This window comes from Pseudomonas kulmbachensis (assembly GCF_963681935.1).
In the GTDB taxonomy this organism is placed as follows: Bacteria; Pseudomonadota; Gammaproteobacteria; order Pseudomonadales; family Pseudomonadaceae; genus Aquipseudomonas; species Aquipseudomonas kulmbachensis.
Genome location: NZ_OY817088.1, coordinates 112,277 through 222,755 on the forward strand (window position 1 = coordinate 112,277; position 110,479 = coordinate 222,755).

General features: G+C 58.1%; 111 protein-coding genes and 3 pseudogenes (2 of these 114 cut by a window edge). 65 read left to right on the top strand and 49 right to left on the bottom strand.

The genetic code is table 11. The annotated features are described in order from the left end of the window. The 6 genes from U5A05_RS00560 to U5A05_RS00585 all read left to right on the top strand — a co-directional run. Window positions 1-179, top strand: the final stretch of a protein-coding gene (locus tag U5A05_RS00560; protein WP_261740374.1) for an aspartate aminotransferase family protein. 1,186 nt of this gene lie to the left of the window's left edge; the window shows 179 of its 1,365 coding nt (coding positions 1,187-1,365); its start codon lies off the left edge, out of view; its stop codon occupies window positions 177-179. Between the two features lie 236 nt (window positions 180-415). Then, window positions 416-1,474, top strand: coding sequence for a polyamine ABC transporter substrate-binding protein (locus U5A05_RS00565; protein WP_321836559.1), 1,059 nt, complete (start codon window positions 416-418; stop codon window positions 1,472-1,474). Between the two features lie 251 nt (window positions 1,475-1,725). Beyond that, entirely contained in the window at window positions 1,726-2,820 is a 1,095-nt protein-coding gene (locus U5A05_RS00570; RefSeq protein WP_261740376.1) for a polyamine ABC transporter substrate-binding protein, read from the top strand. A gap of 69 nt (window positions 2,821-2,889) precedes the next feature. Continuing rightward, window positions 2,890-4,032 carry a polyamine ABC transporter ATP-binding protein gene (potA, locus tag U5A05_RS00575; protein WP_321835210.1) on the top strand — a complete coding sequence of 381 codons (1,143 nt, stop codon included), beginning with the start codon at window positions 2,890-2,892 and terminating at the stop codon, window positions 4,030-4,032. Beyond that, window positions 4,029-4,949 (top strand): ABC transporter permease subunit, encoded by a 921-nt coding sequence (locus U5A05_RS00580; RefSeq protein ID WP_321835186.1) that lies wholly within the window; start codon window positions 4,029-4,031, stop codon window positions 4,947-4,949. Before potA ends, U5A05_RS00580 begins: the two co-directional genes overlap by 4 nt. Then, window positions 4,946-5,836 carry an ABC transporter permease subunit gene (locus tag U5A05_RS00585; protein WP_321834606.1) on the top strand — a complete coding sequence of 297 codons (891 nt, stop codon included), beginning with the start codon at window positions 4,946-4,948 and terminating at the stop codon, window positions 5,834-5,836. Before U5A05_RS00580 ends, U5A05_RS00585 begins: the two co-directional genes overlap by 4 nt. A 173-nt stretch (window positions 5,837-6,009) precedes the next feature. Here the strand turns inward: U5A05_RS00585 and U5A05_RS00590 are convergent, their stop codons facing one another. Further along, window positions 6,010-6,390: a COG4315 family predicted lipoprotein gene (locus U5A05_RS00590; protein WP_261740377.1), complete on the bottom strand. Its 381-nt coding sequence runs from the start codon at window positions 6,388-6,390 to the stop codon at window positions 6,010-6,012. A 152-nt stretch (window positions 6,391-6,542) separates the two neighbouring features. Between U5A05_RS00590 and phoB the strand changes: the two genes are divergently transcribed. From phoB to epsC, 7 genes are all read left to right on the top strand, one after another. Continuing rightward, a complete protein-coding gene (phoB, locus tag U5A05_RS00595) occupies window positions 6,543-7,235 on the top strand; it encodes a phosphate regulon transcriptional regulator PhoB (RefSeq protein ID WP_016782809.1) in 693 nt (230 codons plus the stop codon). Window positions 7,236-7,279: 44 nt separating this feature from the next. Beyond that, a complete protein-coding gene (gene phoR / locus U5A05_RS00600) occupies window positions 7,280-8,602 on the top strand; it encodes a phosphate regulon sensor histidine kinase PhoR (RefSeq protein WP_321835188.1) in 1,323 nt (440 codons plus the stop codon). Between the two features lie 99 nt (window positions 8,603-8,701). After that, complete coding sequence (locus tag U5A05_RS00605; protein WP_261740379.1) at window positions 8,702-10,042, top strand: hemolysin family protein; 1,341 nt, start codon at window positions 8,702-8,704, stop codon at window positions 10,040-10,042. A gap of 306 nt (window positions 10,043-10,348) precedes the next feature. Then, complete coding sequence (locus tag U5A05_RS00610) at window positions 10,349-11,662, top strand: CitMHS family transporter (protein WP_321835190.1); 1,314 nt, start codon at window positions 10,349-10,351, stop codon at window positions 11,660-11,662. A 253-nt stretch (window positions 11,663-11,915) separates the two neighbouring features. After that, a complete protein-coding gene (locus U5A05_RS00615) occupies window positions 11,916-13,574 on the top strand; it encodes a Na/Pi cotransporter family protein (RefSeq protein WP_321835192.1) in 1,659 nt (552 codons plus the stop codon). A gap of 83 nt (window positions 13,575-13,657) precedes the next feature. Continuing rightward, window positions 13,658-15,034, top strand: a complete 1,377-nt coding sequence (locus U5A05_RS00620) for a M16 family metallopeptidase (protein WP_321835194.1) — start codon at window positions 13,658-13,660, stop codon at window positions 15,032-15,034. Window positions 15,035-15,129: 95 nt separating this feature from the next. Then, a complete protein-coding gene (epsC, locus tag U5A05_RS00625; RefSeq protein WP_261740383.1) occupies window positions 15,130-16,056 on the top strand; it encodes a serine O-acetyltransferase EpsC in 927 nt (308 codons plus the stop codon). Window positions 16,057-16,126: 70 nt separating this feature from the next. Here epsC and trpA read toward each other — a convergent pair whose 3' ends face one another. Both trpA and trpB read right to left on the bottom strand, forming a co-directional pair. Continuing rightward, window positions 16,127-16,933, bottom strand: coding sequence for a tryptophan synthase subunit alpha (gene trpA, locus U5A05_RS00630; RefSeq protein WP_261740384.1), 807 nt, complete (start codon window positions 16,931-16,933; stop codon window positions 16,127-16,129). Continuing rightward, window positions 16,933-18,168 (bottom strand): tryptophan synthase subunit beta, encoded by a 1,236-nt coding sequence (trpB, locus tag U5A05_RS00635; protein ID WP_321835212.1) that lies wholly within the window; start codon window positions 18,166-18,168, stop codon window positions 16,933-16,935. The genes trpA and trpB overlap by 1 nt, the downstream gene beginning before the upstream one ends. Before the next feature lie 113 nt (window positions 18,169-18,281). On the opposite strand from trpB, the gene U5A05_RS00640 reads away from it, so the two are divergent. Further along, complete coding sequence (locus U5A05_RS00640) at window positions 18,282-19,178, top strand: LysR family transcriptional regulator (protein ID WP_261740386.1); 897 nt, start codon at window positions 18,282-18,284, stop codon at window positions 19,176-19,178. Here the strand turns inward: U5A05_RS00640 and U5A05_RS00645 are convergent. Continuing rightward, window positions 19,175-19,501, bottom strand: a complete 327-nt coding sequence (locus U5A05_RS00645) for an ElaB/YgaM/YqjD family protein (protein WP_261740387.1) — start codon at window positions 19,499-19,501, stop codon at window positions 19,175-19,177. The two genes, U5A05_RS00640 and U5A05_RS00645, sit on opposite strands and share 4 nt — an antisense overlap. A gap of 154 nt (window positions 19,502-19,655) precedes the next feature. Between U5A05_RS00645 and U5A05_RS00650 the strand changes: the two genes are divergently transcribed. Together U5A05_RS00650 and U5A05_RS00655 are read left to right on the top strand one after the other, a co-directional pair. After that, window positions 19,656-19,871, top strand: coding sequence for a dodecin (locus tag U5A05_RS00650; RefSeq protein ID WP_261740388.1), 216 nt, complete (start codon window positions 19,656-19,658; stop codon window positions 19,869-19,871). Window positions 19,872-19,990: 119 nt separating this feature from the next. After that, window positions 19,991-20,215 carry a DUF1161 domain-containing protein gene (locus U5A05_RS00655; RefSeq protein ID WP_261740389.1) on the top strand — a complete coding sequence of 75 codons (225 nt, stop codon included), beginning with the start codon at window positions 19,991-19,993 and terminating at the stop codon, window positions 20,213-20,215. Window positions 20,216-20,315: 100 nt separating this feature from the next. On the opposite strand, the gene U5A05_RS00660 is transcribed toward U5A05_RS00655, so the two are convergent. Further along, the gene (locus tag U5A05_RS00660) at window positions 20,316-21,320 is read right to left on the bottom strand and encodes an LLM class flavin-dependent oxidoreductase (protein WP_261740390.1); all 1,005 of its coding nucleotides are present in this window, start codon (window positions 21,318-21,320) and stop codon (window positions 20,316-20,318) included. A gap of 215 nt (window positions 21,321-21,535) precedes the next feature. Between U5A05_RS00660 and U5A05_RS00665 the strand changes: the two genes are divergently transcribed. Further along, entirely contained in the window at window positions 21,536-21,967 is a 432-nt protein-coding gene (locus U5A05_RS00665; protein ID WP_321835202.1) for an OsmC family protein, read from the top strand. Window positions 21,968-22,125: 158 nt separating this feature from the next. Beyond that, complete coding sequence (locus U5A05_RS00670; protein ID WP_261740391.1) at window positions 22,126-22,371, top strand: DUF1161 domain-containing protein; 246 nt, start codon at window positions 22,126-22,128, stop codon at window positions 22,369-22,371. On the opposite strand, the gene U5A05_RS00675 is transcribed toward U5A05_RS00670, so the two are convergent. Further along, window positions 22,363-22,779: a PA0061/PA0062 family lipoprotein gene (locus U5A05_RS00675; protein ID WP_261742524.1), complete on the bottom strand. Its 417-nt coding sequence runs from the start codon at window positions 22,777-22,779 to the stop codon at window positions 22,363-22,365. The genes U5A05_RS00670 and U5A05_RS00675 overlap by 9 nt on opposite strands. A gap of 105 nt (window positions 22,780-22,884) precedes the next feature. Between U5A05_RS00675 and U5A05_RS00680 the strand changes: the two genes are divergently transcribed. Continuing rightward, a complete protein-coding gene (locus U5A05_RS00680; RefSeq protein WP_321835215.1) occupies window positions 22,885-24,045 on the top strand; it encodes an aminopeptidase in 1,161 nt (386 codons plus the stop codon). On the opposite strand, the gene U5A05_RS00685 is transcribed toward U5A05_RS00680, so the two are convergent. Then, window positions 23,934-24,569 (bottom strand): dual specificity protein phosphatase family protein, encoded by a 636-nt coding sequence (locus U5A05_RS00685; RefSeq protein WP_261740393.1) that lies wholly within the window; start codon window positions 24,567-24,569, stop codon window positions 23,934-23,936. The genes U5A05_RS00680 and U5A05_RS00685 overlap by 112 nt on opposite strands. A gap of 287 nt (window positions 24,570-24,856) precedes the next feature. Between U5A05_RS00685 and U5A05_RS00690 the strand changes: the two genes are divergently transcribed. The 3 genes from U5A05_RS00690 to U5A05_RS00700 are packed head-to-tail and all read left to right on the top strand — an operon-like array spanning window position 24,857 to window position 28,647. Continuing rightward, window positions 24,857-25,594, top strand: a complete 738-nt coding sequence (locus tag U5A05_RS00690) for a gluconate 2-dehydrogenase subunit 3 family protein (RefSeq protein ID WP_321835218.1) — start codon at window positions 24,857-24,859, stop codon at window positions 25,592-25,594. A gap of 2 nt (window positions 25,595-25,596) precedes the next feature. Continuing rightward, on the top strand, window positions 25,597-27,381 hold the full coding sequence (locus U5A05_RS00695; RefSeq protein WP_321835220.1) for a GMC family oxidoreductase: 1,785 nt from the start codon (window positions 25,597-25,599) through the stop codon (window positions 27,379-27,381). 6 nt (window positions 27,382-27,387) lie between these two features. Then, the gene (locus U5A05_RS00700; RefSeq protein ID WP_425262894.1) at window positions 27,388-28,647 is read left to right on the top strand and encodes a c-type cytochrome; all 1,260 of its coding nucleotides are present in this window, start codon (window positions 27,388-27,390) and stop codon (window positions 28,645-28,647) included. 120 nt (window positions 28,648-28,767) lie between these two features. On the opposite strand, the gene U5A05_RS00705 is transcribed toward U5A05_RS00700, so the two are convergent. Next, a complete protein-coding gene (locus U5A05_RS00705) occupies window positions 28,768-29,409 on the bottom strand; it encodes a transporter substrate-binding domain-containing protein (RefSeq protein ID WP_261740397.1) in 642 nt (213 codons plus the stop codon). 140 nt (window positions 29,410-29,549) lie between these two features. Here U5A05_RS00705 and U5A05_RS00710 point away from each other — a divergent pair, with 140 nt between their 5' ends. Then, window positions 29,550-29,987, top strand: a complete 438-nt coding sequence (locus U5A05_RS00710) for a DUF4399 domain-containing protein (RefSeq protein ID WP_261740398.1) — start codon at window positions 29,550-29,552, stop codon at window positions 29,985-29,987. A gap of 58 nt (window positions 29,988-30,045) precedes the next feature. Here U5A05_RS00710 and serA read toward each other — a convergent pair whose 3' ends face one another. After that, complete coding sequence (gene serA / locus U5A05_RS00715) at window positions 30,046-31,275, bottom strand: phosphoglycerate dehydrogenase (protein WP_048361436.1); 1,230 nt, start codon at window positions 31,273-31,275, stop codon at window positions 30,046-30,048. Between the two features lie 206 nt (window positions 31,276-31,481). On the opposite strand from serA, the gene U5A05_RS00720 reads away from it, so the two are divergent. The 7 genes from U5A05_RS00720 to U5A05_RS00750 all read left to right on the top strand — a co-directional run bounded on the left by U5A05_RS00720 (window position 31,482) and on the right by U5A05_RS00750 (window position 38,597). Then, complete coding sequence (locus tag U5A05_RS00720) at window positions 31,482-32,876, top strand: FAD-binding oxidoreductase (RefSeq protein ID WP_321835226.1); 1,395 nt, start codon at window positions 31,482-31,484, stop codon at window positions 32,874-32,876. A 177-nt stretch (window positions 32,877-33,053) separates the two neighbouring features. Beyond that, the gene (locus tag U5A05_RS00725; RefSeq protein ID WP_321835228.1) at window positions 33,054-33,719 is read left to right on the top strand and encodes a fumarylacetoacetate hydrolase family protein; all 666 of its coding nucleotides are present in this window, start codon (window positions 33,054-33,056) and stop codon (window positions 33,717-33,719) included. Between the two features lie 264 nt (window positions 33,720-33,983). Beyond that, window positions 33,984-35,024 carry a DUF2914 domain-containing protein gene (locus U5A05_RS00730; protein WP_261740402.1) on the top strand — a complete coding sequence of 347 codons (1,041 nt, stop codon included), beginning with the start codon at window positions 33,984-33,986 and terminating at the stop codon, window positions 35,022-35,024. A gap of 79 nt (window positions 35,025-35,103) precedes the next feature. Next, entirely contained in the window at window positions 35,104-36,234 is a 1,131-nt protein-coding gene (locus U5A05_RS00735; protein ID WP_261740403.1) for an ABC transporter permease, read from the top strand. Window positions 36,235-36,242: 8 nt separating this feature from the next. Beyond that, a complete protein-coding gene (locus U5A05_RS00740) occupies window positions 36,243-37,034 on the top strand; it encodes an ABC transporter ATP-binding protein (RefSeq protein ID WP_261742525.1) in 792 nt (263 codons plus the stop codon). Window position 37,035: 1 nt separating this feature from the next. Continuing rightward, window positions 37,036-37,974, top strand: coding sequence for an MlaD family protein (locus U5A05_RS00745; RefSeq protein WP_261740404.1), 939 nt, complete (start codon window positions 37,036-37,038; stop codon window positions 37,972-37,974). Next, on the top strand, window positions 37,971-38,597 hold the full coding sequence (locus U5A05_RS00750) for an ABC-type transport auxiliary lipoprotein family protein (protein ID WP_261740405.1): 627 nt from the start codon (window positions 37,971-37,973) through the stop codon (window positions 38,595-38,597). The genes U5A05_RS00745 and U5A05_RS00750 overlap by 4 nt, the downstream gene beginning before the upstream one ends. A 54-nt stretch (window positions 38,598-38,651) precedes the next feature. On the opposite strand, the gene U5A05_RS00755 is transcribed toward U5A05_RS00750, so the two are convergent. The 4 genes from U5A05_RS00755 to U5A05_RS00770 form a co-directional block, all read right to left on the bottom strand. Beyond that, window positions 38,652-39,392, bottom strand: coding sequence for an SDR family oxidoreductase (locus tag U5A05_RS00755; protein ID WP_261740406.1), 741 nt, complete (start codon window positions 39,390-39,392; stop codon window positions 38,652-38,654). 116 nt (window positions 39,393-39,508) lie between these two features. Continuing rightward, window positions 39,509-42,571 (bottom strand): efflux RND transporter permease subunit, encoded by a 3,063-nt coding sequence (locus U5A05_RS00760; RefSeq protein WP_321835233.1) that lies wholly within the window; start codon window positions 42,569-42,571, stop codon window positions 39,509-39,511. Continuing rightward, the gene (locus tag U5A05_RS00765) at window positions 42,568-43,635 is read right to left on the bottom strand and encodes an efflux RND transporter periplasmic adaptor subunit (protein WP_261740408.1); all 1,068 of its coding nucleotides are present in this window, start codon (window positions 43,633-43,635) and stop codon (window positions 42,568-42,570) included. The genes U5A05_RS00760 and U5A05_RS00765 overlap by 4 nt, the downstream gene beginning before the upstream one ends. Beyond that, window positions 43,632-44,723, bottom strand: a complete 1,092-nt coding sequence (locus tag U5A05_RS00770) for an efflux RND transporter periplasmic adaptor subunit (protein ID WP_321835235.1) — start codon at window positions 44,721-44,723, stop codon at window positions 43,632-43,634. Before U5A05_RS00770 ends, U5A05_RS00765 begins: the two co-directional genes overlap by 4 nt. Window positions 44,724-45,000: 277 nt before the next feature. Here U5A05_RS00770 and U5A05_RS00775 point away from each other — a divergent pair, with 277 nt between their 5' ends. Next, window positions 45,001-46,164 (top strand): AAA family ATPase, encoded by a 1,164-nt coding sequence (locus U5A05_RS00775; protein WP_321835237.1) that lies wholly within the window; start codon window positions 45,001-45,003, stop codon window positions 46,162-46,164. Between the two features lie 52 nt (window positions 46,165-46,216). Here the strand turns inward: U5A05_RS00775 and U5A05_RS00780 are convergent, their stop codons facing one another. The 3 genes from U5A05_RS00780 to U5A05_RS00790 all read right to left on the bottom strand — a co-directional run bounded on the left by U5A05_RS00780 (window position 46,217) and on the right by U5A05_RS00790 (window position 48,733). After that, window positions 46,217-46,999: a MetQ/NlpA family ABC transporter substrate-binding protein gene (locus U5A05_RS00780; RefSeq protein ID WP_261740411.1), complete on the bottom strand. Its 783-nt coding sequence runs from the start codon at window positions 46,997-46,999 to the stop codon at window positions 46,217-46,219. 206 nt (window positions 47,000-47,205) lie between these two features. Beyond that, a complete protein-coding gene (locus U5A05_RS00785) occupies window positions 47,206-48,102 on the bottom strand; it encodes a sigma 54-interacting transcriptional regulator (RefSeq protein WP_261740412.1) in 897 nt (298 codons plus the stop codon). Between the two features lie 49 nt (window positions 48,103-48,151). Further along, window positions 48,152-48,733 carry an alpha/beta hydrolase gene (locus U5A05_RS00790; protein WP_321835240.1) on the bottom strand — a complete coding sequence of 194 codons (582 nt, stop codon included), beginning with the start codon at window positions 48,731-48,733 and terminating at the stop codon, window positions 48,152-48,154. A gap of 121 nt (window positions 48,734-48,854) precedes the next feature. On the opposite strand from U5A05_RS00790, the gene U5A05_RS00795 reads away from it, so the two are divergent. Then, window positions 48,855-49,343, top strand: a complete 489-nt coding sequence (locus U5A05_RS00795; RefSeq protein WP_321835242.1) for an Mpo1 family 2-hydroxy fatty acid dioxygenase — start codon at window positions 48,855-48,857, stop codon at window positions 49,341-49,343. Window positions 49,344-49,503: 160 nt separating this feature from the next. On the opposite strand, the gene U5A05_RS00800 is transcribed toward U5A05_RS00795, so the two are convergent. Further along, window positions 49,504-50,151, bottom strand: coding sequence for an HAD family hydrolase (locus tag U5A05_RS00800; RefSeq protein WP_261740415.1), 648 nt, complete (start codon window positions 50,149-50,151; stop codon window positions 49,504-49,506). Between the two features lie 22 nt (window positions 50,152-50,173). Continuing rightward, window positions 50,174-50,722 (bottom strand): gamma carbonic anhydrase family protein, encoded by a 549-nt coding sequence (locus U5A05_RS00805; protein ID WP_261740416.1) that lies wholly within the window; start codon window positions 50,720-50,722, stop codon window positions 50,174-50,176. A 75-nt stretch (window positions 50,723-50,797) separates the two neighbouring features. Between U5A05_RS00805 and prlC the strand changes: the two genes are divergently transcribed. Both prlC and U5A05_RS00815 read left to right on the top strand, forming a co-directional pair. Continuing rightward, entirely contained in the window at window positions 50,798-52,876 is a 2,079-nt protein-coding gene (gene prlC, locus U5A05_RS00810) for an oligopeptidase A (protein WP_261740417.1), read from the top strand. Continuing rightward, window positions 52,873-53,151: a YheV family putative zinc ribbon protein gene (locus tag U5A05_RS00815; protein ID WP_095027602.1), complete on the top strand. Its 279-nt coding sequence runs from the start codon at window positions 52,873-52,875 to the stop codon at window positions 53,149-53,151. The genes prlC and U5A05_RS00815 overlap by 4 nt, the downstream gene beginning before the upstream one ends. A 118-nt stretch (window positions 53,152-53,269) precedes the next feature. On the opposite strand, the gene U5A05_RS00820 is transcribed toward U5A05_RS00815, so the two are convergent. From U5A05_RS00820 to oscA, 5 genes are all read right to left on the bottom strand, one after another. Further along, window positions 53,270-54,250 (bottom strand): sulfate/molybdate ABC transporter ATP-binding protein, encoded by a 981-nt coding sequence (locus U5A05_RS00820; protein WP_261740418.1) that lies wholly within the window; start codon window positions 54,248-54,250, stop codon window positions 53,270-53,272. A gap of 3 nt (window positions 54,251-54,253) precedes the next feature. Further along, entirely contained in the window at window positions 54,254-55,126 is an 873-nt protein-coding gene (gene cysW, locus U5A05_RS00825) for a sulfate ABC transporter permease subunit CysW (protein WP_261740419.1), read from the bottom strand. A gap of 13 nt (window positions 55,127-55,139) precedes the next feature. Continuing rightward, on the bottom strand, window positions 55,140-55,958 hold the full coding sequence (gene cysT / locus U5A05_RS00830) for a sulfate ABC transporter permease subunit CysT (protein ID WP_261740420.1): 819 nt from the start codon (window positions 55,956-55,958) through the stop codon (window positions 55,140-55,142). Window positions 55,959-56,048: 90 nt separating this feature from the next. After that, a complete protein-coding gene (locus U5A05_RS00835; RefSeq protein WP_261740421.1) occupies window positions 56,049-57,059 on the bottom strand; it encodes a sulfate ABC transporter substrate-binding protein in 1,011 nt (336 codons plus the stop codon). A gap of 66 nt (window positions 57,060-57,125) precedes the next feature. Then, window positions 57,126-57,308 (bottom strand): sulfur starvation response protein OscA, encoded by a 183-nt coding sequence (oscA, locus tag U5A05_RS00840; protein WP_261740422.1) that lies wholly within the window; start codon window positions 57,306-57,308, stop codon window positions 57,126-57,128. Between the two features lie 432 nt (window positions 57,309-57,740). On the opposite strand from oscA, the gene U5A05_RS00845 reads away from it, so the two are divergent. Both U5A05_RS00845 and U5A05_RS00850 read left to right on the top strand, forming a co-directional pair. Beyond that, window positions 57,741-57,989, top strand: coding sequence for a TIGR02647 family protein (locus U5A05_RS00845; RefSeq protein ID WP_261740423.1), 249 nt, complete (start codon window positions 57,741-57,743; stop codon window positions 57,987-57,989). A 36-nt stretch (window positions 57,990-58,025) separates the two neighbouring features. Continuing rightward, window positions 58,026-59,264, top strand: a pseudogene (locus U5A05_RS00850) (class I adenylate cyclase); the annotation flags it as partial. 81 nt (window positions 59,265-59,345) lie between these two features. Here U5A05_RS00850 and rnk read toward each other — a convergent pair. The 3 genes from rnk to cyaY form a co-directional block, all read right to left on the bottom strand. Further along, window positions 59,346-59,759 carry a nucleoside diphosphate kinase regulator gene (gene rnk, locus U5A05_RS00855; RefSeq protein ID WP_261740424.1) on the bottom strand — a complete coding sequence of 138 codons (414 nt, stop codon included), beginning with the start codon at window positions 59,757-59,759 and terminating at the stop codon, window positions 59,346-59,348. 206 nt (window positions 59,760-59,965) lie between these two features. Beyond that, window positions 59,966-60,184: a DUF1289 domain-containing protein gene (locus U5A05_RS00860; protein WP_261742526.1), complete on the bottom strand. Its 219-nt coding sequence runs from the start codon at window positions 60,182-60,184 to the stop codon at window positions 59,966-59,968. Next, on the bottom strand, window positions 60,181-60,513 hold the full coding sequence (cyaY, locus tag U5A05_RS00865) for an iron donor protein CyaY (RefSeq protein ID WP_261740425.1): 333 nt from the start codon (window positions 60,511-60,513) through the stop codon (window positions 60,181-60,183). The genes U5A05_RS00860 and cyaY overlap by 4 nt, the downstream gene beginning before the upstream one ends. Window positions 60,514-60,715: 202 nt before the next feature. On the opposite strand from cyaY, the gene lptM reads away from it, so the two are divergent. From lptM to U5A05_RS00895, 6 genes are read left to right on the top strand one after another with little or no spacing between them, the layout of a single operon-like run. Beyond that, a complete protein-coding gene (gene lptM, locus U5A05_RS00870; protein WP_261740426.1) occupies window positions 60,716-60,865 on the top strand; it encodes an LPS translocon maturation chaperone LptM in 150 nt (49 codons plus the stop codon). A 9-nt stretch (window positions 60,866-60,874) separates the two neighbouring features. Next, entirely contained in the window at window positions 60,875-62,122 is a 1,248-nt protein-coding gene (gene lysA, locus U5A05_RS00875) for a diaminopimelate decarboxylase (RefSeq protein ID WP_321835250.1), read from the top strand. 4 nt (window positions 62,123-62,126) lie between these two features. Continuing rightward, entirely contained in the window at window positions 62,127-62,957 is an 831-nt protein-coding gene (dapF, locus tag U5A05_RS00880; protein WP_094999749.1) for a diaminopimelate epimerase, read from the top strand. Between the two features lie 13 nt (window positions 62,958-62,970). After that, window positions 62,971-63,687 carry a DUF484 family protein gene (locus tag U5A05_RS00885; RefSeq protein WP_261740428.1) on the top strand — a complete coding sequence of 239 codons (717 nt, stop codon included), beginning with the start codon at window positions 62,971-62,973 and terminating at the stop codon, window positions 63,685-63,687. Continuing rightward, on the top strand, window positions 63,688-64,584 hold the full coding sequence (gene xerC, locus U5A05_RS00890; protein WP_261740429.1) for a tyrosine recombinase XerC: 897 nt from the start codon (window positions 63,688-63,690) through the stop codon (window positions 64,582-64,584). Then, the gene (locus tag U5A05_RS00895; RefSeq protein ID WP_261740430.1) at window positions 64,581-65,270 is read left to right on the top strand and encodes an HAD family hydrolase; all 690 of its coding nucleotides are present in this window, start codon (window positions 64,581-64,583) and stop codon (window positions 65,268-65,270) included. Before xerC ends, U5A05_RS00895 begins: the two co-directional genes overlap by 4 nt. A 243-nt stretch (window positions 65,271-65,513) precedes the next feature. On the opposite strand, the gene sutA is transcribed toward U5A05_RS00895, so the two are convergent. The 3 genes from sutA to glnK all read right to left on the bottom strand — a co-directional run bounded on the left by sutA (window position 65,514) and on the right by glnK (window position 68,032). Continuing rightward, on the bottom strand, window positions 65,514-65,840 hold the full coding sequence (gene sutA / locus U5A05_RS00900) for a transcriptional regulator SutA (RefSeq protein WP_261740431.1): 327 nt from the start codon (window positions 65,838-65,840) through the stop codon (window positions 65,514-65,516). 481 nt (window positions 65,841-66,321) lie between these two features. After that, window positions 66,322-67,659: an ammonium transporter gene (locus tag U5A05_RS00905; RefSeq protein ID WP_261740432.1), complete on the bottom strand. Its 1,338-nt coding sequence runs from the start codon at window positions 67,657-67,659 to the stop codon at window positions 66,322-66,324. A 34-nt stretch (window positions 67,660-67,693) separates the two neighbouring features. After that, a complete protein-coding gene (gene glnK / locus U5A05_RS00910; RefSeq protein ID WP_002555808.1) occupies window positions 67,694-68,032 on the bottom strand; it encodes a P-II family nitrogen regulator in 339 nt (112 codons plus the stop codon). Between the two features lie 416 nt (window positions 68,033-68,448). Between glnK and U5A05_RS00915 the strand changes: the two genes are divergently transcribed. Beyond that, the gene (locus U5A05_RS00915; protein ID WP_321835256.1) at window positions 68,449-68,706 is read left to right on the top strand and encodes an accessory factor UbiK family protein; all 258 of its coding nucleotides are present in this window, start codon (window positions 68,449-68,451) and stop codon (window positions 68,704-68,706) included. Between the two features lie 43 nt (window positions 68,707-68,749). Next, window positions 68,750-69,178 (top strand): bleomycin resistance protein, encoded by a 429-nt coding sequence (locus U5A05_RS00920; RefSeq protein WP_261740434.1) that lies wholly within the window; start codon window positions 68,750-68,752, stop codon window positions 69,176-69,178. Between the two features lie 3 nt (window positions 69,179-69,181). Here U5A05_RS00920 and U5A05_RS00925 read toward each other — a convergent pair. Then, window positions 69,182-69,307: pseudogene (locus tag U5A05_RS00925) on the bottom strand (HigA family addiction module antitoxin); the annotation flags it as partial. Window positions 69,308-69,413: 106 nt separating this feature from the next. Between U5A05_RS00925 and U5A05_RS00930 the strand changes: the two are divergent. Continuing rightward, window positions 69,414-70,907: a YifB family Mg chelatase-like AAA ATPase gene (locus tag U5A05_RS00930; RefSeq protein ID WP_321835258.1), complete on the top strand. Its 1,494-nt coding sequence runs from the start codon at window positions 69,414-69,416 to the stop codon at window positions 70,905-70,907. A 10-nt stretch (window positions 70,908-70,917) separates the two neighbouring features. On the opposite strand, the gene U5A05_RS00935 is transcribed toward U5A05_RS00930, so the two are convergent. Further along, entirely contained in the window at window positions 70,918-71,838 is a 921-nt protein-coding gene (locus U5A05_RS00935; RefSeq protein ID WP_261740436.1) for a LysR substrate-binding domain-containing protein, read from the bottom strand. Between the two features lie 152 nt (window positions 71,839-71,990). On the opposite strand from U5A05_RS00935, the gene U5A05_RS00940 reads away from it, so the two are divergent. Further along, the gene (locus U5A05_RS00940; RefSeq protein ID WP_261742527.1) at window positions 71,991-73,391 is read left to right on the top strand and encodes a NorM family multidrug efflux MATE transporter; all 1,401 of its coding nucleotides are present in this window, start codon (window positions 71,991-71,993) and stop codon (window positions 73,389-73,391) included. A gap of 187 nt (window positions 73,392-73,578) precedes the next feature. Here the strand turns inward: U5A05_RS00940 and U5A05_RS00945 are convergent, their stop codons facing one another. Beyond that, window positions 73,579-75,246: a putative bifunctional diguanylate cyclase/phosphodiesterase gene (locus U5A05_RS00945; protein WP_321835259.1), complete on the bottom strand. Its 1,668-nt coding sequence runs from the start codon at window positions 75,244-75,246 to the stop codon at window positions 73,579-73,581. A 268-nt stretch (window positions 75,247-75,514) separates the two neighbouring features. On the opposite strand from U5A05_RS00945, the gene rep reads away from it, so the two are divergent. Together rep and U5A05_RS00955 are read left to right on the top strand one after the other, a co-directional pair. Then, window positions 75,515-77,524, top strand: a complete 2,010-nt coding sequence (rep, locus tag U5A05_RS00950) for a DNA helicase Rep (RefSeq protein ID WP_261740438.1) — start codon at window positions 75,515-75,517, stop codon at window positions 77,522-77,524. Between the two features lie 56 nt (window positions 77,525-77,580). Continuing rightward, window positions 77,581-78,153 (top strand): xanthine phosphoribosyltransferase, encoded by a 573-nt coding sequence (locus tag U5A05_RS00955; RefSeq protein ID WP_133075045.1) that lies wholly within the window; start codon window positions 77,581-77,583, stop codon window positions 78,151-78,153. A 166-nt stretch (window positions 78,154-78,319) separates the two neighbouring features. On the opposite strand, the gene U5A05_RS00960 is transcribed toward U5A05_RS00955, so the two are convergent. The 6 genes from U5A05_RS00960 to dadA all read right to left on the bottom strand — a co-directional run bounded on the left by U5A05_RS00960 (window position 78,320) and on the right by dadA (window position 84,461). After that, window positions 78,320-80,245: an acetyl-CoA hydrolase/transferase C-terminal domain-containing protein gene (locus U5A05_RS00960; RefSeq protein ID WP_321835264.1), complete on the bottom strand. Its 1,926-nt coding sequence runs from the start codon at window positions 80,243-80,245 to the stop codon at window positions 78,320-78,322. Between the two features lie 144 nt (window positions 80,246-80,389). Then, window positions 80,390-80,803, bottom strand: coding sequence for a c-type cytochrome (locus U5A05_RS00965; RefSeq protein ID WP_261742528.1), 414 nt, complete (start codon window positions 80,801-80,803; stop codon window positions 80,390-80,392). A 180-nt stretch (window positions 80,804-80,983) separates the two neighbouring features. After that, on the bottom strand, window positions 80,984-81,532 hold the full coding sequence (locus tag U5A05_RS00970) for a cupin domain-containing protein (RefSeq protein WP_261740440.1): 549 nt from the start codon (window positions 81,530-81,532) through the stop codon (window positions 80,984-80,986). A gap of 127 nt (window positions 81,533-81,659) precedes the next feature. Further along, on the bottom strand, window positions 81,660-82,733 hold the full coding sequence (alr, locus tag U5A05_RS00975) for an alanine racemase (protein ID WP_321835266.1): 1,074 nt from the start codon (window positions 82,731-82,733) through the stop codon (window positions 81,660-81,662). Window positions 82,734-82,834: 101 nt separating this feature from the next. Next, complete coding sequence (locus tag U5A05_RS00980) at window positions 82,835-83,188, bottom strand: RidA family protein (RefSeq protein ID WP_261740442.1); 354 nt, start codon at window positions 83,186-83,188, stop codon at window positions 82,835-82,837. Then, window positions 83,160-84,461: a D-amino acid dehydrogenase gene (gene dadA, locus U5A05_RS00985; RefSeq protein ID WP_321835267.1), complete on the bottom strand. Its 1,302-nt coding sequence runs from the start codon at window positions 84,459-84,461 to the stop codon at window positions 83,160-83,162. Before dadA ends, U5A05_RS00980 begins: the two co-directional genes overlap by 29 nt. Window positions 84,462-84,617: 156 nt before the next feature. Between dadA and U5A05_RS00990 the strand changes: the two genes are divergently transcribed. Next, a complete protein-coding gene (locus U5A05_RS00990; RefSeq protein ID WP_016782681.1) occupies window positions 84,618-85,106 on the top strand; it encodes an Lrp/AsnC ligand binding domain-containing protein in 489 nt (162 codons plus the stop codon). Window positions 85,107-85,119: 13 nt separating this feature from the next. Here the strand turns inward: U5A05_RS00990 and U5A05_RS00995 are convergent, their stop codons facing one another. Next, window positions 85,120-85,473, bottom strand: coding sequence for a YkgJ family cysteine cluster protein (locus tag U5A05_RS00995; RefSeq protein WP_003437837.1), 354 nt, complete (start codon window positions 85,471-85,473; stop codon window positions 85,120-85,122). A gap of 147 nt (window positions 85,474-85,620) precedes the next feature. Between U5A05_RS00995 and U5A05_RS01000 the strand changes: the two genes are divergently transcribed. After that, window positions 85,621-86,922: an NAD(P)/FAD-dependent oxidoreductase gene (locus U5A05_RS01000; protein ID WP_261740445.1), complete on the top strand. Its 1,302-nt coding sequence runs from the start codon at window positions 85,621-85,623 to the stop codon at window positions 86,920-86,922. Between the two features lie 101 nt (window positions 86,923-87,023). Here the strand turns inward: U5A05_RS01000 and U5A05_RS01005 are convergent, their stop codons facing one another. Next, the gene (locus U5A05_RS01005) at window positions 87,024-87,257 is read right to left on the bottom strand and encodes a DUF1127 domain-containing protein (RefSeq protein ID WP_321835270.1); all 234 of its coding nucleotides are present in this window, start codon (window positions 87,255-87,257) and stop codon (window positions 87,024-87,026) included. A 169-nt stretch (window positions 87,258-87,426) separates the two neighbouring features. On the opposite strand from U5A05_RS01005, the gene U5A05_RS01010 reads away from it, so the two are divergent. Next, entirely contained in the window at window positions 87,427-88,848 is a 1,422-nt protein-coding gene (locus U5A05_RS01010) for an aminotransferase-like domain-containing protein (RefSeq protein WP_321835272.1), read from the top strand. Between the two features lie 35 nt (window positions 88,849-88,883). Next, window positions 88,884-90,434, top strand: a complete 1,551-nt coding sequence (locus U5A05_RS01015) for a phospholipase D family protein (protein ID WP_321835273.1) — start codon at window positions 88,884-88,886, stop codon at window positions 90,432-90,434. Here the strand turns inward: U5A05_RS01015 and U5A05_RS01020 are convergent, their stop codons facing one another. Together U5A05_RS01020 and U5A05_RS01025 are read right to left on the bottom strand one after the other, a co-directional pair. Then, window positions 90,435-91,583: an MFS transporter gene (locus U5A05_RS01020; protein WP_321835274.1), complete on the bottom strand. Its 1,149-nt coding sequence runs from the start codon at window positions 91,581-91,583 to the stop codon at window positions 90,435-90,437. 151 nt (window positions 91,584-91,734) lie between these two features. Continuing rightward, on the bottom strand, window positions 91,735-93,228 hold the full coding sequence (locus tag U5A05_RS01025) for an aldehyde dehydrogenase (protein WP_321835275.1): 1,494 nt from the start codon (window positions 93,226-93,228) through the stop codon (window positions 91,735-91,737). A 238-nt stretch (window positions 93,229-93,466) separates the two neighbouring features. On the opposite strand from U5A05_RS01025, the gene U5A05_RS01030 reads away from it, so the two are divergent. Continuing rightward, window positions 93,467-93,829 (top strand): cupin domain-containing protein, encoded by a 363-nt coding sequence (locus U5A05_RS01030; RefSeq protein ID WP_261740451.1) that lies wholly within the window; start codon window positions 93,467-93,469, stop codon window positions 93,827-93,829. 125 nt (window positions 93,830-93,954) lie between these two features. Here the strand turns inward: U5A05_RS01030 and rpmG are convergent, their stop codons facing one another. Beyond that, window positions 93,955-94,110 carry a 50S ribosomal protein L33 gene (rpmG, locus tag U5A05_RS01035; RefSeq protein WP_003437824.1) on the bottom strand — a complete coding sequence of 52 codons (156 nt, stop codon included), beginning with the start codon at window positions 94,108-94,110 and terminating at the stop codon, window positions 93,955-93,957. 11 nt (window positions 94,111-94,121) lie between these two features. Then, the gene (gene rpmB, locus U5A05_RS01040) at window positions 94,122-94,355 is read right to left on the bottom strand and encodes a 50S ribosomal protein L28 (RefSeq protein ID WP_019410280.1); all 234 of its coding nucleotides are present in this window, start codon (window positions 94,353-94,355) and stop codon (window positions 94,122-94,124) included. 501 nt (window positions 94,356-94,856) lie between these two features. Between rpmB and U5A05_RS01045 the strand changes: the two genes are divergently transcribed. Then, on the top strand, window positions 94,857-96,443 hold the full coding sequence (locus U5A05_RS01045; protein ID WP_321835281.1) for an ABC transporter substrate-binding protein: 1,587 nt from the start codon (window positions 94,857-94,859) through the stop codon (window positions 96,441-96,443). Between the two features lie 3 nt (window positions 96,444-96,446). On the opposite strand, the gene radC is transcribed toward U5A05_RS01045, so the two are convergent. After that, the gene (gene radC, locus U5A05_RS01050; protein WP_321835282.1) at window positions 96,447-97,121 is read right to left on the bottom strand and encodes a RadC family protein; all 675 of its coding nucleotides are present in this window, start codon (window positions 97,119-97,121) and stop codon (window positions 96,447-96,449) included. 122 nt (window positions 97,122-97,243) lie between these two features. Between radC and coaBC the strand changes: the two genes are divergently transcribed. From coaBC to argB, 4 genes and pseudogenes are all read left to right on the top strand, one after another. After that, window positions 97,244-98,452 (top strand): bifunctional phosphopantothenoylcysteine decarboxylase/phosphopantothenate--cysteine ligase CoaBC, encoded by a 1,209-nt coding sequence (gene coaBC / locus U5A05_RS01055; protein ID WP_261740454.1) that lies wholly within the window; start codon window positions 97,244-97,246, stop codon window positions 98,450-98,452. Between the two features lie 5 nt (window positions 98,453-98,457). Then, window positions 98,458-98,913, top strand: coding sequence for a dUTP diphosphatase (gene dut / locus U5A05_RS01060; protein WP_019828201.1), 456 nt, complete (start codon window positions 98,458-98,460; stop codon window positions 98,911-98,913). Between the two features lie 102 nt (window positions 98,914-99,015). Continuing rightward, a pseudogene (locus tag U5A05_RS01065) lies at window positions 99,016-100,389 on the top strand (phosphomannomutase/phosphoglucomutase); the annotation flags it as partial. A 25-nt stretch (window positions 100,390-100,414) separates the two neighbouring features. Beyond that, window positions 100,415-101,320, top strand: a complete 906-nt coding sequence (gene argB, locus U5A05_RS01070) for an acetylglutamate kinase (RefSeq protein WP_261740455.1) — start codon at window positions 100,415-100,417, stop codon at window positions 101,318-101,320. Window positions 101,321-101,379: 59 nt separating this feature from the next. Here the strand turns inward: argB and pyrE are convergent, their stop codons facing one another. Further along, window positions 101,380-102,021, bottom strand: coding sequence for an orotate phosphoribosyltransferase (pyrE, locus tag U5A05_RS01075; protein WP_016782697.1), 642 nt, complete (start codon window positions 102,019-102,021; stop codon window positions 101,380-101,382). 82 nt (window positions 102,022-102,103) lie between these two features. Between pyrE and U5A05_RS01080 the strand changes: the two genes are divergently transcribed. Next, the gene (locus tag U5A05_RS01080; RefSeq protein WP_003437806.1) at window positions 102,104-102,883 is read left to right on the top strand and encodes an exodeoxyribonuclease III; all 780 of its coding nucleotides are present in this window, start codon (window positions 102,104-102,106) and stop codon (window positions 102,881-102,883) included. A 109-nt stretch (window positions 102,884-102,992) separates the two neighbouring features. Here U5A05_RS01080 and U5A05_RS01085 read toward each other — a convergent pair whose 3' ends face one another. Both U5A05_RS01085 and rph read right to left on the bottom strand, forming a co-directional pair. Further along, window positions 102,993-103,361, bottom strand: a complete 369-nt coding sequence (locus tag U5A05_RS01085; protein WP_261740456.1) for a DUF4870 domain-containing protein — start codon at window positions 103,359-103,361, stop codon at window positions 102,993-102,995. Window positions 103,362-103,410: 49 nt separating this feature from the next. Next, entirely contained in the window at window positions 103,411-104,133 is a 723-nt protein-coding gene (gene rph / locus U5A05_RS01090) for a ribonuclease PH (protein WP_016782701.1), read from the bottom strand. 301 nt (window positions 104,134-104,434) lie between these two features. On the opposite strand from rph, the gene U5A05_RS01095 reads away from it, so the two are divergent. The 6 genes from U5A05_RS01095 to U5A05_RS01120 all read left to right on the top strand — a co-directional run bounded on the left by U5A05_RS01095 (window position 104,435) and on the right by U5A05_RS01120 (window position 109,743). Next, a complete protein-coding gene (locus U5A05_RS01095) occupies window positions 104,435-105,298 on the top strand; it encodes a YicC/YloC family endoribonuclease (protein ID WP_321835284.1) in 864 nt (287 codons plus the stop codon). 13 nt (window positions 105,299-105,311) lie between these two features. Further along, on the top strand, window positions 105,312-105,932 hold the full coding sequence (gene gmk / locus U5A05_RS01100) for a guanylate kinase (RefSeq protein WP_095027645.1): 621 nt from the start codon (window positions 105,312-105,314) through the stop codon (window positions 105,930-105,932). A 168-nt stretch (window positions 105,933-106,100) separates the two neighbouring features. Then, on the top strand, window positions 106,101-106,364 hold the full coding sequence (rpoZ, locus tag U5A05_RS01105; protein WP_003437783.1) for a DNA-directed RNA polymerase subunit omega: 264 nt from the start codon (window positions 106,101-106,103) through the stop codon (window positions 106,362-106,364). Window positions 106,365-106,424: 60 nt separating this feature from the next. Beyond that, window positions 106,425-108,530: a bifunctional GTP diphosphokinase/guanosine-3',5'-bis pyrophosphate 3'-pyrophosphohydrolase gene (spoT, locus tag U5A05_RS01110; RefSeq protein ID WP_261740458.1), complete on the top strand. Its 2,106-nt coding sequence runs from the start codon at window positions 106,425-106,427 to the stop codon at window positions 108,528-108,530. 24 nt (window positions 108,531-108,554) lie between these two features. Continuing rightward, on the top strand, window positions 108,555-108,935 hold the full coding sequence (locus tag U5A05_RS01115; RefSeq protein ID WP_153432836.1) for a RidA family protein: 381 nt from the start codon (window positions 108,555-108,557) through the stop codon (window positions 108,933-108,935). Between the two features lie 67 nt (window positions 108,936-109,002). Further along, window positions 109,003-109,743: a hypothetical protein gene (locus U5A05_RS01120; RefSeq protein WP_261740459.1), complete on the top strand. Its 741-nt coding sequence runs from the start codon at window positions 109,003-109,005 to the stop codon at window positions 109,741-109,743. Window positions 109,744-109,881: 138 nt separating this feature from the next. Here U5A05_RS01120 and U5A05_RS01125 read toward each other — a convergent pair whose 3' ends face one another. Beyond that, window positions 109,882-110,479: the 3' portion of an SDR family oxidoreductase gene (locus U5A05_RS01125; protein ID WP_321835290.1), read on the bottom strand. The gene runs 260 nt beyond the window's last position; 598 of the gene's 858 nt are visible here — the last part of the coding sequence; its start codon lies beyond the right edge, outside the window; it ends in the stop codon at window positions 109,882-109,884.

Here is a 110,479-nt window from a genome sequence, read left to right on the forward strand (position 1 = left end):
GCCGTGGTGCTGGCATGATCTGCCGACAGTTCTGTTTCGCTAACGGTCTGATCATGCGCGCCGTAGGCGACACCATGATTATTTCGCCGCCGCTGGTGATCAGTAAAGACGAGATCGACGAGCTGGTGACAAAGGCGCGCAAGTGCCTGGATCTGACCTTGGAAGCACTGCAAGGTTAACTGCTAGGCTTCGGGCGCAAGACAACTGCGATCCTAAAGCAGGTAATTGCGCTCTGGGCCTTAAGAATCAAGGCTTTCCCTTGAAAGCCTGCCCCAGATCTTGCCAGACTTGCCGCCGGCTTTAGTCACCTTGAGATCAGGTCGCTGAATCGGTGGTTTAAAAGAACAATTGGAGCATTACAGATGAAGGCATCAGGTTTGAAAAAGTTGGCAAGACACTTCTCGCCCTCTCCTTGATGGGTGTGATGGCCGGGGCAGCTCAAGCGGCAGACAAAGTACTGCACATCTACAATTGGTCCGATTACATCGCACCCGACACCGTTAAAAAATTCGAAGACCAGACCGGTATCAAGGTGGTCTACGACGTGTTCGACAGCAACGAGACCCTTGAGGCCAAGCTGCTGGCGGGCAAGTCCGGCTACGACATTGTCGTGCCATCCAACAATTTCCTGGCCAAGCAGATCAAGGCCGGGGTTTACCAGGAACTGGACCGCTCCAAGCTGCCTAACTGGAAAAACCTCGATCCTGCGTTGCTCAAGGCCGTTGGCGATGCCAGCGACAAAGACAACAAACATGCGTTCCCGTACATGTGGGGCACCATCGGTATTGGGTACAACCCTGAGAAGGTCAAGGCCGCTCTAGGTGTCGACACCATCGATTCCTGGGACGTGCTGTTCAAGCCGGAGAACGCTGCCAAGCTCAAAAGCTGCGGCATAAGCTTCCTCGACTCGCCGACCGAAATGCTCCCGGCCGCCCTGCATTACCTGGGCTACCCGACCGATTCGCAAGACAAGAAACAATTGGCTGAAGCCGAAGCGCTGTTCCTGAAAATTCGTCCTTCGGTTGGCTACTTCCACTCGTCCAAGTACATCTCCGACCTTGCCAACGGCAACATCTGCGTAGCCGTGGGTTACTCGGGTGACCTTGAACAGTCCATTTCCCGCGCCAAAGAAGCCGGTGACAAGGTCAAGCTCAAGTATGTGATCCCTAAAGAAGGTGCTGGCAGCTTCTACGACATGGTCGCCATTCCCAAGGATGCCGAGAACGTTGACGCCGCTTATGCCTGGATGAACTTCCTGATGCAGCCTGAGATCATGGCCGAGATCACTAATAGCGTGCGTTTCCCGAACGGTAACAAGGCTGCAACGCCGCTAGTGAATAAAGACATCTCTGGCGACCCGAGCATTTACCCGTCCGATGACGTGAAGGCCAAGCTGTACGCAATCAGCGATTTGCCGCCAACAACCTTGCGTTTGTTGACGCGCAGCTGGACCAAAATCAAGTCAGGCAAGTAACTACCTGTAGCCGCTGCCGCAGGCTGCGATTGAGCCCGAAGGGCTCACGCTGTTTTCGGTCACTTGAAGGCCCTTCTGGCCTTATCGCAGCCTTCGGCAGCGGCTAAAAAATCAGGTAAGTGCTTAATAAATAGCGGAAAACTTTGCTGTGTCGGTTTATCGAGGGTAAGTTGCGCGCCGGTTTTGTCTTTGGCGGCTCGGCTGCCGTGTGACGCGGGCAACTCAGGCCCAACTATATTGAGGACCATCACGTGTCTATATCTTTGTTTCGCAAGACCTTGCTGGTCGGAGCCGGTTTGACGCTTGCCGTCAGCGTACAAGCGGCACCTACAGTGCACATTTATAACTGGTCGGACTACATCGCACCGAACACGCTGAGTGATTTCGAAGCCGCTACCGGTATCAAACCGGTGTATGACGTGTTCGACTCCAACGAAACCCTTGAAGGCAAATTGCTGGCCGGGCGTACCGGTTATGACGTGGTCGTTCCGTCTAACCATTTCCTGGGCAAGCAGATCAAGGCGGGCGCGTTCCAGAAGCTCGACATGTCGCAGTTGCCGAACTATTCCAACCTCGACCCGGCCCTGCTCAAGCGCCTTCAGGCCAACGACCCGGGTAACCAATATGCCGTGCCGTACCTGTGGGGCACCAACGGGATTGGTTACAACGTCGATAAAGTCAAAGAAGTACTGGGGGTCGACAGCATTGACTCCTGGGATGTGGTGTTCAAACCCGAGAACATGAAGAAGCTGACCAAGTGCGGCGTAGCCTTCCTGGATTCGGCTGATGAAATGCTGCCTACCGTACTCAACTACCTGGGCCTGGATGCCAACAGCACCAACCCCAAGGACTACAAAAAAGCAGAAGCAACACTGATGTCGGTGCGTCCATACGTCACCTACTTCCACTCTTCCAAATACATTTCCGACCTGGCCAACGGCAACATCTGTGTGGCGATTGGCTTCTCCGGTGATGTATTCCAGGCCAAGGCTCGGGCCGCAGATGCCAAGAAAGGCGTGAATATCGCGTATATCGTGCCCAAGGAAGGCGGCGCGCTGTGGTTTGACATGCTGGCCATCCCCAAGGATTCCAGCAACGTCAAGGAGGCTCACGCGTTCATCAATTACCTGCTCAAGCCTGAAGTGATCGCTCAAGTCAGCGACTATGTTGGTTATGCCAACCCCAATCCTGCGGCTGACAAGGTGATGGATGAGTCCATTCGTACCGACGAAGCGGTTTACCCAACCCAGGCGGTGCTGGACAAAACGTACGTTTCAACCGAGTTACCGCCGAAAGTACAGCGTCTGATGACGCGTACGTGGACCAAGGTCAAGACGGGCAAGTAATCTCGCAAGACCACCTATCCAAGGCTCGATCATCTAGGTCGGGCTGCTAAATTTGTTGGGAGTTTCGTAATGGCTGTTGCCTCCGGCGCCTATAAGAAAGCCCTCGAGGGCGACCAGACACCTAAGCAGGTGCTGGTCAAAATCGACCGGGTCACGAAAAAATTCGACGAGACGATTGCCGTGGACGACGTGTCCCTGGAAATCAACAAGGGCGAAATTTTCGCCATGCTCGGCGGATCGGGATCGGGCAAATCTACCTTGCTGCGCATGCTGGCAGGCTTCGAGCGCCCAACAGAGGGTCGTATTTTCCTCGACGGTGTCGACATCACTGATATGCCGCCCTATGAGCGCCCGATCAACATGATGTTCCAGTCCTATGCATTGTTCCCGCATATGACCGTGGCGCAAAACATCGCCTTCGGCCTCAAGCAGGACAAAATGTCCAACGCCGAGATCGATGCCCGCGTCGGCGAAATGCTCAAGCTGGTACACATGAACCAGTACGCCAAGCGCAAACCGCATCAGTTGTCTGGCGGTCAGCGTCAGCGTGTGGCCTTGGCCCGTTCGTTGGCCAAGCGTCCGAAACTGCTGCTGCTCGACGAGCCGATGGGCGCACTGGACAAAAAACTGCGTTCGCAGATGCAGCTCGAGCTGGTAGAGATCATCGAGCGCGTCGGCGTGACCTGCGTCATGGTGACCCACGACCAGGAAGAGGCCATGACCATGGCCCAGCGCATTGCCATCATGCACCAGGGCTGGATCGCCCAGATCGGCAGCCCGATCGATATTTACGAGACCCCGGTCAGCCGCCTGGTCTGCGAGTTCATCGGTAACGTCAACCTGTTCGACGGTGAAGTGGTCGACGACGCTGAAGGCTATGCGCGCATCAAGTGCCCGGAGCTGGAGAACGACATTTACGTCGGTCACGGTGTCAGTACCTCGGTGGAAGACAAACACACCACTTACGCCATTCGCCCGGAAAAAATGCTCGTCACCACCGAGAAACCGGCCTGCGAATACAACTGGTCGCGTGGCAAGGTGCATGACATCGCCTACCTTGGCGGGCACTCGGTGTTCTACGTCGAGCTGCCGAGCGGCAAGATCGTCCAGTCGTTTGTAGCCAACGCCGAACGCCGTGGCGCCCGCCCGACCTGGGACGACGAAGTCTACGTCTGGTGGGAAGACGACAGCGGCGTGGTACTGCGCTCATGAACATGCGAAAACTCAAACGCCGACTGCAACGAATAACCCCCGGTGGCCGCCATATGGTCATCGGGATTCCATTCCTGTGGCTGTTTTTGTTCTTCATGCTGCCGTTCTTTATCGTACTGAAGATCAGTTTTGCCGAAGCTGACGTCGCCATTCCGCCGTACACCGAGATCTACAGCTACGTCGACCAGAAGGTCCAACTGCTGCTGAACCTGGGCAACTACGCCATGCTGGGCGACGACGAGCTGTACATCGCCGCCTACCTGGGGTCGTTGAAGATGGCCTTTTTCAGCACGGCGTTGTGCCTGCTGATCGGTTATCCGATGGCCTATGCCATCGCCAATGCGCGCAAAGAGATGCAGACCGTGCTGGTGCTGCTGATCATGATGCCGACCTGGACCGCGATCCTGATCCGCGTGTATGCCTGGATGGGCATCCTCAGCAACAACGGTCTGCTCAATGGTTTCCTGATGTCGATGGGCTGGATCAGCGAGCCGCTGCAGATTCTCAACACCAATATCGCGGTGTATATCGGCGTCGTGTATTCGTACCTGCCGTTTATGATCCTGCCGTTGTATGCCAACCTCGTAAAACACGACACCAGCCTGCTGGAAGCCGCGTCTGACCTGGGTTCGAGCACTTTCAACAGCTTCTGGAAAATCACCGTTCCGCTGTCCAAAAACGGCATTATCGCTGGCTGCATGCTGGTGTTTATCCCGGTGGTGGGCGAGTTCGTGATCCCGGAACTGCTGGGCGGGCCGGAAACCCTGATGATCGGTAAAGTGTTGTGGCAAGAATTCTTCAACAACCGTGACTGGCCGGTAGCCTCCGCGCTTGCCGTGGTGATGCTGGCGATCCTGATCGTGCCCATCATTCTGTTCAACCGCAGCCAGGCTAAAGAGCTGGAGGGCAAGATATGAATCGCTTCCGTTTTTCGAGCTTTATGCTGGTTGCAGGGCTGCTCTTCATCTACCTGCCGATGTTGATTCTGGTGATCTACTCGTTCAACGCCTCCAAGCTGGTAACGGTGTGGGGCGGCTGGTCCCTGAAGTGGTACGTGGGCTTGCTGGATAACACGCAACTGATGGGCTCGGTCATGCGTTCGCTGGAGATTGCCTGCTACACGGCGATTGCAGCGGTGGCGCTGGGTACTCTGGCGGCGTTTGTACTGACCCGCATCAGCCACTTCAAGGGTCGCACCCTGTTTGGCGGCTTGGTGACGGCGCCGTTGGTAATGCCGGAAGTGATCACCGGTCTGTCGCTGTTGCTGTTGTTCGTGGCCATGGCGCAGATGATTGGCTGGCCGCAAGAACGCGGTATCGTCACCATCTGGATCGCCCACACCACGTTCTGCTCGGCCTATGTGGCCGTGGTGGTGTCGTCGCGACTGCGTGAACTTGATCTGTCGATCGAAGAAGCAGCCATGGACCTGGGTGCCAAACCGTGGAAAGTGTTCTTTTTGATCACCATCCCAATGATCGCGCCGTCACTGGCTGCGGGCGGCATGATGTCGTTCGCCCTGTCGCTGGACGACCTGGTATTGGCCAGCTTCGTGTCGGGACCGGGGTCCACGACCCTGCCGATGGAAGTGTTTTCGGCGGTGCGTCTGGGGGTTAAACCCGAGATCAACGCCGTGGCCAGCCTGATTCTACTGGCGGTGTCGTTGATGACCTTTATGGTGTGGTTCTTCAGCCGCCGAGCTGAAGAGCACCGTAAAAAAGCCATTCAGCAAGCCATCGACGAGTCGACGGCTGAGTCCTGGAAGCAGCCTGACGTGCGTCGGCCGCAGCCTACAAACGCGGTTTAAGCGCAGTTCATAAAAAACCTCGCCTCCTGTGAAAGGGCGGCGAGGTTTTTTATGGGGCAGGAAACACAGCAATTTTTTGTAGCCGCTGCCACAGGCTGCGATGGAGTGCGCAGCAGTCCCTCAGAAGGACCTGCGGTCCTTATCGCAGCCTGCGGCAGCGGCTACACAATCATCTAAGGCTTGGCGACTTTCCAGGCGCCGTCCATTTTACCGTCGCCGGTCATGTCGCCAGCAGCCTTGTCCATGACAAAGGTGTACAGCGGCTTGCCGTCGTAGGCCCACTGCATGGTGCCGTCATCACGCTTGACCATGGTCCACTTGCCCATGTCGTTATGATTACCTTCGACCATCAGCGGCGGCCAGTTGGTCGCGCACTTGTCGTTGCACATGGATTTGCCACCCGCATCCTTGGCGAAGGTGTAGAGCGTCATGCCTTTGTGGTCGACGAGCATGCCATCTTTGGTCATCGCCGGATCAGCTGCAAACGCCAGCCCTGGCAAGGTGAATGCTGCGGCTAGCAGCAATGTCTTTAGGGAAAGCGAACTAGAGGTCATCGGAATCGTCCTTTATGTGGTTGTACGATTTGAACTCAAAGCGTAGTTCACTAACCTACAGAACGCGTCCGATACCCAAAGCTGTCACACGACTGCAATAATTCCGTTATCTAATGCGCCACAAGACAGTTAAATGACACGAGGGTTACGGCATGGTTGGCAGGAGCATTTTGATCGTTGATGACGAGGCGCCGATTCGTGAGATGATCGCCGTGGCCTTGGAAATGGCGGGCTACGACTGCCTGGAAGCCGATAATGCTCAGGACGCTCACGCCATTATCGTGGACCGTAAACCGGACCTGATTCTGCTCGACTGGATGCTGCCCGGCGGCACGTCCGGCATCGAGTTGGCCCGACGCCTCAAGCGCGAAGAGCTGACCAGTGATATTCCGATCATCATGCTGACGGCCAAAGGTGAAGAGGACAACAAGATTCAGGGCCTGGAAGTCGGCGCTGATGACTACATCACCAAGCCGTTTTCCCCACGTGAACTGGTAGCCCGCCTCAAGGCCGTACTACGCCGCGCAGGCCCGGCCGATGCAGAATCCCCTATCGAGATCGGTGGCTTGCTGCTCGATCCGATCAGTCACCGTGTGACCATCGACGGCACCCCGGCCGAAATGGGCCCTACTGAATACCGCCTGCTGCAATTCTTCATGACCCACCAGGAGCGTGCCTACACGCGTGGCCAATTGCTCGACCAGGTCTGGGGCGGCAACGTGTACGTGGAAGAGCGCACCGTGGACGTGCACATCCGCCGCCTGCGCAAAGCGCTCGGTGAGGCATACGAAAATCTGGTACAAACCGTGCGTGGCACCGGTTACCGGTTTTCGACCAAGGCCTGATACCGGCTTTATCTGATCCAACGGCAAGCAAGGACCCGCGCGACGTGAATCAAAACTGGCATGGCACTCTGATTCGTCATTTGTTGCTTCTGGTCGCCACCTGCCTGGTGGTCGGGTTGCTCAGTGGCTATTACGGCTGGAGCCTGGCCATAGGCCTGGCGTTCTATCTGGGCTGGACCCTCAAGCAGTTGTTGCGTTTGCACGAGTGGCTGCGCCAGCACAAACCCGACGAAGCACCGCCCGATGGTTATGGCCTGTGGGGCGAGGTGTTTGACAGCATCTACCACCTGCAACGCCGCGATCAGCGGGTACGCGGGCGCCTGCAAGCGGTAATCGATCGGGTGCAGGAGTCTACGGCAGCCCTTCAGGACGCGGTCATCATGCTCGATAGCGACGGCAACCTGGAATGGTGGAACCGCGCTGCAGAGACATTGCTGGGCCTGAAGACGCCTCAGGACAGCGGTCAGCCAGTGACCAATCTGGTGCGCCACCCGCGCTTCAAGGAATACTTCGAGCAGGACAACTACAGCGAGCCTCTGGATATCCCTTCGCCGGTCAACGATCACCTGCGCATCCAGCTCTACATCACTCGCTACGGTAACAACGAACACCTGATGCTGGTGCGCGACGTGACGCGGATTCATCAGCTGGAGCAGATGCGTAAAGACTTTATCGCCAACGTATCCCACGAGCTGCGCACGCCATTGACGGTGATCTGCGGCTATCTGGAAACCCTGCTCGATAACGTCGATGACGTGAACCCGCGTTGGAAGCGCCCGCTGTCGCAAATGCAGCAACAGGGTGAACGCATGCAGACCTTGCTCAACGATTTGCTGCTGCTGGCCAAGCTCGAAGCCACGGACTACCCGTCTGATAACCAGCCGGTGGCCATCGACACGTTACTGCGCTCGATCAAAAGCGATGCCCAGGCCTTATCCGGGCAACGCAATCAGACCATTACCCTCGACGTCGAGGCCGATTGCGCGCTCAAAGGCAGTGAAGCCGAGTTGCGGAGCGCATTTTCCAACCTGGTTTTTAATGCAGTCAAATACACCCCGGATGGCGGCAGTGTGCGCATTCGCTGGTGGGCAGACAGCACGGGTGCGCACCTGAGCGTGCAGGATTCGGGTGTGGGCATCGACAAAAAACACTTGCCGCGCCTCACTGAACGCTTCTACCGCGTCGACTCCAGCCGCAACGCCAGCACGGGCGGCACCGGGTTGGGGTTGGCCATTGTCAAACATGTGCTGTTACGCCATCGCGCACGTCTGGAGATCAGCAGCGTGTTGGGTCATGGCAGTACGTTTACCTGCCATTTCGCCCCGGTTCAGGTGGCCAAACCACGACTGCAGACGCAGGTTGACTAGGCCCTGTGGCCTTTTCCCACTAGGCAAGGGCCACATCAGCCGTTACATTGCTTGGCCTTACCTCCCTATTTGTAACGACGGAACCCGTAAAACTCCATCATGGACCCTTCCCCTGGCTTGACCCTCGCGACACTCTTCGCCGACTTCGGCATGATTCTTTTTGCTCTGATCCTGGTTTTGCTCAACGGTTTTTTCGTTGCGGCCGAATTCGCCATGGTCAAACTGCGCTCCACCCGGGTCGAGGCCATCGCCGACGTCAACGGCTGGCGCGGGCAGATCCTGCGCACCGTGCACAATCAGCTCGACGCTTACCTCTCGGCTTGCCAATTGGGTATTACCCTGGCATCGCTGGGCCTGGGCTGGGTCGGTGAACCGGCGTTCGCTCACATCCTGGAACCGCTGCTGGGTGCAATCGGTGTCGAGTCGCCTGAAGTAATCAAGGGCGTATCGTTCTTTGCCGCCTTCTTTATTATTTCGTACCTGCACATCGTGGTTGGCGAGCTGGCTCCCAAGTCGTGGGCCATCCGCAAGCCAGAGACCCTTTCGCTGTGGACCGCCGTGCCGCTGTACCTGTTCTACTGGGCCATGTACCCGGCTATTTACCTGCTCAACGCCAGCGCCAACGCGATTTTGCGGATTGCCGGTCAAGGTGAGCCTGGCGCTCACCACGATCACGCCTACAGCCGCGAAGAACTCAAACTGATCCTGCACTCGAGCCGTGGTCAGGACCCGAGCGACCAGGGCATGCGCGTGTTGGCTTCGGCGGTCGAAATGGGCGAGCTGGAAGTGGTCGACTGGGCCAACTCCCGCGAAGACCTGGTGACTCTGGATTCCAAGGCACCGCTCAAGGAAATCCTGGCGCTGTTCCGTCGCCACAAGTTCAGCCGTTACCCGGTGTACGACGCCGATACCAATACTTTCGTCGGCCTGCTGCACATCAAGGACCTGCTGCTTGAGCTGGCTGACCTTGATCACTTGCCAGAGACGTTCAACCTTGAAGAGCTGACCCGGCCGCTGGAACGCGTATCGCGGCATATGCCGCTGTCGCAATTGCTTGAGCAGTTCCGCAAGGGCGGCGCGCACTTTGCCCTGGTCGAAGAAGCTGACGGCAAGGTCGTGGGCTACCTGACTATGGAAGACGTGCTGGAAGTACTGGTTGGCGATATCCAGGACGAACACCGCAAGGCCGAGCGCGGCATCCTGTCTTATCAGCCCGGCAAACTGCTGGTACGCGGTGACACACCGCTGTTCAAGATCGAGCGCCTGCTGGGTGTGGATCTGGACCACGTAGAGGCCGAAACCGTCGCAGGCCTGATCTACGACACCCTCAAGCGGGTACCCGCCGAAGAAGAGCAACTGGAAGTCGAAGGTTTGCGCATTATCATCAAAAAGATGAAAGGCCCGAAAATTGTATTGGCCAAGGTTCTTAAGCTGGATTAAAGACCGTATGACCTGTAGCCGCTGACGAGGAACGAAGGCTGCGATCGGCGGCGCAGCCGTCGTAACATCAGGTTATCCGGTGTTCCAGGCACTCCTCTTGTTCATGTTCTGCGACGGCTTCGCCGCCGATCGCAGCCGCGCTGCTCTCCTCAGCGGCTACAAACCCTCCTGTAAGATTTTTTACCGGCGAAAGCTGGTTGAAAGCTTCCCCCTCTAGCATCAGGTCATCACCGGCAACAGACCGGTTGGCCTGGCATGCGCATAACACGCAGTCAGAGCCCTACTACAACAATAAGGGTGACTTTCATGCTGACCTTCCTTGGCTTTGCCATGGTCATTACATTTATGTACCTGATCATGACCAAGCGCCTTTCCGCCCTGATAGCCCTGATTCTGGTACCCATCCTGTTTGCCGTGTTCGGTGGTTTTGCGCCGAAAATCGGGCCGATGATGCTTGAAGGCATCACCAAGCTTGCCCCGACCGGGGTGATGCTGATGTTTGCCATTCTCTACTTTGCTCTGATGATCGATTCGGGCTTGTTTGACCCGGCGGTGCGCAAGATCCTCAAGTTGGTCAAAGGCGACCCGCTGAAGATCTCGGTGGGCACTGCGGTGCTGGCACTGGTGGTCTCTCTGGATGGCGACGGCGCGACCACTTACATGATTTGCGTGGCAGCTATGCTGCCGCTCTACAGCCGTATCGGCATGAGCCCGCGGATCATGGCTGGCCTGATCATTCTGGCGGGTGGCGTGATGAACATGACGCCCTGGGGCGGCCCGACCGCCCGGGCGGCCAGTGCGCTGCATGTCGACCCTTCGGATATCTTTGTGCCAATGATCCCGGCAATGCTCGCTGGCTGTGTGGCGATCCTGGCTATCGCCTGGTTCTACGGCAAGCGTGAGCGTGCGCGTCTGGGTGAGCTGCACCTGCACGGCGATGGTGATGAAATCGACCACAGCGAAATCAGCGTCTCGCAATACCCGGATGCCCGTCGGCCAAAATTGATCTGGTTCAACGGCGCGTTAACCCTGGCGCTGATGGTCGCCCTGATCGCCGGTTTGCTGCCTCTGCCCGTGCTGTTTATGGTCGCGTTCAGCATCGCGATGATCGTCAACTACCCTTGCCTGCAACAGCAAAAAGACCGCGTCGCGGCACATGCGGGTAGCGTATTGGCGGTAGTCGGGCTGATTTTTGCGGCAGGTATCTTTACTGGCATCCTGTCGGGCACCGGCATGGTCGACGCCATGTCCAAAAGCCTGCTGGCCGTGATCCCGCCTGTGCTCGGGCCTTACCTGGCGGTAATCACCGCGCTGGTGAGCATGCCGTTCACCTTCTTCATGTCCAACGATGCGTTCTACTACGGTGTACTGCCTGTGTTGGCAGAAGCCGCCAGCCATTACGGCATCACCGCGGCCGAAATGGCCCGCGCCTCGATTGTTGGCCAGCCTGTGCATTTGCTCAGCCCGTTGGTGCCATCGACCTACTTGCTGGTGGCTCTGGCTGGTATCGAGTTTGGTGATCACCAGCGCTTCACCCTGAAATGGGCAATTCTGGTGTGCATGTGCATCATGGTTGCGGCGTTGCTGCTGGGGACATTCCCGCTGTTCAGTACGCTGTAACACATCTGTCATACCCCCTGTGGGAGCGGGCTTGCTCGCGATGGCATCGACGCGGTCATTCAGATAAACCGCGTTGCCTGCATCGCGAGCAAGCCCGCTCCCACAGGTACATCATTGCCCAGAAGAGTTTCAACCCTCCGCCAGCTATGCGATGCTGGCGTTCTGCTCAAATGCCGACTACATCTTAAGAAACATCTGTAAGAACGGCCCGCAGCTATCTGATCCTTAGACACATCCATTACAGGGAGCCAGCATGCTGACCCTGCTCAATCTGCTTTCAGCCGTGACCCTGTTGATCTGGGGCACGCATATCGTCCGAACCGGCATTCTGCGGGTCTACGGCACCAACCTGCGTCATGTCATCGGGCAAAACGTGTCCCGGCGCATGTTTGCCTTTGTCGCCGGGATCGTGGTCACGGCCATGGTGCAGAGCAGCAACGCCACGGCCATGCTGGTCACATCATTTGTCGGCCAGGGGCTGATGGCACTCACCCCCGCGCTGGCAACCATGCTCGGTGCCGATGTCGGTACGGCCCTGATGGCCCGAGTGCTGACCTTCGACCTGTCGTGGTTGTCCCCGCTGCTGATTTTCCTGGGTGTGATTTTCTTTCTGACCCGCAAGCAAACCCGTGCCGGACAACTGGGCCGCGTCGGGATCGGTCTGGGGCTGATTATCCTGGCGCTGCAACTGATCGTCGAAGCTGCCTCACCGATCACCCATGCCCAAGGCGTAAAGGTGATTTTCGCCTCGTTGACCGGCGACATACTGCTGGATGCGCTGGTCGGCGCCCTGTTCGCGATGATTTCCTACTCAAGCTTGGCGGCCGTGCTGCTGACCGCCACATTGGCTGGCGCCGGGGTGATCAGCCTGCACGTGGCAATCGGCTTGGTGATTGGCGCCAATATTGGCAGCGGCGTGCTGGCGTTTCTCAGTACCAATATGCAAAACGCCGCCGGACGTCAGGTGGCTCTGGGTAGCCTGCTGTACAAACTTATCGGCCTGTTGCTGATCATGCCCGTGCTCAATCCGCTGGTGGCCTGGATGGACAGCCTCAGCTACAGCGCGCAAGAGTTGGTGATTGGTTTTCACCTGCTCTACAACACCGTGCGCTGCTTTTTGATGTTGCCGACAGTGAGTCTGATGGCGCGCATTTGCGCCTGGCTGCTGCCCGAGCGCGAACAAACCAACGGCGTGGTCAAGCCGCGTCATCTGGACCCGGCAGCGCTCGACACACCGAGCCTGGCACTGACCAACGCAGTGCGCGAGACCCTGCGCATTGGCGACCTGATCGACACCATGTTGGTCAATATGCTCGATGTTCTGCGCGGCAAGCAGACCGCCGTCACCCAGGAAATGCGCACCCTGAGCGATGAAGTCGAAGTGCTGTACAGCGCAGTCAAACTCTACCTGGCGCAGATGCCCAGGGAAGACTTGAGTGAGCAAGACAGCCGACGCTGGGCAGAAATCATCGAATTGGCGATCAACCTCAAGCTTGCCAGCGACGTGATCGAACGCATGCTGCGTAAAGTCCAGCAGCAGAAAACCTCGCAGCGCCGATCGTTTTCAGAAACGGGGCTGGAGGAGCTTGTGGGCCTGCAAACCCAGTTGATCGAAAACCTGCGCCTTGGGCTGACGGTTTTCCTCAGCTCCGATCCTCAGAGCGCACGCCAGCTGTTGCGCGAAAAGCGCCGCTTTCGCGCGCAAGAGCGGCGTTTGGCCCACGCTCACGTGAGTCGTCTGCAACGTAAAATCACTCAAAGTATCGAGACCAGTTCAATGCATCTGGAGCTGATCGCTGATATGCAGCGCCTGAATTCGCTGTTCTGTGGCAGCGCTTATGTGGTGCTGGAAACCTCTGAAACCGGAGCGCTGGAGCTCAGTGACGCAGCTGATACCCAGCATTCACCTTGAACGTTGTGGGGCGGGCTGTTGTCAGCCGTTAAGCAGCGACTAAGCTGCACGGGCTCAGGGATTCGAGAATTCAGGGATTTTTTATGCGTTGCCTGCTGTTCATCTGTTTACTGCTTGGCGCAACTCAGGGCTTTGCCCTTGATCGTTACAGTGTCGAGGGCTATCAACTGCCCAATGGTCTGCAACTGATCCTCAAACCCGGCAATGAGCGCGGTCACGTGGCCATTCGGTTGGTGGTGGGTGTGGGCCTGGATGATTTTTCATGCGCCGACCAGCAATTGCCGCACTTGCTGGAACATTTGCTGTTCAGCGGGATCGACGACACTGGCGAAGGTGGCCTGGAGGAGCGCATGCAGGCGCTGGGTGGCGAGTGGAATGCCTTCACCAGCAATGCCGACACCACGTTTGTGATTGAAGCTCCGGCCAGGAACCAGCGCAAAATCCTCGACCTGCTCCTGGGCCTGCTGACCCGTACGCAACTGACCGAGCAACGTATCAGCGACGCCAAGAAAGTGGTTGAACGCGAAGACGGCGGTCATTACTCGCACTTGCAGCGTTGGCTGGACCGCCAGGACCTGGGCCACAGCGCTAGTAATCAGTTGGCGGTCGAGTTGGGGCTTAAGTGCGCCGAGCGGGCAGAAGTGCATAACCTCACGCGCCAGCAGTTAGAGGCTGTGCGCCAGAACTGGTATGCGCCCAACAATATGACGCTGATTATCGTCGGTGACCTCGACCGGCTGCTGCCAGCCTATCTGGAGCGTACCTACGGTGCGCTCGAGCCGGTTGAGCCCAGCGAACACAAACCTCTTGCCGCGATTGATGCCAAGGCCGACGCCGAGCGCGAACTGGTGCGCGGGGTGGTCGGCGACACTGCGACCCTGCACTGGCTGTTGCCGGAGCCGGTGATCGAAGGCCTGTCCGATGAAACCTGGAGCCTGCTGCGCGATTATCTGGAGTGGGCGCTGTACAGCGAGCTACGGCTCAAGAAGGGCTTGTCTTACGGGCCCTGGGCTGAGCGCGAAGTGTTCGGCGGCGTGGGCTTCTTGAGCCTGAATGCGGATGTTGAACGCGATAACGTGGCCCAGGCCCGGCAGGTGGTTGAGCAACTCAAGGCGCAACTGCTCAAGGACGGGCTGGATCCGCAGATATTTGCCCGGCTCAAGAACGCCGCCATTGCCCGCAAGGCGTGGTCGGTGCAAGGCAACAGTGCGCTGGCCGATTACTATTGGTCTTCGTTGGGCGACTACGACGATGGGCACTTCGCCGACCCGGCCAAACAGCTTCAGGCCATCACCCTGAAGCAAGCCAACACGGCATTGCGCGAGTTGTTTGCCGAGCCAGGCTATGTGCGCATCGAGAAGCCGCTGTTCAGTTATCAGGGCTTGAGCATGGCCATTTTTGGCGGGTTGGTGTTGCTGGTCATCGTAGGGGTGGGCTGGCGCGCCTGGCGTCGGCGTTAACCAGTGATTGCCCGAGTCGCCAACCTTTTGATAGCGTAAAGTCATTGCCAATTTTCGGCTGGTCGATCCAGCCGCCAGCGTGCGGAGTATTCATCGTGAGTGATCGTTCCAATCCTTGGCAATTGCAGGCCATCGTCTGCCAACTGCGCACGGCGCGAAACCAGTGGCGTACACAAAACGGGCGTGTCAGCGGGGAACAGGGCGGTCGTGAGCTGCCGTCACGTGCCGCGATGGCCGATATTCTTGAAGCCTTGTGCGGCGCATTGTTTCCAATGCGTCTGGGCCCGGTAGACCTGCGTGAAGAGAGCGAAGACTTCTATGTCGGCCACACACTGGATGTGGCGCTGAACGCGTTGCTGACCCAAGCTCGGCTGGAGCTGCGCTACGCGGCACGCCAGGGCGGGTTACCCGACGAGGGTGTGGATGCGACCGCGACCTTGCTGATTCAGGACTTTGCCTTGGCCTTGCCCGGCTTGCGCGGCATTTTGGACACCGACGTGCTGGCTGCTTACCACGGCGACCCGGCGGCGCGCAGTGTGGATGAAGTGTTGTTGTGCTATCCGGGGATTCTGGCGGTGATTCATCACCGGTTGGCGCATCACCTGTACCGCGCCGGTTTGCCATTGCTGGCGCGGATCAGTGCAGAAATTGCGCACTCGGCCACCGGCATTGATATTCACCCCGGCGCGCAGATTGGCCGTAGTTTCTTTATCGATCACGGGACGGGCGTTGTGATCGGAGAAACCGCGATTATCGGCGAGCGTGTGCGGATCTATCAGGCTGTGACGCTGGGCGCCAAGCGCTTTCCGGCGGATGAGTCAGGGCAATTGCAGAAGGGCCATCCACGCCATCCGATCGTTGAGGATGATGTGGTGATCTATGCTGGCGCGACGATTTTGGGGCGCATCACCATTGGCCAGGGTTCGACCATTGGCGGCAACGTATGGCTGACCCGCAGCGTGCCCGCGGGCAGCAACCTGACCCAGGCCAATTTGCTGCACGATGATGGGACGCAGAAGTAAGATCGCGTGAACCTTGTCCCTCACCCAGCCCTCCGGGTGAGGGCAAGGGTGAGGGGCTCTTGATCTTGAATTAGCGGGCGCTACGCACGCCTTCTGCCAGCGCTGCACACAAGCTCAGCACACCATCCACCGCCTGCTCAGGCGTCGCTGCATTCTCGATCTTGTCGATCAAGGCCGAGCCCACCACCACGCCATCTGCCAACCGCGCAATCGCCGCAGCCTGTTCTGGGGTGCGGATGCCAAAGCCCACGCTGATCGGCAGGTCGGTATGGCGACGCAGACGCTCAATGGCCGCGCTCACTTGCTCGGTTGTCGCGGAACCGGCACCGGTCACGCCCGCTACCGATACGTAGTACACAAAGCCCGAGCTGCCCGCCAGCACGGTTGGCAAGCGCACATCGTCAGTGGTCGGCGTGGTCAGACGGATAAAGTCCAGGCCCGCTGCCTGCGCCGGATCGCACAGCTCGCTGTTGTGCTCGGGCGGCATGTCGACCACGATCAGGCCGTCTACACCTGCCGCTTTGGCTTCGGCAATAAACTTGGGCACACCATAGTGGTGGATCGGGTTGAAGTAGCCCATCAGTACCAACGGCGTGTTGCTGTTGTCTTCACGGAACTCGCGAACCATTTGCAGGGTTTTGGCCAAGTTCTGCTTGGCACCCAGGGCGCGGATGTTGGCCAGCTGAATCGCCGGGCCATCGGCCATTGGGTCGGTAAAGGGCATGCCCAGTTCGATCACATCGGCGCCCGCTGCAGGCAAGCCCTTGAGGATCGCCAGCGAGGTGGCGTAATCCGGGTCACCGGCAGTGACGAAGGTGACCAGGGCTGCGCGATTTTGCTCCTTGAGTTCGGTGAAGCGCGTTTGCAGGCGGCTCATTAGTGTTTCTCCTGCTGGGATTGCTCTTGTTGAGAGTTTTCCATGTGGTGCATCACAGTTTGCATGTCTTTGTCGCCTCGACCGGACAGGTTGACCACCATCAGGTGATCGGCTGGCAGGGTGGGTGCGCGTTTGAATACTTCGGCCAGCGCGTGGGCGCTTTCCAGGGCCGGGATGATGCCTTCAAGGCGGCAGCATTTGTGGAAGGCGTCCAGGGCTTCGTCGTCGGTCACCGAGGTGTACTCGACGCGGCCGATGTCGTGCAACCAGGCGTGTTCAGGGCCAATGCCAGGGTAGTCGAGACCCGCTGAAATCGAGTGGGCGTCAATGATCTGGCCATCGTCGTCCTGCAACAGGAAGGTGCGGTTGCCGTGCAGTACGCCCGGCTCGCCGCCGTTGAGGCTGGCCGCGTGTTTGCCGGTTTCGATGCCGTAACCCGCCGCTTCCACGCCGATGATTTCGACGCTGGTGTCATCCAGAAACGGGTGGAACAGGCCCATCGCGTTGGAGCCGCCACCGATGCATGCCACCAGGCTGTCTGGCAGGCGTCCTTCCTGGGCTTGCATCTGGTCGCGGGTTTCCTTGCCGATCACGGCCTGGAAGTCGCGCACCATGGCTGGGTACGGGTGTGGACCCGCCACAGTACCGATCAGGTAGAAGGTGTCGTCAACGTTGGTCACCCAGTCACGCAGGGCTTCGTTCATTGCGTCTTTGAGAGTGCCGGTGCCCGCGATAACCGGGATCACTTCAGCGCCCAGCAGCTTCATGCGGAACACGTTGGCCTGCTGGCGCTCGATGTCGGTGGTGCCCATGTAGATCACGCACTGCAGACCAAAGCGCGCTGCCACGGTGGCGGTGGCCACGCCGTGCATGCCGGCGCCGGTCTCGGCAATAATGCGTTTTTTGCCCATGCGTCGCGCCAGCAGAATCTGGCCGATGCAGTTGTTGATCTTGTGCGCGCCGGTGTGGTTCAGCTCTTCGCGCTTGAGGTAGATCTTGGCGCCGCCACAGAACTCGGTGAGCCGCTCGGCGAAGTACAGCGGGCTTGGGCGGCCAACGTAGTCGCGCTGGAAGTAGGCCAGTTGCTTGATGAACTCAGGGTCTGTTTTTGCCAGCTCGTACTCGCGATCCAGATCAAGGATCAGCGGCATCAGGGTTTCAGCCACGTAACGGCCGCCGAATGAGCCAAACAGGCCATTGGCATCAGGGCCGGTACGCAAGGTGGATTGAGTCATGTGACGCTCCAGATAAAAAGTTACGAAGGTCGATGGACCTGACTTTACCCGCGACAGCCCAGGATGAAAACCGATAAGATCGCCGTAACCTGTCAGGAAAACTCACAGATATCATGAGTCGCGACCTCCCTCCCCTGAATGCCTTGCGGGCATTCGAAGCCACCGCCCGCCTGACTAGCGTCAGCCAGGCGGCCGAGCAATTGAATGTCACCCACGGCGCCGTTAGTCGCCAACTAAAAGTACTCGAAGAGCACTTGGGGGTGAGCCTGTTCGTCAAGGAAGGGCGTGGACTAAAGCTTACCGACGCCGGAACCCGCCTGCGTGATGCCAGCAGCGAAGCTTTCGAACGTCTACGAAATGTGTGCGCTGAACTCACGCAAAGCCAGGTTGATGCCCCGTTTGTGTTGGGCTGTTCAGGCAGTTTGCTGGCGCGCTGGTTTATTCCGCGCTTGGGTCGACTGAATGCCGATTTGCCGGACTTGCGCTTGCACTTGTCGGCCGGTGAAGGCGATCTCGACCCGCGACGCCCAGGTCTGGATGCCTTGCTGGTATTTGCCGAGCCGCCGTGGCCCGCGGATATGCAGGTGTATGAGTTGGTCAGTGAGCGTATTGGCCCGGTGGTCAGCCCGCGCTATGCGCGCTACGAACAACTGCGTCACGCCCCGGCCAGCGTCTTGCTCGACGAACCGTTGCTGCACACCACTTCGCGGCCTCAGGCCTGGCCAAACTGGGCGCAGCAGAATGCAATCGAGTCAAAGGACTTGAAGTTCGGGCAGGGGTTTGAACACTTGTATTACTTGCTTGAGGCCGCCGTTGCGGGCTTGGGTGTGGCAATTGCCCCCGAGCCGCTGGTGGTGCAAGACCTTCAGGCTGGACGCCTGGTGGCGCCGTGGGGCTTCAACGAGACTGCGGCGCAGTTGACGTTATGGTTGCCCAAGCGCGCCGCAGATGGGCGCGCCCGGCAACTGGCGCAATGGCTCAAGGCTGAGCTTGCGCGTAGCGCGGATTAGTTGCCGCGCTTGCACATCAGGAAGGCCGCCAGCAGGCCCAGTGCGCCTATGGCAACGCCTGCGGTGGCATACGGGTGTTCCTGGGCGTATTCGCGGGTGGCGATCGCGGTTTCGCGGGTTTTGTCTTTCACTTCTTCGTAGGCATCGCTGAGCAGATGGCGCGAATGCTTGAGTGCATTCTCGGCATTGCTTTTGAGGGCGCTAAGCGTCTTTTTGGATTCGTCCGAAGCATCGTGCTTGAGGCTTTCCAGAGACTTGAGCAGGCTCTCGATCTCTGCTTCCATGCTTTGCAATGAGGCTTTACGTAAAGAGTTGCTAGCCATTAGGGCTCTCCTGCATTGATGAGTGAGGTGCTTGTTAAGTCCGACTACGCAGATTTCAGAAAGTGCAGTTGGCCTGAACTTTTCCTTTCAGATTGCCTACAAAGTATTTAGCACAATCGCTGCTAGGCTTTGATCTACGACAAAGGAGAACGTTATGTCTGACCATCACACCTACAAGAAAGTTGAACTGGTAGGCTCGTCCCCGAGCAGCATAGAAGACGCCATCGGTAATGCACTGGCCGAGGCCAACAAAAGCATCAAACACATGGAATGGTTCGAAGTGATCGACACCCGCGGGCACATCAAGGACGGCAAGGTGGCGCACTATCAGGTGACACTCAAAATCGGTTTTCGGATTGCTACCAGTTGATTTGACACAGCCTTTTGATCAGCGGGCTGGCCGTTTGCCATAAAGTCCGCTACACCGTCTGGGTGCAATGCGGCACATGCGCATTGCACCCTTTTTGTTTTGACCGGGGAATGTGACCGATGAAAAAGATTTTATTGGCTGTAGGTTTGCTGAGTCTGGCAGGAACGGCGTTTGCACAGGGCAAGCCTTGTGAAGAACTGAAAAGCGAAATCGCCGCGAAGATTGAGGCTCACGGCACCCAGCATTATTCGCTGACCACTGTGGAAAAAGGCACTTCGGCTGACGGCAAAGTAGTGGGTACCTGCGAAGGCGGTACCAAGGAAATCGTCTACAAGCGCGGGTAATGTGGGAGCGAGCCTGCTCGCGCTGCCAGACGACGCGGTGTTTCAGTTGAACTGCGTCGATGCCATCGCGAGCAGGCTCGCTCCCACGTTTGCTTTAGGGTTAAGCCTCTTTCATCACCTGCGACAGCAATTCATACGAATGAATGCGGTCTGCATGCTCATACAAATCACAGGTAAAGATCAGCTCGTCCGCTTGGGTTTGTTCGATCAAGACGTCCAGTTTGGCGCGAATTTTCTGCGGGCTGCCGACCATAGCCAGACCCAGGAAGCTCATCACCGCCTCTTTCTCGTGGGGCAACCACAGGCCATCCATCGTTTCCACAGGTGGGCGCTGCACCAGGCTTTGCCCACGCATCAACGCCAAAATCCGCTGTTGTACAGAAGTGGCCAGATACTCGGCCTGCTCGTCGGTATCGGCTGCAACCAGCGGAATGCCAAGCATCACGTAAGGTTTGTCGAGGGTCGCCGATGGCTTGAAGTGGTTGCGATACACGCGAATCGCTTCGTGCATCAAGCGCGGTGCGAAATGTGAGGCAAAGGCGTAAGGCAAGCCAAGTTCACCGGCCAGTTGTGCACTGAACAAGCTGGAGCCCAGCAGCCAGACCGGTACGTTGCTCCCGGTGCCCGGCATGGCGATTATCTGTTGGTCCGGGGTGCGCGGGCCCAGATAGCGCATCAACTCGGCCACATCCTGCGGGAAGTCATCGGCACTGCCTGAACGCTCACGGCGCAGGGCGCGGGCGGTCATCTGGTCCGAACCCGGCGCACGACCAAGGCCCAGATCGATCCGCCCCGGGTACAGACTTTCCAGAGTGCCGAACTGCTCGGCGATCACCAGCGGCGCATGGTTGGGCAGCATCACGCCACCCGAGCCCACGCGAATGGTCGAAGTGCCCCCGGCCAGATAACCGATCAATACCGAGGTCGCCGAGCTGGCGATGCCGTCCATATTGTGGTGTTCGGCGACCCAGAAACGGTTGTAACCCAACTTTTCTACGTGCTGTGCCAAGTCCAGCGAATTGCGCAACGACTGGGCGGCGCTGCCATTTTCGCGCACAGGCACCAGGTCGAGGGTCGAGAATTTGATGTCAGACAATCGTTTCATCAGCTGGCTACTCCAGGTGGGATGCAGGTCAAGGTGCTCGCTTGATCTGCCAGTGCTTACAGCAATATGGGCATATACCCGAGTTTCAATGGTGGGCAGGGAATTGATCCGATAAAAATGACGACTGGTCCGACAAGATGAACTTTGTGAGACGAACTACCCTCACTAGTTCATTCAAGGCGTGAAACCTTCGCGCCGTACTTCAGGAGGCACGCATGAGTATCAAAAAGAAAGCATCGGCTCATTGGGCAGGCGACCTTAAAACCGGCATCGGCTCCATCTCCACGGAAACCGGCGTGCTGCGCGAAGCGCCATATGGCTTCAAGGCCCGGTTTGAAGGCGGCAAGGGCACCAACCCCGAAGAGCTGATTGGCGCAGCCCATGCGGGCTGCTTTTCGATGGCGCTGTCGATGATCCTTGGTGATGCCGGCCTCAAGGCCGACAGTATCGACACCACTGCCGAGGTTACGCTGGATCAGGTGGACGGCGGCTTTGAGATCACTGCCGTGCATCTGGTGCTCAAGGCCAAAGTGCCCGGCGCAACCCAGGCGCAATTTGACGAACTGACCACCAAGGCGAAGGAAGGCTGTCCGGTGTCCAAGGTGCTGAATGCGAAAATCACTCTCGACGCCACGCTGGTGAGCTGACGGTACACGCCGCCCCGCAGCCATAAGCGGGGCGGCGTTGGCCCGGGCAGTTGGTACCCGGCTGCGACAGATCAGTCCTGTGCTGCGCTAAATGTGATCGAATGATCGCCACTCGCGTCAGATCATGACTTTGCGTCCTGCCTCAAGGGAGTCTCACCATGAAACGTTTTGCTCTAGCTGTTGTTTGCTGCGCCATGGCTACTTCGGCCTTGGCTGCCCCCAAGCCGTGTGAAGAACTGAAGGCTGAAATCGAAGCCAAGATCCAGGCCAACAATGTGTCGTCCTACACGCTGGAAATCGTGACTACCGAAGACGTCCATGACGAGAATATGGTGGTTGGGTCGTGCGAATACGGCAGCAAAAAAATCATTTATCAGAACAACGATCGTCAGGCCTCACGGTAAGCAGTTAACCAGCCGCTCCTCGGCCACCACCTTGCCCGCTGCGTTGTACAGTCGGGCGTAGGCGTTGAAACCCAGCGAGCGTGTTTGCAACCGGTAATGCTGGCCGGGCTCGAAGTTATCGTAATTGACGGTGACATAGCACAGCCGTTCCTGCGGATCGCTGAACATGCCCATGCCGCCGACAAATACCTCGAAATCGAAACGCACCATCAATTCATGGCTGCCCGGGGTGACTTGAAAGTAGCGTCCGTCGCTCATGCGCTGATTGTCCAGGCGCTCTGCCATCACCAGCTTGCCGGTTTGTGTTTCAAGGTCGACCCAGGCCATCTTCGGGTCCGGCGCGGGCAATGGCGTGCTGACGCAAGCGCTCAGCAGGCAGGCTGTCAGCAATAGCAAAAACGTGCGCATGGTGATTTCCACAAGGGTGTGAAGCACAAGCATAGCGCTGATCCATTGGCCTATCGCGTGTCGCCTTCGGTTAATCTTGCGCCACTCGCCTATCGAGATCGCTTTATGACGTTGCGTATTCGCTGCCTGCTCGCCATTGCCCTGATACCGCTGCTCAATGGCTGTTCCAGTGCTGCGTACTACGCTCAATTGGCCGATGGCCAATGGCAATTATTAAAAGCCCGCCAGCCGGTGGCCAAGGTGATTGCCGACCCGCAGCAGCCGCCTGTCCTGCGCCAGCATCTGGCTAATGCCCAGGCTGCCCGCACCTTTGCCAGCCAGCATTTGTACCTGCCGGACAATCAGAGCTATCGCCTGTATGCCGACCTCAAACGGCCCTATGTGGTGTGGAATGTATTTGCCACCCCAGAGTTTTCCCTCAACCCCGTGACCCATTGCTTTCCGATTGCCGGGTGCGTGGCCTACCGAGGTTTTTACAGCCAGGGTGCGGCGCGCGGCGAAGCGGCCCTGCAACATCAGCAGGGCAATGACGTGCTTATCAGTGGGGTCGAGGCTTACTCGACATTGGGCTGGTTTGATGACCCTATCCTCAACAGCATGCTCACCTGGGGCGATGAGCGCCTGGCCACCCTGATTTTTCACGAACTGGCGCACCAGCGCGTCTATGTGAAGGATGACAGTGAGTTCAATGAGTCTTTTGCCAGCTTCGTTGAACAGGAAGGTACCCGCCAATGGCGCGCCCACCAAGGGCTGCCGCCCTCAAGCCGCGATAGCTTGAAGCAGCGCGAGCAGTTTGTCGGGTTAGTACTCAACACCCGTCAGCGCCTGCAAGACCTCTACGCGCAGCCTGTGCCTGACGCTGAAATGCGTCAGCGCAAAGCTGCAGAGTTTGAGCGAATGCGCCGCGAGTACCGTCAGCTACGCCATAAGGAATGGGCTGGGAATAATCGGTTTGATGCGTGGGTCAATGCGCCGATGAATAACGCAAAGCTGCTGCCGTTTGGCCTGTACGACCAATGGGTGCCGGCTTTCGCTGCGCTGTTTGAACACCTTGATCGCGATTGGCCAAGGTTTTATCGCGAGGTTGAACAACTCGGCAAACTGCCCCGGCAACAGCGCAGGGCTGCTTTGGAGCAGTGGGCGCGAGCCAACAGTCAGCTGGACTTGAACCAGCCCTTTACCGCGCAGGAGGCAAACGCGCTGGTACTGCAGGCGCCGCTGCTCAAGGCTTCACGCAATTTGGGAATATCGGCTTTCGTCATGTAGCTGACGCCATCCTTGAAGTGTGAGGTCTGGCCAAAGCCGCCCTGAGTCATTTCCTTGAGTGCGTCTTCCTTGCTCCAGTCCTGCACCACCACGCGGTACATCGCTGCCATCAAGCCCGTGCGGTCCACGCCGTGTTTGCAGTGCATCAACACCGGGCCCTGGGCTTGTGCGGTTTGAATGGCGCGCAATGCGGCCAGCACATCGGCGTCATCCACATGATTGGTCCGGTAAGGCAGCTGGACTTGGGTGACACCGGGGGTCTTGAGCCAGGCGTCATCGGCCTCGGGCAAGAAGTTGATCACGGTGGCGATCTGCAGTTTTTCCAGCAACGGCTGTGCAGCGCTGTCGGGCAAGGCGCTGCGGTACAGGGTCGGTGACATTTGATACAGGTTGTATTGCGCAGCAACGGGTTGTGCCCACTGCGCTGGCCGCGCCTGGGTTGTTTCGTCGGCCTGAGCCTGAGGCAACGCAAAGGCTGCCAGTAATGTCAGGCACAGAGCAGGGAAAAACCGGGTTTTCGGCATGTCAGTTCGACCACTTCTACAGGGATTATCAGGAGGTGGCGGCAGATTGAGTCAAACCGGATCAAAACCCTGTGAGCTGTTTGTAAAAATTCTGTTATAGCGCTGACGGCAGCTGCGGCAAAATCACGCATGAAACGATTCATCCAGGCGCTTGGCCTGTTAGTATTTGTAACCAAATTTTGCCTGCGTGTTGTTTTCCTTAGGTCGACGTCGACCCGTATCGCTGCCAAAACGAAAAGCCGCCCATGAGCGGCTGTAATCCGTGACTGCCTGATGAGGTGCCCCGCATGTCTGAGCAAGACAATCCCCGGCGTGAGTTTTTGCGCAAAACCCTGACCCTGATTCCAGTGGTCACCGTCGCCAGCACCGGCCTTGGTGGTTCCGTGCTGATGGCCACGCCTGCGGCCGCAGCACCTGAGCCCGCACAGCGCCCTTCGAGCCCTGGCAAAGCCTACGAGCCGACTTGGTTCACCGCTGAAGAGTGGGTGTTTGTAAACGCCGCTGTCGCGCGTCTGATCCCGGCAGACGAGCAAGGCCCCGGCGCTCTGGAAGCTGGTGTCCCGGAATATATCGACCGCCAGATGAACACGCCCTATGCCAGCGGCGCGCTGTGGTTTATGCAAGGGCCGTTCAATGCCGACGCGCCACCTGAAATGGGCTGGCAGAGCAAATTGGTGCCAAAGCAGATCTATCGTCTGGGCATCGCTGCCACGGAGGAACTGTGCAAAAAGGTCTATAACTCAACATTTGCTGGGCTAGACAGCGCTACCCGAGACGAAGTGCTCAAACAATTGGAAGCGGGCACCCCTAAATTCGAGAGCGTTCCAGCCAAAATATTTTTCAGCTTTTTGCTGCAAAACACCAAGGAAGGCTTCTTTTGCGACCCGATTCACGGTGGCAACAAGGGCATGGTCGGCTGGACCATGATCGGCTTCCCCGGCGCGCGCGCTGATTTTATGGATTGGGTTGAACGCAACGAGCAGTACCCCTTCCCGGCAGTTTCCATCCGCGGCGAGAGGGCTTGAGCATGTCGACCGTTATGAAGAAAGTTGATGCAGTTATCGTCGGTTTTGGCTGGACCGGCGCGATCATGGCCAAAGAGCTGACCGAAGCTGGCCTGAATGTTGTGGCCCTTGAACGCGGCCCAATGCAGGACACCTACCCGGACGGTAACTATCCACAGGTGATCGACGAACTGACCTACAGCGTGCGTAAAAAGCTGTTTCAGGACGTCTCCAAAGAAACCGTCACTATCCGCCATAGCATCAAGGATGTGGCCCTGCCGAACCGCCAACTGGGTGTGTTTTTGCCTGGCAACGGTGTGGGCGGCGCGGGTTTGCACTGGTCGGGCGTGCACTTTCGGGTCGACCCGACAGAGCTGCGCATGCGCAGCCATTACGAAGAACGCTACGGCAAAAACTTTATCCCTGAGGGCATGACCATCCAGGACTTTGGCGTCAGCTATGAAGAGCTGGAGCCGTTCTTTGACTACGCCGAAAAAGTCTTCGGTACCTCGGGCCAGGCCTGGACCGTCAACGGCCAACTGGTCGGTCAAGGCAAGGGCGGCAACCCTTATGCGCCGGATCGCTCCGATAACTTCCCGCTGGTATCGCAGAAGAACACCTACTCCGCACAGTTGTTTCAGAAAGCGGCCAATGAGGTGGGCTACAAACCTTACAACCTGCCATCGGCCAACACCTCGGGACCTTACACCAACCCCTATGGCGCGCAGATGGGGCCGTGTAATTTCTGCGGTTTTTGCAGCGGCTATGTCTGCTACATGTATTCCAAGGCATCACCCAACGTAAACATTCTCCCAGCGCTCACGCCGCTGCCCAACTTTGAGCTGCGCCCTGACGCCCATGTGATTCGGGTCAATCTGGACAGCAGCAAAAGCAAGGCCACCGGCGTGACCTACATCGACGCACTGGGCCGCGAGATCGAGCAACCGGCCGACCTGGTGATTCTGGGCGCGTTCCAGCTGCATAACGTGCGCTTGATGCTGCTGTCGGGGATTGGCAAGCCTTACGACCCAGTCACCAACGAAGGTGTGGTGGGCCGCAACTTCGCTTATCAGAACATGGGCACCATCAAGGCCTACTTCGATAAAGACGTGCACACCAACAACTTTATCGGCGCGGGCGGCAATGGCGTGGCGATTGATGATTTCAACGCGGACAACTTCGACCACGGGCCTCACGGCTTTGTCGGTGGTTCGCCGATGTGGGTCAACCAGGCGGGTAGCCGACCGATTGCCGGCACCTCGAACCCGCCGGGCACTCCGGCCTGGGGCAGTGCCTGGAAGCGTGCAACCGCCGATTACTACACCCACCAGGTGTCGATGGACTCCCACGGTGCGCATCAATCCTACCGTTGCAACTACCTCGACCTGGACCCGGTCTATCGCGATGTCTACGGTCAGCCGTTGCTGCGTATGACGTTCGACTGGCAAGAAAACGACATCAAAATGAATCGTTTCATGATGGAAAAAATGGGCAAGATCGCCGACGCGATGAACCCCAAGGCCATTGCACGAATCGGCAAGCAAGTGGGTGATCACTTCAACACGGCCTCCTACCAGACCACCCACCTCAACGGTGGCGCGATCATGGGGACGAACCCGAAAACCAGCGCTCTGAACCGTTACCTGCAGAGCTGGGACGTACACAACGTGTTTGTGCCGGGTGCATCGGCCTTCCCGCAAGGCTTGGGATACAACCCGACCGGCCTGGTTGCTGCGTTGACCTATTGGTCGGCCCGGGCGATCCGCGAGCAGTACCTGAAAAACCCCGGCCCACTGGTTCAGGCATAAGGAGCGATGACCATGAAAGCATTTGTTATTGCGACCCTGGCCCTGTTCAGCAGTTTCTCGGCGGTGGCCGCTGACAGCGACCCACAGGCACTGGTCAAGCAAGGTGAGTACCTGGCTCGCGCCGGTGACTGTGTGGCCTGCCACACGGCCAAGGACGGCAAGCCGTTTGCCGGTGGCCTGGCGATGGAAACCCCGATCGGTACGATCTATTCGACCAATATCACGCCGGGTAAAAGCGGCATTGGCAGCTACAGCTTTGAAGATTTCGACAAAGCCGTACGCCACGGCGTAGCGCAAAACGGCAGCACCTTGTATCCGGCCATGCCGTATCCATCGTATGCGCGGGTCAACCAGGACGACATGCAGGCGTTGTATGCCTATTTCATGAAGGGCGTTATACCCGTCGAGCAAGCCAACCAGGAAGCCGATATTCCGTGGCCGCTGAGCATGCGCTGGCCGCTGGCAATCTGGCGCTGGCTGTTTGCCCCAGCGGTTGCAGACTTCAAGCCGCAAGCCGGGCAAGACGCGGTGCTCAGCCGTGGCGCCTATCTGGTGGAAGGTCTCGGTCACTGCGGCGCGTGTCACACACCACGGGCACTGACCATGCAGGAAAAAGCCCTGAGCGCCAGCGACAGCCCGGCGTTCCTGTCAGGCAGCGCACCGCTGGAAGGCTGGATCGCGAAGAACCTGCGTGGCGACCACAAGGACGGCCTGGGTAGCTGGAGCGAAGAGCAGTTGGTGCAGTTCCTCAAGACCGGACGCAGTGATCGCAGTGCGGTGTTTGGCGGCATGAGTGATGTGATCGTACACAGCATGCAGTACATGTCCGAGGCAGACCTGACCGCTATCGCTCGCTACTTGAAGTCGTTACCTGCGGTTGACCCTGCGGATGCCCCGCATCAGTACGACTCGACGGTGGCTGATGCCCTATGGAACGGTGACGACAGCAAGCGCGGCGCGGCGGTGTATATCGACAACTGCGCGGCCTGCCATCGGACTGATGGTCACGGTTATACCCGCGTGTTCCCGGCATTGGCGGGTAACCCGGTGTTGCAGTCAAACGACCCGACGTCGTTGATACATATCGTGCTTAAAGGTGGGACGTTGCCAGCGACACATACGGCGCCGTCGACCTTCACCATGCCTGCTTTCGACTGGCGTTTGTCGGATCAGGAAGTGGCCGATGTGGTCAATTTCATCCGTACCAGTTGGGGCAACAAGGCGGCTGAAGTGAAGGCCAGTGATGTGAAGGTGTTGCGCGAGTAATACGAAGCTGTAGCCGCTGACGAGGTACGAGGCTGCGATAAGGTCCGCAGGACCCTCAAAATGTCGGGGCCGCTGCGCTGCCCATCGCAGCCTGCTGCAGCGGCTACAGGGTTAAAACTCCTACGGCTGGGTTGCATCCCCGACCAACCACTTCTGCGACAACGCCTCTAGCCGGCCATCGGCCTTGATCCGTTGCAGCGCCTTGTCCAGGCTGGCCTGGAACGCTGGGTTGCCCTTCTGGAAGGGTATCGCCAGCGTCACTTCCTCATCCGTGACCGGCGGCTTTTGAGCCACGGTCACCAATGGCTGATGTTCGACAAACTGGCTGCCTTGAGCTACGCCTAGAAGCTGACCCTGAAGTGTTGCAAGGGTATTGGCCGGGTGCGGTGTTTCCTTGCGGGCGATCTTCTGTGCCTGGGTGTGGCTGTAAGGTTCGCTGAAGTCGAAACGATCCTGGAGTTCGGGAGTCAAAGCGATGTGGTTGATGGCGACATCGTATTTACCGCTCTCAACACCCGGCAGCAGGTCAGCGCTGTCGGTAACAAGAATGGAGGGATGCACTTCCAGTTCCTGTGCCAACAGTTCGCCCAGTTCGACGTCGAAGCCGGTCAGGCGCCCGTCCTGCTTGAAGCTGAACGGCGGCATGTCGCCCTCGAGGGCAATGCGCAGTTCGCCGCGGTCGTTCACGTCATCGATCAGTTCAGCTTGAGCAAAAGGGCTCGCCAATGGCAGTAAAAGCATCAGGCCTGGCAGAAAACGCATGGTCACTCCTTTGAAATTGTTGCAAGCGATTCGCAACTGGCGTTCGCTTTGCTTTATGTTGGTCAATTGCGGCGTTGGACAACAGATTGACTCAAAGTTGTCTTGCATCGAAGAATTTTGCAAAAAAACCGGAGAAAAAAATGAAAGCTCTACTGTCTCGTGTTGCGTTGGCTTCTGTATTGATGGGCGCTTCGGTCATGGCTTCAGCGGCTGGCCTGGAATCGGAACCGGCTCCAAAAGGCGGCAAAGTGTTCATCGTCGAACCTAAAGACGGTGCAACGGTTGATCAAACCTTCACGGTCAAGTTCGGTATCGAAGGCATGCCTTTGGCGCCTATTACCGAGGCCACCCCTCACGCAGGCCACCACCACCTGCTGATCGATGTCGACCAGTTGCCTGCCGAGAACGCACCCATCCCGGCCGACGCCAACCATATCCACTTCGGCAAGGCCCAGACTGAAACCCAGGTAACTCTGCCACCAGGCAAGCACACCTTGCAGTTGGTGCTGGGCAACCAGGTTCACGTACCGTTCAAGCCAAGCATTGTGTCCAAGAAAATCACAGTTGATGTGAAATAAGCGTTTTCGACGCATAAAAAAGGGAGACCCTAGGGTCTCCCTTTTTATTGCAGCGCGTTTAGAACAGCACGCGGCAACGGATAGTGCCTTTGATGGTCTGCAACTTCTCTTGCGCCAGGTCCGAAGACTCGGCGTCGACGTCGATCACTACATAGCCAACTTTTTCGTTGGTTTGCAGGAACTGGCCGGAGATGTTGATCCCGTTTTCGGCGAAGACCTTGTTGATCTCGCTCATCACACCCGGGATGTTTTCGTGGATGTGCAGCAGACGGTGCTTGCCAGGGTGAGCCGGCAGGGCCACTTCCGGGAAGTTCACCGACGATACCGAGGTACCGTTGTCGCTGTACTTGACCAGTTTTTCTGCTACTTCCAGACCGATGTTGGCTTGCGCTTCAGCGGTGGAGCCGCCGATGTGCGGGGTCAGGATTACGTTATCCAGGCCGCGCAGCGGGCTTTCGAACACGTCGTCGTTGGAGCGCGGCTCAACCGGGAACACGTCGATGGCGGCGCCGATCAGGTGCTTGTCCTTGATCGCGTCAGCCAGGGCGTCCAGCTCAACTACGGTGCCACGAGCGGCGTTGATCAGAATCCCGCCCTTTTTGATGGCGCGGATTTCTTTCTCACCGATCATCCACTGAGTGGCGGCGGTTTCAGGCACGTGCAGCGTCACGATGTCGGACATGCCCAACAGTTCGTGCAGGTTGCCGACCTGAGTCGCGTTGCCCAATGGCAGTTTGGTCACGGTGTCGTAGAAGAACACTTGCATGCCCAGGCCTTCAGCCAGGACCGACAGCTGAGTACCGATCGAGCCGTAACCGACGATGCCCAGCTTCTTGCCCCGGATTTCGAAGGAGTTGGCAGCGCTTTTGATCCAGCCACCACGGTGGCAGGAAGCGTTTTTCTCAGGGATGCCACGCAACAACAGGATCGCTTCAGCCAGTACCAACTCGGCCACCGAACGGGTGTTGGAGTAAGGAGCGTTGAAAACAGCGATACCGCGTTCGCGAGCAGCGTTGAGGTCGACCTGGTTGGTGCCGATGCAGAAACAACCAACAGCAACCAATTTCTTGGCGCAGTCGAACACTTCTTCGGTCAGCTGGGTACGAGAACGGATGCCGATAAAGTGGGCATCAGCGATCTTTTCCTTCAGCTGGGCTTCAGGCAAGGAACTGGTGATGTACTCAATGCTGGTATACCCGGCAGATTTGAGCACTTCAACAGCGGATTGGTGGACGCCTTCCAAAAGAAGGAACTTGATCTTGCTCTTATCGAGAGAAGTCTTGCTCATCTGCGTAAACCTGTGTCCCAGAGAAAAAATGGCAGGGAATGGACAGCGAGAGCTGACCTGGCCGGCGTGAAGACCGGCACCGAGAATCGTCCTATGGCTCGATTCTACGGGGGGGTCGTATGCTAGCATAAGAGCCCCGCTAAACACCCATTCCTGCGACGTGAAGCGTTCTCAGGATGACCATGAATTGTTCGAGAGTTCTGTTGATGACCCATCCTGCCTTGATTGATGAGCTAAAGACCCTGGTAGAGCCTGGCAAGGTCCTGACCGACGCCGACTCCCTTAATGCTTACGGCAAGGATTGGACCAAGCATTTCGCCCCGGCCCCGCTGGCTATTGTGTTCCCCAAAACCACCGAACAAGTGCAGGCCATCGTGCTGTGGGCCAACGCTCACAACGTTGCGCTGGTGCCATCGGGTGGGCGAACCGGTTTGTCCGCCGCCGCCGTGGCCGCCAATGGCGAAGTGGTGGTGTCGTTCGATTACATGAATCAAGTGCTGGACATCAACCTGACCGACCGCACCGTGGTCTGCCAGCCGGGTGTGGTCACCGAGCACCTGCAAAACCTGGCCGAAGAAAACGGCCTGTACTACCCGGTGGATTTCGCCTCTGCAGGTTCCAGCCAGATTGGCGGCAATATCGGCACCAATGCCGGCGGGATCAAGGTGATTCGCTACGGCATGACCCGCAACTGGGTGGCGGGCATGAAAGTCGTGACCGGCAAGGGCGATGTGCTGGAACTGAACAAGGACCTGATCAAAAACGCCACTGGCTACGACATGCGTCAGCTGTTTATCGGCGCTGAGGGCACCCTGGGTTTTGTGGTAGAAGCCACCATGCGTCTGGATCGTGCACCTAAAAACCTGACCGCGATGGTGTTGGGTACGGCCGATTTCGACTCGATCATGCCGGTGCTGCACGCGTTCCAAAGCAAGCTGGATCTGACGGCGTTTGAGTTCTTCTCCGACAAGGCGCTGGCCAAAGTGATGGGTCGTGGTGATGTGCCTTCGCCGTTTGAGACCGACTGCCCGTTCTATGCGCTGCTGGAATTCGAAGCGACCACCGAAGAAGTGGCCACCGCGGCCCTGGAAACTTTCGAACACTGCATGGAACAGGGCTGGGTGCTCGATGGCGTGATGAGCCAGAGCGAAACCCAGCTGCAAAACCTGTGGAAACTGCGCGAGTACATCTCCGAGACCATTTCCCACTGGACGCCTTACAAAAACGACATTTCGGTCACTGTGTCGAAAGTCCCGGCATTTTTGAAAGAAATTGACGCGATTGTCGGCGAACACTACCCGGATTTCGAAATCGTCTGGTTCGGCCATATTGGTGACGGCAACCTGCACTTGAACATCCTCAAGCCGGAAAACCTGAGCAAGGACGAGTTCTTCGCCAAGTGCGCGACAGTGAACAAGTGGGTATTTGAAACCGTCGAGAAGTACAACGGTTCGATCTCTGCCGAGCATGGCGTGGGTATGACCAAGCGTGATTACCTGACCTACAGCCGTTCGCCGGTCGAGATCGAGTACATGAAAGCGCTCAAGGCAGTGTTCGACCCGAAAGGCATCATGAACCCCGGCAAGATTTTTGCGGTTTAACTAACAATACAAAACCCGTAGCAGCTGCCGGAGGCTGCGTTCGGCGGCGTAGCCGTCGTAAGTCCGTAGAACGTGGTCTACCTGTTAAATCACGTTCTGAGGTTTTACGTCGCTTCGCAATCGGACGCAGCCTTCGGCAGCTGCTACGGAGTCACTAGCCAACAGCGGAGTCGGTCCATGAGCTATCAGCACCAGTATGTCGACGGTACCCGGATTCACTTTCCTATCGGGAAAGTGGTGTGCATCGGCCGTAACTATGCCGAGCACGCCAAAGAGCTGGATAACCCGATCCCGACTGAACCTCTGCTTTTCATCAAGCCGGGCAGTTGTGTCGTGCCGCTGGAAGGCGGTTTTACCATTCCGACCGAACGTGGCTCAGTCCACTACGAGGCAGAAATCTCGGTGCTGATCGGCAAGCCCCTGTCGAACAACCCAAGTGTGGAAGAAGTGCTGGACGCTATCTCCGGTTTTGCTCCCGGCCTGGACCTGACCCTGCGCGACAAACAGGCAGAGCTCAAGGGCAAGGGCTTGCCGTGGGAAATCGCCAAATCGTTCGACGGCGCCTGCGTACTCGCCCCTTTCGTACAGAGCAGCACGTTTGCTGACTTGGCCGATATTGGCATTCGCCTGACCATCAATGGCGAAGTGCGCCAGGACGGCAGCAGCGCCCTGATGCTCAATCCGATTGTACCGATGATCCAACACATGGCCGCGTGCTTCTCGCTGCAAGCCGGTGACGTGATCATGACCGGCACCCCGGTGGGTGTTGGCCCGCTGAATGTGGGTGATGAACTGGTGCTGGAGTTGACGGGTGTGAGCCGCTTCGAAAGCAGCGTGCGTTAATCAGAAACTGCAAGCAAGTCCCGTAGCAGCTGCCGAAGGGACGAGGCTGCGTTCGGCGGCGAAGCCGTCGCAGAATCAGTAAACGCGATTATTCAGTTAAAACACGCGCCCTGATTTTACGATCGCTTCGCAATCGAACGCAGCCTCGTCCCTTCGGCAGCTGCTACGGATTTCGCACCATGACTTGAGCAAACGTCCCAGACGTATCCCGTCTAAAACGCTATTCTGTCGAGGATATTGTCCTTACAGAATGTGAATCGCTAAATGCCAGACTGGAACCACTACGTACAGCGCATCCTTGAGTTGATGAAGCGCTACCCAGGGCTGATCGCGGCGTTTGGTTTTTGCTCGGGTGTGAGCAGTTTTATTCTGGTGGACCGTCAGCAAGGTATGGCCCGCTGGATCGCCGTGATCCTGCTGGTGAGCTGGGTCTGGCTGATGCTGGAAAACAGTTTCACCCAGTTGTTCAGCCGGGTGTTCAAACGCGAAATCCCCCCTCCTTTGCTGCGCTATGCAACCCAGATGATCCACCAGGAAAGTCTGTTTTTCGTCCTGCCGTTTTTCTTCATCACCACTACCTGGAACAGCGGCCAGCTGGTCTTTACCGGGCTGCTCGGTGTGTGCGCGTTGATCACCATTACCGACCCGCTGTATTACAAATGGCTGGCCCCCCGGCGCTGGCTGTTTTTGGCGTTGCACACCCTGGCACTGTTCGCGGCGATGCTGACGGCGCTGCCGATTATCCTTAACCTGACCACCGCCCAGAGCTACAAGCTGGCGCTGGGCACCGCTGTGTTGCTTTCAATCCCCAGCCTGGCCGTGAGCTTGCCGCTGAAAACCTGGCGCGGCTGGCTGGTGCTACCGCTGATCGTCATGGTGCTGGGTGGCACCGGCTGGTTGCTGCGCTCCTGGGTACCCCCCGCCACGCTGTGGATGACTGAAGTCGCGGTCACCACCCAGCTGCAAGACCGTACGCCGGGCGAAAGTATCGAGGACATCAGCGTCAGCGAGCTGCGTACTCGTGGGCTCTACGCGTATACCTCGATCAATGCTCCGCGGGGTCTGAACGAGCGGATTTACCATGTTTGGCAACTCAACGGCCAGGAAGTCGACCGTATAGCCCTGGATATCCATGGCGGGCGCAAAGAGGGCTATCGCGCCTGGACTCACAAACAGAACTTCCCGCCCGATCCAGTGGGTCGCTGGCAAGTTCGGGTGCTGACTGAAGATGGGCAGATGATCGGCGTTTTGCGCTTCCGAGTTAATCCAGATCAATCTGTGCCTGCGCTAGCTCCGGCAAACTGAAACACTTTTGCAGGATTGTGCTATTACATAAGGTCTGCGTTTCAACGTACTGAGCTGGGAGCTTAAGACTATTACGGCCATGGCGGGCAATGCCCAACTAGACACGTCCAGTAATCCTGCGCGACTGCTGATCAGCGGCGACTGGACGCTTGCCCATTACACTCGCCTCAAGCAGCAGACCGAGCAACTGGTCGGTCAGTACGACGACCAGACCGCCATCGACCTGGATGACGTCTCCAGTATCGATACGGCGGGTGCGTCGCTGTTGGTGGAGTTGTTGGGTGCAGAGCGCGTCAGTCAGTTGACCAAAACCGCACAGAAACTTCCCGCCGCCGACCGTGCTTTGCTGCAAACGGTCTATTCCTCAATGCGTGATTTCTGTGTGCCGGTCAAAACCGCTGAGCAGAACATAGGCATTCTGTTGTTGAGCCGCATCGGCAGCTCGGTCTACAAGCTGTGGCAAGACACGCTGCAACTGCTGGGTTTTATCGGCTTGATCCTGCAAACCCTGGTGCGCAATCTGTTTCGCCCCAAACAGTGGCGCATTACACCAGTGGTAGCACATATCGAGCAGATCGGGCTCAACGCCGCGCCGATTGTGGTGTTGCTGACCTTTATGGTGGGCGCTGTGGTGGCATTTCTTGGCGCCACGGTGCTGGCCAACTTTGGCGCAGGAATTTTCACCGTAGACCTGGTGGCGTTTTCCTTCCTGCGTGAATTTGGCGTGTTGCTGACCGCCATCCTGCTGGCTGGCCGCACGGCCAGTGCCTTTACTGCACAAATCGGCTCAATGAAGGCCAACGAAGAGATCGATGCGATTCGTACTTTGGGCCTCGATCCGATGGACTTGCTGGTGCTGCCGCGGGTACTGGCCCTGTTGATCGCTCTGCCGCTGCTGACCTTTTTGGCCATGATGGCGGGCATCCTCGGTGGCGCCGTGGTGTGCGTGGTATCGCTGGGCATTTCCCCCGACATGTTTATTTCGCTGCTGCACTCCGATATCGGTGTTCAGCACTTTCTGGTGGGCATGGTCAAAGCGCCGTTCTTCGCCTTTCTGATCGCTGCAGTGGGCTGCCTTGAGGGCTTCAAGGTCAGCGGCAGCGCCGAATCTGTCGGCGCCCACACCACGTCCAGCGTGGTGCAATCGATCTTTATCGTGATCGTCCTCGACGCCGTAGCCGCGTTGTTCTTTATGGAGATGGGCTGGTGAGTGTGTCTATGCGCAAGCCCGGCGAGGCGGTGATCGAGGTGCGTGATTTGTGCAACCGCTTTGGTAGCCAAACGGTGCACGAACACCTCGATCTGGATGTGTACAAGGGGGAGATTCTCGGTGTGGTCGGGGGTTCCGGCACCGGTAAATCCGTACTGCTGCGCAGTATTGTCGGCCTGCGTCGGCCCACGTCAGGGCAAGTGCGAGTGTTTGGCCAAGACCTGATGAACCTGCAGGAAACCGAGCGCTCGTTGATTGAACGGCGCTTTGGCGTGTTGTTTCAGCGTGGTGCGCTGTTTTCTTCGCTGACGGTGACTGAAAACATCGCCCTGCCCCTGATCGAGCACGCGGGGCTGAGCCGCCCTGACGCCGAGCATCTGGCGTGCGTCAAGCTGGCGCTGGCCGGGTTGCCCTTGTCGGCCGCCGACAAATACCCGTCTTCACTGTCGGGCGGGATGGTCAAGCGCGCGGCATTGGCACGGGCGCTGGCGCTGGATCCGGACATCCTGTTTCTTGACGAACCCACCGCCGGGCTCGATCCGATTGGTGCGGCAGCGTTTGACCAACTGATTCTGACCCTGCGCGATGCGCTGGGTTTAAGTGTGTTTCTCGTCACCCACGACCTCGACACGCTGTACACCATCACTGACCGGGTGGCAGTGCTGTCGCAAAAACGGGTGTTGGTGGCTGCGCCCATCCGTGAAGTCGAAGACTTCGACGACCCGTGGATTCATGAATATTTCCATGGCCCCCGTGGCCGCGCCGCATACGAAGCGGCAACCCAGCTTAAGGAGCAATGACATGGAAACCCGTGCCCATCATGTATTGATCGGCCTGTTCAGCGTCCTGGTTGTCGTTGGAGGCATGCTGTTTGGCCTGTGGCTGGCGAAGGCGAGCATGGACAGCACGTTCAAGGATTACGAAGTGGTGTTCAATGAAGCCGTCAGCGGTCTGTCCAAAGGCAGCTCGGTGCAATACAACGGAATCAAGGTAGGTGACGTTATCGAACTGCGCCTGGACGAAAAAGACCCGCGTCGCGTATTGGCGCGTATTCGCCTGGCGGCTGGCACGCCGGTCAAGGTCGACACCAAGGCCAAGCTGGCGCTGACCGGCGTCACCGGCACCTCGATCATTCAGCTCAGTGGTGGCGATCCGAGCAGCCCTGCCCTCAAGGGTAAGGACGGCAAACTGCCGGAAATCGTGGCTTCGCCTTCGCCGATTGCCCGGCTGTTGACCGATGGCAACGACTTGTTGGCCAACGTCAACATGCTGCTGCATAACGCCAATGGCCTGTTCTCTGAAGAGAACATCAGCCGCGTCAGCAAGACGCTGGATAATCTTGAGCAAACCACCACGGCCATAGCCGGCCAGCGTGGCGATATCAGCCAGACGTTGAAACAGCTGGCCCAGGTCGGCAAACAGGCCAGCGCCACGCTTGAGCAAACCACTGCACTGATGCGCAACGCCAATGGTCTGCTGAGCACCGATGGCAAACAGATGTTCAGCAGCGCAGAGAGCGCCATGAAGTCTCTGGAACAAAGTAGCGCAACCATCAACAAGCTGATCGACAACAATGAGCAATCGCTTAACAGCGGCCTGCAAGGTCTGAATCAACTTGGCCCGGCGGTCAATGAACTGCGCGAAACCCTAGGCACATTGCGCTCGATCTCGCGACGCCTGGAAGCCAACCCAAGCGGTTACTTGCTGGGCCGCGAACAGAACAAGGAATTTACCCCATGAAGCGTACTTATCGCCTGGCAGGTTCTATCGTCCTTGCGGCCAGCCTGAGCCTGCTCAGCGCCTGTTCAATCTTGCCCAAGCCGGAGCAGGTCGATATGTATCGGTTGCCGGCTGCGCAAGTGCCTGTTGCTGCCAGCCACAGCGCCCCGGTGACGTGGTCGTTGCGCCTCGACAAGCCGATGGCCAGCGGTGCGCTGAACAACCAGAACATTGCAGTGGTGCCCGAAGGCAACCTGATCAGCAACTACAAGGGTGCGCGCTGGAGCGATACCGCGCCGGTGCTGCTGCGCAACCGTCTGCTCGATGCCTTCCTGCAGGATGGCCGGATCCAGGGCTTGAGTACCGACGACAGCAACTTGCAGTCGGATTACGAGCTGGGTGGGGAATTGTTGGCGTTCCAGACACACTACAATGGCAAAAGCCCGCAAGTGCTGATCCAGTACAACGCTCGCTTGGTGCGTAGCAGCGACCAGCGGGTGATCGCCTCCAAGCGTTTTGAAGCGCGCCAGCCACTGAGCAATCCAATGGTGCCGAGCGTGGTTGCCGGCTTTGGCCAAGCCAGCGACACCCTCATGCCGCAAGTGGTGCAGTGGGTGATGCAACAGGGGCAGGCGGAGCGTTAAAAGCCCAAGGCAAGAGCCCCTCACCCTCTCCCGGAGGGTGAGGGGCTCTTTTGCTTACACCAACCCTCCATTGGCCCGCAAAATCTGCCCATTGACCCAATCCGCTGCCGGGCTCACCAGAAATGAGACGATATTGGCGATGTCTTGCGGCTGGCCCAAGCGCTCCAGGGGCGGCATCTGGGAGAAGGTCTGGATCTGTTCTTCGCTCTTGCCACGCAAGAACAGCTCCGTCGCTACTGGCCCCGGAGCCACGGCGTTGACTGTGATCTGGCGACCGCGCAGCTCTTTGGCAAACACTTGGGTCAATGACTCAACCGCCGCTTTACTGGCGATGTACACCGCGTAACCCGGCAGGTTCATGCCCACCGTACTGCTCGAAAAGTTAACGATGCGCCCGCCGCCGTTCAGCCGGGTGGCGGCTTCGCGCAGGGTGTTGAAAGTGCCTTTGGTATTGATATTGAAGGTGTGGTCGTACAGTTCGTCGCTGTACTGGGCCAGCGGCAGAACATTGAGCACACCTGCGTTATTGATCAGTACATCAACCTTGCCGAGCTGCTGCTCGGTTTCATCGAACAAGCGCTTTACGTCGGCGGCGCTGGCCACATCGGCTTGCACGGCAATCGCCTGGTGCCCGTCCCTGCGCAGTTCTGCGACCAAGGCAGTGGCTTCGCTGGCGCTGCTGGCATAGTTGATGACCACGGCAAAACCTTGGCGGGCCAGCTGTCTGGCAATAACGGCACCGATGCCGCGAGAAGCGCCAGTGATAATGGCGACGTCAGGTTGTGTGGAACTCATGGCAACACTCCGTATTGGATTAGGCGTTGGGCTAGGTTCACATGTGCGTTCACGCGGATAAAGACCGCTGATTTGATACCGGTATTCGTAAATTCACACTAATCCCACAGGGATAATCAAACATGTGTGGGTGGCGGATTCTTGTTCTCCTTGATCTTGTACGAGGCCACATACAGCGCTGGCAGGAACAGCAGCGTGAGCAAGGTGGCCGACAGGATCCCGCCGATCATGGCGTAGGCCATCGGCCCCCAGAACACGTCACGGGCAATCGGGATCATGCCCAGGCTGGCGGCCGCAGCGGTGAGCAGGATCGGCCGGCGTCGATGCTGGGTGGCTTGCATCACCGCGTGCCACGGGTCATAGCCGTCACGCTCGTACTGGTCGATCTGGGTCACCAAAATCACCGAGTTACGGACGATGATGCCGATCAGCGCCAGAATCCCCAGAATTGCCACAAAGCCCATCGGCGTACCGGTTGGCACCAACGCCAGAACCACGCCGATCAGCCCCAGCGGCGCGACACTCACCACCAGGAACATCTTCTGCACACTTTGCAGCTGGATCATCAGGAACGTTGCCATCAAGAACAGCATTAACGGCACTACCTTGGCGATCGGGCCCTGGGCCTTGGCGCTTTGCTCCACCGTGCCGCCCGTTTGCAGGTTGTAGCCCAAGGGCAGGCTGTCGGCGAACTTGTCGACGTCCGGTTTGAGCTGCGTGACCAGATCGGTCGGTTGCATTGAACCGCGCACCGAGGCTTTGAGCGTCAGGGTGGGAATCCGGTCACGGCTCCAGATCAACGGCTGCTCCAGCTCATAGCGCACCGTGGCAAAGGCCAGTAGCGGAATCGAGGTGCCGCTCGGCGTGGTGATTTGCAGGTTGAGCAGGGTTTCGGGGGTGCCACGTTCACTGCTGTTGGCCCGTCCGACGATATTGATCAGGTAGATGTTGTCCTTCACCTGGCTGACGGCTGCCCCGCTGACGATGCTGTTCATCACATGGGCTACGTCCTCGGACGACAGTCCGAACTGGCGGGCCTTGTCCTGGGCAATGTCGATGCGCAGGACCTTGCCGGGTTCGTTCCAGTTGAAGATGGTTTCACCGACGTTGGGGTTGGCATCGAGCACCGAGGCCAGGTCGATCGAATACTTGCGCACCAGATCGATGTTCGGCCCGCTGACCCGGTATTGCAGCGGCTGCCCTACCGGCGGGCCCAGCTCCAGGGTATGGACGAAGCTGCCGACCCCCACAAACTCCTCGCGCAGACGCTTGTTCAGACGCTCGATCAACGCATCGCGACTCTCAAGCCCGGTACTGACGATCACCAACTGAGCATAAAAGGGGTTTTGCAGTTGTTGGTCCAGCGGCAGGTAGAAACGGATCGCACCCTCGCCGATGTACGAGCTCCAGCGCACGATATCCGGGTCGCCCTTGAGTGACTCTTCAAAACGCTGGGTGACTTTCAGGGTTTCCTGAATTGACGCGTTTTGCGGCAGGTTCAGGTCCACCAGAATTTCGGGGCGATCAGAGGCCGGGAAGAACTGGTTCTGCACCAGCCCCATGCCGAACACCGCCATTACAAACATCAGCACCGTGGCGCCGATGGTCCACCAGCGATTACGCATGCACCACAGCAGACCGCTGTTGAAAACCTGGGCCAGACGCCCTGGTGTCTCGGATTTGGGTTTGACCTTGGCGCTGAGGATATGCACGCCCAGCACCGGGGCGAACAGTACCGCCACCACCCATGACACCAGCATCGCCACGGCAATTACCGCAAACAGGGTGAAGGTGTATTCCCCCGCCGAGCTGTTGTTCAGTCCGATGGGGACAAACCCGGCCACCGTGACCAGTGTGCCGGTGAGCATCGGGAAGGCTGTGGAGTGATAGGCAAAGGTTGCTGCCTGCTCCTTGGTTTCCCCCAGTTCGAGCCGCGTGATCATCATCTCCACGGTGATCATCGCATCGTCCACCAGCAAGCCGAGGGCAATGATCAATGCACCCAGCGACACCCGTTGCATGGCGATGCCGGTGAACTCCATAAACACGAACACCAGGGCCAGAACCAGCGGGATCGAGATCGCTACCACCAACCCGGCGCGCAGTCCCAGGCTGATAAAACTCACTGCCAATACGATCACTACGGCTTCAAACAGCGCGCTGGTGAAGCCGCTCACGGCCACTTCAACCACCTGCGCCTGATCGGACACCATGTGTACGCCCACGCCCACCGGCAACTGTGCAGTCAGGTCGTCGATGCGTTGTTGCAGCTCCTTGCCGAACTCCTGAATGTTGCCGCCGTCGATCATGGCGATTGCCAGGCCGATGGCTGGCTTACCGTTGTAATGGAACATGGGGGCTGCCGGGTCGACGTAGCCCCGGCTGATATCGGCGATGTCGGCCAGTCGGTAAAAACGGTCGTTGACCCGCAGGTTCACCGCTGCCAGGTCTTCAACACTGTGGAACTGCCCCGAGGTGCGTACCGACATGCGTTCCGGGCCCGCTTCGATGACACCGGCGGGGGTCACGGCGTTCTGTTGTTGCAGGCTTTCAAGGATATGTTCCTGGTCCAGGCCCAGCGCTGCCAGTTTGCGGGTCGAAAAGTCCAGGTAGAAGGTTTCCTCCTGCTCGCCAATGGTCGTTACCTTGCCGCGGTTGGGAACATCGCGAATCCCGGTGCGCACCTGCTCCACGTAGTCGCGCAGCTGGCGCATGGTGAAGCCGTCACCGGTGAAGGCGAAGATGGTGCCATACACATCACCGAACTCATCGTCGAACCCCGGACCTTGAATGCCCTGGGGGAAATCGCCGCGGATGTCGCCGATTTTTTTCCGGACCTCATACCAGATATGGGGAATGGCATCGGCCTTGGTGGTGTCCTTGAGGAACACAAACACCGTGGATTCGCCGGGCCGGGTATAGCTTTGCACGTAGTCGAGCGAATCCAGCTCTTCGAGCTTTTTCTCGATGCGGTCGGTGATTTGCAATCGGGTTTCATCGACCGTAGCACCAGGCCACTTGCTCTGGATCACCATGGTTTTGATGGCGAAGGACGGGTCTTCTGCGCGGCCCAGATTGATATACGAAAAAATCCCGGCGACCACCGCCACAAACATCAAATACCAGACAAATGACTGATGCTTGAGGGCCCACTCGGACAGGTTGAACTTCCCATTCATTGCGAGCTTTCCTTATCGAGTCTGACTTTCTGTCCGGGACTGAGACTGTTCACGCCGGCGCTGACTACGTTGTCGCCTGCGGTTATGCCGCCAGACAACAACACGGTTTTTGCATCGCGTCGCTGTACGGTGACGTCACGCGGGCTGACGGTTTGCGCTGCCTTGTCGATAACCCACACGCGGCTGTGACCGTCGATGACTTGCACGGCGGTCAGTGGCAACTGGAAATGCTCGGCGGTCGGGCTGCTGACGGTCACGCTGACCGAACTGCCAAGACGAAATGCAGCCGGAGTCTGGTCCAGTGTCAGGCGGGTACGACGAGTACGGGTGGCGCTGTCGGCTTGCGGGGCGATCTCACGGACATGGGCGCGGGTGTTGACGTTCGGGTCGAGCTGACCGGCGACCAGGAACACGATGCCTTTGGGGAGCTCCTCGGCCAGCGGGCCCGGCAAGTCGATCACGGCTTCCTTGATTTCAGGGCGGGCCAGGGTAACGACTTCCTGGCCGATGCTGACCACTTGCCCGGCCTCGGCCTGCCATTGGGTGATGACCGCGTCATGGTCAGCGCGCAGGTTGCAGTAACTGAGTTGGTCCTGGGCCTGGTTCACCGCGGCTTGCGCCTGTTGCATCGAGGCCTGGGTGGTTTTGAGGTCGGCTTGTGCGGTGTCCAGTTGAGCCTGAGCCCCAACACCACGGTCGAGCAGCTCTTGCTGGCGTCGGGCGGTGGCTCGGGCGTTGATCAATTGCGCTTGTACCTTGGCCAGATCACCCTGGGCCGAGCGCAACTGGTTTTGTTGATCGGTCGGGTCGAGGTTGGCCAGAATGTCGCCCTGTTTGACCTCCGCGCCCACATCGTAAAAGCGCCGCACAATGCGCCCCGGTACACGAAAGCCCAGCGTGCTTTCGTAACGGGCCTCGATATTGCCGGCAAAGCGCCCCAGGTTTTGCGCCAACTCTGGTTGGGCCACTACGTACAGCACCGGGCGCACGGGCTCGGGTGGTCGTTTTTCAGAGCAGCCCAATAGCATGGCGGCGGCCAATGGCATCACCCAAAAATGTCTCATAGCTGCACCCCCTGGGCCGGGGCTGGGACGATTTCAACCTTCATGCCGGGGTGTAACAATTGTCCGCCTGCGACCACGACATTCTCTCCATCCTTAAGACCATCGCTGACGATCACGCTGCCGGTCAGGTAACGCCCGACCTTGACCCGCTGCAGGCGTACGTTGCTTTGCTCGTCGGCGATCCACACGGCGGGTTCGCTGATGTCTTTGGTCAAGGCCGACCATGGAAGCTCGATGCTGCGGCTGGGTGGCGGGGTCAGGTTGACGCTGACAATCGAGCCCAGGTCCATGCCTTTGGGCAGTGCATCCAGTTGTACCTTGATTTGTAGCGTGCCGCTTTGCGCGGCCACCGTGGGGGTGATTTCGCGGATCTGGCCGTTGACCTTGATCGTCGGATCGCTCAGCAGCGTGACTTGCACCGTGGGGTTCTTGGGCGGCTCGATAAACAACGACTCATACACGTTGAAAACTGCGTCGCGGGCACCGTCGCGGGCCAGGGTGAAAATCGGCATGGTGGCCTGCACCACTTGCCCGACTTCGGCCTGGCGCGCGGTGATGATGCCGGGTGCCTCGGCTTCAAGGTTGCTGTAACTCAGTTGTTCGCGGGCGTTGGCCAGTTGGGCCTGGGCAGCCGCCAAGGCACTTTTGGCACTCAGTTGGGCCGCGTTGGCCGCGTCGTATTCGCTTTGGCTGGTGTAGCCTTTTGGCAGCAATTTTTGCTGACGAATAAACGCAGCCCGGGTTTGCACCACTTGCGCTTGCTGCGCGTTGACGCTGGCCTGGGCGGTCTCGACCTGGATCTTCAGGTCTTTGGGGTCGAGGCGGGCCAGCACCTGTTGGGCCTGGATGTGATCACCCACATCGACCTTGCGTTCGATAATCTTGCCGCCCACGCGAAATGAAAGCCGGGTTTCGACCCGGGCTTGAATATCGCCGCTGAGTTGAATCGGCAGTGCAAATTCGCGAGTGCTTACCTGCTGTACATACACCCGAGGCGATAAAGGCTCTTTGGGCCCCTCTTTGCCACACGCGGTGAGTAGCGCCAACAGGCTTAAGCCCAAAATGCCCGTGTTCAGTGGACCAGCCATGCAAGCTCCTTTGCGTGATGCTGATTAACATTCGAATACGGTTGATAGCGTAGAACAGGCTTTCCACTCTGTGGGACTCTATTGCCGCAGGCGCAAAATGATCCGTAGCAGCTGCCGTAGGAACGAGGCTGCGTTCGGCGGCATAGCCGTCGTGAAACCAGTAGCCGCGAAGTGTCAGGTAGTTCCTGGACTCAGGACTTGCGGTCGCTGCGCAACCGGACGCAGCCTCGTTCCTACGGCAGCTGCTACGGTTTCTGATCCCATACCGAGGCCCACTATGCTTACCACCCTGGCGGTGGCCAATTACCGCTCCATCAACCAGTTGGTGGTGCCCTTGGCCAGACTGAATCTGATCACTGGCCCCAACGGCAGCGGCAAATCGAATCTTTACCGAGCACTGCGCTTGTTGGCCGAAACCGCCCAGGGCGGAGTGGTCAATGCCCTGGCCCGCGAAGGTGGTCTGAGTTCAACATTCTGGGCCGGACCAGAGGTGATTTCTCGGCGCATGAAACAGGGCGAAGTCGATATAAATGCCAGCGTCCATCAGGGGGCCAAGCGGCTGCGCCTGGGGTTTGCCGCAGAGGAATTCAGCTACGCCATCGCCTTGGGCTTGCCGATACCAGGGCGCACGCAGTTCAACCTCGATCCGCAAATCAAGCACGAGAGTATCTGGGCGGGGCCTTTTTACCGGCCGGCCAGTGAGCTGGTGGAGCGCAAAGGGCCCATGGTTCGCGCTCGTGATGGCCGCAACTGGCAGGTGCTGGCACAGCACACGCCGTTGTTCGACAGCCTGTTCGATCAGATCGGCAGCTTACAGGCGTCGCCTGAAGTCTTGCAGTTACGCGAGTCCATCCGTGGCTGGCGCTTTTACGATCACTTTCGCACCGACCCCGACGCTCCTGTGCGCCAGCCGCAACTGGGCACACGCACGCCGGTGCTGCATCACGATGGCCGTGATTTGGCGGCGGCGTTGCAAACCATCCTTGAAGTTGGCAACCCCGAAGCCCTGCATGCCGCGATCTGCGATGCGTTCCCCGGCGCCAGGCTGGAAATCGAGTGCGTGCCCGGCGGGCATTTTTATATCGAGTTTTATCAGGAGGGGCTGCTGCGGCCATTGTCGGCCGCCGAGTTGTCAGACGGTACGCTGCGCTATCTGTTGTTGATCGCCGCCCTGCTCACCCCGCGCCCGCCGAGCATGATGGTGCTCAACGAGCCCGAGACCAGCCTGCACCCGGACCTGTTGCCTGCCTTGGCGCGGTTGATCATCAGCGCCTCGCAGCACTCACAGATATGGGTGGTGTCCCATGCCCGGCGCCTGATCGCCGCCTTGCAGCAAGACCCGGAGTGCAACTGCATCGTGCTGGAAAAAAACCTTGGCCAGACTGAAGTGGTCGGCCAGCGGATGCTGGATAAGCCCACGTGGTATTGGCCCGACAAATAAAAACGCCGACGGCTTTAAAAGCCGTCGGCGTTTGCAGTGAAGCGGGCGTGGTTTAGAACGCTGGCAGCACCGCACCTTTGTATTTCTCGGCAATAAAGGCTTTCACTTCAGGGCTGGTCAGGGCCTTGGCCAGCTTCTGGATCGCTACGCTGTCCTTGTTGTCAGGACGGGCTACCAGGAAGTTCACGTACGGCGAATCGGCACCTTCAATGATCAGCGCGTCGGTGGCTGGGTTCAGACCCGCTTCCAGCGCGTAGTTAGTGTTGATCATGTCCAGGTCAACCTGGTCCAGCACGCGTGGCAGCAGTGCAGACTCAAGCTCCTTGAACTTGAAGTTGTGCGGGTTCTTGGCGATGTCTTTTGGTGTGGAAACAGCGTTGGTCGGGTCTTTGAGTTCGATCAAGCCAGCCTTTTGCAGCAGGATCAAAGCACGGCCGCTGTTGCTGCCTTCGTTAGGGATAGCGATGGTCGCGCCGTCTTTGAGCTCAGACAGGTTTTTGATCTTTTTCGAGTAGCCGCCGAACGGTTCAACGTGAACGCCGACCACGGTGATCAGGTTAGTACCTTTACCTTTGTTGAAGCTTTCGAGGTACGGCAGGGTCTGGAAGTAGTTGGCATCCAGGTGCTTCTCGGCAACTTGCACGTTCGGTTGCACATAGTCGGTGAACACTTTGATTTCCAGATCCACGCCTTCTTTGGCGAGGGTTGGTTTGATCAACTCAAGGATTTCGGCGTGGGGGACTGGCGTTGCAGCCACAACCAGCTTTTCGCCAGCTTGTGCCAGGCCTGCAGTCAAAGCAGCCGCCAATGCGGTAAACAACAGAACCTTTTTCATGCAATACCCTTAAGTGTGTGACCGTTCGGATGACGGTTCTTGGAAGACGAAATGGACAATACCGAGTTTCTTTATTCCAGAACAATAATATTTATTCAGCTTCTTATGCCATTTTGTTCACTTGACGAGATGTTTGTGGAAGCGAGCCTGCTCGCGAAGGTCGTAAACAATAGCGCGTCTTCACGAGCAGGCTCGCTCCCACAGGGTCAAGAAAGAAGTTGCTTGAGCGCCGCCAACTCCTGCTCTGTCGCCCCTTTTATAAATTGTTCAATCTGGCTCAGACCATCGGGAAGGTTCAAGTGCTCGGGCTGGATCTCTTCGCCGGTGCTCACCAGCAGTGCAAAATGAATCACGTTTTCCAGTTCACGGGTGTTGCCCGGCCAGCTGTAGCGCTCAAGTACCCGTTGCGCGCTGTCGCTGATAAACGGCACGGGCAGGCTCAGGCGTTGGCTGTAGATGCCTAAAAAGTATTCAGCCAGGGACAGGATGTCCCCTGGCCGTTCGCGCAACGCGGGCAAGTCCAGTCGCCCTTCGCTGAGGTAGTAATACAGCCGCTCATGGAATTTGCCGGCACTTACCGCCTGGGCCAGATCAATGCTGGTGGCCGCGACCAGTCGCACATCGACCGGGCTGGGTTGATGGGCGCCCACACGGGTGACTTCGTGGGTTTCCAGCGCGGCCAGTAGCTTGACCTGGATCGCCAGAGGCAAGTCGCCAATTTCGTCCAGATATAAAGTGCCGCCATTGGCCGAGCCAAACCACCCCGCGCGGCTGCTGGCCGAACTGTTGTGGGTTCCTGCGGCATAGCCGAACAGCTCGGCATCGGCATAAGTGGGGCTGATCGCCCCGCAATTGACCGAAACAAACAAACCGGTGCGGTCGCTGGCGCGGTGAATATGCCGCGCCAGCAGCTCCTTGCCGCTGCCGGTTTCGCCCCGGATCAACACGGGCAAGGCGCGGGGCGCCAACTGTTCCAGGTCGTTGCGTAGTTGGCGCGAACGCGGGTCGACAAACACCAGCGCCTTGGCGCGAATGCTCAGGGGGCTTTTTTCCGCGTCGGGAAAGGTCAGCAACGGCTGACCGAAGGTTTCATGCAGGCTCATGGCAGGCTCCCGCCCGCCGCCTAAGGGTGGGCGCGGGCGTTACAAAAATTCATGCGCGGCGCAGGGCGCCATGTTCGATGCGGGTTTGCAGGCGGTACAAAAAGGCGAAACCTTGCTCCCAGCGCTGGTGTCCGGACTTGACGTTGATATGCCCGGCACCGCTGATAATGCCGACCTCGGCGCCCCATTGGCGGGCGAACTCCATGGCTCGTGGCGCGCTGACTGCGCCATCGTTGTCCGAGCTGACTATCTGGCTGGGGAACGGTAATGGTCGGGTCGGTATAGGTGCAAAGTTGCGCAAGGCGGGCGCACAGGCCGGGCGCTCGACATCGGCCGGGGCTACCAGTAACGCGCCGCGCACTTGGCTCAACAGGCTTTCTGGCGCACGCTCGGCCCAATGGGCTACGGTAATGCAACCCAGGCTGTGGGCAATCAGAATCACGGGAGTGCTGTCGGCGGCAATGGCCTCGGCCAGGGCGGCGATCCAGTCCTCGCGGCGCGGCGTCAGCCAGTCGGCCTGCTCCACCCGAGTACTGTTCGGTAAGCTGTTTTGCCAGTGGGTTTGCCAATGATCGTCGGACGAACCTTGCCAGCCCGGCACTATCAAATAGCGAATCGAATCGTTGCCCATGGGTGTGCGCCTCCAGCGGTATGTGTGTTACCGAGTCAGTATAGGGACGGTTTTTAGATTCGCTAAGGAATAAGAAGCTATTTGTTTATAACCAAAAAGTGATCCTTGAGGATTCTGCACCATGAAAAGCCTGGTCGACCACCTGAGCCAATACGCGGCCTATCACCGTGACCGACGCAATATCGTCAGCCACTTCATTGGCATCCCGTTGATTGTGGTTGCCGTGGCTGCGCTGCTGTCGCGACCGCAATGGGCAGGGGTTTCACCGGCGTTGTTAGTGATGCTGGCAAGCGCGGTTTTTTACCTGCGCCTTGAGCTGCGGCTTGGAGTATTGATGACGCTGCTGCTGGGGTTGGCGGTATGGCTGGGGCATTCGCTGGCGTCGTTGAGCACGGCCGCTTGGCTGGGTTGGAGCGTTGGGTTGTTTGTGTTGGGCTGGGTGATTCAGTTTGTCGGGCATTACTACGAAGGGCGCAAGCCGGCGTTTATCGATGATCTGACCGGGCTGATCGTGGGGCCGTTGTTTGTGGTGGTGGAGCTGGGTTTTTTGCTGGGCTGGCGCGAGGATTTGCGCCGCGAGATTGAGTTGCGACAGCCGCTGCAAAGATAAGACTCCGGTAGCAGCTGCCGAAGGAACGAGGCTGCGTCCGGCTGCGCAGCAGTCGTAAAATCAGACACTGCAGTGTGCCAGTTAAACCCGAATTTCAGGTTCTACGGTCGCTGCGCAACCGGACGCAGCCTCGTTCCTACGGCAGCTGCTACGAAGCTCTTCAGCGCTTGAAGGCCTGATGCAGCTCGGCCAGTGTTTCAAAGTGGTACTTGGGCGCAAACGAGTTCAGCTCTTCAAAGCTGCCAAAGCCATAACCCACAGCTGCTGCGTCCATACCATTGTCGCGGGCGCCGATCAGGTCGTGCTTGCGGTCACCGATCATCAGGGTTTGAGCCGGGTCCAGGCCTTGCTCACTTATCAAGTGGGCAATCAGCTCGACCTTGTTGGTGCGGGTGCCATCCAGTTCGCTGCCGTAGATCACTTTGAAGTGCTTGGCGAAATCAAAATGACGAGCAATTTCACGCGCATAGATATGCGGTTTTGAAGTCGCAATAAACAGTTGGCGACCCTGTGCCACCAGCTCTTCGAGCAGCGGCGTGACGCCCTCGAACACTTGGTTTTCATACAGGCCGGTCACGGCGAAACGCTCGCGGTAAAAGCCCATTGCTTCCCACGCTTTTGCTTCGTCAAAGTCATATGTGGCCATGAACTGTTGCAGCAGCGGCGGGCCGATAAAGTGCTCAAGCTTAGTCAGGTCAGGTTCATCGATGCCCAGCTTGCTCAGGCCGAACTGGATCGAACGGGTGATGCCTTCGCGTGGGTCGGTCAGGGTGCCGTCGAGGTCGAACAATACGTTTTGGTAATGCATGCAGGGCTCCAAAATAGGGGGCTTAAACGGCCAGGTGATAGCCTTCGGCCAAATGCTGGTCCTTGAGTTTTACGTAGTTGCCGGCGCTGTAGGTGAAGAACGCTTTTTCCTTTTCGGTCAGCTCACGCACCTGTTTGACCGGGCTGCCCACATACAGAAAACCGCTGACCAGACGCTTGCCCGGTGGTACCAGGCTGCCCGCACCGACGATCACATCGTCTTCAATCACCGCGCCGTCCATCACGATGCTGCCCATGCCGATCAGGATACGGCTGCCCACGCTGCAACCATGCAGCATGACTTTATGGGCGATGGTTACGTCGTCGCCGATCAACAGCGGGAAGCCCTCGGGGTTAAAGGGCCCCGCGTGGGTGATGTGCAGTACGCAGCCGTCCTGCACGCTGGTGCGGGCGCCGATGCGGATGCGGTGCATATCGCCGCGAATCACGGTCAGCGGCCAGATTGAACTGTCGGCGCCGATCTCCACATCGCCGATCACCACCGCCGAGCGGTCGACAAAGGCGCGCTCGCCCAGGGTCGGTGTGTGCTGCTGGAATGGACGGATGGACACAAATAGCTTCCTTCTTTAGCCGTAATAGGGCGTTGCAATGCTGCGGTCTGAGTCGATTGTAATTAAGATGGCTCAATGTTTCTTCAAGCCAAGGTGCCAAACGTGAGCGAGAACAACCCTCTTTTGCAGCCCTACGACCTGCCGCCGTTCTCGGCGATCCGTCCTGAGCACGTACAGCCGGCCATCGAGCAGATCCTCGCCGACAACCGCGCCGGCATTCAAGCCATCCTCAAGGACCAGGGCCAGAACCCGACATGGGCTGGCCTGGTATTGGCGATGGATGAGCTGAACGACCGACTGGGCGCGGCCTGGAGCCCGGTCAGCCACCTCAATGCAGTGTGCAACAGCGCAGAGTTGCGTGAAGCCTACGAGGCTTGCCTGCCTGCGTTGAGCGCCTATTCCACCGAGATGGGCCAGAACCGTGAGTTGTTCCAGGCTTTCGAAGCCCTGGCCCACAGCCCGCAAGTAGCCGATTTCGATCAGGCACAAAAAACTATTCTTGAGCACTCGTTGCGCGACTTTCGTCTGTCGGGTATTGACCTGCCAGAGGCTGAGCAAAAGCGTTACGCCGAAGTGCAGAGCAAGCTTTCCGAACTGGGCAGCAAGTTTTCCAACCAACTGTTGGACGCGACCCAGGCTTGGACCAAGCACATCACCGACGAAGCCGCGCTGGCGGGTCTGACCGATTCGGCCAAGGCGCAAATGGCTGCCGCTGCGCAGGCCAAAGGTCTGGACGGTTGGCTGATCAGCCTGGAGTTCCCGAGCTACTTCCCGGTCATGACTTATGCGCAAGACCGCGCTCTGCGCGAAGAAGTCTACGCTGCGTACTGCACCCGCGCCTCGGACCAAGGCCCGAATGCCGGAAAGTTCGACAACGGTCCGGTGATGGAAGAGATCCTCGACCTGCGTCAGGAGCTTGCGAAACTCTTGGGTTTTGGCAGCTTTGCCGAGCTGAGCCTGGCCACCAAAATGGCTGAAACCCCGGATCAGGTGCTGACCTTCCTGCGCGATCTGGCCAAGCGCAGCAAGCCTTTTGCTGCGCGTGATCTTGAACAACTGCAAGCCTACGCCGCCGAGCAAGGCACTGCGGAGCTGAAAAGCTGGGACTCAGGCTTCTTCGGCGAGAAACTGCGCGAGCAGCGTTACAGCGTGTCCCAAGAGGCACTGCGCGCTTACTTCCCGATCGACAAGGTGTTGGGCGGCCTGTTCGCCATCGTGCAGCGTCTGTACGGAATTGAAATTGCCGAAATCAAAGGGTTCGACACCTGGCACCCGGATGTTCGCCTGTTTGAAATCAAGGAAAACGGCGAGCACATTGGCCGCTTCTTCTTTGACCTCTACGCCCGTGCCAACAAGCGTGGCGGCGCCTGGATGGACGGCGCCCGTGATCGCCGCCGCACTGCGGCCGGAACGTTGCAAAGCCCGGTGGCCAACCTGGTGTGCAACTTCACCCCAGCGGTTGCGGGCAAGCCTGCACTGCTGACCCACGACGAAGTCACCACCCTGTTCCACGAATTCGGCCACGGCCTGCACCACATGCTGACCGAGATCGAACACGCAGGCGTGTCCGGTATCAACGGTGTGGCCTGGGATGCGGTCGAGCTGCCGAGCCAGTTCATGGAAAACTGGTGCTGGGAGCCTGAAGGTCTGGCACTGATTTCCAGCCATTACGAAACCGGCGAGGCACTGCCCAAAGACCTGCTGGACAAGATGCTGGCGGCCAAGAACTTCCAGTCCGGACTGATGATGGTTCGTCAGCTGGAGTTCTCGCTGTTCGACTTCGAACTGCACGCCACCCACGGTGACGGTCGCAGCGTAGCGCAGGTGCTGGACGGCATCCGCGATGAGGTGTCGGTCATGCGCCCACCGGCTTACAACCGCTTCCCTAACAGTTTTGCGCATATCTTCGCGGGCGGTTACGCGGCGGGTTACTACAGCTACAAGTGGGCTGAAGTGCTGTCGGCGGATGCGTTCTCGCGCTTTGAAGAAGAAGGCGTATTCAACCCTCACACCGGCAAGGCATTCCGCCAGGCGATTCTGGCCCGTGGTGGTTCGTTGGCCCCGATGGAATTGTTCAAGGACTTCCGTGGCCGTGAGCCGTCGATTGACGCCTTGTTGCGTCACAGCGGCCTGACTGAGGATTCGGCAGCATGAGTGATGCACCTGTGAATGTGACCAAAAAGCGCTTTATCGCCGGGGCTGTCTGCCCGGCGTGCAGCGAGCCTGACAAATTGATGATGTGGAACGAAGACGAAGTGCCGCACCGCGAATGCGTGGCCTGCGGTTATTCGGACACGTTGAATGAACAGGGTTTGTCGGTGCCCAAGGAATTGGGTACGCGGGTTAATACGTCAGCGCTGAAAAAAGCCCCGGATCCTAAAGTGCAGGCGGTGCAGTTTTTTCCGAATCCGAAACTGAAAAAGCCGTAAAAGCCATGTACTTGTAGCCGCTGCCGAAGGCTGCGAAAAGGGCCGCAGGCCCTTCGCTTTTTATTTACAAGCGGGGCTGCTTTGCAGCCCATCGCAGCCTGCGGCAGCGGCTACAGGTTTACGCTTTCTGCCACACCTTCGGCTTGAAGAACAACGTCTCGCCGCGCACCAGATCGGTCAGGCTGTCGTGGTCCTTGACCACTTCAACCTCGATCAACTCGCTTTGCCCTTCAACTTTCAACGTCACCCGGGTGGTCGCACCCAATGGGCGGATGTCGCGTACCTGTGCAGCATGGTGGTCTTCAAGTTCGTGACGCGACAACGACACTTCGTGCGGACGGAACAGTACGTGCTGGTCTTCGCCGATGTGCAGACGGTTGGAGTCACCGAGGAAGTGGTACACAAAATCGCTGGCCGGGTTTTCGTAGACTTCGCCCGGTGAGCCGATCTGCTCGATCACGCCCTTGTTCATTACCACGATGCGGTCAGCCACTTCCATGGCTTCTTCCTGGTCGTGGGTCACGAAGACCGACGTCAGGTTGATGTCTTCGTGCAGGCGCGCCAACCAGCGGCGCAGCTCTTTACGTACCTTGGCGTCCAGGGCGCCGAAAGGTTCGTCCAGCAGCAGCACCTTGGGTTCTACCGCCAATGCGCGGGCCAGTGCGATACGCTGACGCTGACCGCCAGAAAGCTGCTCGGGGTAGCGATCCGACAACCAGTCCAGTTGCACCATGTTCAGCAGTTCGTGGACTTTTTCGGCGATCCGGGTTTCGCTCGGGCGTTCTTTTTTCGGCTTCATGCGCAGGCCGAAAGCGACGTTGTCGAACACCGTCATGTGGCGGAACAGCGCGTAATGCTGGAATACAAAACCGACGTTGCGATCACGCACGTCGTGGCCCGAGACGTCTTCACCGTGGAACACGATGTTGCCTTCGTCCGGGGTTTCCAGGCCTGCGATGATACGCAGCAAGGTCGTTTTACCGCAGCCCGACGGGCCAAGCAAAGCCACCAGTTCGCCGCTGTGAATATCCAGGTTGATGCTGTTCAGCGCCTTGAAGGCATTGAAGTTCTTGCTGACGTTACGGACTTCGATCGACATGGTTTATTCCTCCGCGGCGCTGGCGCGCAGGCGGTTAATACGGGATTCGCTCCACTGCTTGAGCAGCAGGATGAAGAGCGCCAGGATCAGCAACAGAGTGGCCACAGCGAAGGCGGCAACGTGGTTGTATTCGTTGTAGAGGATCTCGACGTGCAGCGGCAGGGTGTTGGTCACCCCGCGAATGTGCCCGGAAACCACCGACACTGCACCGAACTCACCCATCGCCCGCGCAGTACACAGCACCACGCCGTAGATCAGGCCCCATTTGATGTTGGGTACGGTGACGTGCCAGAACATCTGCCAGCCGTTGGCGCCCAGCAGGCGTGCGGCCTCTTCTTCCTGGGTGCCCTGCTCTTGCATCAGCGGGATCAGTTCACGGGCCACAAACGGCACGGTGACGAAGATGGTCGCCAGCACGATGCCCGGTAGAGCGAAGACGATCTGGATGTCGTGATCTTGCAACCACGGGCCGAAGAAGCCCTGTGCGCCGAACATCAGCACGTAGACCAGACCTGCGATCACCGGCGAGACGGAAAACGGCAGGTCGATCAGGGTGACCAGGATGCTTTTGCCGCGAAAGCTGTATTTGCTTACGCACCAGGCCGCGCTGACGCCGAATACCACGTTCAGCGGCACCGAAATCGCCACCGCAATGATGGTCAGCTTGAGGGCCGACAAGGCGTCGGGTTCGAGGATGGCGTCGAAGAATGTACCTACGCCCATTTTCAAACCCTGGGACACCACGATCAGCAGGGGCAGCAACAGGAACAGGGTGAAAAACAACCAGCCGAAGCCGATCAGCAGGCGCCGCGACAGCGGGCTGCCTCGGCGGGCGGCGTTGGCTGCGGATGAGGCGCTTAATGTTGAGTTGGACATGGTCAGGCCTCCTTCACGGTTTTTCGATGCGGCGCTGAATCAAATTGATTACCAGCAGCAAAATGAAGGAAACCACCAGCATCATTACGCCAATGGCAGTGGCGCCGGTGTAGTCGTACTGGTCCAGCTTGACCATGATCAGCAGCGGCAGAATCTCGGTTTTGAACGGCATGTTACCGGCGATAAAGATCACCGAACCGTACTCGCCGACACCCCGGGCAAAGGCCAGGGCAAAGCCGGTCAGCCAGGCGGGCAGCAGGGCCGGAACCAGGATGTAGCGAAACACTTGCAGCGGCTTGGCGCCCAGACAGGCGGCAGCTTCTTCGATTTCACGCGGGATGTCAGCCAGTACCGGCTGCACTGTACGCACCACAAATGGCAGGGTGACGAAGGTCAGTGCCAGGGTGATACCCATCGGGGTGTAGGCGATTTTGAAGCCCAGGTCGGCGGCGAACTGGCCGATCCAGCCGTTGGGCGCGTACAAGGCGGTCAGTGCGATACCGGCCACGGCGGTCGGCAGGGCAAATGGCAGGTCGATCATGGCGTCGATGACCTTGCGCCCCGGGAAGGTGTAACGCACCAGCACCCAGGCCAGTACGGTCCCGATAACGCCGTTGATGATGGCGGCGACAAAGGCGGTGCCGAAGCTCAGTTGCAGCGCTGCCAGCACCCTGGGGGCGGTGATGATGGCCCAGAACTGGTCCCAGGTCAGTTGAGCGGCATGCACGAACATCGCTGCCAGTGGAATCAGCACAATCAGACTGAGGTACACCAAGGTGTAGCCCAGTGTCAGCCCGAAGCCGGGTATGACGGGGGAGATACGACGCGACATAAAAGTCCTTGGGTTAACGCACGAGGCCCGCAACCAATTGCGGGCCTGATGTTCTAGCTTTCAGCATGGCCTGATGGCCCGCCCCGCAGGTTATTGCGCCTGGTAGATCTGGTCGAACACGCCACCGTCATTGAAAAATTTCGGTTGCGCAGTCTTCCAGCCACCGAAGTCTTTGTCGATAGTCACAAGCTCCAGTTTCGGAAACTGCGTGGCGTATTTGGCAGCGACAGCCTTGTCACGCGGGCGGTAGAAGTTCTTCGCGGCGATTTCCTGACCCGCCGGGCTGTACAGGTGTTCGAGGTACGCTTTGGCGATCTCGGTGTTGCCTTTTTTCTCGGCGTTTTTATCGACTACAGCCACTGGCGGCTCGGCCAGGATCGACAGCGAAGGTACGACAATGTCGAATTTATCGGTGCCGCCATCTTCTTTCAGTGCCAGGAAAGCTTCGTTTTCCCAGGCCAGCAACACGTCACCTTGGCCGTTGTTGACGAAGGTAATGGTTGAACCGCGTGCACCGGTGTCCAGCACGGGGACGTGTTTGAACAAGGTTTTTACGTATTCCTTGGCTTTCTCCTCGTCACCGCCGTTGGCTTTGAGGCCATAAGCGTAGGCCGCGAGGAAGTTCCAGCGGGCACCGCCACTGGTTTTCGGGTTCGGAGTAATGACCGACACGCCGTCTTTGGTCAGATCGCCCCAGTCCTTGATGCCTTTAGGGTTGCCCTTGCGTACCAGGAATACGATGGTCGAGGTGTACGGAGTGCTGGCGTCCGGCAGGCGGGTTTGCCAGTTTTCCGGCAGGGTTTTACCCAGCTTGGCGATTTCGTCGATGTCACCGGCCAGTGCCAGGGTCACGACATCCGCGCGCAGGCCGTCAATCACGCCGCGAGCCTGTTTACCCGAGCCGCCGTGGGACTGTTGGATTTTGACGTTGTCGCCAGGGTGATTGGCTTTCCAGAAGTTGGTGAACTCAGTGTTGTAATCCTGGTACAGCTCGCGGGTCGGATCGTAAGAAACGTTTAGTAGTTCGTAATCTTTGGCTACAGCGGAGCCAGCAAAAATGGCACTGGCCAGCGCGGCCAAAGCGTAACGGCGTAGGGACATAGGTGAGGCTCCAAAGCATTTCTTAATTTTTATTAAACGCACTCAGATGAATGCGTTTTGAATGGTTCAGGCGTTTTTTTGACTCGGGTTCTGCAAGCGGAATTTCTCTTTGCGTTCGATCTGAACCACCTGAGCGTTGTGCACGGTGATTTCAACAGCACCAAAGCGCAGGTCTCGAAGCGCGCTCTGGATTTCCCGCAGAATGGTTGCTTCGTCCTGACCGTCAACGCTACGTAGAGATACGCTCATGGTGCTGCTCCTGAAATATGGGGTGCCGACAGGGATGCTGGCGTAGGGGCAATAGTAGTGAGGTGCGGATATTCTTAAAAATACTATTTAAGAATGTTTATATAACTGAAAGATCAAACAAGAGGCTGGGACAACTGTATGTAGCCGCTGCCGAAGGCTGCGTCCGGTTGCGAAGCGACCGTAAACTCTGCCCCCGGGTTTTGTCTGAAGCCCAGCAGTAACCGGTTTTACGACCGCTACGCGGCCGAACGCAGCCTCGTTCCTTCGGCAGCTGCTACGAATTACCCGGCATACAGGTGTTCTCGGACTACACTCCAAATGCCCTATCACGACAGGCTGTTATACAAAGGTGGGAACTGTCGCTGGACAGTCAGCGCGAGTGCGATCACCTTAGAGCGGCTGTCGTCTTTTCCTGCATAGTCTGGAGTCTTTATGTCGTTTACCCCTGAGTTGGTTGCCGAACTGGAAGTCCTTGCACTGTTTGACCTGGAAAGTACTCTTGAGGGCCTGAAAATCCATCAACATGCCGCGCCGGAAAAAATTGCTGCGGCGAAGCGCCTGTTTGAAAAAAAGCTGATTGATCAACCCGATGGCGGCTACCTGACAAGCCTGGGACGCGATGCTGCCCAAAATGTCCAGACGCTGCTGACGATCCTTGTTGAATCCAAAGAAATTGCCTGACACCACGTCGCGCCCACGGGATCTGAACGATCAATGATTCCGCGGGCACACTTATCTACACCCGCACTGAACGAGGGAGCCGAACGACAGGTTCTCCAGCAGATGCGTGGGCGCTTTTTGAGTGTCAATGAGGGCCGCCTGGCCCGTGCAATGGAGGGGCTGGCGCCACGCCAGAAAGCATTACTAAACCTCCTGGCGTTGTTGTTTCATGTGAATCACCCCCTCTTGCCCGGTTATGTGTCGGACTGTACCCCTGCCGGAGTCTCGGGTTATCAACCCGATGCACTTGCTCTGACGGAAGCCCGGCAGTTGATTCGGGGCTTTTCATGCAGCATGGGCAGCTCATGCCCTTCGCAGCCGATCCACGGCCTTTTTCTGATGGGTAGCCTCGGTACTTTGGCCCAGACCGATCAAAGCGATATGGACGTGTGGATTTGTCTCGCCCCGAACTTGGGCAATCAGGCACTGACGGCCTTGCGCAAGAAATGTCGGCGCCTGGAAGCCTGGGCAGCGAGTCAGGGCTGTGAGGCACACTTGTTTTTGATCGATGCTCAACTGCGCAACGACGAGGGCGGTGAGCCACGGCAGAGATTGTTGCTCGATGAGTTTTATCGCACGGCTATCTGGCTCGCAGGGCGTACGCCGATGTGGTGGTGGGTGCCGGTGGATGAGGAGGCGCGGTACGCCGAATTTGCTCAGGGGCTATTGGCCAGGCGCGTCGTGGGTGGCGACGAAACCATCGATCTTGGACATCTGGCGCATATCGCCCCTGACGAGTATTTAAGCGCCGGGCTGTGGCAGTTGTTCAAGGGTATTGAGTCGCCGTACAAGTCGCTGCTCAAGCTGTTGCTGATTGAGGTGTACGCCAGCGAGCACCCGCGAGTCAGTTGCCTGAGTCTGAGTTTCAAACAGGCGGTGTACGCCAACCAATTGGACCTTGATGAGCTGGACCCCTACCTGGTGGTTTACCGCCGGCTAGAGCATTACCTGATCGAGCGTGGTGATCTTCAGCGATTGGAGCTGGTTCGCCGCAGTCTGTATCTGAAGGTCGGTCACAAGCTGAGTGCCGTTGCAGCAGGTGTGCAGTGGCAGTATCTGTTACTGCAGCGACTGACCCGTGAATGGGGCTGGGATGAGCTGCACTTGGCAATGCTCGACAGTCGCTCGCAGTGGGAGGTGCAGCAGGTCAGTCATGAGTGCCGGGCATTGGCCCGTGAGCTGAGTGTCAGCTATCGGTTTTTGAGTCAGCTGGCTCATGTGGAGCAAGCAACCGCGCCGAAATAAAGCTGGGGCAGCGCTGCGCAATCGAGCGCTACCGCTGTGACATGACTGATCTGAACCTATCGCGGACAAGGTTTATGCGCTGAAGTCGCTTGCTGCTTTTGGCTGGTATTCAACTTCAAGCAGTTCCAGCTTGAGGGTTTTACCGCCTGGGGCTGGCCAGTTGATGTGTTGACCGACTTGCAGGCCCAGCAGCGCGCTGCCAACCGGTGCCAGAATCGAAACCTTGCCTGCGTCAGCATTGGCGTCTTTCGGGTACACCAGTGTCAGGTGGTAGTCCTTGCCACTGCTTTCTTCACGGCAATGCACTCGCGAGTTCATGGTCACAACGCCAGCAGGCACTTCTTCGTGGCCGACGATGGTTTCGGCGCGATCGAGTTCGGCTTGCAGTGCCTCAATGCCAGGAGTCGTTTCCGGCAAGCTGTCGATGAGTTGCTCCAGACGCTGTACGTCCAGGCGGGTGAGGATGAGTGGGGTTGGGGTGCTCATGACCTGGCAGACTCCTTTTTTCTGCACGAAAAAGCAAAACCCCGCCGGATAATGGCGGGGTTTTGACGAACCTCGTTAGTGCGAGGCGAACCCCGACACTACCACAGCAGAATAAATACACAAGCTGTGTGGGGTTTTGCTGTTTGCCCCTGAACTGATTGCAACTGGAGATTATTCGTAGCAGCTGCCGCAGCCTGCGGCAGCTGCTACGGGAGCATCTGGCGCAGTTGAGCCTGTTCACAGATTACCCGACGCCGCTGGTCGTCTGCCGAGCGCCACTCGCGGATATCTTCGACGTGGCGGAAACAGCCCAGGCAGACTTTGTGTTCATCCAGCCGGCAGGTGCTGATGCATGGGGACGGCACTGCCGGACTGACGTTGCTGTAGAGCGGTTTTGCAGGTTTAACAGGAGCGGTCACTATCAGATCTCTTCAAATTCCAGCTCTGCGCCAGCGTGTTCCAGGGTCAGGCGCTGAACCATTTCACTGAGCAACTCGTCGGTTTTATCGCACTTCCACGAACTGCGCTTTTCATCGTAGTCGAAGTGGAAACCGCCACTGGGTGCCGCCAGCCAGAGCTGAAGCACTGGCGCCTGCCGGCTGAAGATCAGGGCTTTGCCATTCTCAAACTTGACCGTCAGGATTCCGGCGGAATTCTCCACATCTACATCCAGATCACAGTCGTCGAAGATGTCTTCCAGATTTTCCTGGGTGGCATCGACCAGATCGTGAAAACGGGCTTCAGTCAAACTCATGGTGGAACCTCGTAATATCTAGTCATGCTCGGAGCTCGCAAGATACGGGCGCTCCAAGCCGATTGCAAACCCCATGACAGATGCCCGCCAACACTACTGATTATTCACACAGGCCCTTGCGCTTGGCGGCTCTGCTGCATAGGCAAGCTGGTAGGCGCTCGGTATACTCGGGCGCAATTAATGCTTTTCAAAGGATTTCGCCATGAAGCGCCTGATCTCTTCTATTGCTGCGCTCGTCGCGGTCGCCTGCCTTGTTTCTGCCTGTGGTCAAAAAGGACCGCTGTATCTGCCCGATGACAGCAAATCCCCTGAAGACCAAGCGAAGTCGTCGCAACCGCACAAGCACCAATAAGGGAACACCATGGACGCTTTTAATTACCGGGACGGCGAGCTGTTCGCCGAAGGTGTTGCGCTGACGGCCATTGCCGAGCGTTTCGGCACGCCGACTTACGTCTATTCCCGGGCGCACATCGAGGCGCAATACAACGCTTACGCCGATGCCCTGAACGGCATGCCGCACCTGGTCTGTTTCGCCGTCAAGGCCAACTCCAACCTGGGTGTACTCAATGTCCTGGCGCGTCTTGGCGCCGGTTTTGACATCGTGTCCCGCGGTGAGCTGGAGCGTGTGCTGGCCGCTGGCGGCTCGGCTGACAAGATTGTGTTTTCCGGTGTCGGCAAGACCCGTGACGACATGCGTCGTGCTCTGGAAGTGGGCGTGCACTGCTTCAACGTCGAGTCCACTGAAGAGCTTGAGCGCCTGCAAGTTGTGGCCGCCGAAATGGGCGTTCGCGCGCCGATCTCGCTGCGGGTCAACCCGGACGTTGATGCGGGCACCCACCCGTACATCTCCACCGGTCTCAAGGAAAACAAGTTCGGCATCGCCATCGCTGACGCCGAAGATGTCTACATCCGCGCCGCGCAGTTGCCTAACCTGGAAGTGGTCGGCGTCGATTGTCATATCGGCTCGCAATTGACCACCCTCGAACCTTTTCTCGATGCCCTCGACCGCCTGCTGGCGTTGATCGATCGCTTGAGCGATTGCGGCATTTACCTGCGTCACATCGATCTTGGTGGTGGTTTGGGTGTGCGTTATCGCGATGAAGAGCCACCGCTGGCTGGCGATTACATCAAGGCCGTGCGCGAGCGTATTGACGGGCGTGACCTGGCGCTGGTGTTCGAGCCGGGCCGCTTCATCGTGGCCAACGCAGGCGTGCTGCTGACCCAGGTCGAGTACCTCAAGCACACCGAACACAAAGACTTCGCCATCGTCGACGCGGCGATGAACGACCTGATCCGCCCGGCGTTATACCAGGCCTGGATGGACGTGACCGCGGTTCGCCCGCGTGACACCGAAGCCCGCGCTTACGACATCGTCGGCCCGATCTGCGAAACCGGTGATTTCCTGGCCAAGGACCGCCAATTGGCTCTGGCCGAAGGTGATCTGCTGGCGGTGCATTCGGCCGGTGCTTATGGCTTTGTCATGAGTTCGAACTACAACACCCGTGGCCGCGCCGCCGAAGTTCTGGTGGATGGCGATCAGGCGTTTGAAGTACGTCGTCGCGAGACCGTGGCCGAGTTGTTTGCTGGCGAAAGCCTGCTGCCGGAGTAATCCCATGTTGCTGCGTTTTACCAAAATGCACGGCCTGGGCAATGATTTCATGGTTCTCGACCTGGTCAGCCAGCACGCGCACATCCTGCCCAAGCACGCCAAGCAATGGGGTGATCGGCACACGGGCGTCGGTTTTGATCAATTATTGATCGTTGAGGCGCCGAGCAACCCGGAGGTGGATTTCCGTTACCGGATCTTCAACTCCGACGGCTCCGAAGTTGAGCAATGCGGCAACGGTGCGCGCTGTTTTGCGCGCTTTGTGCTCGACAAGCGTTTGACCACCAAGCGCCAGATCAAGGTCGAAACCAAAAGCGGCATCATCGAACTGAACGTGCGCAGTGATGGGCAAATCAGTGTCGACATGGGCCCGCCGCGTCTGGTCCCGGCCGACATCCCGTTTGTGGCCGACGCGCAAGCGCTGAGCTACGAACTGGATGTCGACGGGCAGACTGTTGAGTTGGCTGCCGTGTCGATGGGCAACCCCCATGCGGTATTGCGTGTTGACGATATCAACGCCGCGCCGGTGCATGAGCTGGGCCCAAAAATTGAACATCACCCGCGCTTTCCGGCGCGGGTCAATGTCGGTTTTCTGCACGTAATTGATCGTCAGCGCGGGCAACTGCGGGTCTGGGAACGTGGCGCCGGGGAAACCCAGGCCTGCGGCACCGGGGCTTGCGCCGCCGCTGTGGCTGCGATCAGCCAGGGTTGGATGGACTCACCGCTGATCCTTGATTTGCCCGGTGGCCGTTTGTCCATCGAATGGGCAGGTCCTGGCCATTCAGTGATCATGACCGGCCCGGCGATGCGTGTTTACGAAGGACAAGTCCGTTTATGAGCGAGCGCAACCGATGACCGACAAGACGCAGCCTTCAGACCTCGATGTACCTGTGGATAACTCGCAAGCAAGCACCGTTGCCGCTTATCTAGAGGCGCATCCGGACTTCTTCAGCCAGCGTGATGAACTGCTGCTGGCGCTGCGTATTCCGCACCAGCGTGGTGACACAATTTCGCTGGTGGAGCGCCAACTGGAGCTGTTGCGTGGTCGTAATATCGAGATGCGTCATCGCTTGTCGCAGTTGATGGACGTGGCCCGTGACAACGACCGCCTGTTCGAAAAGACCCGGCGCCTGAACCTCGCCTTGATGGACGCCACCAGCCTTGATGAGCTGGTGATTGCCGTTGAAGACAGCTTGCGTCATGACTTTCAGGTGCCTTTTGTCAGCCTGGTGCTGTTTGGCGACAATCCGATGCCGGTCGGGCGTTGGGTCAGCAGTGCCGATGCACAGCGTGCGCTGGGTGGTTTGTTGACTGAAGGCAAAACCGTCAGCGGCAGCCTGCGCGAGCATGAACTGGACTTTCTGTTTGGCGAAGAGCAGCGTAAGCAAATTGGCTCGACTGCCGTGGTGGCGCTCAATCACCTGGGCTTGCACGGCGTATTGGCGATTGCCAGTCGTGATCCGCAGCACTACAAAAGCACGGTGGGTACGTTGTTCCTCGGCTACATTGCCGAAGTACTGGGCCGGGTGTTACCGCGCTTTACCAACGCTCTGCGCTCGGTACGTTAGATGGAACGGCAACTGGACGCTTACTGCATTCACCTGCGCAGTGAGCGCCAGGTGTCGCCCCATACGCTGGAGGCCTATCGCCGCGACCTGAACAAGGTGCTGGCGTTCTGCGCCAAGGAATCAATCGCCAGCTGGACTGCACTGGATATCCAGCGCATGCGTCAATTGGTATCGCGTCTGCATCAGCAAGGCCAATCCTCACGCAGCATTGCGCGTTTGCTGTCGGCGGTGCGCGGGTTTTATCACTATCTCAATCGCGAAGGCTTGTGCGACCACGACCCGGCAAACGGTCTTGCCCCGCCCAAAGGTGAGCGCCGCCTGCCTAAAACCCTGGATACCGATCGTGCTCTGCAATTGCTGGAAGGGGGCGTCGAGGACGACTTTTTGGCCCAGCGCGATCAGGCCATTCTGGAGCTGTTTTATTCTTCGGGGCTGCGCTTGTCGGAGTTGACCGGGCTTAATCTGGATCAGTTGGACTTGGCTGACGGGCTGGTCGAGGTGCTCGGCAAGGGCAGCAAGACTCGCGTCTTACCTGTTGGTAAAAAGGCCCGGGAGGCGCTACAGGCCTGGTTGCCGATGCGGGCGCTGGCCAACCCGCAGGACGACGCCGTGTTCGTCAGCCAGCGCGGTACACGCCTTGGGCCGCGTGCGATCCAGGTGCGGGTCAAGGCTGCCGGGGAACGTGAGCTGGGCCAGAACCTGCACCCGCATATGCTGCGCCATTCATTTGCCAGCCACTTGCTGGAATCCTCCCAGGATTTGCGTGCCGTACAAGAGTTGCTCGGGCACGCGGACATCAAAACCACGCAAATCTATACCCATCTGGATTTCCAGCATCTGGCATCGGTCTACGACAGCGCCCACCCACGGGCCAAACGCAGTAAGGACAGTGAATGACGATTGAGCTGATTACTTTCGACCTCGACGACACCTTGTGGGACACAGCACCGGTGATTGTGAGCGCCGAAGCCGTATTGCGTGACTGGTTGATGGAGAACGCGCCAAAACTGGGCGTTGTCGAAGTCGGGCATTTTCAGGCGATTCGCGAGCGGGTGTTGAGTGAAGAACCCCAGCTCAAGCACCGGATCAGCGCACTGCGTCGGCGGATTCTGTTCCATGCGCTGCACGGCGCGGGTTACGAGAATGCAGCCGCGCTGGCAGATGATGCGTTTGAGGTGTTTATTGAGGCGCGCCATGCGTTGCACCTATTCCCGCAGGCTGAGCCAACCTTGATTGCGCTGGCCCGGGATTACACCTTGGGCGTGGTCACCAATGGCAACGCGGATGTGCGGCGAATCGGCTTGGGGCATCACTTCAAATTTGTGCTGTGCGCCGAAGACATCGGTATCGCCAAGCCGGATGCGCGCCTGTTTCACGAAGCCCTGCTGCGCGGTGGCGTGGCGGCGGGTGCGGCGGTGCATGTGGGCGATCACCCCGGCGATGATATTGCCGGGGCGCAATTGGCGGGCTTGCGTGCGGTGTGGTTCAACCCGGGTGGCAAGCACTGGGATGGCGACAGGGCCCCGGATGCTGAAATTGGCTGCTTGAGCGAGTTACCGGCAGTGTTGAAAGCACTTGGCTAGGGCCAGCAGCGCAGGCAATACGCTCCGTAGCAGTTGCCGAAGGAACGAGGCTGCGAAGCGGCCGTAAAACCTGAGATCCGAGTTTGACGGGTACACTGCAGTGTCTGATTTTGCGACTGCTTCGCAGCCGATCGCAGCCTCGCTCCGCGAGTCAGCTGCTACAGGGATTAGTGTTGTATTTGCATCACCCACAAAAAAACCCGCAGCGACGGCGGGTTTTTTCTTCAAGCAAACAGCTAACCCTTAGATAGGGCGGCTGCCGTACTTGTTGTCAGGCTTCTTGGGCGGGTCTGCCACCACGTTGGCCTCAACTTCCTGCACCTTGCCACCTTTGGACAAAAACTCTTCCATGGCGCGGGCCAGAGCATCACGCTCCTTGTTTTTGGCTTCTACGCTCGGCAGGTCATCGACTGACACTGCAGCCTTGGATTTGCCTTTGGCCGCAGGGACCGGAGCATCATCGCCACCGTCGTCATCTGCAACGTCCTCGGCTGCCGTTTCCAGGCCATCCTCGGTTTCGTCGTCTTCACCTACTTCGAGGTCATCATTTTCCAGATCGTCGTCGCTCATGTTCTACCCCATGACATACGTAAAGCAGATTAGTTATAGACCAGCTGTGGCAACTGTCGACCGCCGCTGGTGAAAAAGTAGCCTTGGGCAAACCGCGGCTTGCACCTCTTCAGCGTTGTAACGTGAAGAGGGCTTGACGAATACCGACATCATTACGGCGTCCGTCTGAATAAACACCTTGCCAGGCGCCCAGTGCCAGATGCTCCGGCAGCACGGCTCACGGGCCTTGAAAGCGTCGGGAGATCATCCTCGCTTTCGTCGTACTCGAGCATTGTTTTCTGCCCTCGGCGCGCATTCTAGCGTGCTGAAGAAAAAAGCAAAGCGGCTAATAGTCGAGTTGCGTCGCAAGTATTCTTCACTACAACAAGCGTAGAACTTGGAGACCCCCGTAACGTGTAGGGCAAATCATTTCATTACCGAGAATATCGCCTTATTACGGGCAAAAAAAAACCCGGCATGCCGGGTTTTTTTAGAGGCCAAATTACAGGTTGTAGCCCCGCTCGTTGTGCTGAGCCAGGTCGAGGCCCACAGCCTCTTCCTCTTCAGCCACTCGCAGGCCCATCACTGCATCCAGTACCTTGAGGATGATGAAGGTCACGATTGCGGTGTAGATCACAGTGAAGGCGACGCCTTTGAACTGGATCCAGACCTGGGCCGAGATGTCGGTCACTGCACCGAAACCGCCCAGTGCAGGTGCTGCAAATACACCGGTGAGGATCGCGCCGACGATGCCGCCGATGCCGTGTACGCCGAATGCATCCAGGGAGTCGTCGTAGCCCAGTTTGCGTTTGAGGCTGGTGGCGCAGAAGAAGCAGATCACGCCAGCCGACAGACCGATTACGATCGAGCCCATTGGGCCAACGGTGCCTGCTGCCGGAGTGATAGCAACCAGACCGGCGACCACGCCCGAGGCGATGCCCAGTGCGCTTGGTTTGCCGTGGGTGACCCACTCGGCAAACATCCAGCCCAATGCGGCGGCGGCAGTTGCGATCTGAGTGACCAGCATCGCCATACCGGCAGTGCCGTTGGCGGCAGCTGCGGAGCCTGCGTTAAAGCCGAACCAGCCGATCCACAGCATGGCGGCACCGATCAGGGTGTAACCCAGGTTGTGCGGAGCCATTGGGGTGGTCGGGTAGCCTTTACGCTTGCCGAGCACGATGCACGCCACCAGGCCAGCGATACCGGCGTTGATGTGCACCACGGTGCCGCCAGCGAAGTCCAGTACGCCCCAATCACCGAGCAGCGAGCCCGGGCCGCCCCAGACCATGTGCGCAATCGGTGCATAGACCAGGGTGAACCACACGCCCATGAAAACCAGCATGGCCGAGAACTTCATGCGTTCAGCGAACGCACCTACGATCAAGGCCGGCGTGATGATGGCGAAGGTCATCTGGAACGTGACAAACACGGCCTCAGGGAACAGCGCTGCCGGGCCAGTAATGCTGGCGGGTGTGATACCTGCCAGGAACGCTTTGCCCAAGCCGCCGATGAACGAATTGTAGTTAACGACGCCGGCTTCCATCCCCGCGGTGTCGAACGTGATGCTGTAGCCATAAATGACCCACAGAATGCTGATCAGACCGGTGATGGCGAAGCACTGCATCATTACAGAAAGAATGTTTTTGGAGCGCACCATGCCGCCGTAGAACAGCGCCAGGCCTGGAATGGTCATAAACAGCACCAAAGCGGTTGCAGTCAGCATCCAGGCGGTGTCGCCGGAGTTGAGGACTGGAGCAGCCACTTCGTCTGCCGCCATGGCCAGGCCAGGCATTACAACAGACAGCAGGGCTCCGAGCCCTGCGAATTTACGCAGAGTCATAGTGTTTTCTCCTGGGGCGTTGGGGTTTGGCGGCTTAGATTGCGTCGGTATCGGTTTCGCCGGTACGGATGCGAATAGCCTGTTCCAGATTGACCACGAAAATCTTGCCGTCACCAATCTTGCCGGTGTTGGCAGCCTTGGTTATCGCCTCGATAACCCGATCAAGATCCTTGTCGTCAATGGCGACATCAATCTTCACCTTTGGCAGGAAATCGACCACGTATTCCGCGCCGCGATACAGCTCGGTGTGACCCTTCTGCCGGCCGAAGCCTTTGACCTCAGTAACGGTAATGCCTTGTACGCCGATCTCAGACAGCGACTCGCGCACGTCATCCAACTTGAACGGCTTGATAATGGCGGTGACTAGCTTCATGAAACTTCTCCCGAATTGGTGGACTTGCCCCAGGAAAACAAACCCGGCTCAAGTCTAAGCGCAGTGTCTGGCTTTGTAACGCATCGTCAGCCTTCTTCAGGCTGTACAACGTGTGTAAGTCGCTGGTGACGAAAACACTCCTTGAACCACCTGCCGCACTGCCTTCGTCACAGCTACTGCATCAGTGCATGAGTCATGTATGTCTAAGCAGAAACCTTGCCATGTCTGGAAAAATCATTAATTACAGCGATTTAGCGGAAGTTGATGGCTTTTGGCCTGATTCGGCGGGTTGTTTGTGCTCGAAGATGGTGCGTAGGCTGTAGGGGCAATGCGCGAAAAATGTGCAGAAAGCCGTCGGCATTGAGCCCCGACACCCCGTGATACACTCGCTGCCATCAGTTTTAAGGACCTTATCCATGCTCGCGCCCAAAGATCTTCTCGATGCCCTCGGTGGCCACGCTTCACGTTTGTTCAGTGGCGAAACCGCGCTGCCGCGCAACGAAATCGAAAGCCAGTTCAAAGCTTTGCTGCAAAGTGGTTTCAGCAAACTGGATCTGGTGAGCCGCGAAGAGTTCGATAGCCAGATGGTGGTACTGGCCCGTACCCGTGCTCGTCTTGAAAGCCTTGAAGCCAAAGTGGCCGAGCTGGAAGCCAAGCTGCCGCCGACCGAATAACGCTCGAAGGCGGTGCACTTCATATGAACAAGGATGTTTTTGTATGTTGGTCATGAACCCGTTAGTGCCCGAGATGATCGTCTCGGATATTGCCCGCAGCCTGCATTTTTACTGTGGGGTGCTCGGTTTCAAAGTCGAGTACCAACGGCCCGAGGATCATTTTGCGTTCCTGTCGTTCCATGGCAGCCAGCTGATGCTGGAGCAGGATGACCTTGAAGAGTCGTCCTGGCGTGTCGGCCCGCTGGAGCCGCCATTCGGTCGAGGCATGAACCTTTCGATCAAGTGCCCGGACGCCCAGAGCCTGATCGCCCGTCTTGAGGTCGCTGGCCACAGCCTGCGCAAACCCCTCGAAGAGCGCTGGTATCGCAGCAACGATGTGTTGTTTGGCGAGCGCAACTTTTTGGTGCTCGATCCTGACGGCTATTTGCTGCGCTTGGCTGAGGACCTGGGGACCAAAGCGCTGGGAGAGTGAGTGTCAGGCGCAGTTGTGAATGGGTTCAACCTGCTCGCGAATCGTTGCGCCACGCTCGATTTCTGCTTTGCGCAGGTCGTAAGTGGTTTGCAGGTTCAGCCAGAATTCAGGCGTCGTCGCCAGGCAGATCGTACGCAGTGTTCCCATGCCCATTCACATCCGGTATCCATTCCAATCCTGCCCCTGGTTTCTGATTCGCGCAGGATGGGTTTTTTGCGAACTCAAGGAATGAGCCATGGCTCTGGCTATCGTTTACAGCCGCGCCCAGGTGGGTGTGGAGGCGCCTGTCGTTACGGTCGAGGCGCATCTGGCCAATGGTTTACCGGCGTTGACGCTGGTCGGCTTGCCCGAAACGGCGGTCAAGGAAAGTAAAGAGCGGGTACGCAGTGCGATTCTCAATTGCGCACTGGATTTTCCCGCTCGGCGTATCACTCTCAATCTGGCGCCCGCCGACCTGCCCAAGGACGGCGGACGCTTTGATGTGGCCATTGCCTTGGGTATTTTGGCAGCCAGCGGGCAAATACCGGTGGCTGCTCTGGAACAGGTCGAGTGTCTGGGCGAGCTGGCGTTGTCCGGGGCAATCCGGTCAGTTCAGGGCGTGTTACCTGCCGCGTTGGCGGCACGTGCGGCAGGCCGTACCCTGGTAGTGCCGCTGGCCAATGCCGAAGAGGCATGCCTGGCCGCCGGGTTGACGGTGATCGCAGTCGAACACTTGTTGCAGGTAGTGGCGCATTTCGCTGGTCGCGCGGTGATTGAGCCTTACACCGCCAGCGGTTTGCTGCACCTGAGCAAACCCTATCCTGATCTGATCGATGTACAGGGGCAGCTTTCAGCCAAGCGGGCATTATTGATCGCGGCTGCAGGCAGCCATAATTTACTGTTTACCGGTCCGCCCGGCACTGGCAAAACCCTGTTGGCCAGCCGTCTGCCCGGCTTGTTGCCGCCACTCACCGAGCAAGAGGCGCTGGAAGTCGCGGCCATTGCGTCGGTGGCCAGCCATATGCCTTTGAGCTGCTGGCCGCAGCGTCCGTTTCGTCAGCCGCACCATTCGGCCTCCGGCCCGGCTCTGGTGGGCGGCGGTTCAAAACCACAGCCGGGGGAGATTACGCTGGCGCATCACGGGGTGTTGTTTCTGGATGAACTCCCCGAGTTCGATCGTAAGGTACTGGAAGTCTTGAGGGAGCCTATGGAGTCCGGCTTTATCGTAATTGCCAGGGCCCGGGATCGAATGCGTTTTCCGGCGCGCTTCCAGCTGGTTGCGGCGATGAACCCCTGCCCCTGTGGCTATCTTGGGGAGCCCACGGGCCGATGTCGTTGTACCCCGGAACAGATCCAGCGCTATCGCAACAAGCTCTCGGGGCCGTTGCTCGATCGCATCGATTTGCATCTGACCGTGGCCCGTGAAACCACATCGCTCAACCCGTCGCTTGCCTCGGGCGAGACCACAGCCAAGGCTGCGGTGTTAGTGGCAGCAGCGCGTGAGCGTCAGTTGCAGCGTCAGGGCTGTGCCAATGCCTTTCTCGATCTGCCGGGTGTGCGCAGCCAGTGCACGTTGAGTGATGTGGATAACGCCTGGCTGGAGAAGGCCTGCGAGCGAATGACCCTGTCACTGCGCGCCGCACATCGGTTGTTGAAAGTGGCGCGGACATTGGCTGATCTTGAGCAAACGCCAAACATAGAACGCAAGCATCTGGCGGAGGCATTGCAGTATCGGCCTGTCAGCGGGTGATCAAGCCGGTTTACTTCAACCGTTGCACGGCCGGCAGTTCCATCGCCGCGACTTCGTGTTGCAAAAAGTCGCTAAGACGCCGCAAACGCTCGCCACCGGGGCGGGTCTTGGGCCAGACCAGGTAGTAATTCTCGCCGCTGGCCACGGCGGCCGCAAACGGCAGGCTCAGGCGGCCTTGGGCGACGTCCTCGGCAACCATCAGCAAGTCGCCCATGGAAATGCCGTAACCCCGGGCGGCGGCAATCATGCCCAGCTCCAGGGTATCGAACACTTGCCCACCCTTGAGTGATACTTGCCCGCTAAGCCCCATGCAGTCGAGCCAGCGCCGCCAGTCACGGCGGTCGGGCGTGGGGTGCAACAGTTCTGTGGCGGCCAGTCGTTTGGCGTCCCAGGGTTGGTCACCTTGCACAGTGGGCGCGCCGACCGGGATCAGCATCTCCGGGAACAGCAGCGTGGCCTCCCAGTCAGGTGGAAAGTGACCGTTGCTCAACAGCACGGCGCAGTCGAACGGTTCCTGATTGAAATCCACATTATCGATATCCATCCAGGCGCTGGTCAGTTGCACCTCGTTGCCCGCCTGCAGGTGACGGAAGCGACTCAAACGGGCCAGTAACCAGCGCATGGTCAGGGTCGAGGGGGCCTTCATGCGCAAGGTGTCATCTTCGGCGCGCAAAGTGGTACAGGCGCGCTCCAGGGCGGCAAAACCTTCGCGAACACCCGGTAGCAAAAGGCGAGCGGCTTCGGTGAGCTGCAGGCTGCGGCCACTGCGTTTAAACAACCGGCAGGCGAAATGCGCCTCCAGGGTTTTGATATGGCGGCTCACGGCGCTCTGGGTGATCGACAGCTCTTCTCCTGCCCGGGTAAACGAGCTGTGGCGAGCTGCCGCTTCAAAGGCACGCAAGGCATAAAGTGGAGGAAGGCTACGAGACATTGCGAATGTTCCTATGGCGCAACAGAAGGAGGCGCAAGTTATTAATCTTGGTATGAGTTTTAATCATGCCAGTGATCGTTTTTATCCCTTTGCTTAAAACACTCTACCCACCGAGAATCAAGCCTTTCAACGAACCTATAGAAATCGAACAGATGATCAAACAGCATCCTGCACGTATCGAACTCTGGGCCATTATGCGGCTGGCAGGGCCGCTGATCGCCTCGCAGTTGGCTCACATGCTGATGGTGCTCACCGATACGCTGATGATGGCGCGCTTGAGCCCAGAGGCTCTGGCTGGCGGGAGTCTGGGTGCGGCGAGCTATTCGTTCGTATCGATTTTCTGCATCGGCGTGATTGCTGCCGTGGGTACGCTGGTGTCGATTCGTCAGGGCGCGGGCGATATTGAAGGCGCGACCCGGTTGACGCAGGCCGGGTTGTGGCTGGCCTGGGCCCTGGCCCTGGGTGGCGCAGTGATGCTGTGGAATATCAAACCGCTGCTCTTGTTGTTTGGCCAGACGCCCAGCAACGTCGAAGCCGCGGGCCAGTTCCTGCTGCTGTTGCCGTTCGCCCTGCCCGGCTATATGACCTTTATGGCGTTGCGTGGTTTTACCAGTGCGATGGGCCGGGCGACCCCCGTGATGGTGATCAGCCTGATTGGCACGGTGGCCAACTTCTTGCTCAATTACGCACTGATTACCGGCATGTTCGGCCTGCCAAAACTGGGCTTGATGGGGATCGGTCTGGTCACGGCGATTGTGGCGACCTGCATGGCGCTGGGTTTGGCCTGGCATATCCATCGGCATCCGGCCTACGACGCATATCCAATCAGTAAAGGTCTGTCGCGGATTAATCTGACTTATCTACGCGAGCTGTGGCGCCTCGGCCTGCCGATTGGTGGTACATACGCAGTGGAGGTCGGGCTGTTTGCCTTTGCTGCGTTGTGCATGGGCACCATGGGCAGTACGCAACTGGCGGCGCACCAAATCGCGCTGCAAATCGTATCAGTGGCGTTTATGGTGCCTGCGGGCATGTCGTACGCGATCACCATGCGCATTGGCCAGCATTATGGCGGCGGTGATTTGCAGCGGGCACGACTGGCGGGCCGGGTCGGGATCGGCTGCGGCGCGGTGATCATGCTGGGTTTTTCTGTGGTGTTCTGGTTCTTGCCGAGCCAACTGATCGGCCTGTTCCTGGATTACAACGATCCGGCGTTCCGTCCGGTGTTCGAGTTGGCAGTTAGCCTGTTGGCCGTGGCGGCCTGGTTTGAACTGTTTGATGGTGCGCAGACCATTGCCATGGGCGCCATTCGTGGACTCAAGGACGCCAAGACGACCTTTTTGGTGGGGTTGTTTTGCTACTGGGTGATTGGTGCACCGATGGCCTGGATGCTGGCGTTTACCTTCGGCTGGGGCCCGACCGGTGTGTGGTGGGGTTTGGCGCTGGGCCTGGCCTGTGCGTCGGTGAGCCTCACGCTGGCATTCGAGTGGAAGATGCGGCGCATGCTCAAGCAGGAGCGCAAGGCACAGAAAGTCGCGGGCTTGAGCGCGGTGTAGTATGTAGGGCGTAGCAGCTCCGAAGGAACGAGGCTGCGTTCGGCGGCGTAGCCGTCGCAAAATCAGACACTGCGGTGTGTCAGTTAAATCCAGCTCTCAGGATTTACAGCGACTGCGTCGGGGTGCTGCATCACGCCGAACGCAGCCTCGATCCTTCAGCAGCTGCTACAGGTCTCTGCCTACAAATTTAGAGTGAAACTGGCACCTGCTGCTGAGCCCCAAGCGTCAAAAACGCTACCAGATCTGTCAGCGGCAGCGGTTTGCTGATGAAGTAGCCCTGGACCTGATCGCAGCCAAAATCCCTTAAAAGAGCCAATTGTTCAGGGGTTTCGACACCTTCGGCGACCACTTCCAGTTTGAGGTTGTGGGCCAGGTTGATCATGGCGTGCACTAGTTTTCGGTTCTCTTCGCGGTCTTCCATGCCGCCAACGAAGCTTTTGTCGATCTTGAGCAACGCAATCGGCAGGCTGTTGAGGTGCACAAACGATGAGAACCCCGTACCGAAATCATCCAGCGAAAAGCGCACGCCGAGTCGGCCCAGGGCATCCATCGTCTGCTTGACCAGGTCACTGCGCCGCATCACGGCTGTTTCGGTCAGTTCAAATTCCAGCCATTGTGCTTCAACCCCGCGCTCGATGATCAGACGGCTAAGCGTCGAGAGCAGTTGGCTGTCCTGAAACTGGCGGAACGACAGGTTAACCGCCATATGCAACGGCTCCAGCCCTTGTTCGCGCAGCGCCTGCATATCCCGCAGGGCCCGGGAAATGACCCAGTAGCCCAGCGGCACGATCAGCCCGCTCTGCTCGGCCAGAGGTACGAACTCGCTGGGCGCGAGCAAGCCGCGCTCGCTGTGACGCCAGCGCACCAGCGCTTCCAGCCCGACAATCTGGCCGGTGCCCAGATCCAGGCGCGGCTGGTAATGCAGTTCCAGCTCGTCACGGCGCAGGGCTCGGCGCAGCTCGCTTTCAAGGTCGGCCAGGCTGCGGGCATTACGGTTGATGCGTTCATTGAACACATGAAAAGTGCAGCCTTGGGTGCTTTTGGCTTGCTGCATGGCGATGTGTGCGTGCCACATCAATGGATCTGCCCCGGCATTGGCGCGGGCATGGGCGATGCCCAGGCTGCAGCCGATCAGCAGGCTTTCGCCGTCAATCCAGTAAGGCTCGGCCATTACCTCGGTGATGCGTTCGGCCATCCATTCGGCCCGCTCGGGGGCACGATGGGTGTTGATCAACAGGGCGAACTCATCGCTTCCCAGCCGCGCCAGTTGGTCGCCGGCTTCGAGCTGGCTCTTGAGCCGTGCTACCACTTGCAGGATCAGCCGGTCGCCAGCCTGATGCCCCAGCGCATCGTTGGCGTGACGAAAGTTGTCCAGGTCCAGATGGCCCAGGGCAATGCCGCGCCCGTCACTTTCGGCCAATCGCACGGCCAGCAGGGTTTGAAAACCCTGGCGGTTGGCGATACCGGTCAAAGGATCTTCTTCGGCCAGGCGCTGCAACGTGTGCTCCAGCAGGCCACGTTCGCGCACATGACGCAGGCAGCGGCGCAGAACATCAGGTGTCAGGCTGGTGCTTACAAGCCAGTCACTGACAGCCTGGGGCATCGTCGCAGGCTCGGCATCAAGCAGCAAAATCGTGGACAAGCTGCAGCGACCCGCTGAAGGCTGCAAGGCCGGGGTGGTCAGGAGTAGCGCATTGCGATCATTCTCGAACAGATGGCTGACAGACTCCCAGTTCGGCGCGCAAATCATGATGGCTGCGCTGCCCATAGGTGCCAGGCACTCGCGCAACAATGCTGCCCAAGATGGTTCTTCGGCCAGTAGCAGAAAACGCAAGGGTTCGACAGGCGTAAACAAGCTTGCTCCCTAGACTCTGCAAAAAATCGGGCGATGGAATTATGACGTGTCAGTAACCAATGGTAATGGCATTGGTTATCAAATACGTGCTGCGGTATTTATGGTAATAGCCGAACGCTAGCCGTTAATACTCTTTGCATCCTGCGCGAAAGTAACAAAAGCGGCAAATTTAGATGATGTGGCATGTCACACCGTCGCACAGAGGCAGCAATATCTGCTCAGCCTGTTAAAATGCCCGCCCTTTTTACACTCGACCCCTGATCTCGTTATGTCCCGACTCAATCCCCGGCAGCAAGAAGCCGTGAGCTACGTCGGCGGCCCTCTATTGGTGCTCGCCGGCGCAGGTTCCGGCAAAACCAGCGTGATTACCCGCAAAATCGCGCACCTGATCCAGAACTGTGGCATCCGTGCCCAGTACATCGTCGCCATGACCTTCACCAACAAAGCCGCCCGCGAGATGAAAGAGCGTGTCGGCACCCTGCTCAAGAAGGGTGAAGGCCGAGGCTTGACGGTGTGCACGTTCCACAATCTGGGGCTGAACATCATCCGCAAGGAGCATGCGCGGCTGGGCTACAAGCCGGGGTTTTCGATCTTTGACGAGGCAGACGTCAAAGCGCTGATGACCGACATCATGCAAAAGGAATACTCGGGCGACGACGGGGTCGACGAGATAAAGAACATGATCGGCTCGTGGAAAAACGACCTGATCCTGCCCCCCCAGGCGCTGGAAAACGCGCGCAGCCCTAAAGAACAGACGGCGGCCATTGTCTACACCGCCTATCAGCGCACGCTCAAGGCCTACAACGCAGTGGACTTTGACGACCTGATCCTGCTGCCGGTGAAGTTGTTCGAAGAGCACGCCGACATTCTTGAAAAATGGCAGAACAAGGTTCGCTATTTGCTGGTGGATGAATACCAGGACACCAACGCCAGCCAGTATTTGCTGGTGAAGTACCTGATCGGCAAGCGTAACCAGTTCACCGTGGTGGGCGACGACGACCAATCGATCTATGCCTGGCGTGGCGCGCGCCCGGAAAACCTGATGCTGCTCAAGGACGATTACCCGTCCTTGAAAGTGGTGATGCTGGAGCAGAACTATCGCTCCACCAGCCGTATTCTGCGCTGCGCCAACGTACTGATCTCCAACAATCCCCACGAGTTCGAAAAGCAACTGTGGAGCGAGATGGGCCACGGCGATGAAGTCCGGGTGATTCGCTGTCGCAACGAAGACGCCGAAGCCGAACGCGTTGCCGTCGAAATTCTCACCCTGCACCTGCGTACTGACCGGCCGTACAGCGACTTTGCGATTTTGTATCGCGGTAACTATCAGGCCAAGCTGATTGAGTTGAAGCTGCAACACCATCAGATTCCGTATCGTTTGTCGGGCGGCAATAGCTTCTTCGGACGTCAGGAAGTGAAAGACCTGATGGCTTACTTCCGCCTGATCGTGAACCCGGATGACGACAACGCTTTCTTGCGGGTGATCAACGTCCCGCGTCGTGAGATCGGGTCGACCACGCTGGAAAAGCTCGGTAACTACGCGACTGAACGCAAAATCTCGATGTATGCCGCCACCGACGAAATCGGTCTGGGTGAGCATCTTGACGCCCGTTTTACCGACCGTCTGGCGCGTTTCAAGCGTTTTATGGACCGTGTGCGTCAACAATGCTCGGGTGAAGACCCGATTTCTGCGCTGCGCAGCATGATCATGGACATCGACTACGAGAACTGGCTGCGCACCAACAGCTCCAGCGAAAAGGCGGCGGACTATCGCATGTCCAACGTCTGGTTCTTGGTCGAGGCGTTGAAAAACACCCTCGAGAAAGACGAAGACGGTGGCATGACCATTGAGGAAGCTATCGGCAAGCTGGTACTGCGCGACATGCTTGAGCGCCAGCAGGAAGAGGAAGACGGTGCCGAAGGCGTGCAGATGATGACGTTGCACGCCTCAAAGGGGCTGGAATTTCCTTACGTGTTCATCATGGGCATGGAAGAGGAAATCCTCCCGCACCGCTCCAGCATTGAAGCGGACACCATTGAAGAAGAGCGGCGTCTGGCCTACGTGGGTATTACCCGTGCCCGTGAGACGCTGGCATTTACCTTTGCCGCCAAGCGCAAGCAGTACGGCGAGATCATCGATTGTGCGCCGAGTCGCTTCCTCGATGAGTTGCCGCCGGACGATCTGGCCTGGGAAGGCAACGACGATACCCCCACCGAAGTGAAGGCGGTTCGCGGAAATACGGCATTAGCCGATATACGCGCGATGCTAAAACGCTAGAATTGACTATTTTTTACTCTACCTTCAGCGCATAAGCGCTATTTGAGGACGTTACGTTGGAAGCACTGCACAAGAAAATTCGCGAAGAAGGCATCGTGCTTTCCGATCAGGTTTTGAAGGTCGACGCCTTTTTGAACCATCAGATCGACCCTCAGCTGATGAAAGAAATCGGCGACGAGTTCGCGCGTTTGTTCAAGGATTCGGGCATCACCAAGATCGTCACCATCGAAGCGTCGGGCATTGCTCCTGCCGTGATGACTGGCTTGAACTTGGGTGTACCTGTGATTTTCGCGCGCAAGCACCAGTCTCTGACTTTGACTGAAAACCTGCTGTCGGCCACCGTGTACTCGTTCACCAAGCAGACCGAAAGCACCGTTGCCATTTCCCCGCGTCACCTGCAAAGCAGTGACCGCGTACTGGTGATCGACGACTTCCTGGCCAACGGCAAAGCGTCGCAGGCACTGATTTCGATCATCAAGCAGGCTGGCGCTACCGTGGCAGGCCTGGGCATCGTGATCGAGAAGTCGTTCCAGGGCGGCCGTGCCGAGCTGGACGCACAGGGTTATCGCGTTGAATCATTGGCCCGAGTGCAATCCCTGGCTGGCGGTAAAGTGACCTTTATCGAGTAAACCTGCCGACGGCTGATGCACACCTGTAGCAGCTGCCGCAGGAACGAGGCTGCGTTCGACGACGCAGTCGTCGTAAAACCGGGTACCACGGTGTATCAGGTAAATCCGGGGTTCAGGATTTACGATTGCTTCGCAACCGAACGCAGCCTCGTTCCTACGGCAGCTGCTACAAAACCTTGGTTGCTTGCAACCCTGCCAGCAGCAAGCGCTGATACAGCTCTTCGCGCAGTCCGTCTGGCTGGGCCAGTTGCATGCGCGCCAAGTGCTCGGGGAATGCCTGCGGCGAGGGTGCGTCCAGTGTGGCTTTGCCCAGCTGGTAGATTTGCGTGAGCTTGAATTTGCTCTTGAGCCAATTCAGCGCTCGCAGCAGGTCTTGCTCCTGCGCGCTGAAATCGCTGCCCAGCGGGTATTCCGGGAACAAGTGCGAGTGCCGTGCGGCTATTCCCTGCAAGCGTTCCGGGCTGTTATCGGCAAAACGTGGATCAAGGCAAAAGTCCTTGGGCAGTTTGCCGATTTGTTGCGCCTGCGCGATCAGTTCGGTCTGGAAGCGCGAGTCGGTGATATTGAGCAGCGCTTCGATGACCTTTCGATCGGTTTTACCGCGCAAGTCGGCGATGCCGTATTCGGTGACCACAATATCGCGCAGATGCCGCGGGATGGTGCAGTGACCGTATTCCCAGACAATGTTGGAACTCACATCACCGCCCGATTCACGCCAGCTGCGCAGGATGATCACCGAGCGAGCGTCATGCAGCGCGTGGGCCTGGGCGACAAAATTGTATTGCCCGCCGACTCCGCTGAGCACCCGGCCGTCTTCCAGTTGGTCGGCCACCGCAGCGCCGAGCAAGGTGGCGGTGAAGGCGCTGTTCACAAAGCGGGCATCGCGTCGCTGCAGGCGTTTCAAGTCTTCCTGGCCATATAACTCGTTGATGTAGCTGATGGCGGTCATGTTGAATTCGCAGCGCTTGCTGTGGGGCAGTTCCCGTAGTCGCTGGTAAAAGTCGCGGGGGCCGAGGATAAAGCCGCCGTGGATGCTCACCCCGTCGCTTTGCAGGTTTTCGTCGAGGGTCCCTGCATTGGCCCGGGTTTGCCGTTCCACATCAGGGTAGACCTTGCGCCGTACAATCCCCGCATCGGCCAGTACCATCAGCCCGTGGACAAACATTTCGCTGCAACCATACAAGCCGCGGACGAACGGTTCGACGCCGCCCTGCTGTTCAATCAGGGTGCGCCAGGGCGTGATATCGATCTCGTCGAGCAGGCTGCGATAGCCTTCATTATCGTCCTGACGTGCGAGCAAAGCGGCGCTCAGGGCGTCGCCCATCGAGCCAATGCCAATTTGTAAGGTGCCCCCGTCGCGTATCAGGGTGCTGGCGTGCAAGCCGATAAAGTGATCTTGCAGGGTAACCGGCATATTGGGGGTAGAAAACAGCGTTGTGCGCTCATCTTCGTCGATCAGGAGGTCAAAGTCCTCCACGCCAAGCTCCGAATCACCCGGCATATAGGGCAAGTCACTGTGCACATGACCCACTATCAAGATGGTCTCGCCAGCGTCTCGGCGCTTGGCAATCATGGGCAATAAGTCGAGGGTAATGTCCGGATTGCAGCTCAGGCTCAGGTGTCCTGGCTCTTGTGGATGACGGGCAATGATCTGCGCCACCAGGTTCAGGCCGCAGGCATTGATATCGCGGGCTGCGTGGCTGTAATTGCTGCTGACGTAATCCTGCTGGGCCGCAGGGCTGTTGAGCAGGCTGCCCGGCTGCATAAAGAACTGCTCGACGTGGATGTTTTCGGGCATGCGGTTGTGATGCAGATCGGCGAGGTAATCCAGCTCAATGTAATCGCCAAAAACCTGTTCGATAAAAGGCTCAAGAAACAACCGCTGCAAACCATCTCCGAGCGGCGGGCGGCCGAGGCTCAGGGCGGTGTAGATCGTCAGCTGGCGCTCGGGTAGTTGCCTGATGCGCTGATACAACGCGTTGACGAACCGGTTGGCCTTGCCCAGACCCAACGGCAGGCCAAGGTGAATATGCATCGGTAGACGCGCCAGCACATCATCGACTGCACGCTCGATCGAACAGGACTGCACCATCTGACCCTCCAAAACCATCCGTGTATAGAGATGTGACAGAGAGTGGCCGGTCTTGGTTGCAAAGAGCAAGGGCGCGCAACGGGTCTGTTCAAATCGCAGGCACAAAAAAGCCGCCCATCAGCGGCTTTTTCAGAGAGGATCGGCTTATTTCAAACCGGACATCTTCTCGATTGCACCTTTGAGCTCGTCATCGGTACAGGTCATGCACGTGCCTTTTGGCGGCATGGCGTTGATACCGGTGATGGCCTTGGCCAGGATGCCATCAAGGCCGCCCTGGTGATCGGCGCGCTCTTTCCAGGCTGCGGTGTCACCGATTTTCGGTGCGCCTAACAGACCGGTGCCGTGGCATGCGTTGCAGTGCTTGGCAATGATGTCGTCCGGTGTCATGCCACCGCCGCCGCCCACAGAGGCTGCTACGTCCATCCCTTTGCATTCCTGGCCTTGAACACAGACTTTGCCGACTGGCTCAAGACGTTTAGCGATGTCATCGTTCGTTGCTGCCTGAGCGTTGACAGCCCATAGGGCCAATACTGCTGCTGGTACGGCCAGCATTTTCATAATTAGGTTCACGCGTTCACCCTCAATGGTGGCTATTCACGCCCACAACCACGGTTTCGCGGGCGGCGAAAGTATAACGGTTAGCCCGCCTCTCTGAAACAACCCTAAAGACAAAGGGGGAATAGAGCCGGCGAAATGCATCAATGGGGGCCTCTGCAAACAAGCAGGGCGCCTCTGTTCTTAGAAGTTCGCCGGTGTGGCTGCGCTGATTAGTCGCGCCGCAACGTCGAACGGATTACGGAAACGGTGTGGCTTTGAGCTTTCGAAATAATAGCTGTCGCCTGCTTCGAGCACGAAGGTCTCAAGGCCTACGGTTAACTCTAGGCGACCTTCTACTAAAATCCCGGTTTCTTCACCTTCATGGGTCAACATTTCGTCCCCGGTATCGGCACCCGGTGGGTAAATCTCGTTGAGAAATGCAATGGCCCGGCTCGGATGTGCCTTGCCGACCAGTTTCATGGTCACGGCGCCATCGGAAATGTCGATCAGCTCATTGGCTTTGTAGACAATTTGAGTCGGGTTTTCTTGAAGGATTTCTTCGGAAAAAAATTCGACCATGGAGATGGGAATGCCACTCAGCACTTTTCTCAGGGAGCTTATTGAAGGGCTCACGCTGTTCTTTTCGATCATCGAAATGGTGCTGTTGGTGACGCCCGCACGCTTGGCGAGTTCACGTTGTGACAGGCCTTTCAGTTTGCGGATGGATTGCAGTCGTTCACCGACGTCCAATGCGGGAGCCTCCTAGGGGTCAGATTCAGGTCGAGAAGCCGCCATCATGGCGATAGCGTTCAGTATTTACAACACTTCGACTTCAAACCTGCGTGCCCGGTTGGCCCCGCACTTTGGATACAACCGATCAGCTCCCGGAATAGAGGCGTGGCGCTCGTTTCAGGTTGCAGAAAATCTGGTAAGGAATGGTGTCAGCCTTGGCCGCCACTTCACTGGCGAGGATGTTTTTGCCCCACAGCTCCACCGTCGAGCCCAGGCCTGCTTGTGGCACATCGGTGAGGTCGATGCACAGCATGTCCATCGAGACCCGACCCAGCAATTGGCTGCGTACACCGGCCACCAGGACGGGAGTGCCGGTCGGGGCCTGGCGCGGGTAGCCGTCGGCGTACCCCATGGCCACCACGCCAATACGCATGGGTTTCGGGGTGATGAATTTTGCGCCATAGCCCACTGGCTCGCCGGCAGGCAATTCACGCACGCAGATTACTTTTGACTCCAGGGTCATCACCGGCTGCAGGCGTGATGCAGTGGCCTGGGGCTCTTCAAATGGCGAGGCGCCGTACAGCATCAGACCCGGTCGTACCCAGTCACTTGGCACGCGTGGCCAGCCGAGCACAGCCGGCGAGTTGCGCAAGCTGATTTCAGCCGTCAAGTCGGCGCGGGCTCCCAGGAACACAGCGACTTGCTCTACGCTGCGGGTGCAATCCAGCTCATCGGCGCGGGCAAAGTGGCTCATCAGCACGATTTTGGCCACGTTGGCGCTGGCTTGCAGGCGCTGGTAAGCGGCTTTGTAGTCGCCCGGGTGCAGGCCGACGCGGTGCATGCCGCTGTCCAGTTTTAGCCATACCTGGATCGGCCTGGCGAGCTTGGCCTGCTCGATTGCGTCGAGTTGCCACAGCGAATGCACCACACACCAGAAGTCGTGTTCGACAATCAGCGGCAGTTCATCAGCTTCAAAAAAACCTTCGAGCAGCAGGATGGGCGCGCGAATACCTCCAGCGCGCAGCTCCAGTGCTTCTTCAATACAGGCGACGGCAAAACCATCGGCGTCAGCCTCAAGGGCCTGGGCACAGCGCACGGCTCCGTGGCCGTAGGCATCGGCCTTGATCACAGCGAGGGCTTTGGCCCCCGTGACTTCACGGGCCAGTTGGTAGTTGTGACGCAGGGCTTGGAGGTCGATCAGGGCACGGGCTGGGCGCATGGCGGCGGGCTTCTAACGGCAATTGAATAAAAAAACGGTGCAAACCCGCAGCGTAAACTGCGTGCTGCACCGCAAGAGGGACTGTTATGTGATCAAAAAGCCTACGCCAGTGCAGCCACGACAGACAGTTCGACCAGAATTTCAGGTTCGCACAGCTTGGCCTCAACGGTAGCGCGGGCCGGTGCGACGCCTTTAGGCAGCCACTGATCCCATACGCTGTTCATGCCGGCAAAGTCGGCATCGATGTCTTTGAGGTAGATGGTGACCGACAGGATGCGGCTTTTGTCGGTGCCCGCCAGGTCCAGCAAGTGCTCGATGTTGGCCAGTGTTTCGCGGGTTTGTTGCTCTACCCCGGCGTTCATGTCGTCACCGACTTGCCCGGACAGGTAAACAGTACCGTTATGGGCAACGATCTGGCTCATGCGTTCATTGGTGAGCTGGCGCTGGATTGCCATGTTTTGCATTCTCCTGGTGGTTGCCGTAGCGGGAAATATCAAGGCCTTCGGCGCTGATTTGTGGGGTCTTTTTGGCCATCACATCCGCCAGGAAACGACCGGAACCGCAGGCCATGGTCCAACCGAGCGTGCCATGACCGGTGTTCAGGAACAGGTTTTTGAATGGGGTCGCGCCCACAATCGGCGTGCCGTCCGGTGTGGTCGGGCGCAGGCCGGTCCAGAAACTGGCCTGGCTCAGATCACCGCCCTGAGGATAAAGGTCGTTGACGATCATCTCCAGGGTTTCGCGTCGACGCGGGTTCAGCGACAGGTCAAAACCGGCGATTTCAGCCATGCCACCAACGCGGATGCGGTTATCGAAACGGGTGATCGCAACCTTGTAGGTCTCGTCGAGAATAGTCGAAGTCGGGGCCATGTCCGAATTGGTAATCGGGATGGTCAACGAGTAGCCTTTGAGCGGATAAACCGGAGCCTTGATGCCCAGCGGCTTGAGCAACTGCGGCGAGTAGCTGCCCAGTGCCAGTACATAGCGATCGGCAGTTTCGAGCTTGCCGTCGATCATCACGCCATTAATACGGTCGCCTGCGTAGTCCAGACGCTGGATATCCTGGCCGAAGCGGAACTCCACACCCAGGTTCTTGGCCATTTCGGCCAAGCGAGTGGTAAACATCTGACAGTCGCCAGTTTGATCATTTGGCAGGCGCAGGGCCCCGGCCAAAATGTCGGTAACATTGGCCAGTGCTGGTTCGACGCGGGCAATGCCAGCGCGGTCGAGTAGTTCGTAAGGCACGCCGGACTCTTTGAGTACGGCGATGTCTTTGGCAGCACCATCCAGTTGTGCTTGGGTACGGAACAGTTGAGTAGTACCCAGGTTGCGGGCCTCGTAGGCGATGCCGGTTTCGGCGCGCAATTCGTCGAGGCAGTCACGGCTGTACTCGGACAGACGAACCATGCGCTCCTTGTTCACGGCATAGCGGCTGGCGGTGCAGTTGCGCAGCATCTGCGCCATCCACAGGTATTGGTCAATACTGGTGGTAGCCTTGATTGCCAGAGGGGCATGGCGCTCCAGCAACCATTTGATTGCCTTGAGCGGCACACCCGGCGCGGCCCACGGCGAAGCGTAGCCTGGGGACACCTGGCCGGCGTTGGCAAAACTGGTTTCCATTGCAACGGCTGGCTGACGGTCTACGACGACCACATCGAAACCGGCTCGGGCCAGATAATAGGCGCTGGCAGTACCAATAACGCCGCCACCCAATACCATAACTCGCATATTTATATCCCTCATCGCGGCCAGCCGCAGACGTTTATTGTTCAAAGCGAAGATGAGCGCAGTATATGAATCATTGAGTAGTGGAATTCACTGTATAAGCAGCTATATTTGGCGACAATTCTCGGCCAAAACGCTTTTCACGGAGGAGAATCTCCTATGCGTACAAATCATCAAACAAAGCGTGAGTTGGACAAGATTGATCGCAATATTTTGCGCATCCTCCAGGTCGATGGCCGCATCTCGTTTACCGAGCTGGGAGAGAAGGTCGGGCTGTCGACTACGCCCTGCACCGAGCGGGTGCGCAGGCTGGAGCGCGAAGGAATCATCATGGGCTACAACGCCCGGCTCAACCCGCAGCATTTGCAGGGCAGCCTGCTGGTATTTGTTGAAATCAGTCTGGACTACAAGTCTGGCGACACCTTCGATGAGTTCCGGCGTGCGGTGTTGAAGTTGCCCCACGTGCTGGAGTGCCATTTGGTGTCGGGAGACTTTGACTATCTGGTGAAAGCACGGATCAGCGAGATGGCTTCATACCGCAAGCTGCTGGGCGACATCCTGCTCAAACTGCCCCATGTGCGTGAGTCCAAGAGCTATATCGTGATGGAAGAAGTGAAAGAGAGCTTGAATTTGCCGATTGCGGATTAACTCAACCCCACAGTCAAACCAGCACCTGGCGTGTACTGGCGATGTATTCATGCACCAGTTTCTCGGCGCTGGGGTGAATCATCTCCACCGGGCGGCGGCCATTGGGGCATGGCAGGGTCGGCGTAGTGCCGAACAGACGACAGATTAACGGACGTTCTTCATACACCGTGCAGCCATTGGGCCCCAGATGCACACAGTTCAGCTCGTCCATCGCGGCTTCCTGCTCGGCGGCAGTCTTGCGTGGCAGCCGGGCCATTTCTTCGGATGAGGTGGTCACAGGCCCGCAGCAGTCATGGCAACCCGGCACGCATTCAAACGAGGGGATTTGTTGCCGCAGAAAGCGGATCTTGTGACTGTTGCAGCTCATCCAGGATTTACCGATTTTCAAAAGGCCATAGAGTTTGCCCTAAAACCCCTACTCTAGACAGCGCCGCCCGGCTGTTCTTGCCCCGCGGGAATGGCTCGGCTTATGCTCCGTCAAATTTTCCACACATCAATAATCAGGATTACCCCCATGAGCGCCCCGGTTCAGCGCAGCCAGCACACCGCCTCTTATTACGCCGCCAGCAGCTTGCCGCAGCCCGATCATCCGGTGCTGCAAGGCGAGTTGGTGGCTGACGTGTGCGTGGTGGGCGGTGGCTTCTCCGGGTTGAACACGGCGCTGGAGTTGGCCGAACGCGGCATGAGTGTGGTCTTGCTCGAGGCTCACAAGATTGGCTGGGGTGCCAGTGGGCGCAATGGCGGCCAGTTGATACGCGGGGTCGGTCATGGCCTTGAGCAATTTGAAGGGGTTATCGGCAAGGACGGCGTGCGGCAAATGAAACTGATGGGGCTGGAGGCGGTGGAAATCGTTCGCCAGCGCGTGGAGCGTTTCAATATCGCCTGTGATCTGACATGGGGCTATTGCGACCTGGCCAACAAACCCCGCGACCTTGAAGGTTTTGCCGAGGAGGCCCAGGAGCTGCGCAATCTGGGCTACCGCCACGAAACCCGCCTGCTGCAAGCCAATGAGGTGCACAGCGTGGTGGGCTCGGATCGCTATGTTGGCGGCTTCATCGATATGGGGTCGGGGCATTTGCACCCGCTAAACCTTGCGTTGGGCGAAGCGGCGGCGGCTGCGCAACTGGGTGTAAAGCTGTATGAACACTCTGCCGTGACCCGTATCGATTACGGCCCCGAAGTGCGGGTACACACGGCGCAGGGCTCGGTGCGAGCCAAAAGTTTGGTGTTGGGTTGTAACGCTTATCTGAAGGATCTCAATCCGCAACTAAGTGGAAAAGTGCTGCCTGCAGGCAGTTACATCATCGCCACCGAGCCGTTGAGCGAAGCCGAGGCTCACGCTTTGCTGCCGCAAAACATGGCGGTGTGCGATCAGCGCGTGGCGTTGGATTACTACAGGTTGTCGGCGGACCGTCGCTTGTTGTTTGGTGGGGCCTGTCATTATTCGGGGCGTGACCCGCAGGACATTGCAGCGTACATGCGTCCAAAAATGCTTGAAGTGTTCCCGCACCTGAAAGACGTAAAAATCGACTATCAGTGGGGCGGCATGATTGGCATCGGTGCCAACCGCTTGCCGCAGATCGGTCGTCTGCCAGACCAGCCCAATGTGTATTACGCGCAGGCGTACTCAGGGCACGGGGTTAACGCGACGCACCTGGCGGGCAAGTTGCTGGCCGAGGCCATCAGTGGTCAGCACAGTGACGGTTTTGACCTGTTCGCCAAAGTCCCGCACATCACCTTCCCCGGCGGCAAATACCTGCGTTCACCGTTGCTGGCACTGGGGATGCTGTGGCATCGGTTGAAAGAGCTGGGTTGACAGTCAGAAGCAAAACTCCATGTTGCGCTGCAAGTCATTGCGTAGCAGCTGCCGAAGGAACGAGGCTGCGTCCGGCAGCTGCTACGGTTCCACCTCAGCATTCACGGCCGCCAAAACGGTTTGCAGCCTTCACGTTGGGCCATTTCGGGGCTCAGGCCTACGTCACGCAGTTGTTGCTCGTCCAGGGTGAGGAGGACGCGGCGGCTGCGTGCGCGGTGCCAGAACAGGCCCCAGCGTCCAAGCCCGGGCGGGGTGCTTGTGACTTGACGAGCTTCATGCTCGGCCACTAATTGTTGGCTGTGCAGCGTCAGACGGACATCGCTCAAACCATTCATCAGACAGCTCCTTTTGACTCGATTGCTATGAGTCAGCATGATGGCCTTGCGCTCAAAACCATGACAGATTCAACAAAGTTGTTTTACGTGCATACAGATACGGCGTTTTAAACGCTGAATCCTTGGTTTTTCCTCAATCTGTACTGGTTTACTCTGCGGGAGCCCTGCCATGACCCTTTACGTCAATCTTGCCGAGCTGCTCGGTACGCGCATCGAGCAGGGCTTTTATCGCCCTGGCGACCGCTTGCCTTCGGTGCGGGCGCTGAGCGCCGAGCATGGCGTGAGCCTGAGCACGGTGCAGCAGGCGTATCGGTTGCTGGAGGACAACGGGCTGGCTTCGCCGCGCCCGAAGTCCGGGTACTTTGTGCCGATAGAGCGTGAGTTGCCTGCCCTGCCTGGCATGGGTAAACCGGCTCAGCGCCCGGTGGAAATCTCGCAATGGGAGCAGGTGCTGGAACTGGTGCGCTCGGTGCCGCAAAAGGACGTGATCCAGTTGGGGCGCGGCATGCCCGATGTCACCACGCCAACCATCAAGCCGCTATTGCGCAGCTTGGCGCAGATTAGCCGGCGTCTGGATTTGCCTGGTCTGTATTACGACAACGTCTACGGGGTGCTGGGCCTGCGCGAGCAGTTGGCGCGTCTGTTGCTCGACTCTGGCTGCCAACTGGGTGCTGAAGATCTGGTCATTACTACCGGCTGCCATGAAGCACTGTCGTGCAGTATTCGCGCGGTGTGTGAGCCGGGTGACATTGTGGCGGTCGACTCGCCGAGCTTTCATGGTGCTATGCAAACCCTCAAGGGGCTGGGCATGAAGGCGCTGGAGATTCCCACCGATCCGCTGACAGGCATTAGCCTCGAAGCGTTGGAACTGGCACTGGAGCAGTGGCCGATCAAGGCGATCCAGATCACGCCCAGCTGCAACAATCCGCTGGGCTACATCATGCCCGAGGCCCGCAAACGGGCATTGGTGACCCTGGCCCAGCGTTTTGATGTGGCGATTATCGAAGACGATGTGTATGGCGAATTGGCCTACACCTACCCTCGCCCACGTACGATCAAATCTTTCGACGATGATGGCCGGGTCCTGCTGTGCAGTTCATTTTCCAAAACCTTGGCCCCTGGTTTACGCGTCGGTTGGGTTGCACCGGGGCGATATCTGGAGCGGGTGCTGCACATGAAATACATCAGCACCGGTTCTACGGCGCCACAGCCGCAGCTGGCGATTGCCGACTTTTTGAAAAACGGTCATTTCGAGCCGCATCTGCGCAAAATGCGTAGCCAATATCAGCGCAATCGTGACCTGATGCTGGGCTGGATCAGTCGTTACTTTCCACCCGGAACCCGCGCCAGTCGGCCCCAGGGCAGCTTTATGCTGTGGCTTGAGCTACCGGATGGGTTTGATAGCCTGCGCCTCAATCGAGTGTTGCTGGAGCAGGGGGTACAGATTGCGGTGGGCAGTATTTTTTCGGCATCGGGCAAGTACCGCAACTGCTTGCGCATGAACTACGCTGCAAAGCCAACGCCACAGCTCGAAGACGCGGTGCGCAAGGTCGGGATGGCGGTCAGCAAACTGTTGGCAGAAACCGTTTAATTACCTTTGTGACGTCTGGCTCGAGGCTCTAAGCGTTGAAATCACTCTGTGCATTGTTTTTGACTGTGTTGCTGGGAGGCTGTGCCACGTTGGACGTACCCCGTGAACCGACGCAGGCGTTACCTGCTGCAGACTCGGCCTTTGGCCGTTCGATTCAGGCCCAGGCTGCGCCATATCAGGGCCGCTCGGGGTTTCGCCTGCTACCCAACAGCGGTGAAGCGTTCAGGGCCCGGGCCGAGCTGATTCGTAATGCTCAAAGCAGCCTCGATCTGCAGTACTACATCGTCCACGACGGGTTGAGCACCCGCATGTTGATTGATGAACTGATCAAGGCGGCAGATCGCGGCGTGCGCGTGCGGATCCTGCTCGATGACACCGCCAGTGATGGCCTGGACGATGTTCTGGCGACCCTCGCGGCCCATCCCAATATTCAAATCAGGCTGTTCAACCCGCTGCAACTGGGGCGTGGAACCGGCGTGACGCGGGCGATGGGGCGACTGTTCAACCTCTCGCGCCAGCACCGGCGCATGCACAACAAACTTTGGCTGGCCGATAACAGCGTGGCGATTGTGGGTGGGCGCAATTTGGGCGATGAGTATTTCGATGCCAAACCGGAGCTGAATTTCACCGATATTGACCTGCTTAGCGTCGGTCCGGTGGCCGAGCAGTTGGGCCACAGCTTCGACCAGTACTGGAACAGCGCCCTGAGCCAGCCGATTGGTGATTTTGCCTCGTCCAACCTGTCTGTGCATGAGTTGGGCAAAGCCCGCAAAAAACTCGAGGCGTCGCTCAAGCGCGCGCAACAACGCAACCCCGCGCTGTTCCAGGAGCTGGCATCGTATGAAACCAACCCGCAGCTGGACGTTTGGCGCAAAGAGCTGATCTGGGCCTGGAATCAGGCGTTGTGGGATGCCCCAAGCAAGGTGCTGGCCCGGGATGAGCCCGACTCGCATTTGCTGCTGACCACGCAATTGGCGCCGGTACTGGCGGGAGTGAGTCAGGAACTGATCCTGATTTCAGCCTACTTTGTGCCGGGTAACACCGGGTTGGTGTACCTGACGGGGCGTGCCGATGCCGGGGTTGATGTACGTTTATTGACCAATTCGCTGGAAGCGACAGACGTGCCCGTTGTGCACGGCGGTTATGCGCCATATCGCAAAGCGTTGCTGGAGCATGGCGTAAAACTCTATGAGCTGCGCCGTCAGCCGGGCAGCAGCGGTGGCAGTGGTCCCCACTTGTTCAAGCACGGGATGAGTTCGGATTCGAGCCTGCACAGCAAGGCGATGATTTTTGATCAGCAGAAATCGTTTATCGGCTCGTTCAATTTCGATCCGCGTTCGGGCTTGTGGAATACCGAGGTCGGGGTGCTGGTGGACAGCCCGGAGCTGGCCGCCGAAGCCCGAAAGCTGGCCCTGCAGGGCATGGCCCCGGCCTTGAGTTATGAGCCGAAACTGGAGCAGGGCCAGATTGTCTGGGTGACTGAAGACAATGGCCAGTTGCACACACTGCATCGGGAGCCGGGCAATTGGTGGCGCCGGCTCAACGCTTGGTTCAGCAAGCGTGTGGGGTTGGAGAGGATGTTGTAGCTACTGTGCGGCAGCCTGTTCCGCCCCGAATGCCCCTTGGCGCAATACCAGAATCACCAGCACCAGTGCACCTGCGGTCATAAACAGCGGCAAGGCATGCCCGCTGATCCACTGGCTGCCCGCACCTGCAGCCAATGGCCCGATCAGGCAGCCGATGCCCCACAGTTGCGCGACGTGGGCGTTGGCCCGTACCAGGGCGTCGTCGCGGTAGCGTTCGCCGATCAATATCAGCGACAAGGTGAACAGACCCCCGGCGCTGGCGCCGAAGATCACCCACAGCGGCCAGATCAGCAGGGTATTGAGCAGAAACGGCACCGCCAGGCTCGACAGCATCAACAGCACTGCGCAGCCGGTAAACAGTGAACGGCGGGACAGGCGGTCGGCTAGCGCGCCGATCGGCAGTTGCAGCAGGGCATCGCCCACCACCACGGTGCTGACCATCGCCAGCGCAATGTCAGCGGTAAAGCCCTGACGCAGGCAGTAGATGGGCAGCAGTGTCAGAATCATCGCCTCAAAGGCTGCAAACAGCGCCACGGCCCAGGCAATGGCTGGCAACCCCCGACAGAATCCCAACAGATCAATGAAGGTCACGCTGCACGATTCAGTGGTGGGTGCGCCATCGCGGCCCATCAGCAGCAAAGGTGCAAGGATCAGTAAGGCCACGCCGATCCAAAACCCGTAATCGCCCTCAGAACCGACTGCGCCCAAGAGCAGTGGCCCGGACAGTTGGCTCAAGGCATATGCAGAGCCATACAGCGCCACCAGGCGGCCACGCCATTGCTCGACCACCAGTTGGTTGATCCAGCTTTCACCGAGAATAAAGATGATCGTCAGCACCACGCCGATCACCAGGCGCAGCACCAGCCACACCGGGTAGCTGGGCAGTAGCGCCAACAAGCCGATAGAGAGCGCGCCACACCACAAGCACAGGCGCATCAGGCTGGGCGTGCCAAAGCGGGCAGCCAGTTTGCTGGCAACGCTGGCGCCGAGCAGCACGCCAATCGCCGGCATGGCTGCCATGACGCCAATCGCGAATGAGCCATAGCCCCAGCTTTCGAGGCGAAACGACACCAGCGGCATGCTCACGCCCAGTGCCAGGCCGACACTGAGGACCGAGGCCAGCACGGCGAAATAAGTCGCCCAACGCATGTCTGTGCTCCTGTGGATAACTAAAAATATAGGGTTAAAGCAATTGTGGGAGCGAGCCTGCTCGCGATGAAGGCACTGCAGTCTGTGAAGTCAGACCTCAGTGCAGCCATCGCGGGCAAGCCCGCTCCCACAGGGTGTTGCGTTTATGCTGTTACAGCTTGATCCAGGTGGACTTCAGCTCGGTGTACTTGTCGAATGCGTGCAGTGACTTGTCACGGCCATTGCCCGACTGTTTGAAACCACCAAACGGAGCGGTCATGTCGCCACCATCGTATTGGTTGACCCAGACGCTACCGGCGCGCAAGGCTTTGGCCGTCAGGTGAGCCTTGGAAATGTCCGCAGTCCACACCGCAGCCGCCAGGCCGTATGGCGTATCGTTGGCAATCTGGATGGCTTCTGCTGCGCTATCAAAGGTGATGACCGAAAGCACCGGGCCGAAGATTTCTTCCTGGGCGATTTTCATTGCGTTGCTAACGCCGTCGAAAATGGTCGGTTCAACGTAGGTTCCGCCGGTTTCTTGCAGGATTTGGTTGCCGCCCGCTACCAGTTTTGCGCCTTCGCTGTGGCCAGCCTTGATGTACGACAGCACGGTGTTCATTTGCTGGGTATCAACCAGAGCACCCACGGTGGTTGCCGGGTCCAGCGGGTTGCCCGGCTTCCAGCCTTTGAGGGCCTCGATCACCAGCGGCAGGAATTTGTCCTTGATCGAGCGCTCGACCAGCAGGCGCGAACCGGCGGTACAGACTTCGCCCTGGTTGAAGGCAATGGCGCTGGCAGCCGACTCGGCAGCCGCTTGCAGGTCCGGTGCGTCGGCAAAGACGATGTTCGGGCTCTTGCCGCCGGCTTCGAGCCAGATACGCTTCATGTTGGATTCGCCCGCGTAGATCATCAACTGCTTGGCGATCTTGGTCGAACCGGTGAACACCAGCGTATCGACGTCCATGTGCAGGGCCAGAGCCTTGCCGACGGTATGGCCATAGCCTGGCAGCACGTTAAATACACCTGCCGGGATACCGGCTTCAACAGCCAGTGCGGCGATACGGATGGCGGTCAGTGGGGATTTTTCGGACGGCTTGAGGATCACCGAGTTACCGGTCGACAGAGCCGGGCCCAGTTTCCAGCAGGCCATCATCAGCGGGAAGTTCCACGGCACGATGGCAGCGACAACGCCCACCGGCTCACGGGTCACCAGGCCCAGCTGATCGTGCGGGGTAGCAGCAACCTCGTCGTAAATCTTGTCGATGGCTTCGCCGCTCCAGCTCAGCGCACCGGCTGCGCCGGGCACGTCGATGCCCAGTGAGTCGCTGATTGGTTTGCCCATGTCCAGGGTCTCAAGCAGGGCCAGTTCTTCGGCGTTGTGCTTGAGCAGGCCAGCAAAGCGGATCATTGCAGCTTTGCGCTTGGCCGGGGCCAGGCGCGACCAGACGCCAGATTCGAAGGTCTTGCGGGCAACTTCTACGGCGCGTTGGGCGTCTGCGCTATCGCAGCTGGCAACCTTGCCCAACAAGCGGCCATCGACCGGGCTCAGACACTCGAACGTTTCACTGGAGGCCGCGTCGGTGTATTCACCGTTGATGTAGGCGCGACCTTCGATTTTCAGCTGTTGGGCCCGTTGTTCCCAGTCAGCACGCGTCAGGGTGGTCATTCGAGTGTCCTCCTCTTGTTAAAAATAGAAGCGCCGGCTTTTTCATGTGGCGCGTCAGGGATGCTGTCCAGTCCACTAAATTGACTGGCACGAGACATGCGCCACCCTAAACCAGTGGCCCACGAACTTTCAATATATTTGACACATGTGTCGCAAACGGCATGGCTTGTTCGTTTTAATAAACATAGACTTTGGTTTTACTGACCACACACGCCGCAATTTCGGGGGGATAACAATTATGAGCATCGCAAGCGTAGTCGACTTCAGCACTGCCAATACCCAGGCTGACCGTTTCAGCCCTGCACCCGAAAAGGTGCTTAAAGGCAGCCCCGAACAAGTTATCCACAACCATTACAACAGCCCGTGTGGGCAGATGAGCGCTGGTGTGTGGGAAGGTGCTGTGGGCCAGTGGACGGTCAATTACACCGAGCATGAATACTGTGAAATCGTGCAGGGCGTTTCAGTTTTGCGTGACCAGGAAGGTAACGCCAAGACTCTGCGGGCAGGTGATCGCTTTGTGATCCCGGCTGGTTTCAAGGGCACGTGGGAGGTGCTGGAACCATGTCGGAAAATTTACGTGGTGTTTGAACAGAAATCCTGAGGCTACTGGCCCGGAATAAAAAAAGCCCTGCCATGTATTGATGGCAGGGCTTTTTGTTTTGTTCGCGAGCACAAAAAAGGCCCGTATCGTGAGATATGGGCCTTTTTCGTAAGAAGAAAAACCAATTACTTGATTTTGGCTTCTTTGTAGATCACGTGCTTGCGAACCCGCGGATCGAATTTTTTGATTTCGATTTTGTCCGGAGTGGTGCGCTTGTTCTTATCAGTGGTGTAGAAATGGCCTGTACCAGCGCTCGACACCAAACGGATCAATTCACGCATGATTAGCTCCCTTAGATCTTGCCAGCACGGCGGATTTCGGCCAGCACGACAGTAATGCCACGCTTGTCGATGATACGCATGCCTTTAGCAGATACGCGCAGACGTACGAAACGTTTCTCTTCTTCAACCCAGAAGCGGTGATGCTGCAGGTTCGGCAGGAAACGACGACGGGTTTTGTTATTTGCGTGGGAAATGTTATTCCCAGTCACCGGACCCTTACCGGTAACTTGACAGACTCTCGACATGCCTCAGCCCTCTAAAACCACATGCCCAACCCGGCATGGGTTGGCCGCTTAATCTCTCAGTCATGGCGCCAGGCGCCGCGTTTCTTTAAGGGTCTTACCGGCTACACCTACAAACGCAGGAACCGGGCCCCTAGAAAAGAGCGCTGCTTTATACCAGAAAGACTAAAGAGCAACAACAAGCAGTGTGATTTGCTGTAATTAATGAAGCCGCCATTTTAACGCCAATCCACGCGGCGTCTATGCCTTACAGCGATTTACCGCTCGTCGCGGGGTACAAGGGTTCAGGTATTAATCTCGGCTTGTAGCCGCTGCCGAGGGCTGCGAGCGAGCACAAAAGGGTCGCGTTTTCACGATAATTGAAGGCTCTGCGGGCCTTTTCGCAGCCTTCGGCAGCGGTTACAGCCATTAAAAAGTAGTCATTTTTCTATTAGAGCACTAGGGTTAGCCTTTTCCAGACTGCACTTGCAGATGGGCCTCATCGACTTGTAAAGGAAACAGATCATGCGCCTCGCTGCCGTCCCCTTTTTGCTCACCTTTTGCCTGAGCCCGCTAGTTCAGGCGGCCACCTTGAGTGTTTGTACCGAGGCCAGCCCTGAAGGGTTCGATGTGGTGCAGTACAACTCGCTCAGCACCACCAATGCCTCGGCAGACGTCCTGATGAACCGTCTGGTGGATTTTGACGCTCAATCCGCAAAGCTGGTGCCCAGTCTGGCGCAAAGCTGGTCAGTGTCTCCTGATGGCCTTGTATACGACTTCAAGCTGCGTCCCGGGGTCAAGTTTCACAGCACGGCCTGGTTCACCCCGAGCCGAGAGTTGAATGCCGATGACGTGCGTTTCAGTTTTGAACGCATGCTTGATCCCGCCAATCCGTGGCACAAAGTGGCTCAAAGCGGTTTCCCCCACGCACAATCCTTGCAGTTGCCCGAGCTGATCAAAAAGATTGAAACCCCAGACCCGCTGACCGTGCGTTTCACTCTAAGCCACCCGGACTCGACCTTCTTACCGGCTTTGAGCATGGGTTTCGCGTCAATCTACTCGGCCGAATATGCCGATAAGTTGATGAAGGCGGGTACTCCCGAGTTGATGAACAGCCAGCCGATTGGCACCGGGCCTTTTGTGTTCAGTCGATTCCAGAAAGATGCAGTGGTGCGCTACAAGGCCAACCCCGACTACTTTGCGGGCAAGCCAGCGGTTGATGGGCTGATTTTTGCGATCACCCCGGACGCCAACGTACGGCTCCAGAAATTGCGCCGCAATGAGTGCCAGATTGCACTCTCGCCCAAGCCGCTGGATGTGGAAGCTGCCGCCAAGGATCCCGCGTTGGCGGTGGCACAAACCCCGGCCTTCATGACTGCGTTTGTGGCGATCAACAGTCAACATCCACCACTGGACAAGCCTGAAGTGCGTCAGGCGATCAATCTGGCCTTCGACAAGCAGACTTACCTCAAGGCCGTATTCGAGAACAGCGCACAGGCCGCCAATGGTATTTACCCGGCCACGACCTGGAGTTACGCCAAGGACTTGCCGGGTTACGCGCACGATCCGCAAAAAGCCCGTGAATTGCTGGCCAAGGCGGGCTTTAAAGATGGTTTTAAAACCACTATCTGGACGCGCCCATCAGGCAGCGTGCTCAACCCGAACCCGAGCCTGGGAGCGCAGTTGCTGCAGGCTGATTTGGCCAAGGTTGGGGTCAAGGCCGATATTCGGGTTATCGAGTGGGGCGAGCTGATTCGTCGCGCCAAGGCGGGCGAGCATGATCTGCTGTTTATGGGCTGGGCCGGTGATAACGGCGACCCGGATAATTACCTCACGCCGCAGTTTTCATGTGCGGCAGTGAAGTCCGGGACTAACTTTGCGCGTTATTGCGACAAGACTCTGGACGGTCTGATCAGTCAGGGTAAAACCCTCAGCGATCAGGATAAGCGCAGCGCGTTGTATCAGAAGGCTCAAGCGCTGATTCAGCAGCAGGCGCTGTGGCTGCCACTGGCGCACCCAACGGCTTACGCACTCACCCGTAAAGACGTACAGGGTTATCAGGTAAGTCCATTTGGGCGTCAGGACTTTTCGACGGTCAGCGTCAAGCCTTGAGCCTTATATCCAGCCGTGCTCGACCATTGAAAGCGGCTGGCCATCGCCGATAATAAAATGATCCAGCACCCGCACTTCGATCAGATCCAGCGCTTGGGTCAAGCGTTTGGTCAAGGTGCGGTCGGCCTGGCTCGGCTCGGTGATACCGGAGGGGTGGTTATGGCAGAAAATTACCGCTGCGGCATTGTGCGCAAGTGCGCGCTTGACCACCTGGCGTGGGTAAACGCTGGCGCTGTCGATGGAGCCTCTAAAGAGTATTTCAAAGGCCAGCATGCGGTGTTTTGAGTCTAGAAACAGGCAGCCAAAAACCTCGTGCGGCTCATGGCGCAGCAGCGACTTGAGATAGTCGCGAACCGCTTGCGGGCTCTCCAGAGCACTGTCGCGGCGCAGGCGCTCGGCCAGGTGACGACGGCTCATTTCCAGTACCGCCTGCAACTGGCTGAACTTGGCGGGGCCCAGCCCGAGCTGGCGGCAGAATGCGCGTAGATCGGCTTCGAGCAAGGCCCGCAGGCTGCCGAACTCGGTGAGTAAATGACGCGCCAGATCAACTGCGCTTTTGCCCGAAACCCCGGTGCGCAGGAAAATTGCCAGCAACTCGGCGTCGGAAAGACTGGATGATCCGTGCTGCAAAAGCTTCTCGCGCGGGCGCTCGGCCGCGGGCCAATCTCGAATGCTCATAACACCTCCTTGTGAGTGGGCGCCGCTGTTCCCTGGCAGGCGCTGTGTTATCTTAGCCCATCATTTTTGCGTGGCATTTGGCCATTTTCCGCGCAGTCATCATCGAACTAAAAGGCAGGCCTATGCAGCGGCTGTATCGAAAACGCATTGTTTTGGGCGTCGGCGGCGGCATCGCGGCTTACAAGAGTGCAGAGCTGGTTCGTCGTCTGCTGGACCAAGGCGCGGAAGTACGGGTTGTGATGACCCGCGGCGGCAGCGAATTCATCACCCCTCTGACCATGCAGGCGTTGTCCGGGCACCCCGTTCATCTGGATTTGCTCGATCCGGCGGCTGAAGCGGCCATGGGCCACATCGAACTGGCCAAGTGGGCCGATCTGGTACTGATCGCCCCGGCGACCGCTGACCTTATCGCTCGTCTTGCCCAAGGCTTGGCCAATGATCTGCTGACCACGTTGGTGCTCGCCACTGATGCAACGGTCGCCATCGCGCCTGCAATGAACCAGGCCATGTGGCGTGACCCGGCTACCCAGGCCAATACCCGATTGCTTGAGAGCCGCGGTTTGCGCGTATTTGGCCCGGCCTCCGGGAGCCAGGCCTGCGGAGATGTAGGCTTTGGTCGCATGCTGGAAGCAGATGATCTGGTGCACTGCGCCGCCGAGTGCTTTCAGCGTCAGGTGCTGACCGGCAAGCACGTACTGATTACTGCTGGCCCGACCCAGGAAAACATCGACCCGGTGCGCTACATCACCAACCACAGCTCCGGGAAAATGGGCTTTGCTCTGGCCGAAGCGGCAGTTGAAGCCGGTGCTCGCGTAACCTTGATCACAGGCCCGGTTCACTTGCCGACCCCGGATCGGGTTAGCCGCATCGACGTGGTCAGTGCCCGGGACATGCTCGCAGCTTGTGAGGCGGCGATTCCCTGTGATGTGTTTATTGCATCCGCTGCAGTTGCAGACTACCGCCCGGAAGTCGTAGCCCCGCAAAAGCTCAAGAAAGACCCTACCAAGGGTGACGGCCTGTTGCTGCAGATGGTGCGCAATCCAGACATTCTGGCCACCATCGCTTCGCGCCCTGATCGCCCTTTTAGTGTCGGTTTTGCTGCAGAGACCGAGCACTTGCTCGATTACGCTGCGCGCAAGCTCAAAGACAAAAACCTCGACCTGATTGTGGCCAACGATGTGGCTAACCCCAGCATCGGCTTCAACAGCGAGGAAAACGCGTGCAGCGTGATTGACCGCGAACTGCACGCCACTGTGTTTGCCCAGACCAGCAAGGGCAAGATTGCCCGCCAGCTGATCACTTTTATCGCCGAACGTCTGAACCAGGTTTAACTCGTATGCACGCTTTGCAAGCCAAAATCCTCGATCCACGCATTGGTAACGAATTTCCGCTGCCACAGTACGCCACCCCAGGTTCTGCAGGCCTTGACCTGCGCGCCATGCTTAAACAAGACACCGTTCTGGAGCCGGGCCAGACCCTGCTGATCCCGACGGGTCTGTCGGTGTATATCGGCGATCCGGGCCTTGCCGCGCTGATCCTGCCGCGCTCGGGCCTGGGCCACAAACACGGAATCGTGCTGGGTAACCTGGTCGGCCTGATTGACTCCGATTACCAGGGCGAACTGATGGTGTCGTGCTGGAACCGTGGCCAAACCGCATTCAACATCACGATCGGCGAGCGTATTGCTCAGTTGGTACTGGTACCGGTGGTGCAGGCTCACTTTGAACTGGTCGAAGAATTCGATGAAAGCCAGCGTGGCGCTGGTGGTTTTGGCCATTCCGGCAAGCTCTGATTTTGCAGTATCAGGTCAGGCGTGATGCCTGACCTTAAACGTTTTACTGAATCCTCTGAGCGTGGAGTCCCACCCGCAATGACTAGCCCCGCTTCGGTCCCGCCAAAATTCCCTGACAGCATTTTTCGCGCCTACGACATTCGTGGCGTGGTCCCGCAAACCTTGACCCCTGAGACCGCGTACTGGATAGGCCGTGCCATCGGTGCAGAGAGTTTGGCCAAGGGTGAACCGCATGTGTCGGTGGGCCGGGATGGACGCTTGTCCGGTCCTGAGCTGGTCGAGCGCTTGATCCAGGGTGTAGCGGACAGTGGCTGCAAGGTCAGTGATGTGGGGCTGGTGCCTACACCTGCTCTGTATTACGCAACTCACGTGTTGGCGGGCAAGTCGGGTGTGATGCTCACGGGCAGCCATAACCCGCCAAACTACAACGGTTTTAAAATCGTGATCGCGGGCGATACGCTGGCGGACGAACAAATCACCGCGCTGCACACGCGACTGAAAACCAACGACCTGACCTGGGGCGAAGGCAGCATCGAGCGCGTTGATATTTTACCGCGCTACGCCGATGTGATTACCCGGGACATCAAGTTGGCCAAACGCTTGAAAGTGGTGGTGGACTGCGGCAACGGCGTAGCCGGCGTGATCGCACCGCAATTGATTGAAGCCCTTGGCTGTGAAGTGATCCCGCTGTTCTGCGAAGTGGATGGTAGCTTTCCCAACCACCATCCAGACCCTAGCAAGCCTGAAAATCTGCTGGACCTGATCGCCAGAGTCAAAGAAACCAATGCCGATATCGGGCTGGCCTTTGATGGTGATGCTGACCGCGTGGGCGTGGTGACTAATGCAGGCACCATAGTGTTCGCAGATCATTTGCTGATGCTGTTTGCTCAGGATGTATTGCAACGCAACCCTACGGCCGAGGTCATATTCGACGTGAAATGCACGCGTCGTCTGATCCCGTTGATCAAGGAAAATGGCGGTCGCCCACTGATGTGGAAGACCGGTCATTCGTTGATCAAAAAGAAGATGAAAGAAACCGGTGCCCTGCTGGCTGGTGAAATGAGCGGGCATATCTTTTTCAAAGAGCGCTGGTTTGGTTTCGATGACGGTATTTACAGCGCCGCGCGCCTGCTGGAGATCCTCAGCAAGCGCCAGGTGACGGCCGAAGAGCTGTTTGAGACCTTCCCGAACGATATTTCTACGCCAGAAATCAATATCGATGTGACGGATGAGAGCAAATTCAGCATCATTGAAGCTCTGCACGACGCCCAATGGGGGGACGACGCCGAGCTGACATCCATTGATGGTGTGCGGGTTGACTACCCTCATGGCTGGGGTCTGGTTCGCGCGTCCAACACCACCCCGGTGCTGGTGCTGCGATTTGAGGCCGAAACCGAGGCCGAACTGCAACGCATCAAGGACGTCTTTCACGCTCAACTGAAGCGTGTGGCCCCTGATCTCCCACTACCGTTTTGATCGACTAGTTTTACCGGAGCCCTGAATGACCCTCGAACGTGATGCCGCCTCCAACGTCGCCAAGGTTTTGTCCGAAGCGCTGCCCTACATTCGCCGTTACGTCGGCAAGACGCTGGTGATCAAGTACGGCGGCAACGCTATGGAGAACGATGACCTGAAAACCGGTTTCGCCCGTGACATCGTGTTGATGAAAGCCGTGGGTATCAACCCGGTCGTGGTACACGGTGGTGGGCCGCAGATCGGTGATCTACTCAAGCGTTTGTCCATCGAGAGTCATTTCATCGACGGGATGCGGGTCACTGACTCGCAAACCATGGATGTGGTGGAGATGGTGCTTGGCGGTCATGTGAACAAGGAAATCGTCAACCTGATCAATCGCCATGGCGGCAGCGCCATTGGTCTGACGGGTAAGGATGCAACCCTGATTCGCGCCAAAAAGATGGTTGTGACCCGTCAGACACCGGAAATGACCACGCCAGAAATCATCGACTTCGGTCATGTGGGCGAAGTCATCGGCATCAATACCGACCTGCTGCATATGCTGACCAAGGGTGATTTTATCCCGGTGATCGCGCCGATTGGCGTAGGCGCAAACGGTGAGTCTTACAACATCAACGCGGACCTGGTGGCTGGCAAGGTTGCCGAAGCCCTCAAGGCCGAGAAGCTGATGTTGCTGACCAACATTGCGGGCTTGATGGACAAGGAAGGCAAGGTGCTGACCGGTCTGACCACTGCTCAGGTGGATGACCTGATTGCCGATGGCACCATTTACGGCGGCATGCTGCCAAAAATCCGTTGCGCGCTGGAAGCTGTGCAAGGTGGTGTGACTACCGCGCACATCGTTGACGGCCGCGTGCCGAATGCGGTGTTGCTGGAAATCTTCACCGACACTGGTGTGGGTACGTTGATTACCAACAGCAAACCGGCTTAAGCAGAACAAAAAAGCCCCGCCCGGAGCGATCCGGGCGGGGCTTTTTCATGGGCGGGGAGTTAAATCCCGTACTGCGCCCGGTACGCTTCAACGGCTGGCAGGTATTGCTTGAGCGTTTCGTCTTCGGCCAGGTACTGCAGAACCTGGTTCAACGAAACGATGCTGATGACCGGAATGCCGAAGTCGCGCTCGACTTCCTGGATTGCCGACAGCTCCCCATTGCCGCGCTCCTGGCGGTTCAGGGCAATCATCACGCCTGCCGCCTTGGCGCCCTGAGCCTGAATGATCTGCATGACTTCACGGATGGCGGTGCCGGCCGTGATCACGTCGTCGATGATCAGGATATCGCCTTCAAGCGGCGAGCCGACCAGGCTGCCACCTTCGCCGTGGGCCTTGGCTTCCTTGCGGTTGAAACACCATGGCAGATCGCGATCGTGGTGCTCGGCCAGCGCGACGGCGGTGGTCGCAGCCAAGGGGATACCCTTGTAGGCCGGGCCAAAGAGCACGTCGAAGGAAATGCCGCTGTCAACGATGGCGGCCGCATAGAAGCGCCCCAGTTGAGCCAGCGCAGAACCTGTGTTGAACAGGCCGGCATTGAAGAAGTAAGGACTGGTACGCCCCGACTTCAGGGTGAACTCACCGAAGCGCAGTACGCCGCGATCGATGGCAAAACGGATGAAGTCGCGCTGATACGCTTGCATGAAAAAAGCCCCAGATACCACGGATTTAGCTAATTAGTAAGACCGCGTGTATCATACACGCACGTGATTTTTGGGGCCATTTATGCGGATCATCAGTGTGAACGTCAATGGTATTCAGACGGCAGTCGAGCGCGGTTTGCTCAGTTGGCTGCAAGCTCAGAATGCCGACGTTATCTGCCTGCAGGACACCCGCGCCTCCGCCTTTGAACTGGACGATCCAGCCTACCAGCTCGATGGCTACTTTCTTTATGCCTGTGAAGCTGAAGTCCCTGCCCAAGGCGGTGTGGCTTTGTATTCGCGGTTGCAACCGAAAGCAGTCATCACCGGGCTTGGCTTCGAGACGGCCGATCGCTACGGGCGCTACCTGCAAGCCGATTTCGATAAGGTCAGCATCGCGACCTTGCTGCTCCCTTCGGGGCAGAATGGCGATGAAGACTTGAATCAAAAATTCAAGCTAATGGACGACTTTGCACGCTATCTGGATAAGCAGCGTCGCAAGCGTCGTGAGTACATCTACTGCGGCTCGCTGTATGTGGCGCAGCAGAAACTCGACATTAAAAACTGGCGTGACAGCCAGCAATCGCCTGGTTTCCTGGCGCCTGAACGGGCCTGGATGGATGAGATTGTCGGCAACATGGGCTATGTCGATGCCCTGCGTGAAGTCAGCCGCGAAGGCGACCAGTACAGCTGGTGGCCGGACAACGAACAGGCCGAGATGCTGAATCTGGGCTGGCGTTTCGACTACCAGTTGCTGACACCGGGCTTGCGCCGCTTTGTACGAAGCGCTCGTTTGCCGCGTCAGCCACGCTTCTCGCAACATGCGCCATTGATCGTGGACTACGACTGGACACTGACAATCTAAGTGTTTTTTCGCCGTCATAAAAAATGCCCGTATCGAAAGATACGGGCATTTTTTTGGTCTAAACCTGTAGCCCCCACCGCCAGCGGCAGCGTCTACAGGCTCGGAATTGTTACTTGAGCGGGCGCCAGGTGAAGGGGTAGCGGTAAACCACTCCGTCATTGGCCTTGACCCCGGCTATCACCACCAGCACCACTGCCCCGATCAGCACCAGGCCGAGCAAGGCGAAGCCGACCAGCACGAACATCAGCACGTAGCAAATGGCCGAAGCAATTGCCACGGTGATCTGAAAGTTCATTGCTTCCTTGCCCTGGTCATCGATAAAGGGATCGCTCTCGCGCTTTACCTGCCACAGGATCAGCGGGCCGATCAGGCTGCCAAACGGAAACCACATCCCGAGGAACGCCGAAAAATGACAGAACATGGCCCATTTGCGAGCGTCTCGGCTCGGTTCTGGTTTTGAAAGGTCCAGCTCACTCATGGCGTTCTCCGGTAGGTCGTTTGAAGGCTTTGACAGTCAATCCGGCTAATTAGTCGGCCAATGCAGCTTGTTGCAGGGCGAAAATTTCGTTCATGCCTTTTTGTGCCAATGCCAGCATGGCGTTCAGCTCTTCAGGCTGGAACGGTGCGCCTTCGGCAGTGCCCTGTACTTCGATGAAACCGCCTGAGCTGGTCATTACCACGTTCAGGTCGGTTTCGGCTGCCGAGTCTTCAGGGTAGTCCAGGTCAAGCACCGGTACGCCTTGGTACATGCCCACCGATACCGCTGCAATCATCTGCTTGATAGGGTCGCCGCCCTTGAGGCCGCCACGCTTTTTGATGATTTTCAGAGCGTCTACCAGAGCAACCATGGCGCCGGTGATGGACGCGGTGCGGGTGCCGCCATCCGCCTGGATTACGTCGCAATCGACGTACAGGGTGATATCGCCCAGCTTGGACATGTCCAGCGCGGCGCGCAGGGAGCGACCGATCAGGCGCTGGATTTCCAGGGTGCGTCCGCCTTGCTTGCCGCGGCTGGCTTCACGCTGGTTACGGTCGCCGGTGGCGCGTGGCAGCATGCCGTATTCGGCAGTCAGCCAACCCTGGCCCTGACCTTTAAGGAAGCGTGGTACGCCGTTCTCGACGCTGACGGTACAGATGACTTTGGTGTCACCGAACTCGACCAGTACAGAACCCTCTGCGTGTTTGGTGTAGTTGCGGGTGATGCGGATCGGGCGGAGCTGATCGGCAACGCGACCACTTGGACGTTTCATGTGGGATACCTGTACGGGACGGAAAACTGCCGAGCATTATAAAGGCCGTAGACCAACAGGGCACATTTTTAAAGCAATCCAATCCTGTAGCCGCTGCCGCAGGCTGCGATGGGTTGCGTAGCGACCCCGCTCTTCACATTTAAAGCGCAGGTCCTGCGGCTCTTATCGCAGCCTGCAGCAGCGGTTACAGGTTTAAGTGCCTTTACGACAGACGCCATTTGGGGCCACCCACTGCACTGCGTTACAATCCTTCGCCTTAATTGCCGTCAGGCTTATTTCATCAGATCGCGAGGTACCGTCCATGGTGCACAGCATGACCGCCTTTGCCCGCGTCGAAAGCGTTGGCACTCAGGGCACCCTGAGTTGGGAGCTGCGTTCGGTCAACAGCCGCTACCTGGAGCCGCACCTGCGTCTGCCTGAATCTTTCCGTGACCTCGAAGGTGCGGTGCGTGAAGCGCTGCGTCAGGGGATTTCGCGGGGTAAGCTGGAATGCACCTTGCGCTTCACCGAAGAAACCACCGGCAAACCGTTGCAAGTCGACCGTGAGCGCGCCGCGCAACTGGTGGCAGCTGCCGAGACCATTGCCAGCCTGATCAAGCAACCGGCCCCGCTCAACCCGCTGGAAGTGCTGGCTTGGCCCGGTGTTTTGGTGGCGGACGCCAGCGATCCGCAAGCCCTGAACACTCAGGCGCTGGCGTTGTTCAAGCAAGGTCTGCAAGAGCTCAAAAATGGTCGCGAGCGCGAAGGCGCGGAGCTGGCGCGCTTGATCAGCGAGCGTTTGACCGCCATTGAAGGCGACGTCGAGACTCTGCGCGAGTTGGTGCCACAGATGCTCGCCACCCAGCGTCAAAAGGTCCTCGATCGCTTTGCCGACATGAAGGCCGAGCTTGATCCGCAGCGTCTTGAGCAGGAAATGGTCTTGCTGGCGCAAAAAAGCGACGTGGCTGAAGAACTGGATCGCCTGAGCACCCATATTCTTGAAGTACGGCGCGTGCTCAAGTCCGCTGGTGCTGCGGGTCGGCGCCTGGACTTCCTGATGCAAGAGCTGAACCGTGAGGCCAATACCCTGGGCTCCAAGGCATTCGATCCACGCAGCACCCAAGCGGCGGTCAACCTCAAAGTGTTGATCGAGCAGATGCGTGAACAAGTACAGAATATTGAGTAAGGCATTCCCTGACATGACCCACAGCACTGGCACCCTTTATATCGTTTCTGCCCCTTCGGGCGCAGGCAAGACCAGCCTGGTCAAAGCGTTGATCGACGTTGAGCCGCAAATCCGGGTTTCGGTTTCGCACACCACTCGCGCCATGCGCCCAGGTGAAGTGAATGGCGTGAACTATCATTTTGTCGAGCGCGAAGAGTTCGTGAAAATGATCGAGCACGGTGACTTCCTGGAGCGCGCCGAGGTGTTCGGCAACCTTTATGGCACCTCGCAAAGCCATTTGCAGCAGACCCTGGATGAAGGTCATGACCTGATTCTGGAAATCGACTGGCAAGGTGCCGAGCAAGTTCGCAAGCTGATGCCGCAGGCGCGTTCGATCTTTATCTTGCCGCCTAGCCAGGAAGCGCTGCGCCAGCGACTGGATAATCGTGGTCAGGACAGCGACGAGATCATTGACGGCCGGATGCGCGAAGCCGTGAGCGAAATGAGCCACTATGTCGACTATGACTACCTGATCATCAATGACGATTTCGCCCTGGCGCTTGAGGATCTGAAGGCCATTTTCCGCGCCAATCGGCTCCAGCAAAAACGTCAGCAGCAGCGATTTGGCAAATTACTGGCCGAACTGCTCGGTTAAACAACTCTTCCCAAAACCCCTGTAAGGGCTTTACATTGGCGGTTACAGAGGTTTTTGGGGCAGTGCCCGAAAAATCAGCGCTTCCCTATTGGCTGGTGATTTTTTAAACTGTTTAGTCCGCTTGCCCATCCGGGCAGCGCGCATATTGCATTTGCTACGAGGAAGACCATGGCCCGCGTAACCGTTGAAGACTGTCTAGAACACGTGGATAACCGCTTTGAGCTGGTCATGCTCTCTACCAAGCGTGCCCGTCAACTGGCCACCGGCGGTAAAGAGCCTTTGGTCGAGTGGGAAAATGACAAGCCTACTGTTGTTGCCTTGCGTGAAATCGCTGCAGGCCTGATGAGCTACGAGTTTATCGCCAACGCTGAAATCGTCGAAGACGAACCGCTGTTCGCAGCGTTCGAGGACGAGTCCAACGAGGCGAACTAAGCCTATGCCCGGTCGACGTAGCACGGCGAAGGGTAAAAAGTTTTGGCAGGAGGTTTCCTCATGCCGAGCATAGACGCCCTCGCCGATCGCTTGTCGGCGTACCTCGGCCCGGACCAGGTCAATCTGGTCCGCCGGGCGTACTTCTACGCAGAACAAGCCCACGACGGCCAACGCCGACGTAGCGGCGAGCCTTATGTCACGCATCCGCTGGCAGTGGCAAACATCCTTGCCGATATGCATATGGACCATCAGAGCCTGATGGCGGCCATGCTGCATGACGTCATTGAAGACACCGGTATTGCCAAGGAAGCGCTGGTCGCGCAGTTCGGCGAAACCGTGGCCGATCTGGTCGATGGAGTCAGCAAGCTGACTCAGATGAACTTCGAAACCAAGGCCGAAGCCCAAGCTGAAAACTTCCAGAAGATGGCCATGGCCATGGCACGCGATATCCGCGTGATCCTGGTGAAGCTGGCTGACCGTCTGCACAACATGCGTACCCTCGAAGTGCTGTCCGGCGAAAAACGCCGACGGATTGCCAAGGAAACCCTGGAAATCTATGCACCCATTGCCAATCGGCTGGGTATGCACAGCATTCGTATCGAATTCGAAGACCTCGGTTTCAAGGCGATGTATCCGATGCGCTCCGCGCGCATTTATCAGGCGGTCAAACGCGCCCGGGGCAATCGCAAGGAAATCGTCAACAAAATTGAAGAATCGCTAAGTCACTGTCTGGCCATCGACGGCATTCAGGGCGAAGTCAGCGGTCGTCAAAAGCATATCTACGGCATCTATAAAAAGATGCGCGGCAAGCGTCGGGCCTTCAACGAGATCATGGACGTTTACGCGTTCCGGATCATCGTCGACAAGGTCGACACCTGTTACCGAGTGCTGGGTGCTGTACATAATTTGTACAAACCCCTGCCGGGGCGTTTCAAGGACTACATCGCCATTCCCAAAGCCAACGGCTATCAGTCGTTGCATACCACGCTGTTTGGCATGCATGGCGTACCGATCGAAATTCAGATCCGTACCCGTGAAATGGAAGAAATGGCCAACAACGGTATCGCCGCTCACTGGCTCTACAAATCCAGTGGTGACGAGCAGCACACGGGCACTCACGCCCGGGCGCGGCAATGGGTCAAGGGCGTGCTGGAAATGCAGCAGCGCGCAGGCAACTCCCTCGAATTTATCGAAAGCGTGAAGATCGACCTGTTCCCGGACGAGGTTTATGTGTTCACGCCCAAAGGCCGGATCATGGAGCTGCCAAAAGGCTCCACGGCGGTCGACTTCGCTTACGCGGTGCACACCGACGTCGGCAACAGCTGCATTGCGTGCCGGATCAATCGCCGTCTCGCGCCGTTGTCCGAACCACTGCAAAGTGGCTCCACGGTCGAGATCGTCAGCGCTCCCGGTGCCCGCCCCAATCCGGCATGGCTCAACTTTGTGGTTACCGGCAAGGCGCGTACGCACATTCGGCATGCGCTCAAGCTGCAGCGCCGTTCCGAGTCGGTCAATCTGGGCGAACGCCTGCTGAACAAGGTACTGAACGGTTTCAACAGCGCGCTGGAGAAAATCCCGGCCGAGCGTATTCAGGCGATGCTGCAGGAATACCGCCTGGAACAGATCGAAGACTTGCTCGAAGACATCGGTCTTGGCAATCGCATGGCCTATGTGGTTGCGCGCCGCTTGCTGGGCGAAGGCGAGGCGTTGCCGAGCCCGGAAGGTCCGCTGGCGATTCGCGGTACCGAAGGTTTGGTGCTCAGCTACGCGAAATGCTGTACGCCGATTCCGGGTGACCCGATTGTCGGCCACCTGTCTGCGGGTAAAGGCATGGTTGTGCACCTGGACAACTGCCGCAATATCAGTGAAATCCGCCACAACCCCGAAAAATGCATCCAGCTTTCGTGGGCCAAGGACGTTACCGGCGAATTCAACGTCGAGTTGCGCGTCGAGCTGGAGCACCAGCGCGGCCTGATTGCGCTGCTGGCCAGCAGCGTCAACGCCGCCGACGGCAACATCGAAAAGATCAGCATGGACGAACGCGATGGTCGCATCAGCGTGGTCCAACTGGTAGTCAGTGTGCACGACCGCGTGCACCTGGCTCGCGTGATCAAAAAACTGCGCGCCCTTACCGGGGTTATCCGCATCACTCGTATGCGTGCGTAGCCATCTAATTACAAGGAGTCACCCATGTCCAAGACTGTTATCACCAGCGACAAGGCACCTGCTGCAATCGGTACTTATTCTCAGGCGATCAAAGCTGGCAATACTGTCTACATGTCCGGTCAAATCCCGCTGGACCCAAAAACCATGGAGCTGGTTGAAGGCTTTGAAGCACAGACCATCCAGGTTTTCGAAAACTTGAAGTCGGTGGCTGAAGCTGCTGGTGGTTCGTTCAAGGACATCGTCAAGCTGAACATCTTCCTGACGGACCTGAGTCACTTCGCCAAGGTCAACGAAATCATGGGTAAATACTTCGAACAGCCTTACCCGGCCCGCGCCGCCATCGGCGTTGCAGCCCTGCCAAAGGGTTCGCAGGTTGAGATGGACGCTATTCTGGTACTTGAGTAACACCCTCGGCGCAGCCTCTTCATGCTGCGCCAACCCTCGCTCTTCCTTGTTTCAAAAGGATCCCACCATGCGCAAAGCGCTCGTGTTGTCACTACTCGCCGTTGTTTTGGGTGGTTGTGCCAGCAAACCCGCTCACCGCGACATCAGTGGTGTCTGGATCAACCAGGCTGCAATCGACGCAGCTGCCCATGGCGGTAATTTGCGTGAAGCCCTGCTGGCTTATGGGCCAAACCTTGAGTGGGATATCGACGCCAAAAACGCTACGGCCAATTACACCAACGGCTTTGAGTCGGTTGAAGGCAAGTTGATACCTGAAGACGATGGTACGTGGCAGGTCAGCTTTTATGGGAGCAGCTCCACGGGCCTGAGCCTGGAAGGTGAAGAGTTGATCCAGGGCGAGACTGATGCCGAGCCGCGCCAACCTTTCGTTCGTCCACGGATCACTGCTGCAAGCGACGCACCGCTGGGTGCAAGCTTTGAAACAGCACTCAATTCTGCCTATTTGGGTGGCCAGTGGCGTGTGACCAGCGGCATGGGCAAGGGTAATCAGGTGACCTTTTTAGCCGACGGCCAAGTCAACGGCTTGCCCAACACCCAGAATTACGTACTGTGCCTGGCGGGTGACTGCGCTTCGATGAGTGGCGAACACGACAGCCTCTGGTTGCAACAAGGTGAGATTGGCGCAGCGCACATTTTTGTCCGCAATGGCCCTAGGCTTGAAATCTTCCAGGCGCTGGATTCCGCCGAGCCCGATGATATGCCTCAGTTTTACCCAGGCAAGCTCGAGTGGTCCCTGGAAAAGCTGTAGTTGATCGCCAAAAACCGCGCTATGTAGCCGCTGCCGCAGGCTGCGATGGGTCGCGTGGAACCCCCGGTTTTTACTGAAATCGAAGGTCCTGCGGCCCTTGTCGCAGCCTTCGGCAGCGGCTACAGGTTTCGCGTCAGCCTACGCCTTCCCATCCAAAATTTGGGCATAGCCCTCGCGATAACTCGAGTAGCGCGGCTCCCAGCCCAGCGCCTTGGCGCGGGCATTGCTGCAGCGCTTGCTGCCCGCCCGGCGCGTACTGGTTTCGGCGGCCCATTCGGTAATACCCAAACGCTCGCGCAACCAACCCACGACCTCAGCCAGAGGCACCGGCGCGTTATCAACGCCTATATAGCAATCATCCAGCGCTTTGCCCTCGCGGTCTGCCTCAAGCAAAAAAGCTAAAAACCCGCCAGCATCATCGGCATGAATCCGGTTGCCATACATCGGTGGGTCAACGGCCACTCGATAACCTTTGCGCACCTGCCCCAGCATCCACTCGCGGCCCGGCCCGTAGATCCCGGTCAGACGCACCACACTGGCCGCAAGGCCGCTGTTGAGTGCCACCTGCTCGGCATCGAGCATGATCCGGCCCGAATAGTTCGACGCTTGGGCAGGGGATGTCTCGTCAATCCACTCCCCATCCTTCTGGGCAAAAACGCTGCTGCTGGACACAAACAACAGGCGCTTTGGCCGCTGACCGTTTTGCTCAAGCCAGTTCAGCGTGTTTTTCAGCCCT

What these genes read in the sequence shown, in the direction of transcription:
- U5A05_RS00605 (WP_261740379.1), top strand. Translation starts at nt 8,702, where the DNA reads ATGGACCCTTCCCCTGGCTTGACCCTCGCGACACTCTTCGCCGACTTC.
- U5A05_RS00765 (WP_261740408.1), bottom strand. Translation starts at nt 43,635, where the DNA reads ATGAGACATTTTTGGGTGATGCCATTGGCCGCCGCCATGCTATTGGGC.
- U5A05_RS00990 (WP_016782681.1), top strand. Translation starts at nt 84,618, where the DNA reads ATGCGTACAAATCATCAAACAAAGCGTGAGTTGGACAAGATTGATCGC.
- U5A05_RS00655 (WP_261740389.1), top strand. Translation starts at nt 19,991, where the DNA reads ATGAAAAAGATTTTATTGGCTGTAGGTTTGCTGAGTCTGGCAGGAACG.
- U5A05_RS01005 (WP_321835270.1), bottom strand. Translation starts at nt 87,257, where the DNA reads ATGAATGGTTTGAGCGATGTCCGTCTGACGCTGCACAGCCAACAATTA.
- coaBC (WP_261740454.1), top strand. Translation starts at nt 97,244, where the DNA reads ATGCAGCGGCTGTATCGAAAACGCATTGTTTTGGGCGTCGGCGGCGGC.
- U5A05_RS01025 (WP_321835275.1), bottom strand. Translation starts at nt 93,228, where the DNA reads ATGACCACCCTGACGCGTGCTGACTGGGAACAACGGGCCCAACAGCTG.
- U5A05_RS00940 (WP_261742527.1), top strand. Translation starts at nt 71,991, where the DNA reads ATGATCAAACAGCATCCTGCACGTATCGAACTCTGGGCCATTATGCGG.
- U5A05_RS00755 (WP_261740406.1), bottom strand. Translation starts at nt 39,392, where the DNA reads ATGAGTTCCACACAACCTGACGTCGCCATTATCACTGGCGCTTCTCGC.
- rnk (WP_261740424.1), bottom strand. Translation starts at nt 59,759, where the DNA reads ATGAGCACCCCAACCCCACTCATCCTCACCCGCCTGGACGTACAGCGT.
- U5A05_RS00745 (WP_261740404.1), top strand. Translation starts at nt 37,036, where the DNA reads ATGGAAACCCGTGCCCATCATGTATTGATCGGCCTGTTCAGCGTCCTG.
- prlC (WP_261740417.1), top strand. Translation starts at nt 50,798, where the DNA reads ATGTTTCTTCAAGCCAAGGTGCCAAACGTGAGCGAGAACAACCCTCTT.
- U5A05_RS00770 (WP_321835235.1), bottom strand. Translation starts at nt 44,723, where the DNA reads ATGGCTGGTCCACTGAACACGGGCATTTTGGGCTTAAGCCTGTTGGCG.
- serA (WP_048361436.1), bottom strand. Translation starts at nt 31,275, where the DNA reads ATGAGCAAGACTTCTCTCGATAAGAGCAAGATCAAGTTCCTTCTTTTG.
- U5A05_RS00820 (WP_261740418.1), bottom strand. Translation starts at nt 54,250, where the DNA reads ATGTCGATCGAAGTCCGTAACGTCAGCAAGAACTTCAATGCCTTCAAG.
- U5A05_RS00700 (WP_425262894.1), top strand. Translation starts at nt 27,388, where the DNA reads ATGACCATGAAAGCATTTGTTATTGCGACCCTGGCCCTGTTCAGCAGT.
- U5A05_RS00620 (WP_321835194.1), top strand. Translation starts at nt 13,658, where the DNA reads ATGCGTTGCCTGCTGTTCATCTGTTTACTGCTTGGCGCAACTCAGGGC.
- U5A05_RS00645 (WP_261740387.1), bottom strand. Translation starts at nt 19,501, where the DNA reads ATGGCTAGCAACTCTTTACGTAAAGCCTCATTGCAAAGCATGGAAGCA.
- U5A05_RS00740 (WP_261742525.1), top strand. Translation starts at nt 36,243, where the DNA reads ATGCGCAAGCCCGGCGAGGCGGTGATCGAGGTGCGTGATTTGTGCAAC.
- phoB (WP_016782809.1), top strand. Translation starts at nt 6,543, where the DNA reads ATGGTTGGCAGGAGCATTTTGATCGTTGATGACGAGGCGCCGATTCGT.
- U5A05_RS00815 (WP_095027602.1), top strand. Translation starts at nt 52,873, where the DNA reads ATGAGTGATGCACCTGTGAATGTGACCAAAAAGCGCTTTATCGCCGGG.
- U5A05_RS00680 (WP_321835215.1), top strand. Translation starts at nt 22,885, where the DNA reads ATGACGTTGCGTATTCGCTGCCTGCTCGCCATTGCCCTGATACCGCTG.
- cyaY (WP_261740425.1), bottom strand. Translation starts at nt 60,513, where the DNA reads ATGAGTTTGACTGAAGCCCGTTTTCACGATCTGGTCGATGCCACCCAG.
- cysW (WP_261740419.1), bottom strand. Translation starts at nt 55,126, where the DNA reads ATGTCCAACTCAACATTAAGCGCCTCATCCGCAGCCAACGCCGCCCGC.
- U5A05_RS00790 (WP_321835240.1), bottom strand. Translation starts at nt 48,733, where the DNA reads ATGGGCAACGATTCGATTCGCTATTTGATAGTGCCGGGCTGGCAAGGT.
- rpmB (WP_019410280.1), bottom strand. Translation starts at nt 94,355, where the DNA reads ATGTCGAGAGTCTGTCAAGTTACCGGTAAGGGTCCGGTGACTGGGAAT.
- oscA (WP_261740422.1), bottom strand. Translation starts at nt 57,308, where the DNA reads ATGAGCGTATCTCTACGTAGCGTTGACGGTCAGGACGAAGCAACCATT.
- U5A05_RS00665 (WP_321835202.1), top strand. Translation starts at nt 21,536, where the DNA reads ATGAGTATCAAAAAGAAAGCATCGGCTCATTGGGCAGGCGACCTTAAA.
- U5A05_RS00995 (WP_003437837.1), bottom strand. Translation starts at nt 85,473, where the DNA reads ATGAGCTGCAACAGTCACAAGATCCGCTTTCTGCGGCAACAAATCCCC.
- potA (WP_321835210.1), top strand. Translation starts at nt 2,890, where the DNA reads ATGGCTGTTGCCTCCGGCGCCTATAAGAAAGCCCTCGAGGGCGACCAG.
- U5A05_RS00670 (WP_261740391.1), top strand. Translation starts at nt 22,126, where the DNA reads ATGAAACGTTTTGCTCTAGCTGTTGTTTGCTGCGCCATGGCTACTTCG.
- U5A05_RS00915 (WP_321835256.1), top strand. Translation starts at nt 68,449, where the DNA reads ATGCTCGCGCCCAAAGATCTTCTCGATGCCCTCGGTGGCCACGCTTCA.
- U5A05_RS00835 (WP_261740421.1), bottom strand. Translation starts at nt 57,059, where the DNA reads ATGTCCCTACGCCGTTACGCTTTGGCCGCGCTGGCCAGTGCCATTTTT.
- U5A05_RS00580 (WP_321835186.1), top strand. Translation starts at nt 4,029, where the DNA reads ATGAACATGCGAAAACTCAAACGCCGACTGCAACGAATAACCCCCGGT.
- lptM (WP_261740426.1), top strand. Translation starts at nt 60,716, where the DNA reads ATGAAGCGCCTGATCTCTTCTATTGCTGCGCTCGTCGCGGTCGCCTGC.
- U5A05_RS01115 (WP_153432836.1), top strand. Translation starts at nt 108,555, where the DNA reads ATGTCCAAGACTGTTATCACCAGCGACAAGGCACCTGCTGCAATCGGT.
- U5A05_RS01030 (WP_261740451.1), top strand. Translation starts at nt 93,467, where the DNA reads ATGAGCATCGCAAGCGTAGTCGACTTCAGCACTGCCAATACCCAGGCT.
- U5A05_RS01045 (WP_321835281.1), top strand. Translation starts at nt 94,857, where the DNA reads ATGCGCCTCGCTGCCGTCCCCTTTTTGCTCACCTTTTGCCTGAGCCCG.
- U5A05_RS00705 (WP_261740397.1), bottom strand. Translation starts at nt 29,409, where the DNA reads ATGCGTTTTCTGCCAGGCCTGATGCTTTTACTGCCATTGGCGAGCCCT.
- rep (WP_261740438.1), top strand. Translation starts at nt 75,515, where the DNA reads ATGTCCCGACTCAATCCCCGGCAGCAAGAAGCCGTGAGCTACGTCGGC.
- U5A05_RS01020 (WP_321835274.1), bottom strand. Translation starts at nt 91,583, where the DNA reads ATGCGTTGGGCGACTTATTTCGCCGTGCTGGCCTCGGTCCTCAGTGTC.
- U5A05_RS00930 (WP_321835258.1), top strand. Translation starts at nt 69,414, where the DNA reads ATGGCTCTGGCTATCGTTTACAGCCGCGCCCAGGTGGGTGTGGAGGCG.
- U5A05_RS00775 (WP_321835237.1), top strand. Translation starts at nt 45,001, where the DNA reads ATGCTTACCACCCTGGCGGTGGCCAATTACCGCTCCATCAACCAGTTG.
- U5A05_RS00780 (WP_261740411.1), bottom strand. Translation starts at nt 46,999, where the DNA reads ATGAAAAAGGTTCTGTTGTTTACCGCATTGGCGGCTGCTTTGACTGCA.
- U5A05_RS00935 (WP_261740436.1), bottom strand. Translation starts at nt 71,838, where the DNA reads ATGTCTCGTAGCCTTCCTCCACTTTATGCCTTGCGTGCCTTTGAAGCG.
- U5A05_RS00585 (WP_321834606.1), top strand. Translation starts at nt 4,946, where the DNA reads ATGAATCGCTTCCGTTTTTCGAGCTTTATGCTGGTTGCAGGGCTGCTC.
- U5A05_RS00800 (WP_261740415.1), bottom strand. Translation starts at nt 50,151, where the DNA reads ATGCATTACCAAAACGTATTGTTCGACCTCGACGGCACCCTGACCGAC.
- U5A05_RS00690 (WP_321835218.1), top strand. Translation starts at nt 24,857, where the DNA reads ATGTCTGAGCAAGACAATCCCCGGCGTGAGTTTTTGCGCAAAACCCTG.
- cysT (WP_261740420.1), bottom strand. Translation starts at nt 55,958, where the DNA reads ATGTCGCGTCGTATCTCCCCCGTCATACCCGGCTTCGGGCTGACACTG.
- U5A05_RS01085 (WP_261740456.1), bottom strand. Translation starts at nt 103,361, where the DNA reads ATGAGTGAGCTGGACCTTTCAAAACCAGAACCGAGCCGAGACGCTCGC.
- rpoZ (WP_003437783.1), top strand. Translation starts at nt 106,101, where the DNA reads ATGGCCCGCGTAACCGTTGAAGACTGTCTAGAACACGTGGATAACCGC.
- U5A05_RS00845 (WP_261740423.1), top strand. Translation starts at nt 57,741, where the DNA reads ATGTCGTTTACCCCTGAGTTGGTTGCCGAACTGGAAGTCCTTGCACTG.
- sutA (WP_261740431.1), bottom strand. Translation starts at nt 65,840, where the DNA reads ATGAGCGACGACGATCTGGAAAATGATGACCTCGAAGTAGGTGAAGAC.
- dut (WP_019828201.1), top strand. Translation starts at nt 98,458, where the DNA reads ATGCACGCTTTGCAAGCCAAAATCCTCGATCCACGCATTGGTAACGAA.
- U5A05_RS00785 (WP_261740412.1), bottom strand. Translation starts at nt 48,102, where the DNA reads ATGAGCCTGCATGAAACCTTCGGTCAGCCGTTGCTGACCTTTCCCGAC.
- U5A05_RS00750 (WP_261740405.1), top strand. Translation starts at nt 37,971, where the DNA reads ATGAAGCGTACTTATCGCCTGGCAGGTTCTATCGTCCTTGCGGCCAGC.
- pyrE (WP_016782697.1), bottom strand. Translation starts at nt 102,021, where the DNA reads ATGCAAGCGTATCAGCGCGACTTCATCCGTTTTGCCATCGATCGCGGC.
- alr (WP_321835266.1), bottom strand. Translation starts at nt 82,733, where the DNA reads ATGCGCCCAGCCCGTGCCCTGATCGACCTCCAAGCCCTGCGTCACAAC.
- U5A05_RS01010 (WP_321835272.1), top strand. Translation starts at nt 87,427, where the DNA reads ATGACCCTTTACGTCAATCTTGCCGAGCTGCTCGGTACGCGCATCGAG.
- trpA (WP_261740384.1), bottom strand. Translation starts at nt 16,933, where the DNA reads ATGAGCCGCCTGCAAACGCGCTTCACCGAACTCAAGGAGCAAAATCGC.
- U5A05_RS00920 (WP_261740434.1), top strand. Translation starts at nt 68,750, where the DNA reads ATGTTGGTCATGAACCCGTTAGTGCCCGAGATGATCGTCTCGGATATT.
- dapF (WP_094999749.1), top strand. Translation starts at nt 62,127, where the DNA reads ATGTTGCTGCGTTTTACCAAAATGCACGGCCTGGGCAATGATTTCATG.
- glnK (WP_002555808.1), bottom strand. Translation starts at nt 68,032, where the DNA reads ATGAAGCTAGTCACCGCCATTATCAAGCCGTTCAAGTTGGATGACGTG.
- U5A05_RS00960 (WP_321835264.1), bottom strand. Translation starts at nt 80,245, where the DNA reads ATGGTGCAGTCCTGTTCGATCGAGCGTGCAGTCGATGATGTGCTGGCG.
- spoT (WP_261740458.1), top strand. Translation starts at nt 106,425, where the DNA reads ATGCCGAGCATAGACGCCCTCGCCGATCGCTTGTCGGCGTACCTCGGC.
- U5A05_RS00720 (WP_321835226.1), top strand. Translation starts at nt 31,482, where the DNA reads ATGACCCATCCTGCCTTGATTGATGAGCTAAAGACCCTGGTAGAGCCT.
- U5A05_RS00695 (WP_321835220.1), top strand. Translation starts at nt 25,597, where the DNA reads ATGTCGACCGTTATGAAGAAAGTTGATGCAGTTATCGTCGGTTTTGGC.
- U5A05_RS00710 (WP_261740398.1), top strand. Translation starts at nt 29,550, where the DNA reads ATGAAAGCTCTACTGTCTCGTGTTGCGTTGGCTTCTGTATTGATGGGC.
- U5A05_RS00660 (WP_261740390.1), bottom strand. Translation starts at nt 21,320, where the DNA reads ATGAAACGATTGTCTGACATCAAATTCTCGACCCTCGACCTGGTGCCT.
- U5A05_RS00610 (WP_321835190.1), top strand. Translation starts at nt 10,349, where the DNA reads ATGCTGACCTTCCTTGGCTTTGCCATGGTCATTACATTTATGTACCTG.
- U5A05_RS01000 (WP_261740445.1), top strand. Translation starts at nt 85,621, where the DNA reads ATGAGCGCCCCGGTTCAGCGCAGCCAGCACACCGCCTCTTATTACGCC.
- U5A05_RS01095 (WP_321835284.1), top strand. Translation starts at nt 104,435, where the DNA reads ATGGTGCACAGCATGACCGCCTTTGCCCGCGTCGAAAGCGTTGGCACT.
- U5A05_RS01080 (WP_003437806.1), top strand. Translation starts at nt 102,104, where the DNA reads ATGCGGATCATCAGTGTGAACGTCAATGGTATTCAGACGGCAGTCGAG.
- trpB (WP_321835212.1), bottom strand. Translation starts at nt 18,168, where the DNA reads ATGACTCAATCCACCTTGCGTACCGGCCCTGATGCCAATGGCCTGTTT.
- U5A05_RS00640 (WP_261740386.1), top strand. Translation starts at nt 18,282, where the DNA reads ATGAGTCGCGACCTCCCTCCCCTGAATGCCTTGCGGGCATTCGAAGCC.
- U5A05_RS00760 (WP_321835233.1), bottom strand. Translation starts at nt 42,571, where the DNA reads ATGAATGGGAAGTTCAACCTGTCCGAGTGGGCCCTCAAGCATCAGTCA.
- lysA (WP_321835250.1), top strand. Translation starts at nt 60,875, where the DNA reads ATGGACGCTTTTAATTACCGGGACGGCGAGCTGTTCGCCGAAGGTGTT.
- radC (WP_321835282.1), bottom strand. Translation starts at nt 97,121, where the DNA reads ATGAGCATTCGAGATTGGCCCGCGGCCGAGCGCCCGCGCGAGAAGCTT.
- rpmG (WP_003437824.1), bottom strand. Translation starts at nt 94,110, where the DNA reads ATGCGTGAATTGATCCGTTTGGTGTCGAGCGCTGGTACAGGCCATTTC.
- U5A05_RS00905 (WP_261740432.1), bottom strand. Translation starts at nt 67,659, where the DNA reads ATGACTCTGCGTAAATTCGCAGGGCTCGGAGCCCTGCTGTCTGTTGTA.
- U5A05_RS00675 (WP_261742524.1), bottom strand. Translation starts at nt 22,779, where the DNA reads ATGCGCACGTTTTTGCTATTGCTGACAGCCTGCCTGCTGAGCGCTTGC.
- U5A05_RS01120 (WP_261740459.1), top strand. Translation starts at nt 109,003, where the DNA reads ATGCGCAAAGCGCTCGTGTTGTCACTACTCGCCGTTGTTTTGGGTGGT.
- xerC (WP_261740429.1), top strand. Translation starts at nt 63,688, where the DNA reads ATGGAACGGCAACTGGACGCTTACTGCATTCACCTGCGCAGTGAGCGC.
- U5A05_RS00565 (WP_321836559.1), top strand. Translation starts at nt 416, where the DNA reads ATGGGTGTGATGGCCGGGGCAGCTCAAGCGGCAGACAAAGTACTGCAC.
- U5A05_RS00895 (WP_261740430.1), top strand. Translation starts at nt 64,581, where the DNA reads ATGACGATTGAGCTGATTACTTTCGACCTCGACGACACCTTGTGGGAC.
- U5A05_RS00965 (WP_261742528.1), bottom strand. Translation starts at nt 80,803, where the DNA reads ATGAAAATGCTGGCCGTACCAGCAGCAGTATTGGCCCTATGGGCTGTC.
- U5A05_RS00725 (WP_321835228.1), top strand. Translation starts at nt 33,054, where the DNA reads ATGAGCTATCAGCACCAGTATGTCGACGGTACCCGGATTCACTTTCCT.
- rph (WP_016782701.1), bottom strand. Translation starts at nt 104,133, where the DNA reads ATGAAACGTCCAAGTGGTCGCGTTGCCGATCAGCTCCGCCCGATCCGC.
- argB (WP_261740455.1), top strand. Translation starts at nt 100,415, where the DNA reads ATGACCCTCGAACGTGATGCCGCCTCCAACGTCGCCAAGGTTTTGTCC.
- U5A05_RS00735 (WP_261740403.1), top strand. Translation starts at nt 35,104, where the DNA reads ATGGCGGGCAATGCCCAACTAGACACGTCCAGTAATCCTGCGCGACTG.
- U5A05_RS00795 (WP_321835242.1), top strand. Translation starts at nt 48,855, where the DNA reads ATGAAAAGCCTGGTCGACCACCTGAGCCAATACGCGGCCTATCACCGT.
- dadA (WP_321835267.1), bottom strand. Translation starts at nt 84,461, where the DNA reads ATGCGAGTTATGGTATTGGGTGGCGGCGTTATTGGTACTGCCAGCGCC.
- U5A05_RS00730 (WP_261740402.1), top strand. Translation starts at nt 33,984, where the DNA reads ATGCCAGACTGGAACCACTACGTACAGCGCATCCTTGAGTTGATGAAG.
- U5A05_RS00685 (WP_261740393.1), bottom strand. Translation starts at nt 24,569, where the DNA reads ATGCCGAAAACCCGGTTTTTCCCTGCTCTGTGCCTGACATTACTGGCA.
- U5A05_RS00615 (WP_321835192.1), top strand. Translation starts at nt 11,916, where the DNA reads ATGCTGACCCTGCTCAATCTGCTTTCAGCCGTGACCCTGTTGATCTGG.
- U5A05_RS00885 (WP_261740428.1), top strand. Translation starts at nt 62,971, where the DNA reads ATGACCGACAAGACGCAGCCTTCAGACCTCGATGTACCTGTGGATAAC.
- gmk (WP_095027645.1), top strand. Translation starts at nt 105,312, where the DNA reads ATGACCCACAGCACTGGCACCCTTTATATCGTTTCTGCCCCTTCGGGC.
- U5A05_RS00590 (WP_261740377.1), bottom strand. Translation starts at nt 6,390, where the DNA reads ATGACCTCTAGTTCGCTTTCCCTAAAGACATTGCTGCTAGCCGCAGCA.
- U5A05_RS00980 (WP_261740442.1), bottom strand. Translation starts at nt 83,188, where the DNA reads ATGGCAATCCAGCGCCAGCTCACCAATGAACGCATGAGCCAGATCGTT.
- U5A05_RS00650 (WP_261740388.1), top strand. Translation starts at nt 19,656, where the DNA reads ATGTCTGACCATCACACCTACAAGAAAGTTGAACTGGTAGGCTCGTCC.